The sequence below is a fragment of the Nonomuraea sp. NPDC049141 genome (assembly GCF_040648415.1).
Taxonomy (GTDB): domain Bacteria; phylum Actinomycetota; class Actinomycetes; order Streptosporangiales; family Streptosporangiaceae; genus Nonomuraea.
The window spans coordinates 76,985-190,618 of sequence record NZ_JBEZDR010000014.1 but is presented as its reverse complement, the minus strand read 5'-3'; the positions used below and the strand labels follow the sequence as shown (position 1 = coordinate 190,618).

At 69.7% G+C, this 113,634-nt stretch carries 104 protein-coding genes (1 of these 104 running past the window's edge); 59 read left to right on the top strand and 45 right to left on the bottom strand.

The window, feature by feature from the left end; genetic code table 11:
- On the bottom strand, positions 1-176 hold the 5' portion of the coding sequence (locus tag AB0B91_RS37695) for an aminotransferase class I/II-fold pyridoxal phosphate-dependent enzyme (protein WP_358330285.1). Its footprint begins 949 nt before the window's first position; 176 of the gene's 1,125 nt are visible here — the first part of the coding sequence; the start codon lies at positions 174-176; its stop codon lies off the left edge, out of view.
- Positions 176-1,159 carry a UDP-N-acetylglucosamine 4,6-dehydratase (inverting) gene (gene pseB / locus AB0B91_RS37690; protein WP_358330282.1) on the bottom strand — a complete coding sequence of 328 codons (984 nt, stop codon included), beginning with the start codon at positions 1,157-1,159 and terminating at the stop codon, positions 176-178. The genes AB0B91_RS37695 and pseB overlap by 1 nt, the downstream gene beginning before the upstream one ends.
- Positions 1,160-1,248: 89 nt before the next feature.
- Here pseB and AB0B91_RS37685 point away from each other — a divergent pair, with 89 nt between their 5' ends.
- Together AB0B91_RS37685 and AB0B91_RS37680 are read left to right on the top strand one after the other, a co-directional pair.
- On the top strand, positions 1,249-1,977 hold the full coding sequence (locus AB0B91_RS37685) for a glycosyltransferase family protein (RefSeq protein ID WP_358330279.1): 729 nt from the start codon (positions 1,249-1,251) through the stop codon (positions 1,975-1,977).
- Positions 1,974-3,098: a hypothetical protein gene (locus AB0B91_RS37680; RefSeq protein WP_358330276.1), complete on the top strand. Its 1,125-nt coding sequence runs from the start codon at positions 1,974-1,976 to the stop codon at positions 3,096-3,098. Before AB0B91_RS37685 ends, AB0B91_RS37680 begins: the two co-directional genes overlap by 4 nt.
- Positions 3,099-3,135: 37 nt before the next feature.
- On the opposite strand, the gene pseI is transcribed toward AB0B91_RS37680, so the two are convergent.
- Both pseI and AB0B91_RS37670 read right to left on the bottom strand, forming a co-directional pair.
- Positions 3,136-4,179 carry a pseudaminic acid synthase gene (gene pseI, locus AB0B91_RS37675; RefSeq protein WP_358330273.1) on the bottom strand — a complete coding sequence of 348 codons (1,044 nt, stop codon included), beginning with the start codon at positions 4,177-4,179 and terminating at the stop codon, positions 3,136-3,138.
- Positions 4,176-4,679 carry a GNAT family N-acetyltransferase gene (locus AB0B91_RS37670; RefSeq protein ID WP_358330270.1) on the bottom strand — a complete coding sequence of 168 codons (504 nt, stop codon included), beginning with the start codon at positions 4,677-4,679 and terminating at the stop codon, positions 4,176-4,178. The genes pseI and AB0B91_RS37670 overlap by 4 nt, the downstream gene beginning before the upstream one ends.
- A 155-nt stretch (positions 4,680-4,834) precedes the next feature.
- On the opposite strand from AB0B91_RS37670, the gene AB0B91_RS37665 reads away from it, so the two are divergent.
- Genes AB0B91_RS37665 through AB0B91_RS37655 form a run of 3 tightly spaced genes read left to right on the top strand, consistent with a single transcriptional unit; the run spans position 4,835 to position 8,242 of the window.
- Positions 4,835-6,274, top strand: coding sequence for a glycosyltransferase (locus AB0B91_RS37665; protein WP_358330267.1), 1,440 nt, complete (start codon positions 4,835-4,837; stop codon positions 6,272-6,274).
- Positions 6,275-6,323: 49 nt separating this feature from the next.
- Entirely contained in the window at positions 6,324-7,175 is an 852-nt protein-coding gene (locus tag AB0B91_RS37660; protein ID WP_358330264.1) for a CDP-alcohol phosphatidyltransferase family protein, read from the top strand.
- A gap of 17 nt (positions 7,176-7,192) precedes the next feature.
- Positions 7,193-8,242 carry a sulfotransferase gene (locus AB0B91_RS37655; protein ID WP_358330262.1) on the top strand — a complete coding sequence of 350 codons (1,050 nt, stop codon included), beginning with the start codon at positions 7,193-7,195 and terminating at the stop codon, positions 8,240-8,242.
- Positions 8,243-8,246: 4 nt separating this feature from the next.
- On the opposite strand, the gene AB0B91_RS37650 is transcribed toward AB0B91_RS37655, so the two are convergent.
- The 8 genes from AB0B91_RS37650 to AB0B91_RS37615 all read right to left on the bottom strand — a co-directional run bounded on the left by AB0B91_RS37650 (position 8,247) and on the right by AB0B91_RS37615 (position 18,370).
- On the bottom strand, positions 8,247-9,311 hold the full coding sequence (locus AB0B91_RS37650) for a glycosyltransferase (RefSeq protein ID WP_358330260.1): 1,065 nt from the start codon (positions 9,309-9,311) through the stop codon (positions 8,247-8,249).
- Complete coding sequence (locus tag AB0B91_RS37645; RefSeq protein WP_358330258.1) at positions 9,308-11,941, bottom strand: CDP-glycerol glycerophosphotransferase family protein; 2,634 nt, start codon at positions 11,939-11,941, stop codon at positions 9,308-9,310. Before AB0B91_RS37645 ends, AB0B91_RS37650 begins: the two co-directional genes overlap by 4 nt.
- 85 nt (positions 11,942-12,026) lie before the next feature.
- Complete coding sequence (locus tag AB0B91_RS37640) at positions 12,027-12,722, bottom strand: SRPBCC family protein (protein WP_358330255.1); 696 nt, start codon at positions 12,720-12,722, stop codon at positions 12,027-12,029.
- Between the two features lie 91 nt (positions 12,723-12,813).
- Positions 12,814-13,668, bottom strand: coding sequence for a xanthine dehydrogenase family protein subunit M (locus AB0B91_RS37635; RefSeq protein WP_358330653.1), 855 nt, complete (start codon positions 13,666-13,668; stop codon positions 12,814-12,816).
- On the bottom strand, positions 13,665-15,980 hold the full coding sequence (locus tag AB0B91_RS37630) for a xanthine dehydrogenase family protein molybdopterin-binding subunit (protein ID WP_358330252.1): 2,316 nt from the start codon (positions 15,978-15,980) through the stop codon (positions 13,665-13,667). Before AB0B91_RS37630 ends, AB0B91_RS37635 begins: the two co-directional genes overlap by 4 nt.
- The gene (locus tag AB0B91_RS37625) at positions 15,977-16,459 is read right to left on the bottom strand and encodes a (2Fe-2S)-binding protein (RefSeq protein WP_358330250.1); all 483 of its coding nucleotides are present in this window, start codon (positions 16,457-16,459) and stop codon (positions 15,977-15,979) included. The genes AB0B91_RS37630 and AB0B91_RS37625 overlap by 4 nt, the downstream gene beginning before the upstream one ends.
- A 71-nt stretch (positions 16,460-16,530) precedes the next feature.
- Entirely contained in the window at positions 16,531-16,734 is a 204-nt protein-coding gene (locus tag AB0B91_RS37620) for a hypothetical protein (RefSeq protein WP_358330247.1), read from the bottom strand.
- A complete protein-coding gene (locus AB0B91_RS37615) occupies positions 16,724-18,370 on the bottom strand; it encodes a PspC domain-containing protein (RefSeq protein WP_358330244.1) in 1,647 nt (548 codons plus the stop codon). The genes AB0B91_RS37620 and AB0B91_RS37615 overlap by 11 nt, the downstream gene beginning before the upstream one ends.
- A gap of 113 nt (positions 18,371-18,483) precedes the next feature.
- On the opposite strand from AB0B91_RS37615, the gene AB0B91_RS37610 reads away from it, so the two are divergent.
- The 6 genes from AB0B91_RS37610 (at position 18,484) to AB0B91_RS37585 (ending at position 23,835) form a co-directional block, all read left to right on the top strand.
- Positions 18,484-19,695, top strand: coding sequence for a PspC domain-containing protein (locus AB0B91_RS37610; RefSeq protein WP_358330241.1), 1,212 nt, complete (start codon positions 18,484-18,486; stop codon positions 19,693-19,695).
- The gene (locus AB0B91_RS37605; protein WP_358330238.1) at positions 19,692-20,324 is read left to right on the top strand and encodes a response regulator transcription factor; all 633 of its coding nucleotides are present in this window, start codon (positions 19,692-19,694) and stop codon (positions 20,322-20,324) included. The genes AB0B91_RS37610 and AB0B91_RS37605 overlap by 4 nt, the downstream gene beginning before the upstream one ends.
- Positions 20,325-20,460: 136 nt before the next feature.
- A complete protein-coding gene (locus tag AB0B91_RS37600; protein WP_358330235.1) occupies positions 20,461-21,861 on the top strand; it encodes a glutamate--cysteine ligase in 1,401 nt (466 codons plus the stop codon).
- A 17-nt stretch (positions 21,862-21,878) separates the two neighbouring features.
- Positions 21,879-22,502, top strand: coding sequence for a neutral zinc metallopeptidase (locus AB0B91_RS37595; RefSeq protein ID WP_358330232.1), 624 nt, complete (start codon positions 21,879-21,881; stop codon positions 22,500-22,502).
- Between the two features lie 79 nt (positions 22,503-22,581).
- Positions 22,582-22,839: a WhiB family transcriptional regulator gene (locus tag AB0B91_RS37590; RefSeq protein WP_358038811.1), complete on the top strand. Its 258-nt coding sequence runs from the start codon at positions 22,582-22,584 to the stop codon at positions 22,837-22,839.
- Positions 22,840-23,139: 300 nt separating this feature from the next.
- On the top strand, positions 23,140-23,835 hold the full coding sequence (locus tag AB0B91_RS37585; protein WP_358330229.1) for a CPBP family intramembrane glutamic endopeptidase: 696 nt from the start codon (positions 23,140-23,142) through the stop codon (positions 23,833-23,835).
- Between the two features lie 357 nt (positions 23,836-24,192).
- On the opposite strand, the gene AB0B91_RS37580 is transcribed toward AB0B91_RS37585, so the two are convergent.
- A complete protein-coding gene (locus tag AB0B91_RS37580; RefSeq protein ID WP_358330226.1) occupies positions 24,193-24,912 on the bottom strand; it encodes a PIG-L deacetylase family protein in 720 nt (239 codons plus the stop codon).
- A gap of 178 nt (positions 24,913-25,090) precedes the next feature.
- Between AB0B91_RS37580 and pcrA the strand changes: the two genes are divergently transcribed.
- Entirely contained in the window at positions 25,091-27,310 is a 2,220-nt protein-coding gene (gene pcrA, locus AB0B91_RS37575) for a DNA helicase PcrA (RefSeq protein WP_358330650.1), read from the top strand.
- On the opposite strand, the gene AB0B91_RS37570 is transcribed toward pcrA, so the two are convergent.
- Both AB0B91_RS37570 and AB0B91_RS37565 read right to left on the bottom strand, forming a co-directional pair.
- Positions 27,307-28,155, bottom strand: coding sequence for a L,D-transpeptidase (locus AB0B91_RS37570; RefSeq protein WP_358330224.1), 849 nt, complete (start codon positions 28,153-28,155; stop codon positions 27,307-27,309). The two genes, pcrA and AB0B91_RS37570, sit on opposite strands and share 4 nt — an antisense overlap.
- 297 nt (positions 28,156-28,452) lie before the next feature.
- Complete coding sequence (locus AB0B91_RS37565; RefSeq protein ID WP_358330221.1) at positions 28,453-29,214, bottom strand: hypothetical protein; 762 nt, start codon at positions 29,212-29,214, stop codon at positions 28,453-28,455.
- Positions 29,215-29,361: 147 nt separating this feature from the next.
- Here AB0B91_RS37565 and galE (AB0B91_RS37560) point away from each other — a divergent pair, with 147 nt between their 5' ends.
- From galE (AB0B91_RS37560) to AB0B91_RS37545, 4 genes are all read left to right on the top strand, one after another.
- Positions 29,362-30,348: a UDP-glucose 4-epimerase GalE gene (gene galE / locus AB0B91_RS37560; protein WP_358330218.1), complete on the top strand. Its 987-nt coding sequence runs from the start codon at positions 29,362-29,364 to the stop codon at positions 30,346-30,348.
- A gap of 67 nt (positions 30,349-30,415) precedes the next feature.
- The gene (locus AB0B91_RS37555) at positions 30,416-30,856 is read left to right on the top strand and encodes a MarR family transcriptional regulator (protein ID WP_358330216.1); all 441 of its coding nucleotides are present in this window, start codon (positions 30,416-30,418) and stop codon (positions 30,854-30,856) included.
- A complete protein-coding gene (locus tag AB0B91_RS37550) occupies positions 30,843-31,115 on the top strand; it encodes a zinc ribbon domain-containing protein (RefSeq protein ID WP_358330213.1) in 273 nt (90 codons plus the stop codon). The genes AB0B91_RS37555 and AB0B91_RS37550 overlap by 14 nt, the downstream gene beginning before the upstream one ends.
- Positions 31,112-31,474, top strand: coding sequence for a VOC family protein (locus AB0B91_RS37545; RefSeq protein ID WP_358330210.1), 363 nt, complete (start codon positions 31,112-31,114; stop codon positions 31,472-31,474). Before AB0B91_RS37550 ends, AB0B91_RS37545 begins: the two co-directional genes overlap by 4 nt.
- A 15-nt stretch (positions 31,475-31,489) precedes the next feature.
- On the opposite strand, the gene AB0B91_RS37540 is transcribed toward AB0B91_RS37545, so the two are convergent.
- Together AB0B91_RS37540 and AB0B91_RS37535 are read right to left on the bottom strand one after the other, a co-directional pair.
- Positions 31,490-32,371, bottom strand: a complete 882-nt coding sequence (locus AB0B91_RS37540; protein WP_358330207.1) for a hypothetical protein — start codon at positions 32,369-32,371, stop codon at positions 31,490-31,492.
- A gap of 157 nt (positions 32,372-32,528) precedes the next feature.
- Complete coding sequence (locus AB0B91_RS37535; protein WP_358330204.1) at positions 32,529-33,431, bottom strand: hypothetical protein; 903 nt, start codon at positions 33,429-33,431, stop codon at positions 32,529-32,531.
- A 221-nt stretch (positions 33,432-33,652) separates the two neighbouring features.
- On the opposite strand from AB0B91_RS37535, the gene sucC reads away from it, so the two are divergent.
- The 3 genes from sucC (at position 33,653) to AB0B91_RS37520 (ending at position 37,624) form a co-directional block, all read left to right on the top strand.
- Positions 33,653-34,834 (top strand): ADP-forming succinate--CoA ligase subunit beta, encoded by a 1,182-nt coding sequence (gene sucC, locus AB0B91_RS37530; RefSeq protein WP_358330201.1) that lies wholly within the window; start codon positions 33,653-33,655, stop codon positions 34,832-34,834.
- Positions 34,835-34,837: 3 nt separating this feature from the next.
- The gene (sucD, locus tag AB0B91_RS37525; RefSeq protein ID WP_214633327.1) at positions 34,838-35,713 is read left to right on the top strand and encodes a succinate--CoA ligase subunit alpha; all 876 of its coding nucleotides are present in this window, start codon (positions 34,838-34,840) and stop codon (positions 35,711-35,713) included.
- 306 nt (positions 35,714-36,019) lie between these two features.
- The gene (locus AB0B91_RS37520) at positions 36,020-37,624 is read left to right on the top strand and encodes a DUF6350 family protein (protein ID WP_358330198.1); all 1,605 of its coding nucleotides are present in this window, start codon (positions 36,020-36,022) and stop codon (positions 37,622-37,624) included.
- On the opposite strand, the gene AB0B91_RS37515 is transcribed toward AB0B91_RS37520, so the two are convergent.
- Complete coding sequence (locus AB0B91_RS37515) at positions 37,621-38,040, bottom strand: hypothetical protein (protein WP_358330195.1); 420 nt, start codon at positions 38,038-38,040, stop codon at positions 37,621-37,623. The genes AB0B91_RS37520 and AB0B91_RS37515 overlap by 4 nt on opposite strands.
- Positions 38,041-38,113: 73 nt before the next feature.
- On the opposite strand from AB0B91_RS37515, the gene purN reads away from it, so the two are divergent.
- The 3 genes from purN (at position 38,114) to AB0B91_RS37500 (ending at position 40,590) form a co-directional block, all read left to right on the top strand.
- Positions 38,114-38,743 carry a phosphoribosylglycinamide formyltransferase gene (gene purN / locus AB0B91_RS37510; RefSeq protein ID WP_358330192.1) on the top strand — a complete coding sequence of 210 codons (630 nt, stop codon included), beginning with the start codon at positions 38,114-38,116 and terminating at the stop codon, positions 38,741-38,743.
- Positions 38,740-40,281 carry a bifunctional phosphoribosylaminoimidazolecarboxamide formyltransferase/IMP cyclohydrolase gene (gene purH / locus AB0B91_RS37505; RefSeq protein ID WP_358330189.1) on the top strand — a complete coding sequence of 514 codons (1,542 nt, stop codon included), beginning with the start codon at positions 38,740-38,742 and terminating at the stop codon, positions 40,279-40,281. The genes purN and purH overlap by 4 nt, the downstream gene beginning before the upstream one ends.
- 126 nt (positions 40,282-40,407) lie before the next feature.
- Positions 40,408-40,590 carry a hypothetical protein gene (locus AB0B91_RS37500; protein WP_358330186.1) on the top strand — a complete coding sequence of 61 codons (183 nt, stop codon included), beginning with the start codon at positions 40,408-40,410 and terminating at the stop codon, positions 40,588-40,590.
- A 20-nt stretch (positions 40,591-40,610) separates the two neighbouring features.
- Here the strand turns inward: AB0B91_RS37500 and AB0B91_RS37495 are convergent, their stop codons facing one another.
- From AB0B91_RS37495 to AB0B91_RS37485, 3 genes are read right to left on the bottom strand one after another with little or no spacing between them, the layout of a single operon-like run.
- Positions 40,611-41,600: an ROK family protein gene (locus tag AB0B91_RS37495; RefSeq protein ID WP_358330183.1), complete on the bottom strand. Its 990-nt coding sequence runs from the start codon at positions 41,598-41,600 to the stop codon at positions 40,611-40,613.
- Positions 41,600-42,601: a hypothetical protein gene (locus AB0B91_RS37490; protein WP_358330180.1), complete on the bottom strand. Its 1,002-nt coding sequence runs from the start codon at positions 42,599-42,601 to the stop codon at positions 41,600-41,602. The genes AB0B91_RS37495 and AB0B91_RS37490 overlap by 1 nt, the downstream gene beginning before the upstream one ends.
- Positions 42,598-46,875 carry a glycoside hydrolase family 38 C-terminal domain-containing protein gene (locus tag AB0B91_RS37485; RefSeq protein WP_358330177.1) on the bottom strand — a complete coding sequence of 1,426 codons (4,278 nt, stop codon included), beginning with the start codon at positions 46,873-46,875 and terminating at the stop codon, positions 42,598-42,600. Before AB0B91_RS37485 ends, AB0B91_RS37490 begins: the two co-directional genes overlap by 4 nt.
- 110 nt (positions 46,876-46,985) lie before the next feature.
- Between AB0B91_RS37485 and AB0B91_RS37480 the strand changes: the two genes are divergently transcribed.
- Positions 46,986-47,831, top strand: coding sequence for a bifunctional methylenetetrahydrofolate dehydrogenase/methenyltetrahydrofolate cyclohydrolase (locus AB0B91_RS37480; RefSeq protein WP_358330174.1), 846 nt, complete (start codon positions 46,986-46,988; stop codon positions 47,829-47,831).
- A 10-nt stretch (positions 47,832-47,841) separates the two neighbouring features.
- Here the strand turns inward: AB0B91_RS37480 and AB0B91_RS37475 are convergent, their stop codons facing one another.
- Genes AB0B91_RS37475 through AB0B91_RS37455 form a run of 5 tightly spaced genes read right to left on the bottom strand, consistent with a single transcriptional unit; the run spans position 47,842 to position 52,888 of the window.
- Complete coding sequence (locus AB0B91_RS37475; RefSeq protein WP_358330172.1) at positions 47,842-49,680, bottom strand: thiamine pyrophosphate-dependent enzyme; 1,839 nt, start codon at positions 49,678-49,680, stop codon at positions 47,842-47,844.
- Positions 49,677-50,447 (bottom strand): ABC transporter ATP-binding protein, encoded by a 771-nt coding sequence (locus AB0B91_RS37470; protein ID WP_358330169.1) that lies wholly within the window; start codon positions 50,445-50,447, stop codon positions 49,677-49,679. The genes AB0B91_RS37475 and AB0B91_RS37470 overlap by 4 nt, the downstream gene beginning before the upstream one ends.
- Positions 50,440-51,222: an ABC transporter permease gene (locus AB0B91_RS37465; protein ID WP_358330166.1), complete on the bottom strand. Its 783-nt coding sequence runs from the start codon at positions 51,220-51,222 to the stop codon at positions 50,440-50,442. Before AB0B91_RS37465 ends, AB0B91_RS37470 begins: the two co-directional genes overlap by 8 nt.
- Positions 51,186-51,953, bottom strand: a complete 768-nt coding sequence (locus AB0B91_RS37460; RefSeq protein WP_358330163.1) for an ABC transporter permease — start codon at positions 51,951-51,953, stop codon at positions 51,186-51,188. Before AB0B91_RS37460 ends, AB0B91_RS37465 begins: the two co-directional genes overlap by 37 nt.
- Positions 51,950-52,888, bottom strand: a complete 939-nt coding sequence (locus AB0B91_RS37455; protein WP_358330160.1) for an ABC transporter substrate-binding protein — start codon at positions 52,886-52,888, stop codon at positions 51,950-51,952. Before AB0B91_RS37455 ends, AB0B91_RS37460 begins: the two co-directional genes overlap by 4 nt.
- Before the next feature lie 98 nt (positions 52,889-52,986).
- On the opposite strand from AB0B91_RS37455, the gene AB0B91_RS37450 reads away from it, so the two are divergent.
- On the top strand, positions 52,987-53,760 hold the full coding sequence (locus tag AB0B91_RS37450) for an IclR family transcriptional regulator C-terminal domain-containing protein (RefSeq protein ID WP_358330157.1): 774 nt from the start codon (positions 52,987-52,989) through the stop codon (positions 53,758-53,760).
- On the opposite strand, the gene AB0B91_RS37445 is transcribed toward AB0B91_RS37450, so the two are convergent.
- On the bottom strand, positions 53,761-54,666 hold the full coding sequence (locus tag AB0B91_RS37445) for a MurR/RpiR family transcriptional regulator (protein WP_358330154.1): 906 nt from the start codon (positions 54,664-54,666) through the stop codon (positions 53,761-53,763). It abuts the gene before it with no gap.
- Positions 54,651-56,054 carry a glycoside hydrolase family 3 N-terminal domain-containing protein gene (locus AB0B91_RS37440; protein WP_358330151.1) on the bottom strand — a complete coding sequence of 468 codons (1,404 nt, stop codon included), beginning with the start codon at positions 56,052-56,054 and terminating at the stop codon, positions 54,651-54,653. The genes AB0B91_RS37445 and AB0B91_RS37440 overlap by 16 nt, the downstream gene beginning before the upstream one ends.
- 118 nt (positions 56,055-56,172) lie before the next feature.
- Here AB0B91_RS37440 and AB0B91_RS37435 point away from each other — a divergent pair, with 118 nt between their 5' ends.
- Both AB0B91_RS37435 and AB0B91_RS37430 read left to right on the top strand, forming a co-directional pair.
- Entirely contained in the window at positions 56,173-57,702 is a 1,530-nt protein-coding gene (locus AB0B91_RS37435; RefSeq protein WP_358330148.1) for a family 10 glycosylhydrolase, read from the top strand.
- A gap of 16 nt (positions 57,703-57,718) precedes the next feature.
- Complete coding sequence (locus AB0B91_RS37430; protein WP_358330145.1) at positions 57,719-58,819, top strand: anhydro-N-acetylmuramic acid kinase; 1,101 nt, start codon at positions 57,719-57,721, stop codon at positions 58,817-58,819.
- A 13-nt stretch (positions 58,820-58,832) separates the two neighbouring features.
- Here the strand turns inward: AB0B91_RS37430 and AB0B91_RS37425 are convergent, their stop codons facing one another.
- Positions 58,833-59,483 carry an FHA domain-containing protein gene (locus tag AB0B91_RS37425; RefSeq protein ID WP_358330142.1) on the bottom strand — a complete coding sequence of 217 codons (651 nt, stop codon included), beginning with the start codon at positions 59,481-59,483 and terminating at the stop codon, positions 58,833-58,835.
- Positions 59,484-59,664: 181 nt separating this feature from the next.
- Here AB0B91_RS37425 and AB0B91_RS37420 point away from each other — a divergent pair, with 181 nt between their 5' ends.
- The 6 genes from AB0B91_RS37420 to AB0B91_RS37395 all read left to right on the top strand — a co-directional run bounded on the left by AB0B91_RS37420 (position 59,665) and on the right by AB0B91_RS37395 (position 64,386).
- Entirely contained in the window at positions 59,665-60,786 is a 1,122-nt protein-coding gene (locus tag AB0B91_RS37420; protein WP_358330139.1) for a citrate/2-methylcitrate synthase, read from the top strand.
- Positions 60,783-61,073: a DUF3017 domain-containing protein gene (locus tag AB0B91_RS37415; RefSeq protein WP_358330136.1), complete on the top strand. Its 291-nt coding sequence runs from the start codon at positions 60,783-60,785 to the stop codon at positions 61,071-61,073. Before AB0B91_RS37420 ends, AB0B91_RS37415 begins: the two co-directional genes overlap by 4 nt.
- A gap of 53 nt (positions 61,074-61,126) precedes the next feature.
- The gene (locus AB0B91_RS37410) at positions 61,127-62,341 is read left to right on the top strand and encodes an NADP-dependent isocitrate dehydrogenase (protein ID WP_358330132.1); all 1,215 of its coding nucleotides are present in this window, start codon (positions 61,127-61,129) and stop codon (positions 62,339-62,341) included.
- Positions 62,342-62,542: 201 nt separating this feature from the next.
- The gene (locus tag AB0B91_RS37405) at positions 62,543-62,740 is read left to right on the top strand and encodes a hypothetical protein (protein WP_358330129.1); all 198 of its coding nucleotides are present in this window, start codon (positions 62,543-62,545) and stop codon (positions 62,738-62,740) included.
- Between the two features lie 9 nt (positions 62,741-62,749).
- On the top strand, positions 62,750-63,154 hold the full coding sequence (locus AB0B91_RS37400; RefSeq protein ID WP_358330126.1) for a type II toxin-antitoxin system VapC family toxin: 405 nt from the start codon (positions 62,750-62,752) through the stop codon (positions 63,152-63,154).
- A 194-nt stretch (positions 63,155-63,348) separates the two neighbouring features.
- Positions 63,349-64,386, top strand: a complete 1,038-nt coding sequence (locus tag AB0B91_RS37395; RefSeq protein ID WP_358330123.1) for a polysaccharide deacetylase family protein — start codon at positions 63,349-63,351, stop codon at positions 64,384-64,386.
- On the opposite strand, the gene AB0B91_RS37390 is transcribed toward AB0B91_RS37395, so the two are convergent.
- Entirely contained in the window at positions 64,361-65,497 is a 1,137-nt protein-coding gene (locus AB0B91_RS37390) for a saccharopine dehydrogenase NADP-binding domain-containing protein (protein WP_358330121.1), read from the bottom strand. The two genes, AB0B91_RS37395 and AB0B91_RS37390, sit on opposite strands and share 26 nt — an antisense overlap.
- A 202-nt stretch (positions 65,498-65,699) precedes the next feature.
- Here AB0B91_RS37390 and AB0B91_RS37385 point away from each other — a divergent pair, with 202 nt between their 5' ends.
- Both AB0B91_RS37385 and AB0B91_RS37380 read left to right on the top strand, forming a co-directional pair.
- A complete protein-coding gene (locus tag AB0B91_RS37385; protein ID WP_358330118.1) occupies positions 65,700-67,652 on the top strand; it encodes a serine/threonine-protein kinase in 1,953 nt (650 codons plus the stop codon).
- A gap of 54 nt (positions 67,653-67,706) precedes the next feature.
- On the top strand, positions 67,707-68,681 hold the full coding sequence (locus AB0B91_RS37380; RefSeq protein WP_358330115.1) for a malate dehydrogenase: 975 nt from the start codon (positions 67,707-67,709) through the stop codon (positions 68,679-68,681).
- Between the two features lie 272 nt (positions 68,682-68,953).
- On the opposite strand, the gene galE (AB0B91_RS37375) is transcribed toward AB0B91_RS37380, so the two are convergent.
- Positions 68,954-69,907: a UDP-glucose 4-epimerase GalE gene (gene galE / locus AB0B91_RS37375; RefSeq protein WP_358330113.1), complete on the bottom strand. Its 954-nt coding sequence runs from the start codon at positions 69,905-69,907 to the stop codon at positions 68,954-68,956.
- A gap of 86 nt (positions 69,908-69,993) precedes the next feature.
- On the opposite strand from galE (AB0B91_RS37375), the gene AB0B91_RS37370 reads away from it, so the two are divergent.
- From AB0B91_RS37370 to AB0B91_RS37360, 3 genes are all read left to right on the top strand, one after another.
- The gene (locus tag AB0B91_RS37370; protein ID WP_358330110.1) at positions 69,994-71,307 is read left to right on the top strand and encodes a hemolysin family protein; all 1,314 of its coding nucleotides are present in this window, start codon (positions 69,994-69,996) and stop codon (positions 71,305-71,307) included.
- A 14-nt stretch (positions 71,308-71,321) separates the two neighbouring features.
- Entirely contained in the window at positions 71,322-72,326 is a 1,005-nt protein-coding gene (trpS, locus tag AB0B91_RS37365) for a tryptophan--tRNA ligase (RefSeq protein ID WP_358330107.1), read from the top strand.
- A gap of 106 nt (positions 72,327-72,432) precedes the next feature.
- Positions 72,433-73,707: an ATP-binding protein gene (locus tag AB0B91_RS37360; RefSeq protein ID WP_358330104.1), complete on the top strand. Its 1,275-nt coding sequence runs from the start codon at positions 72,433-72,435 to the stop codon at positions 73,705-73,707.
- A gap of 99 nt (positions 73,708-73,806) precedes the next feature.
- Here AB0B91_RS37360 and AB0B91_RS37355 read toward each other — a convergent pair whose 3' ends face one another.
- Positions 73,807-74,313, bottom strand: a complete 507-nt coding sequence (locus AB0B91_RS37355) for a MarR family transcriptional regulator (RefSeq protein WP_358330101.1) — start codon at positions 74,311-74,313, stop codon at positions 73,807-73,809.
- Positions 74,314-74,373: 60 nt separating this feature from the next.
- On the opposite strand from AB0B91_RS37355, the gene AB0B91_RS37350 reads away from it, so the two are divergent.
- Both AB0B91_RS37350 and AB0B91_RS37345 read left to right on the top strand, forming a co-directional pair.
- Complete coding sequence (locus AB0B91_RS37350) at positions 74,374-75,654, top strand: amidohydrolase family protein (protein WP_358330098.1); 1,281 nt, start codon at positions 74,374-74,376, stop codon at positions 75,652-75,654.
- 107 nt (positions 75,655-75,761) lie between these two features.
- Positions 75,762-76,694 carry a YihY/virulence factor BrkB family protein gene (locus AB0B91_RS37345; protein ID WP_358330095.1) on the top strand — a complete coding sequence of 311 codons (933 nt, stop codon included), beginning with the start codon at positions 75,762-75,764 and terminating at the stop codon, positions 76,692-76,694.
- Here AB0B91_RS37345 and AB0B91_RS37340 read toward each other — a convergent pair.
- Positions 76,687-77,814 (bottom strand): D-alanyl-D-alanine carboxypeptidase, encoded by a 1,128-nt coding sequence (locus AB0B91_RS37340; protein ID WP_358330092.1) that lies wholly within the window; start codon positions 77,812-77,814, stop codon positions 76,687-76,689. The two genes, AB0B91_RS37345 and AB0B91_RS37340, sit on opposite strands and share 8 nt — an antisense overlap.
- Before the next feature lie 89 nt (positions 77,815-77,903).
- Here AB0B91_RS37340 and AB0B91_RS37335 point away from each other — a divergent pair, with 89 nt between their 5' ends.
- The gene (locus AB0B91_RS37335; protein WP_250904727.1) at positions 77,904-78,107 is read left to right on the top strand and encodes an SCO4848 family membrane protein; all 204 of its coding nucleotides are present in this window, start codon (positions 77,904-77,906) and stop codon (positions 78,105-78,107) included.
- Here the strand turns inward: AB0B91_RS37335 and AB0B91_RS37330 are convergent.
- On the bottom strand, positions 78,067-79,470 hold the full coding sequence (locus AB0B91_RS37330) for a peptide ligase PGM1-related protein (protein ID WP_358330089.1): 1,404 nt from the start codon (positions 79,468-79,470) through the stop codon (positions 78,067-78,069). The genes AB0B91_RS37335 and AB0B91_RS37330 overlap by 41 nt on opposite strands.
- Before the next feature lie 501 nt (positions 79,471-79,971).
- Here AB0B91_RS37330 and AB0B91_RS37325 point away from each other — a divergent pair.
- Positions 79,972-81,183, top strand: coding sequence for a M20 family metallopeptidase (locus AB0B91_RS37325; protein WP_214633381.1), 1,212 nt, complete (start codon positions 79,972-79,974; stop codon positions 81,181-81,183).
- Between the two features lie 126 nt (positions 81,184-81,309).
- On the opposite strand, the gene AB0B91_RS37320 is transcribed toward AB0B91_RS37325, so the two are convergent.
- A complete protein-coding gene (locus AB0B91_RS37320; RefSeq protein ID WP_358330086.1) occupies positions 81,310-83,154 on the bottom strand; it encodes a Xaa-Pro dipeptidyl-peptidase in 1,845 nt (614 codons plus the stop codon).
- 322 nt (positions 83,155-83,476) lie between these two features.
- Between AB0B91_RS37320 and AB0B91_RS37315 the strand changes: the two genes are divergently transcribed.
- The 6 genes from AB0B91_RS37315 to AB0B91_RS37290 all read left to right on the top strand — a co-directional run bounded on the left by AB0B91_RS37315 (position 83,477) and on the right by AB0B91_RS37290 (position 90,360).
- Positions 83,477-84,556, top strand: coding sequence for a BMP family ABC transporter substrate-binding protein (locus AB0B91_RS37315; protein ID WP_358330083.1), 1,080 nt, complete (start codon positions 83,477-83,479; stop codon positions 84,554-84,556).
- 105 nt (positions 84,557-84,661) lie between these two features.
- The gene (locus AB0B91_RS37310) at positions 84,662-86,269 is read left to right on the top strand and encodes an ABC transporter ATP-binding protein (RefSeq protein WP_358330081.1); all 1,608 of its coding nucleotides are present in this window, start codon (positions 84,662-84,664) and stop codon (positions 86,267-86,269) included.
- Entirely contained in the window at positions 86,269-87,408 is a 1,140-nt protein-coding gene (locus tag AB0B91_RS37305) for an ABC transporter permease (RefSeq protein ID WP_358330078.1), read from the top strand. The genes AB0B91_RS37310 and AB0B91_RS37305 overlap by 1 nt, the downstream gene beginning before the upstream one ends.
- Complete coding sequence (locus tag AB0B91_RS37300) at positions 87,405-88,694, top strand: ABC transporter permease (RefSeq protein WP_358330075.1); 1,290 nt, start codon at positions 87,405-87,407, stop codon at positions 88,692-88,694. Before AB0B91_RS37305 ends, AB0B91_RS37300 begins: the two co-directional genes overlap by 4 nt.
- Complete coding sequence (locus AB0B91_RS37295) at positions 88,691-89,086, top strand: cytidine deaminase (RefSeq protein ID WP_358330072.1); 396 nt, start codon at positions 88,691-88,693, stop codon at positions 89,084-89,086. Before AB0B91_RS37300 ends, AB0B91_RS37295 begins: the two co-directional genes overlap by 4 nt.
- Positions 89,086-90,360 carry a thymidine phosphorylase gene (locus tag AB0B91_RS37290; RefSeq protein WP_358330069.1) on the top strand — a complete coding sequence of 425 codons (1,275 nt, stop codon included), beginning with the start codon at positions 89,086-89,088 and terminating at the stop codon, positions 90,358-90,360. The genes AB0B91_RS37295 and AB0B91_RS37290 overlap by 1 nt, the downstream gene beginning before the upstream one ends.
- 52 nt (positions 90,361-90,412) lie before the next feature.
- On the opposite strand, the gene AB0B91_RS37285 is transcribed toward AB0B91_RS37290, so the two are convergent.
- Complete coding sequence (locus tag AB0B91_RS37285; RefSeq protein ID WP_358330066.1) at positions 90,413-90,799, bottom strand: MarR family transcriptional regulator; 387 nt, start codon at positions 90,797-90,799, stop codon at positions 90,413-90,415.
- A gap of 135 nt (positions 90,800-90,934) precedes the next feature.
- On the opposite strand from AB0B91_RS37285, the gene AB0B91_RS37280 reads away from it, so the two are divergent.
- From AB0B91_RS37280 to AB0B91_RS37270, 3 genes are all read left to right on the top strand, one after another.
- On the top strand, positions 90,935-92,293 hold the full coding sequence (locus AB0B91_RS37280) for an MFS transporter (RefSeq protein ID WP_358330064.1): 1,359 nt from the start codon (positions 90,935-90,937) through the stop codon (positions 92,291-92,293).
- A gap of 81 nt (positions 92,294-92,374) precedes the next feature.
- Positions 92,375-93,025: a hypothetical protein gene (locus AB0B91_RS37275; protein WP_358330061.1), complete on the top strand. Its 651-nt coding sequence runs from the start codon at positions 92,375-92,377 to the stop codon at positions 93,023-93,025.
- 4 nt (positions 93,026-93,029) lie between these two features.
- Positions 93,030-93,380: a cupin gene (locus tag AB0B91_RS37270; protein WP_358330058.1), complete on the top strand. Its 351-nt coding sequence runs from the start codon at positions 93,030-93,032 to the stop codon at positions 93,378-93,380.
- A 202-nt stretch (positions 93,381-93,582) separates the two neighbouring features.
- Here the strand turns inward: AB0B91_RS37270 and AB0B91_RS37265 are convergent, their stop codons facing one another.
- Positions 93,583-93,978, bottom strand: coding sequence for an NUDIX domain-containing protein (locus tag AB0B91_RS37265; RefSeq protein WP_358330056.1), 396 nt, complete (start codon positions 93,976-93,978; stop codon positions 93,583-93,585).
- Between the two features lie 64 nt (positions 93,979-94,042).
- Here AB0B91_RS37265 and AB0B91_RS37260 point away from each other — a divergent pair, with 64 nt between their 5' ends.
- The 4 genes from AB0B91_RS37260 (at position 94,043) to AB0B91_RS37245 (ending at position 97,143) form a co-directional block, all read left to right on the top strand.
- Positions 94,043-95,116 (top strand): adenosine deaminase, encoded by a 1,074-nt coding sequence (locus AB0B91_RS37260; RefSeq protein ID WP_358330053.1) that lies wholly within the window; start codon positions 94,043-94,045, stop codon positions 95,114-95,116.
- Positions 95,113-95,724, top strand: coding sequence for a PH domain-containing protein (locus AB0B91_RS37255; RefSeq protein WP_358330050.1), 612 nt, complete (start codon positions 95,113-95,115; stop codon positions 95,722-95,724). Before AB0B91_RS37260 ends, AB0B91_RS37255 begins: the two co-directional genes overlap by 4 nt.
- Before the next feature lie 61 nt (positions 95,725-95,785).
- Positions 95,786-96,604 carry a MerR family transcriptional regulator gene (locus AB0B91_RS37250; protein WP_358330047.1) on the top strand — a complete coding sequence of 273 codons (819 nt, stop codon included), beginning with the start codon at positions 95,786-95,788 and terminating at the stop codon, positions 96,602-96,604.
- 53 nt (positions 96,605-96,657) lie between these two features.
- Positions 96,658-97,143, top strand: a complete 486-nt coding sequence (locus tag AB0B91_RS37245) for a GyrI-like domain-containing protein (RefSeq protein WP_358330044.1) — start codon at positions 96,658-96,660, stop codon at positions 97,141-97,143.
- Between the two features lie 89 nt (positions 97,144-97,232).
- On the opposite strand, the gene AB0B91_RS37240 is transcribed toward AB0B91_RS37245, so the two are convergent.
- From AB0B91_RS37240 to AB0B91_RS37225, 4 genes are all read right to left on the bottom strand, one after another.
- Positions 97,233-98,867, bottom strand: a complete 1,635-nt coding sequence (locus AB0B91_RS37240; protein WP_358330041.1) for a phospho-sugar mutase — start codon at positions 98,865-98,867, stop codon at positions 97,233-97,235.
- 203 nt (positions 98,868-99,070) lie between these two features.
- Positions 99,071-99,874, bottom strand: a complete 804-nt coding sequence (locus tag AB0B91_RS37235) for a purine-nucleoside phosphorylase (protein ID WP_358330038.1) — start codon at positions 99,872-99,874, stop codon at positions 99,071-99,073.
- A 1-nt stretch (position 99,875) separates the two neighbouring features.
- Positions 99,876-101,180, bottom strand: a complete 1,305-nt coding sequence (locus tag AB0B91_RS37230) for a M20/M25/M40 family metallo-hydrolase (protein WP_358330035.1) — start codon at positions 101,178-101,180, stop codon at positions 99,876-99,878.
- Positions 101,177-102,157 (bottom strand): Lrp/AsnC family transcriptional regulator, encoded by a 981-nt coding sequence (locus tag AB0B91_RS37225; protein WP_358330033.1) that lies wholly within the window; start codon positions 102,155-102,157, stop codon positions 101,177-101,179. The genes AB0B91_RS37230 and AB0B91_RS37225 overlap by 4 nt, the downstream gene beginning before the upstream one ends.
- Before the next feature lie 110 nt (positions 102,158-102,267).
- Here AB0B91_RS37225 and AB0B91_RS37220 point away from each other — a divergent pair, with 110 nt between their 5' ends.
- Entirely contained in the window at positions 102,268-103,572 is a 1,305-nt protein-coding gene (locus AB0B91_RS37220; RefSeq protein ID WP_358330030.1) for an MFS transporter, read from the top strand.
- Here AB0B91_RS37220 and AB0B91_RS37215 read toward each other — a convergent pair.
- Positions 103,569-104,021, bottom strand: a complete 453-nt coding sequence (locus tag AB0B91_RS37215) for a gamma-glutamylcyclotransferase (RefSeq protein ID WP_219531270.1) — start codon at positions 104,019-104,021, stop codon at positions 103,569-103,571. The genes AB0B91_RS37220 and AB0B91_RS37215 overlap by 4 nt on opposite strands.
- 71 nt (positions 104,022-104,092) lie before the next feature.
- Between AB0B91_RS37215 and AB0B91_RS37210 the strand changes: the two genes are divergently transcribed.
- Entirely contained in the window at positions 104,093-105,487 is a 1,395-nt protein-coding gene (locus tag AB0B91_RS37210) for an NAD(P)H-quinone dehydrogenase (RefSeq protein ID WP_219531269.1), read from the top strand.
- Between the two features lie 64 nt (positions 105,488-105,551).
- Here AB0B91_RS37210 and AB0B91_RS37205 read toward each other — a convergent pair whose 3' ends face one another.
- The 3 genes from AB0B91_RS37205 to AB0B91_RS37195 all read right to left on the bottom strand — a co-directional run bounded on the left by AB0B91_RS37205 (position 105,552) and on the right by AB0B91_RS37195 (position 109,616).
- Positions 105,552-106,940, bottom strand: a complete 1,389-nt coding sequence (locus AB0B91_RS37205) for a hypothetical protein (protein WP_358330025.1) — start codon at positions 106,938-106,940, stop codon at positions 105,552-105,554.
- A 127-nt stretch (positions 106,941-107,067) separates the two neighbouring features.
- Positions 107,068-108,819 (bottom strand): biotin carboxylase N-terminal domain-containing protein, encoded by a 1,752-nt coding sequence (locus AB0B91_RS37200; protein ID WP_358330022.1) that lies wholly within the window; start codon positions 108,817-108,819, stop codon positions 107,068-107,070.
- 77 nt (positions 108,820-108,896) lie between these two features.
- A complete protein-coding gene (locus AB0B91_RS37195; RefSeq protein WP_358330020.1) occupies positions 108,897-109,616 on the bottom strand; it encodes an SDR family oxidoreductase in 720 nt (239 codons plus the stop codon).
- Between the two features lie 123 nt (positions 109,617-109,739).
- Here AB0B91_RS37195 and AB0B91_RS37190 point away from each other — a divergent pair, with 123 nt between their 5' ends.
- The 3 genes from AB0B91_RS37190 (at position 109,740) to AB0B91_RS37180 (ending at position 113,529) form a co-directional block, all read left to right on the top strand.
- Positions 109,740-110,012 (top strand): WXG100 family type VII secretion target, encoded by a 273-nt coding sequence (locus tag AB0B91_RS37190; RefSeq protein WP_219531266.1) that lies wholly within the window; start codon positions 109,740-109,742, stop codon positions 110,010-110,012.
- Positions 110,013-110,085: 73 nt separating this feature from the next.
- Positions 110,086-111,261 carry a S8 family serine peptidase gene (locus AB0B91_RS37185; protein WP_358330016.1) on the top strand — a complete coding sequence of 392 codons (1,176 nt, stop codon included), beginning with the start codon at positions 110,086-110,088 and terminating at the stop codon, positions 111,259-111,261.
- A 105-nt stretch (positions 111,262-111,366) separates the two neighbouring features.
- The gene (locus AB0B91_RS37180; RefSeq protein WP_358330013.1) at positions 111,367-113,529 is read left to right on the top strand and encodes a serine/threonine protein kinase; all 2,163 of its coding nucleotides are present in this window, start codon (positions 111,367-111,369) and stop codon (positions 113,527-113,529) included.
- Positions 113,530-113,634 lie beyond the last annotated feature (105 nt).

The following is a 113,634-nucleotide window of genomic DNA, read 5'->3' as shown; positions in this document are numbered from 1 at the left end:
TGCAGGGCCGCCGTGCCCGACGTGACCGCCAGGCACGGCACGCCGCCCGTCCAGCGGGCCAGCTCGGCCTCGAACGAGGCGACCGTGGGCCCGGTCGTCAGCCACTCGCCGCGCAGCACCTCGGTCACGGCCTCGACATCGGCGTCGGCGATCGACTGCCGTCCGTAGGGCAGCATCAGAGGCCGACCGCGGCCATGGCGCGCAGGTCGTCGACCGACAGCCAGCGGTCATTGGTGTCGGAGCGGTAGGCGAAGCCCTCCGGCAGCAGCTCGCCGCCCTGCGGGGGCACGTAGCCCCAGGTGGCGATCGTCGGTTGCACGACATAGCGGTCACTCAGCCGCAGTGTCCTGCGGCCGTCGTCGGGGCCGATCATCTCCTCGTGCAGCTTCTCGCCGGGCCGGACGCCGATCTCGTAGACCGGGCACTGCGGTGCCAGCGCCTGGGCCAGGTCGGGCAGGCGCATGCTGGGGATGCGCGGCACGTACAGCTCGCCGCCCTGCATCAGGTCGAAGGAGTCGACCACGAACCGGACGGCCTGGTCGAGCGTGATCCAGAACCGGGTCATCCGCTTGTCGGTGATCGGCACGCTGCCGCCCTCCTCGGCCAGCCGCAGGAAGAACGGCACCACCGAACCCCTGCTGCCCACCACGTTGCCGTAGCGCACCACGGCGAAGCGGGTCACGTGGCTGGCGGCGTAGTGGTTGGCCGAGACGAACAGCTTGTCGGCGACCAGCTTCGTCGCGCCGTACAGGTTGATCGGGCTGGACGCCTTGTCGGTGGAGAGCGCGACGACCTTGCGCACACCGCAGTCGATGGCGGCCTCCACCACGTTCTGGGAGCCGGAGACGTTGGTCACGACGTACTCGAACGGGTTGTACTCGGCCGTGTCGACCTGCTTCAGCGCCGCCGCGTGCACCACGTAGTCGATGCGGTGCATGGCCCTGGTCAGGCGGCCCCTGTCGCGCACGTCGCCGATGAACCAGCGCAGCCGCGGGTCGTCGTCGAACAGGTGACGCGCCTCGTACTGCTTGAGCTCGTCGCGCGAGAAGATCACCAGGCGGCGCACGTCGAGGTGGTCCAGCGCGTGACGGACGAAAGCCTTGCCGAAGGACCCCGTGCCTCCGGTGATCAGAATCGACGATCCACTGAGAATGCTCACGCGGCCCCCCGCCGTAGACATCCGAGCTGCCCGGTAGCATAGCGCGATCGTTAAATCACACACAGTCACATAGGGGAATGGGGCTTCGGTTGAGGATTGTCGGAATCATTCAGGCGCGCATGGGCTCGACCCGCCTGCCGGGCAAGGTCCTGCGCGAGCTCGGCGGCCGCTCCGTGCTGGGCTGGGTGGTCCGTGCGGTACGCGAGGCGGCCGCGATCGACGACCTGGTGGTGGCGACCACCACGGAGGCGGCCGACGACCTGGTGGTGGCGGAGTGCCGCAGGCTCGGCGTGTTCTGGCACCGGGGGCCGGTCGACGACGTGCTCACCCGGTTCACGCAGGTGCTGCGGGGACACCCGGGCGACGCCGTCATGCGGTTCACGGCGGACTGCCCGCTGCTCGATCCGGTGGTGATCCGCGAGGCCGCGCTGGTCTTCCGCGCGGTGCCCGGCCTCGACTATCTGAGCACGAGCCTGGCGCGCACGCTGCCGCGCGGGCTCGACGTGGAGATCGCGGGGCTGGCCGCGCTGAAACGGGCCGATCTGGAGGCCACCGCGCATCACCGTACGCACGTCACGTCCTACATCTACTCGCATCCGGGCGAGTCGCGGCTGCTCGGCCTCGCCTACACGCCGGCGGCGGCCGACCTGCGGGTCACGCTCGACACGGAGGACGACTGGCGGCTCATCTCGCGCGTCGTCGCGGAGCTGGGCGACGGGTGCGTGCCGGTCCGGTCGCTGGTCGGCTGGCTGCGGGACCGGCCCGAGGTGTGCGAGCTCAACGCGCACGTGGCACAGAAGGCGCTGCAGGAGGCGTGACGCACCGGGTGGGGTTCCGTTGCGACGCGGGCGTGGCGAGCGGGGTCGGTCATCTGATGCGCTGCGTGGCGCTGGCCGAGGAGCTGTGCGGGCGGGGGGCCGAGGTGCTGTTCCTGGGGGAGGTGGCGGGGTCCGAGTGGGCGGCGTCGCAGTTGCGGCAGCGCGGGTTCCCGCTCTGCGCCGCGCCTGCCGAGCCGGAGGCGCTGGTCGAGCTGGTGCGGGTGTTCGGGCTGGACGCGGTGGTGCTGGACTCGTACGTGCTGGCCGCCGGTACGGGGGCGGCGCTGCGGGCGGCGGGCACGGCCGTGCTGGCGATCATCGACGGCGACCCGCTGGGCCAGGATGCGGACCTCTACCTCGACCAGAACCTCGGCGCCGAGCTGCGCCCCTTCCAACCGCCCCGAGAGCGCGCGGCCGAGGGCGGTCCCCGGGGCGAAAGGCCCGCCGGGCCCTGGGCCGGGAGGCCCGCCGGGCCCTGGGGCGAAAGGCCCGCTGGGCCCTGGGGCGAGGGGCTCGCCGGTCACCGGGACGAGGGACCAGCCGGTCCTCGGGGCGCGCGGTTGGCTGGGGCGCGTTACGCGTTGCTGCGGGACAGCGTCCTGCTGATGCGAGGGACCGCCCGACGCCGCCCGGCCCGGTCGGAGGGGCCGCTGGTGCTCTGTTTCTTCGGCGGCACCGACAGCGCCGGTGTGGCGCCGGCCTGGGCCGGGGCGCTGTGTGCCACCGGGCTGCCGTTCCGGGCGACCGTGGTCAGCCCGGTGCCGTTCGAGGTGGACGGGCCCGTCACGGTCATCCCGCCGACGGACCGGCTGCCCGGCCTGATGGCCGAGGCCAACCTGGTGGTCACCGCAGCCGGCTCGACCGTCTGGGAGCTGCTCCACCTGGGTGTGCCGACCGCGCTGAGCTGGGTGGCCGACAACCAGCTGATCGGCTACGAGGCGCTGGTCGGCGGCGGCATCGCGGCGGGTCTGGGCCCCGCCCCGGACGCGGTGGCCGTCGGCGTCCTCGCCCGCCTGCTCGCCGACCCCGCGGCCCGCGACACGTACGGCAGGCGCGGCGCCAAGCTGATCGACGGCCGGGGCAGGGAGCGCGTCGCCGACGCGCTCCTCGCCCTCCTGTGAAGCCCTCCTGTGCAGCTCTCCTGTGAAAAGGCCGCCGTCAGACCAGGTCCCAGGTCAGTGGCGTGCCGACCGTGGCGTCTCTGGCGAAGCGGCGGCCCATCACCTGCGCCGCCGCCGCCGGAGGCAGCCCGCCGGCCGGCCGGATGGAGCGGACGTTCTGCTCCGTCACCGGCTCGCCCGCCCGCACATCCCGTACGACATACAGCGACCGCCGGAACCGCAGCCCCTCGCTCTCGGAGGCCCGCGGCCCGATGACCGCGCTGCCCAGCGACTGCCAGGCCCGCTCGCTCTCCACCACGAGCGCCGCGAGCTCGGTGGGCTCCAGCGAGAACGCCGAGTCGACACCCCCGTCGCCCCGGTCCACGGTGACGTGCTTCTCGATCAGGCACGCGCCGAGCGCGACCGCCGCCAGCGCGGCGCCGAGCCCGGGTGTGTGGTCGGAGATGCCGACGACCGCGCCGGTGAGCCCGGCGAGCAGCGGCAGCGAGCGCAGATTGCTCTCGCTGGGCGCGGCGGGGTAGGTCGCGGTGCAGGTCAGCACGGCGAGCTGGGCGCAGCCCGCGTCACGGGCGGCCGCCACGGCGGCGTGAATCTCGCCGATCGACGCCATGCCGGTGGACAGGATCAGTGGCTTCCCCGTGGCGGCGGCGAGCCTGATCAGGGGGAGGTCCACGATCTCCGAGGAGGCGATCTTGTAGGCCGGGGCGTCCAGGCTCTCCAGCAGCTCGACGGCCGTCGGGTCGAAGGGCGAGGAGAACGGGATGAGCCCCCGGCGGCGAGCCTTGGCGAAGATCGGCTCGTGCCACTCCCACGGCGTGTGGGCCCGCTCGTAGAGCTGGTAGAGGCGTTCGCCGCCCCACAGCTCGTGCTCGTCGGCCAGGCGGAAGGCGGGGCCGTCGGCGTCGACGGTGATCGTGTCGGGGCGGTAGGTCTGCAGCTTCAGCGCGTGGGCGCCGCTGTCGGCCACCGCGTCGACGATGGCGAGCGCCTGTTCGAGGCGGCCGTTGTGGTTGCCCGACATCTCGGCGATGACGAAGGGCGGCTGGTCCGCCCCGATCGCGCGCCCGGCGATGGAGATCATGCGCTGTCGTCCTTCCTGGTGAGTTCCACGGTGACCACGTCCCGGCGGACGCCGTCGATGTCGCGCTGGTGGACGGCGACCTCGGCGAAGCCGAAGCGCCGGTGCAGCCCCCTCGCCGCCTCGTTGCCGGCGAGCACCTCGCCGCGCAGCGTGGTCAGCCCCAGCGGGCCGAACGCGTGGTCGATGGCCGACCGCTCCAGCCCGATCCAGGCCGGCAGCAGCGCGCCCGACCGCTCCAGCCCCGCCAGATCGAGGTAGAAACCCCAGTCGCCGCTGCGTGAGACGGGGTCGAGGCCGGAGAACGTCACCACCCCCGCGGCGGTCCCGTCGTGCACGTAGATCAGCACACAGATGGCCGGGTCGTCCTTTACCGAGGCCCACCACCGGGCGTGCTCGTCCTCGGCGATGACGTGGGTGGTGAAGCTGGCCGCCCGCACCTTCGGGTGGTTGCGCCATCGGCGGATGGCGGGCAGCTCATGGTCGTGTACGGCTTTCAGCACGGCGTCTCCCTACTCAGCGCGCTCGACTGACTGCACAACGTAGCGGATCGGTCCGGCAAAGAGCTGATCAGGGGGCGGTAGCGAAGGTCCTGCCGCGGTGATGACCGAGGCATGCTGCCCTCGACCCCAACCCCGACCCAAGGGAGCTTCTTGGTATGACGCCCATGCTCAGCGTCGTCGTCCCGATCTACAACGTGGAGCCCTACCTCGCCGAATGCCTGGAGTCCCTGGCGGCGCAGACGCTGGAGGACATCGAGGTCATCCTGGTCGACGACGGCTCCGAGGACGGAAGCGTGCGGGTGGCGCGGGAGTTCGTGAAGCGCGATCCCCGCTTCGTCCTGTTCGACCAGCCGAACCAGGGCCCGGGTCCGGCGCGCAACGCGGGGATCCGCCGGGCCCGCGGCACCTATCTGGCCTTCGCCGACGGCGACGACGTCGTGCCGCCCACGGCGTACGAGCTGCTGGTCGCGTCGTTGCGGGAAAGCGGCTCGGACTTCGCGTGCGGCGGGGTGCTGCGCATGAAGGAGGGCGGGCTGACCGTGTCGACGCTGCACGAGAAGGTGTTCAGGCGGCACGCGCCGCGCACGCACATCCTGGACCGGCAGGTCCTGATCAGGGACCGCACGGTGTGGAACAAGGTCTACCGGAAGGACTTCTGGCACGAGCACGGGCTGGAGTTCCCGGCGGGGATCTATGAGGACGTGCCGCTCAGCATGCGGGCGCACGTGCTGGCGACCGGCGTCGATGTGCTGACCGACATCGTCTACCACTGGCGTCAGCGCGAGGAGGGGGAGAGCTCCATCACGCAGCGGCGGGCGGAGCTGTCGAACCTGGCCGAACGGCTGGCCGCCATCCGGGCGGTCCGGGCTTTCCTCACGGAGAAGGCGCCCCAGCTCATCGACGCCTTCGACGGCCTGGTGCTGGAGAAGGACCTCCTGTTCCTGTTCCAGGCCTTGGAGTACTGCGAGGACGACGAGATCGGGCCGCTGCTCGAACTCTCGGAGCAGTGGATGGCCGGGATGAGCCCCGTCGCGCTCGGCTCGGTGGCGTCGCTGCGCAGGCTCGAACTCCATCTGCTGAGCCGCGGCCTGGTCAAGGAGCTGCGGGAGGTGCGCGGATTCAGGCGCGACTCGGTCAACGGCACCCCGATCCTGCCGCGCGAGGTCGGCTGGTACGGCGACTACCCCTACTTCCGCGACCGGACCCTCAACATCCCCGACGCGGTCTTCGAGGCGAGCGAGGAGCTCAAGCTGGTGGCCATGGTCGACGCGTGCGACTGGGTGGAGGGCCGGTTCGAGGTGCGCGGCGAGGCTTACATCCACCGGGTGCCGCGGCAGCCGACCCGGGTCGACATGTGGCTGACCGACGGCGAGCGCCGCGTGATGCTGGACGTGGAGCGTACGGGCGAGCGGGGTGTCCAGGTGGCGATCGACCCGGCGCTGCTCGAAAAGGGCGGCCCGAGCTGGCGGCTGCATGCCCGGGTGGAATTGTGCGGCCTGGTGGTGAAGGGGTGCTTCCGCGAAGGGGAGGCGCAGAAGGTCTGGCGGCTGTCGGTGCCAGGATGGTCAAGAACCGGCATGGACATCACCCAGTAGTTCCAGAGAGTAATTGGAACACGACAGCGCGTCGCCATGCTTGGAAGCCATGAGGACCTATTCGCTCGATGACGTCTACTCGACACGCAAGCGGAGAGACTCCTGGTGGACCGTGTACTTCGTGGACCCGGTCGCCTGCCGGGCCGCTCTGCTGGTGGCCAACCGCACGCGGTTGACGCCCAACCAGCTCACGGTCCTGTCGCTGGTCCTCGGCATGGTGTCGGCCACATTTTTCGCGATGGACCGGCTGGCCGCGGGGGCGGCCATGTTCTACCTGAGCTTCATGGTGGACTGCCTGGACGGCAAGATCGCGCGGCTCAAGGGCTCGGGGACGCCCTTCGGTCTGTGGCTCGACTACCTGGGTGACCGGATCAGGGTGGTGTTCTGCGCCGCCGGGCTCGCCTACGGACAGTACGCGATCACCGGCGACGTCGGATACGTCGTCATGGGCGCGGCGGTGGCCGTGGTCGACCTGTTCAGGTACGTCAACGCGCCACAGATGAGGCGGGTCCGCGAGACCGTCCGGGCCGAGGCTGAAGCCGGGGCCGACGCGGAGACAGAGGCGGAGGCGGACGGCGCGGACCGGGCGGAGGACGACGAGGTCGAGGTGCGGATTCCGCGCCAGAGGCCGCCGCTCAGCCGCAGACGTCGTCTCGCCCGGCGGCTCAACAAGGCCATGGCCCGTCGCCGTATCCGTACTCACCTGATCAGCGGCATCGAGTTCCACGCCGCTGTGTTCGTGGTCGCGCCGCTCCTGGGCACCGTGGCGCTGATTCCGATCTCCGCGGTCGCCAGCGTCCTGCTGCTGGCCAACGAGGTCGTCCTCGTCCGCCGGATGTGGCTCTTCACACGCAAGCACCGCGTGCCCTCCAAGGGGAGCCGAGAGCACGTTCTCGTCTAAGTTTTCGGGGGTTTTTCATGTCTGACCGGCCCATCTTCGTTGTCGGGTGTCCGCGCTCCGGCACCACGATGCTGCAGCTCATGCTCCACTCGCACCCGCGGATCGCGGTGGCACCGGAGACCAGGTTCCTGGTGCCGGCCTACCATCGGCGCCGGACGTTCGGCGACCTGCGCGTGGAGGAGCGCCGCCGCGCGCTCGCGCAGTGGATCTCCAGCGACCGCAGCACCAAGTTCCACGAGCTCAAGCTCGCCAAGGACGACTACGTCCGGCAGGTCGTCGAGGGGCCCGGGTCGCTCGGCTCGGTGATCGGCACCACCTTCCGCATGTACGCCGACCGTTTCGACAAGCCCCGCTGGGGGGACAAGCGGCCGAGCTACGTCAAGCAGGTCGACATGCTGCTCAGGCTCTTCCCCGACGCCCAGTTCATCCACCTGATCAGGGACGGCCGCGACTGCGTCTCGTCGCTGAAGGAGATGCCCTGGTACAACCTGGACTCCTTCCACGCGGTCTCCACCTGGGCCGAGGCCATCGACGCGGGCAACAAGCTGAGGCGGACGATGCCCGAGGACTCCTACTACGAGCTGCGGTACGAGGACCTCACCGACGACCCGTCGACCGAGATGAAGAAGCTCTGCCACTTCCTCGACGAGGACTTCGACCCGATGATGGTCTCCCCGCGCGAGGCGGCCCAGGTGGCGGTCCCGCCGCACAAGGTCTGGCACCGCAACACGCACGGCGAGGTCACCCGCAGCAGGGTGGGCAGCTGGACCACCCGCCTGGACGGCTGGGAGATCGCGCTGTGCGAGCAGGTGCTCGGCGCCCGGCTCCAGGCCAACGGATACGAGCTGACCGGCGCGCCGGCGGCGGCCAAGGAGCACGTGCTGACCCTCCAGAAGACGATGCAGAAGCGCCGCGCCAGCCGGATGCGCAAGGCGATGCGCGACCGCATCAACCGGCTGCGCGAGCCGAGCCCGGTCGCCGCGCTGCTCACCTCGAAGCAGCAGGTGCTCGCCGGGGTGCCGCAGCCGCGCAACGAATCGCCCGAGCTGGCCCAGCGCGCGGGATAGACCCTCACCTGGCCAGGTGAGCGAACAGGGATTCCCAGCGGTCCAGGACGTGGTCGAGCCGGAAGGCGCCGGCCCGTGCCCGAGCGGCGGCGCCCAGGCGCCGCCGCTCCCGCACCGAGCCCATCAGCCGGGCCAGCTCCACGGCGAACGCGGCCACGTCCCCGGCCGGGACGAGCACCGGCCCGGCCGATCGCACCCCGCCCGACACGTCGAACGCCACCGCGGGCACCCCGTGCGCCGCCGACTCCAGCAGCACGACGGGCAGCCCCTCGTGCTCGCTGGTCATCCCCACGATCGCCGCCTTCAGGTACTCGCCCGGCATGTCGGCGGCGGGCACCCGGCCTCTGAACACCACCCGGTCCCCGACGCCCTCGCGGACGGCGTGCGCGCGCAGCCGCTCCAGCTCGGCGCCGTCGCCGATCAGGTGCAGCTCCCACGGCGGCTCCGGCGCGGCTCTGGCGAACGCGCTGATGAGCCGGTCGAACCGTTTGATCCCCTCCAGCCGCCCCACTCCCAGCACCCTGGGCGTGTCCAGCTCGGAGACCTCCAGCGGCCAGCGCGCCAGCGGGTTCGGCAGGGTCCAGGTGTTGGGCAGCAGCGCGTCCTCGGAGAAGCGCCAGGCGTCGTCCTCGCTGAGGAAGATCGCCTGGTCGAGCTTGGGGTAGTGCTGTCTGATCGAGCCGAGGTGCCAGCAGCCGCGGGCGTGCTCGTACGAGCCGTGGTACTGCCCGACCGGACGCAGCGAGCGGGGCAGCAGGGACGTCAGCCGGGTCACCACCCCCGGCGAGGTCAGCACCGCGAAACCGGTCCGCATCGGGCCGAGCAGGGCGGCCAGCCGTTCGTCGGCCCGCCGGCGGGCCCGCGGGCTCTGCGGTCCCACGGGCTCGGGGCTGATCACATGGTGCCGGTAGCGCGGCGCCTCGACGTAGCGGAACGGTGCCGCCGCCCGGTGCAGCCCGACCACGTGCACGTCGTAGCCGCGTCCGGCCAGCCCCTGCGCCAGCGTGTGCGTCACCTGCTGGATGCCGCCCAGCGTGTCGGCGTCCATGCACGCGAAGAGCACGGTCATGACGCCTCCCGGCGCTCGAAGAAGGCGTCCACGACGCGCGCGGCGGCGTCCCCCCGCTCGTCGGCGCACCACAACCGGTGGAAGGCCGCGTACCGCTCGGCATAGGCCGCGTGTACGGCCGGCAGCTCCCGCAACGCCGCCACCACCTCCTCGGTCGTCGTGACGCACGGCCCGGGGGCGATGGCGGGCAGGTCGTGGTAGACGCCCCGCTCGGTCAGCCGGTACTCGTCCCAGTCGTCGATCAGGAACACCATGGGCTTGCCGGTCAGCGCGTAGTCGCACATCACCGACGAGTAGTCCGTGAGCAGCGCGTCCGAGGCCAGGATCAGGTCGTTGATCTCCGGGTACGACCCGGCGGGCCGGACGAAGTGCCTGAGGTGCTGCGGGGTGCTGAAACGTTCCACCGGGTGCGTCCGCAGGATCAGCACCCACTCGCCGGACAGCTCCTCGGCCATCAGCTCCAGGTCCGCCCGCACCGACTGGCCGCTGTTCTTGGCCCGGTCGCGATAGGTGGGCGCGTACAGCAGGATCTTCGTGCCGGGCGGTATCTCCAGTCGCTCCATGACGTCGTGCCGGGTCTCCCGGCGCACCAGCGCGTCGCAGCGCGGCGTGCCGTACCTGAGGACCCAGCCCTGGTAGCCGTTGGACGGCAGGAAGATCCGCGAGAACTCGGCGCTCGGCGAGATGAGCGCGTCCCAGCGCGCGACGGCGGCGCGCCACTCGTCGCGTGGCCGGTCGAAGTCGGCCCGCAGGTCGGGCGCGTCGAAGCCGACCGACTTGATGCCCTGGCCATGCCAGGTCTGGAGATAGCGGGTTCCGGGTGGTTTCGGGTAGTTGAGCGGGAAGCCGTGGCTGTCGACCCAGATGCCCGCGCGGGCCAGCAGCCACACGTAGTGCCAGCCGCCGCGGCGGACGAGGCGGGCGTCGCCGGGGAAGTTCGCCCGGTCCCTGGCCACGGACCAGACGACGTCGATCGGCAGGTTGCGCCGCCGCAACTCCTCGTAGATGGCGCGCGGGCTGCCGGTGTAGCCCTTGCCCACGTCGGCCTCGAACAGGGCAAGATTGCGGCGCGGTGGGAGCAGGCGGATCACCGCCTTGTAGAAGCGCAGTTTCATCGCCGGCGTGCTGAGCCGCCTCATCAACCGGCGCTTGATCCGCTGGAGCGGCGAGGTGACCGATGGCGCGCGCACGCGCAGGTACGCGGCGTTGCCCTCGGCCGTGACCGTGCGCCCCCGCAGCGCGATCGGCTCCATGGTGGGCGGGGCCATCAGCCGGTCGGTCGTGGTGCGGCCGTCGGAGAGCCTGGTGAAGCCGATGCGTGGATCGCACGAGTCCGCGGGCGTGAAGGTGATCTTACTTACGTACCCGCCGTCACCGGACGGGACCGGCTTGATGGGGACGCGTTCGCCGCCGAGCTGGAGGAAGGCTGTCCATTCGCTGGGCAGCATCCCAAAAGGGTCGTAGGTATGCACGACCATCCGGATCCGCTCTCCGTCGGCGGCGATCTCGGTCACCTCGTGCCGCAGCCGGGCCGCGGTGTAGGGCAGCTCGGCCATCCGCAGCCTGGTGATGTCCATGCCGGGCGTGACCGTCGTGCCCCAGTACGTACGGCCCGCATGCCGTACCGCGACCCGCGGGGCGGCGCACGGGTACGACAGCGAACGGGCGGCCACCATCAGGTCGTCGACCCGGTCGTCGAGGATGAGCCGGCAGCAGACCCGGGCCATCGGCTCGATCCGCTCGAACGCCTCGGACGGCACCTCCTCCAGATACGGCCGGACGATCGAGGCGAACTCCTCGACCCACACCCGATCGCGCCTGGGCAGCGGGTTGAGGTACACCCGCAGGTCCTGCCTGAGGAAGCGGTCCTGCCGGGCGGGCACCAGGTCCCCGGCGTCGTGGGCCCGCAGCACGTCGTCGCTCAGCCGGGCCGCCGCCACGCGGTGCCGTACGTTGTCCAGCTCCTTGATGTTGAGCGAGATGGAGCTGTCGTCGGGCGCGCGGTGCCAGTGGTAGACCACCCAGGGCACGATCGCGAACCGGCGCGACACGGCGTACAGCCCGGCGGCGAAGACGTGGTCCTCGTAGTGGATGTCCTCCGGGAAGCGCAGCCCGTTCTCGCGCAGGAACCGCACGTTGTAGAGCTTGTTGGTGCTGAAGGAGTCGAGGAACAGCTCGGGCTCCTCGCGGATGCCCGCCACGACCCGCCGCTTGGCGAACAGCGACGGGTAGTAGGGCGCCAGCCGCCCGCTCCGCTCGTGCAGCCGCGAGATCTGCCCGGCCACGAAGTCGGCGCCGGTCCGCTCGATCTCGCCGAGCAGGCTCTTGCAGGCGTGCCTGGGCAGCTCGTCGTCGCTGTCGAGGAACATCACGTACGGCGCCGCCGCCGCGTCGAGGCCGTCGTTGCGCGGCGCGCCGCAGCCGCCGCTGTTGGTCTGCCTGCGCAGGTAGTGGACGCGTGGATCGGTCCGTGCGAGCTCGCCCGCAACCCGGGCCGTGTCGTCGTTGCTCGCGTCGTCGGCGATGATCACTTCGAGATCGCGCAACGACTGGCCGAGTACGGAGCGCACGGCCCTGGGAAGGCGGGCCGCGTCGTTGTAGGTGATGACGACAACGGTGCAGTCCGGCATGTCATCTCCCCCGAAATGAGACATCTGGGGAGCATCTTCCCTGGCTCTGAGTGAAGTGTCCGGACTTGATGGTGTTTTTGCTGAATCAGCGCATGAGGCGTCTGATCAACCAGCCGATGAGCAGCAGCGCCGCGAGCGCCCCGACGACGGGCGCGACCCGCTTCAGCAGCGGCGTCCCGGCGATCTCCAGCAGGTCGAGCGCCTCCTCGTCCGGCGTGAGCGACGTACGCAGCGTCCCGGCGGGCCGGACGTCCTCTTCAGGGCTCGGCACCGCGCTCAGCCGCGGCCCGTCCTCCTGGGGCTCCTCGGGTACGGCGGCCGCCTCGTGGGCGGGCTCGGCCAGCAGTTGCGCGAGGTTGGCCGCGAACCTGTCGATGAGCTTCGCGCCCACCTCGGCCATGACCCCGCGCCCGAACTGGGCGGGCCGGCCGGTCACGTTGAACGACGTCTCGACGGAGACCGTGGTGGACCCGTCGCCGGGCGTCAGCGTGGCCTTGACGGTCGCCGAGGCCGTGCCGGAGCCGCGGGCCTCCTTGCCCGACGCCTGGAGGGTAAGCGTGTGAGCGTCCTTGTCCACGTTCTCGAACCTGGCCGAGCCGCGGTAGGTCACGGTGATCGGACCGACCTTGACCTTCATCCGGCCGGTGAACTCGTCGCCCTCGAAGATGTCGAGCGAGGCACCCGGCAGGCAGGGGGCGACCCGTTCGACATCGAGCAGCACGGCCCACGCCTGCTCGACCGGCACCGGAACGCTGAACTCGTGCTCGAACCGCATCGCCATCGATCCGCTCCTCTCGTGTCGTTGCGCCCCGTCTGATTGCGACATTACGTCTGAGAGGGGGCACCCCGGAAGAGGTGCCCCCTCGAACCGGTCAGGGGGATCCGGCGGCGTTCAGAATCGCGCGATGGGTCAGCACCTTGGCCAGATGCCGCCGATAGTCGGGCTGGGCGTGCAGGTCGGAGGGCGGCGAGGTGCCGGCCGCAGCCTCCTCGCACGCCTGCCGTACCTGATCGCCCAGCGGCATCCCCCGCAGGGCGGTCTCGACCGCGTGGGCCCGCACGGGCGTCGGGCCCATGTTGGTCAGGCCGATCCTCGCCTCCTCGATCACTCCGTTGGAACGCTTGACCGCCGCGGCCACCCCGACGATGGCCCACGACTGCGCGGTCCGGTGGAACTTCTCGTAGTGATAGCCCCAGCCCGCGCCGAGCTTCGGGATCCGCACCCCGACCAGGATCTCTCCCGGCCGCAGCGCCGACTCCAGGTAGTCGACGAAGAACTCGGCGGCGGGTATCTCCCGCTCGCCCTCGGGCGAGCTGGTCACGAAGACGCCCTCCAGCGCCAGGACCACCGCGGGCAGGTCGCCCGCCGGGTCGCAGTGCGCCAGCGAGCCGCCGAACGTGCCGCGATGCCGCACCGCAGGATCGGCGACCTTCGTGGTGGCCAGCGCCACGAGCGGGCAGTCGGCGTTGACCACGCCGGAGCGCATCACCTCGTCGTGCGTGGCCATCGCGCCGATGAAGACGTGGTCGCCACGGTCGTGCACGCCCGTCAGCTCGGGCAGGCGGCCCACGTCGACCAGCTTCGACGGGTAGGCCAGCCGGAGCCGGAGCAGCGGGAGGAGCGACTGCCCACCGGCGAGGACCTTGGCGTCCTCGTCGGCGGCGAGCTCCTGGACGGCCTCGCCGAGCGAGCCGGCGCGGACGTAGTCGAACTGGGCCGGGATCATCGCAGCGCCCTCCAGATCCGCTCGGGTGTACATGGCATCTGGATGTCGTGCACGCCGCGCGGGCGCAGCGCGTCGACGATGGCGTTGACGACGGCCGGGGTCGAGGCGATCGTGCCCGCCTCGCCGACGCCCTTGGCGCCCAGCGGATTGCTGGTGGCCGGGGTCTCGGTCCTGTCGGTGACGAAGTCCGGCAGGTCCATCGCCGTCGGCAGCAGATAGTCGGCCATCGTGGTGGTGAGCAGGTTGCCCTCCGCGTCGTAGACGGCCTCCTCGTACAGCGCCTGCGCGATGCCCTGCGCGATGCCGCCGTGGATCTGGCCCTCGACGATCAGCGGGTTGACCACCTTGCCCACGTCGTCGACCGCCACGTACGAGCGGATCTTCGCCATGCCGGTCTCGGTGTCCACCTCCACCGCGCACAGGTGGGTGCCGTGCGGGAAGGAGTAGTTCTCCGGGTCGAAGGTGGCGTCGGAGTCGAGCCGCGCCTCGACGCCCTCGGGCAGGTCGTGCGCGGTGAACGCGGCGTAGGCCAGCTCCTGGATGGTCTTCTGGGAGTCGGTGCCCTTCACCTTGAACACGCCCTCGGCGAACTCCAGGTCCTCGGGCGAGCATTCGAGCATGTGCGAGGCGAGCTTCCTGGCCTTGTCCCTGACCTTGTCGCACGCCTTGAGCACGGCGATGCCGCCGACGGTCAGCGAACGCGAGCCGTAGGTGTCCATGCCCTTGTGCGAGATCGCCGTGTCGCCGTGAAGCACCGTGATGTCCTCGAACGGCACGCCGAGCGCGTCGGAGGTGATCTGGCTCCACGCCGTCACGTGTCCCTGGCCGTGCGGGGAACTGCCGGTGATGACCTCGACCTTGCCGGTCGGCAGCATGCGCACCGAGCCGTGCTCCCAGCCGCCCGCGCCGTAGTTGGCCGCGCCGAGCATCCTGGACGGGGCCAGCCCGCACATCTCGGTGAACGTGCTGACACCGATCCCGAGCTGGACCGGGTCGCCCCGGTCACGCCGGTCGGCCTGTTCGGCGCGCAGCTTGTCGTAGCCGAACAGCGCCATCGCCTTGTCCGTCGCCGCCTCGTAGTTGCCCGAGTCGTAGGTCAGCCCGGAGATGGTGGTGAACGGGAACTCCTCGTGCTTGATCCAGTTGCGCCGCCGCACCTCCAGCGGGTCCAGGCGCAGCTCGGCGGCCAGCTCGTCCATCATCCGCTCGATGCCGTACGTCGCCTCGGGGCGGCCCGCGCCGCGGTAGGCGTCGGTCGGCATCTTCGTGGTGAAGACACCCGTGCAGCCGAACTCGTAGGCGTCCATCTTGTAGATGGCGTTGAACATCGACGCGCCGAGCAGCGGCACGCCGGGCGTGACCAGCATCAGGTAGGCGCCCATGTCGGCCAGCAGCTCCACCTGGAGCCCGCGGATCCGCCCGTCGGCCTCGGCCGCCAGCCTGAGGTGCTGGATCTGGTCGCGGCCGTGGTGCACGGTCAGGTTGCCCTCGGAGCGGGACTCCGTCCACTTGACCGGCTTGCCCAGCCGCTTGGTGAGCAGCAGGCACAGCACCTCTTCGGCGGTGACCTGCAGCTTGGAGCCGAACCCGCCGCCGACGTCGGGCGCGATCACCCGGATCTTGTGCTCGGGGATGCCGGTCACCACGGCGAGCATGACGCGCAGGACGTGCGGGATCTGCGTGGCCGACCAGAGCGTGAAGGAGTCGCCGTCGGTGGTCGCGAGCACCGCCCGCGGCTCCATCGCGCTCGGGATCAACCGCTGCTGGATGTAGGTCCGGTCGATGACCACCGGCGCGTCCCTGAAGGCCGCCTCGACGTCACCCGAGGTGATCTTCACGGTGAACGCCTGGTTTCCCGCCTCGTGCACCTTGGGGCTGTCCGGGGCGAGCGCCTCGTTCATGTCGAGTACGGCCGGCAGCGGCTCGTAGTCGACCTCGATCGCCTCCAGCGCGTCCGCGGCCAGGTAGCGGTCGGTGGCGACCACGCAGGCGACGGCCTCGCCCACGTAACGCACCTCCGACACGGCCATCGGCGGGTGATCGGGGATCACGATGTCCTCGCTCACCGGCCAGGCGCACGGCAGACTGCCCTGTTCGGCGGCGAAGTCCTGGCCACTGAACGCCGCCACGACACCCGGCAGGTCGCGCGCCGCCGAGACGTCGACGCCGATGATCCGCGCGTGCGCCATCGGGCTGCGCAGGAACGTGACGTACAGCATCCCCGGCTGCCGCAGGTTGTCGGTCCACTGGGTGCGCCCGGTCAGGAGCCGCGCGTCCTCCTTGCGCTTCCTCGCCTTGCCGACCTCGGTCATGGCGTCTTCACCGCCTGGCCCATCTCCTGCGCGCCCCGCCGCACCGCGCGGACGATGTTGCAGTAGCCGGTGCACCGGCAGAGGTTGCCTTCCAGGCCCTCTCTGATGGCGTCCTCCGACGGGTCCGGATTCTCCCTGAGCAGGTCGATCGCGGCCATGACCATGCCGGGTGTGCAGTAGCCGCACTGCAGGGCGTGTTCCTCGTGGAAGGCCTGCTGCATCGGGTGCATCGACCCGTTGGCGCCCAGGCCCTCGATGGTGACGATGTCGCAGTCGTCAGCCTGTACGGCGAGCACCGAGCAGCTCTTGACGCTCTTGCCGTCGAGCATCACGGTGCAGGCGCCGCAGTTGCTGGTGTCGCACCCGATCGGGGTGCCGGTCTTGCCCAGGCGTTCTCGTAGCAGATGGACGAGAAGGAGCCGCGGCTCGACTTCCTCCTCGTACTTGACTCCGTCGACAGTGACGGCGATCCGAGGCATACGTCCTCCCTGAGGCGCGCGGGAAACGCGGACACAGCCCAACGTACGCTCGTGTTTTTCCCGGTCAAGGGTTACTTGCCGCGGATCACCCGCGCGATGACCGCCACGAGCCCCGCGAAGCCCAGTCCCACGATCACGAGAGACACCAGGACCAGGGGATCCGTGATCGCCCGGGTCAGGAGCAGGATGCCGAGCACCACGAAGAGCGTGCCGCTCAGCAGCGCCATCCAGTCGGTCCTGTGCACCCTGCGCGGCTTGTCGACCTCACGCTGCACGCCGCACCTCCATGTCGCCGATGCCGCCCCTCAGGTTCAGCACGATGGTCGAGACGGCGCCCTTCGGGCGCGTGTCGGGCTCCAGCACCTTGTCGAACTTGACGTCGACGCCGCCTCTGAGCGACTGGTCCACCTTGATGTCGCCGACCTTGTTGGTGGCGTGCACCTCGACCCTGGCGGTCGGCGGCACGATCACCGTCAGCTCGCCGATCGAGACCTTGGCGTTGAACGTCAGGCTGGTGCCCGGAGTGAGCTTGAGCTCAGACAGATCGAGCCGGCCGTCCCCGACACCCACGTCGTAGACCTTGCTCGCCTCCGCCACGGTGGTCGGCCGCCAGACGAAGTCGCCGACGTTCCGCGGCAGGTCTCCGACCATCAGGCCGAGGCCGATCAGCAGCGCGACCATGGTGCCGATCGCGACCAGGCCGGCGCCGCGGCCCCACCAGGCCGCGATGAGCAGCCCGGCGCCGATGGTGACGAGTACGGCGCCGCCGACCAGGGTGGGACTGACCCCCGCGGCGGACCTGGTTTGGACCGCCACGACGATCCCTCCAATGATGATGGCCAGCAACATGGTGATGGCGCCGATGAACGATCTGGGCCGCTTCTGGCGGGGCGGGGGCGGGGGCGCCAGCCGGCCGTACAGGGCGGGGTCGTACGGTGAGTAGCCGCCGGACCGCCTGCGCGGGTCGAGCGGCTGGTAGGGGCCCCTCGGCGCGAACGGCTCGCCGTAGGTGACGGCGGTCCTCGGGTCGGTACGGTAACGCGGCGCGGCGGGCGGCGTCGTCTCGCCGACGGACGTCTGGAACGACGCCCTGGACGGCTCGTGAGGCGCCTCCTGGGACGGCTCGTGACGGCGCACCTCGGACGGCTCCTGACGCGCCTGCTGAGAAGGTTCCCGAGACGGCTCCTGGTGCGGCTTCTCATACGGCTCAGCCCGGGCGGCGGCCGGCTCGTCGAGCGGTGCTTCGGCGGCGACGGGGTTGACGCGCGTCGGGGCGGTCGGTGGCACGGGGGCGGTCGGCGGCTCGGGGGCGGGGGGCGGCACGGTCTCCGTCACCGGCTCGCGTGCGTACGAGGCCGCCGGGCGGGGCCGGGGATAGCCCGCTGGGGGAGCGGTGGGGCTCGGGATGGGCGAGTGGGAGAAGTCGTACAGGAACGGGTCGGGCTCGCCCTGCGGGGGGCGGTGGTTGAGCCGCTCGGGCATCGACCGGACCAGGCCGAGCAGGTCCACGCCGCTGGTGTGCGCCGCGAGCAGCCCGATGGCCAGCATCATGCCGACCACCAGCGTGCCGGTGCCGAGCCAGACCGACGCCAGGTTGATGCCGAGCCCGGCCGCGAGCACCGCCGCGAGCAGCGCCATCACGGTGTCGGCGGCGAAGTCGCGCCGGGTCCACTGCTCGATGTAACCGGGCCGCCCGTTCGGCTCCTTCATCAGCAGGAACGCCGCGATGTACAGGAACAGCCCCACCCCGGAGCCGAACAGCAGCACCGCGAACCCCGCGCGGAACACCACCGGGTCGATCCCGGTGTGCCGACCGAGCCCGGCGCAGACTCCCATGAGGAAGCGCCCCTCGCTGCTGCGTCGCAGCGCGCTGGGCGGAGCGGCCGGTCTCTTCGGCGGTGCTTCTGTCATGTCACTATCGTGGCCCCACCCGGCGGCGATCTGCATCCGGGAGACCCCTGACCCGACCCGGGGGTTGTTCCCTGATGTCCCCAACGCACGCGACATGTGACGATGGCGATGTTATGGCTGACCAGAAGACTCTTGCCGAACCCGGTGGCGAAGCGCCGTACCGCCGGATGATGCGCCCCATGGAGGGCCGGCTGCTCGGCGGCGTCGCACAAGGGCTCGCGGCTCAGCTGAAGCTTGATCCGGTAGTGATCAGGTTGATGTTCGTGCTGCTCAGCGTGGTTGACGGAGTCGGCGTGGTGGCCTACGCGGTGCTCTGGATGATCACGCCCCGCAAGCCGTACGAGGGGCAGCAGTCGCCACAGCGCGACTGGAGCCAGCTCGCGGCGTTCAGCGCGATCGGTGTTGCGCTGTTCGCCGCGAGCTGGCTGACCGGTGCCTCCAAGGGGGGCATCGGCATGTTGCCGTTCGCTGTGGGCGGCATCGGCGCGATCATCCTGTGGCAGCAGGCCGATCCCGAACGCCGCCGGAACTGGGTGAGCGGGGCGACCAAGAGCATCAGGAAGAACCGGGTGCGCACGCTGCTCGGCATCGTGCTCGTCGTCATCGGCGCGGCGGGCTTCCTGGCCGCCCAGGGAGAGCTGTCCAAGGCCAGGCCCGGCCTGATGTTCACCATCGTGGTGGTCGGCGGGCTGGCGGTGATCGCCGCGCCCTGGCTCGCGGGGCTGTGGAAGGAACTGCAGCTGGAGCGGCGCGAACGCATCAGGTCGGAGGAGCGGGCCGAGGTCGCGGCCATGGTGCACGACTCGGTTCTGCACACGCTCACGCTGATCCAGCGCGTCGCGCACGACCCGTTCGAGGTCACCAGGCTGGCCCGCGCGCAGGAGCGCGACCTGCGCAACTGGCTCTACCAGCCCGCCCAGGACGCCGACGCGACGCTGGCCGCGGCCGTACGGAGGATCGCCGCGGAAGAGGAGGACGCGCACGGCGTGCCGATCGAGGTGGTCTGCGTGGGCGACATCGACCTCGACTCGGCCGGCAAGCTCGCCGCCATGCTGAAGGCGTCGAGGCAGTCGATGGTCAACGCCGCCAAGTACTCTGGAAGTCCTTCTATTGCCGTCTATGCAGAGGTAGAGGGCGAAGAAGTCACGATTTTCGTGAGAGATCGTGGCAAGGGATTCGACCTCGACGCGGTGCCTCTCGACAGAATGGGGATCAGGGAGTCCATCATCGGGAGAATGGAACGTCACGGCGGTGCCGCCAGACTGCGCACCACGCCCGGTGAGGGGACAGAAGTGATGTTGACGATGAAGGTGGAGAAGCAATGACCAGGGTGCTGATCGTCGACGATCACCGGCTGTTCCGTTCCGGTGTACGGGCCGAGCTGGGCGACTCCATCCAGGTCGTCGGCGAGGCCGAGGACGTCGAGACGGCGGTCAAGGCGATCGCCGAGCTCACCCCTGACGTGGTCCTGCTCGACGTGCACATGCCCGGCGGCGGCGGGCAGGAGGTGCTGCGCAGGGTGCTCGGCGCCGGTTCGCAGGTACGTTTCCTGGCGCTGTCGGTGTCCGACGCGGCCGAGGACGTGATCGGCGTCATCCGCGGCGGCGCCCGCGGCTACGTCACCAAGAACATCAGTGGCAACGAGCTGACCGACGCCATCCGCCGGGTGGCCGACGGCGACGCGGTCTTCTCGCCGCGGCTGGCCGGGTTCGTGCTCGACGCGTTCGCCTCGTCGGAGGCGCCGTCCATCGATCCCGAGCTCGACTCGCTGACGCAGCGCGAGCGCGAGGTGCTCCGGCTGATCGCCCGTGGCTACGCCTACAAGGAGATCGCCAAGGAGCTGTTCATCTCGGTCAAGACGGTCGAGACGCACGTGTCGTCGGTGCTGCGCAAGCTCCAGCTGTCCAACCGGCACGAGCTGTCCCGCTGGGCCACCGCCAGGCGGCTCGTCTAACGGCTTTGCCCGTTTCTGGCATGTAAAGGCCGGGGTGCTGGCTTAGTTGGCTCTGGCATGCGACATTTCCAGAATGGGCAGGGATGTGCCGGTAGTCGTATTCAGCCGAGACGATCGACGGAAATATCGGGAAAAGGTGCGGCGATGCCTTGATGTCTTCGCCCAGATGCTCCGCGAGGCCCGCTTCGAGGCCGACCGGCCCCTCGCCGGGCTGGAGATCGAGCTCAACATCGTGGACGCGGCGGGCGAGGCAGCCATGTGCAACGCCGCGGTGCTCGCCGCGATCGAGCAGCCCGACTGGGCCACCGAGCTGGGCCAGTTCAACATCGAGATCAACATCGATCCCCAGGAACTGGGCGGCGACGGGCCACTCAGACTGGAGAACGACATCAGGGCCCGGCTCAACCACGCCGAGGAGCGCGCCCAGACCGAGAGCGGCCACCTGGTCCTGATCGGCATCCTGCCCACGCTGCGCGAGCAGGAGATCCACGAGGGCACGCTGTCGGCCAACCCGCGCTACCGGCTGCTCAACGAGCAGATCTTCGCCGCGCGCGGTGAGGACCTGCACCTGTCGATCGAGGGCGTGGAACGCCTCGACACCCACGCCGACAGCATCACCCCCGAGGCCGCGTGCACCAGCGTCCAGCTCCACCTGCAGGTCAGCCCGGAGCAGTTCGCCGCGCACTGGAACGCCGCCCAGGCCATCGCCGGGGCACAGGTGGCCGTCGCCGCGAACTCGCCGTACCTGTTCGGCAAGGAGCTGCACCGCGAGACCAGGATCACGCTGTTCGAGCAGGCCACGGACACCCGTCCCGCCGAGCTGAAGGCGCAGGGCGTACGGCCGCGCGTCTGGTTCGGCGAGCGGTGGATCACCAGCGTGTTCGACCTGTTCGAGGAGAACGTCCAGTACTACCCGGCGCTGCTGCCGCTCTGCGAGGAGGAGGACCCGCGGGCCGAGCTGGAACAGGGCCGCATCCCGCAACTGCACGAGCTGACCCTGCACAACGGCACGGTCTACCGGTGGAACCGGCCGGTGTACGCGGTGGCCGGCGGCGCCCCGCACCTGCGCATAGAGAACCGGGTGCTGCCCGCCGGGCCGTCCGTGGTCGACATCACGGCCAACGCCGCCTTCTACTACGGGCTGATGGCCGTACTCCCGCATGCCGAACGGCCGATCTGGAGCCAGATGTCGTTCGCCGCCGCCGAGGACAACCTGAACAGCGCGGCCAGGCACGGCCTCGACGCGCGCCTCTACTGGCCGGGCCTGGGCGAGGTGTCCGCCGGGGAGCTGATCCTGCGCCGCCTGCTCCCGATGGCCCACGAGGGGCTCAGCAAGTGGGGCGTGGACCGGCCGGTGGCCGACCGGCTGCTCGGGGTCATCGAGGGCCGGTGCCTGTCCGGACGTACCGGTTCGACCTGGCAGGTGGAACGCGTACGGGCGCACGGCGGCGACCGGCACGAGGCGCTGCGGGCGATGACCCTTGAGTACATAGAGCGCATGCATGGCAACGAACCGGTGCACACTTGGGACCTGTGATGCCTGTGCGAGGATCCTTGGCCGTTGTCCTGGTGCTCCTGCTGGCCGCGTGCGGGCTGTCCCGGCCGGCTTCCCTGGACGCTTCGGGGGCCGACACGTTCGAGGGTGACGTACGGACGGCGCGGGAGCTGACGGAGGCGTTCTGGAAGCAGCAGTTCAGCACCCTCGGCCGGACTTACCGCCCTATTGCCGATTTTGTCCCCTATTCCGGGACGTCCGGACCGAGCTGCGGCGGCGAGCCCGCCGTACCGAACAACGCCTTCTACTGCCCTGCCGGCCATTTCATCGCCTATGACCAGGACTGGATGGAATCGCTCTGGACCGATATGGGGGACGGCTCGGTCTACCTGATCATTCCCCATGAGTTCGGGCATTCGGTGCAGGCGCAGCTGCGGGCCGGCTTCGAGCTGAACATACAGGCGGAGCTGCAGGCCGACTGCTACGCGGGCGGCACGCTCGCCTCGCTGGTCAACGCGGGCGCGCTGCGGGTGGAACCGGGGGACGAGGACGAACTGTTCCGCAACCTGGAGGCGGCCGGCGACCCCACGGACGACTGGCTCAACCCCAGCGCCCACGGCACGGCCGAACAACGCCAGCAGTCCTTCGCCAACGGCGTCCAAGGCGGCGTGGCCGCCTGCTGAGAGCTGCGGCTGGGGATGTACTCGCGTGTCAACCCAAAGGATGATGCGGCCGATCATGACGTCGGCATACCGTTGCCCCATGCCATTGGGAGAGATCGGCTGGCTGCGCGGGGGCGCCTGCAGATCCAGCGATCCTGAGCTGTTCTTCCCGCTCGCGCCCTCCGCCACACAGGAGGCGCGAGCCAAAGCGATCTGCGCCACGTGCCAGGTCCTGACCGACTGCCGCTCCTACGCGCTGAGCGCGGGGGAGGCGGACGGCATCTGGGGCGGCCTGACCCCGGAGGAACGCCGCCGCTCCCGCTTCCCCTCAGGGTGGCGCAGCCCAGCCGCCACATAGCCGCGAACAGCGTGAGCCACGACCTGGCCCGCGTAGACGGGGCACGCCCTGATCGTGTCGGCTCGGATGGCGTGGGCTCGGATCCGTGTGGGCTCGGATCCGTGTGGGCTCGGATCCGTGTGGGCCCGGACCCTGTCGGTCCGGATGCGTCGGTCTGGACGTCACGGTCCGATCATGACGTTTGTCGATCCGATCGCAATGGTCTTGACTCCGATGGGCCCGAACCACGACATCCCTGCGCCTGTGCCCACGTCTGTGCTCGTGCCCAGCCCAAGCCCACGGGCGGCGTAGCCTGCAGGGGTGCTACTTCGCTCGATCGCCGTCCTGGCCGTGGCCAACGTCCTGAACAACCGGGTGGCGCCCCGGCTCGCGCCCCTGACCTCCGCCGCCGCGACCGCCGCCCTGGTGGCCATGGCGCGGCGGTCCGGGGTGTCGTGGCAGGAGCTCGGGTTCGAACACGGGCGAAGGGGCGCGGCGATCGGCGGCGCCCTGGCGGCGGGTGTCGCCGCCGTCTACACGGCCGGTGTCGCGATGCCGCGCACCCGCCCGCTGTTCCAGGACGACCGAGCCCTGTCGCTGTCGCGCGCACGCGTCCTGGAGGAGGCGCTGGTCCAGGTGCCCCTGGGCACGGTCCTCCTGGAGGAGGTGGGCTTCCGCGGCGTCCTGCACGGCACACTCCGCCGCACCCACGGAACCGTCATGGCAACGGCGGTGTCGTCGGCCCTGTTCGGGCTGTGGCACATCCTCCCGGCAATCGACATGGCCCGCGCCAACCCGGCGCTCGGCGCCCTGACGGCCGGCGAGACACCGGGCCGCCTGGACACGGCACGGGTGGTGGCGGGCAGCGTCATGTCGACGGCCGCAGCAGGCGTCTTCTTCTGCGAACTACGCCGCCGAGGCGGACTGACAGCCCCAACCATGCTGCACCTGGCAACCAACTCCCTCGGCTACCTCTTCGCCCGAATAGCCGGAAAACAGCCTTCACCCAGCAAATGAGATCGCCCGCCGCAAGAACGCCCCAGGACATCAGCTCCCGCCCTCCGCAACGACCACCCCGATTCCCCGCCCAGCCCAGCCCTCAGAGAGCCTTAGGACGCTGCAGAGCGACCTGACGCGACGGTCCAGGGGCAACCCCGGCACCCACTCCGACAGCCCACTTCCCTCGGGACGCCCCAGCGCGGCGGCTCAGACCGCCGGCCCACCTGCTTGGACGCCCCGCCCGCCTGGGTGGCCCGTCCGCGAGAATCGCCCGCCCGCCTGGACGACCCGCTCGTCAGGGCGACCTGCCCGTCAGGGCGGTCCGGTCGGCTGGCCCCGCAAGGTGGTCCTCGCGGGACGGCCCAGAGGGGGTGGTCAGGCCGTGGTTACGGTTTGGAAGGCCTCCGCGTAGTGGCCTTCGCCGAAGCCGGCCTGTTCGGCCCATGCGGCGAAGCGGCTCTTGACGAAGTCGGCGAAGCCCTCCACGTGGGCCACCTGGCTGACGTGCGACTGCAAGGCCGCCAGCTTGCGGTCGATGGACTCCGTGATGTCCACCCAGTGGTTGGGTGTGGAGCCGCCGTTGAGCCAGACCTCACGGACCGTCCAGGCCTCCAGGCCTTCTTCCTTGAGCAGCTCGGGGAAGGCGTACGGGTTGCGGGCGTCGGGGTAGACGGCGTCGAGCGTGGAGCCGCCGACCGCGCGGTGGTCGGGGTGACTGGGGGCGATGAACTGGTAGTTGCGCTCGGGGTGGTGGGTGATCACCAGGTCGGGGCGTACCTGGCGGATGACCCTGGCGATGTCCTTGCGCAGTGCCAGCGACGGCACCACGGTGCCGTCCGCGTGGCCGAGGAAGCGGACGTCCGTGACGCCCACCGCCTTGGCGGCCGCCGTCTGTTCGGTCCTGCGTAGTTCGGCCATGCCGGTGTTGTCGAGCGTACGTTCGTTGCCGCCCGCGTCGCCGTCCGTGACCAGCAGATAGGTGACCTCGACACCCCGATCGACGAAGAGTGCCACCGTTCCCGCGGCGCCGAAGTCGGCGTCGTCGGGGTGTGCGGTCACGACAAGTACCCGGTTGATCTCGTTGTCGGCGAGCATCTTCTCCCTTTCGGATTGTCCATTGACGACAACCAGCAGCTCGTAGCAGGCATTCCGGACGCCGGTCGATGGGGTCGCAGTTCCCCGCGAGGTGGGGATTCCAGGCGTCGGGGCGCCGATTGTCGGTGGAGAGTCTTAACCTAGGTGCGTGCCGACCCAAGTCTCTGTTGACCACCCCTTGCTCGATGGCCTCAACCCGCAGCAGCGGGAGGCCGTGATCCATCACGGCGGTCCGCTGCTGATCGTGGCGGGGGCGGGTTCAGGAAAGACGCGGGTGCTCACCCATCGCATCGCCTACCTGCTCGCCGAGCGTGAGGTGCATCCGGGCGAGATCCTGGCGATCACCTTCACCAACAAGGCCGCGCGCGAGATGAAGGAGCGCATCGACCGGCTCGTCGGGCCCAGGTCCAAGGCGATGTGGGTGATGACGTTCCACAGCGCCTGCATGCGCATCCTGCGCCGCGAGGCCAAGCGGCTCGGGTTCCCCTCCAGCTTCTCCATCTACGACCAGGCCGACTCGCAGCGGCTGATGGCGATGGTGTGCAGGGAGATGGACCTCGATCCGAAGCGCTACCCGCCGCGGTCGTTCTCCGCCCAGGTGAGCAACTTCAAGAACGAGCTGGTCGACTACGAGACCGCGCTCGACAAGGCGGGCTCCCACCTGGAGAAGGTGCTCGCGGAGGCCTACAAGAGCTACCAGCGCAAGCTCACCGAGGCCGGCGCGATGGACTTCGACGACATCATCATGAACACGGTGACGCTGTTCCAGCTCTTCCCCGACGTCGCCGAGCACTACCGGATGCGGTTCAGGCACGTGCTCGTCGACGAATACCAGGACACCAACCACGCCCAATACATCCTGATCAGGGAGCTGGTGGGCCGCCCCGACCTGCGCACGACCGACGGCGAGCTGGTCCGTTCGGGCGCCGACCAGTCGGAGCTGTGCGTGGTCGGCGACGCCGACCAGTCGATCTACGCCTTCCGCGGCGCGACGATCCGCAACATCCTGGAGTTCGAGCGCGACTACCCCGACGCGCGCACGATCCTGCTGGAACAGAACTACCGCTCCACCCAGAACATCCTGGCCGCCGCCAACGCCGTCATCTCCCGCAACGAGTCGCGCAAGCCGAAGAACCTCTGGTCCGACCAGGGCGACGGTCCCAAGATCGTCGGCTATGTGGCCGACAACGAGCATGACGAGGCCATGTTCGTGGCCCAGGAGGTCGATCGGCTCAGCGACGAGGAGGGCGTCAAGGCCGGCGACGTCGCCGTTTTCTACCGCACCAACGCGGCCTCCCGGGTGTTCGAGGAGATCTTCATCCGCACCGGCCTGCCGTACAAGGTGGTCGGGGGCGTGCGCTTCTACGAGCGCAAGGAGGTCAAGGACCTGCTGGCCTACCTGCGCGTGCTGGCCAACCCCGCCGACGTGGTGTCGATGCGCCGCATCCTCAACGTGCCCAAGCGCGGCATCGGCGACCGGGCCGAGGCGATGCTCGAGGCGCTCTCGTCGCGCGAGCGCATCTCCTTCTGGGACGCGCTGCGCAGGGCCGACGAGGCGTACGGCATGGCGACCCGGTCGCTCAACGCGGTGCGCGAGTTCGTCGCGATGATCGAGGAGCTGATCGGCAAGGCCGAGGGCGTGCCGCCGTCGGCGCTCGCCGAGGAGGTCCTGGTCGCCACCGGCTACCGCGCCGAGCTGGAGGCTTCGGAGGATCCGCAGGACGAGTCCCGGCTGGAAAACCTCAACGAGCTCATCTCGGTGGCCTCGGAGTTCGAGGAGGCCAATCCCGAGGGCACGCTGGTGGAGTTCCTGGAGCAGGTGTCCCTGGTGGCCGACGCCGACCAGATCCCCGAAGCCGACGGCGGGCAGGGCGTGGTCACGCTGATGACCCTGCACACCGCCAAGGGGCTGGAGTTCCCGGTCGTCTTCCTGACGGCGATGGAAGACGGCGTCTTCCCGCACGTCCGCTCGCTGGGTGAGCCGAAGGAGTTGGAGGAGGAGCGCCGGCTGGCCTACGTCGGCATCACCAGGGCCCAGAAGCGCCTCTACATCACCCGGGCCGCGGTACGCAGTTCGTGGGGTTCACCGTCGTTCAACCCGGCCTCGCGGTTCGTCAGCGAGGTGCCGGTGCAGCTGCTCGACTGGCGCACGCCGCCGGAGAAGTCGGCGTGGAGCGCGGCGACCCGGCGCGAGCCCGCCCAGACGGCGGCGCCGAAGAAGGGCGCCCGCGTGGTGCCCACGCTGGCGCCGGGAGACCGGGTCACGCACGACGCGTTCGGGCTGGGCACCGTCGTCGCGGTGGACGGGGTGGCGGAGAAGACCAAGGTCAAGATCGACTTCGGGAGCGGAGGCGAGAAGACGCTGCTCCTCGCCTACGCTCCGCTGGAGAAGCTCTAGCTCTTGGCGACGGTGCCCTTGGTGAGGGCGCTGCCCTTCTTCCACTCGGTCCAGTTGAGCTGCCAGTAGCTCCAGCCGTTGCGCCAGTCGAGCTTGCGCTTGGTGCCGGTGATCTTGACAACGTCACCGCGCTGGGCGATGCCGTAGAACCACTTGGCGCCGGCCGGAGTGGCGCGGACGCAGCCGTGGCTCTGGTTGGAACGGCCCAGATACTGGTAGTAGCCCGCGCTCTGGTGCACGTACTCGCCGCTGTCGGAAATGCGCACCGCCCACGGGATCTCCTCCTTGTAGTAGCGAGGGTCCTTGGGGTCGGTGACGCCCATCCATGCCGAGGTCATGGTCTCCAGCGGCTTCTTGTTCATCGTGAGATGGGTGCCGCTGGTGGTCAGATAGACGTCCACGCCGTTCTTGGGCATGCCGCCGCGGCCCGCGCTGATCGGGATCGACTTGACCAGCTTGCCGTCGCGCCTGACCTTCATCACATGGCTACGGGTGTTGACCACCGAGATGTTGGAGTAGCCGACGGCGAAGCGGCGGCTGACGTCCTTGGCGGCCTCGTTGCCGGGAATCTGGCTCAGCCGGGCGTTGAGCTGAACCTTCTGGTGCGGGCGCCAGTACGTCTTGGTCCGGTAGACGACCTTGCGGTCGGTCACCCAGCGCCAGGCGCCGTCGACCGGCCGGTCCGCCTGCACCTGCAGTACGGTCTCGGCCGCCGCCCGGTCGGTCACCTCGCGGTCGAACGTCACGATGATGGGGAAACCGACACCGACCTTCTCCTTGGCTTCACCTTCGGGGGTGATGTCGGCGATCTCCAACTTGGCCTTCTTCGCCGCGATCTTCTGCACCGGGCTCCTCGGTACAGCCTGCTTCGGTACAGCCTGCTTCGGTGCGGCCGCACCGGCTGCGTGCACAGGGGTCGCGGCGGCCTGAGCCACCGGGGCAGGTGTTCCTTCCGTGGTACAGGCCGCCACTGTGGTGATCAGGGCGACCAGAGCCAGCATCCGGGGGAGGGGATTCAAGGGTTACTCCAGGACTATGTGCTACTCATGAGGCGTCTCATAAGTGAGACAACCAAAACCCGCCGTACGTGGACGCTTGGCTGTAACGATCACATAACACCTCCTGACGTGCGGGTTTACGGCTCAGTCCTTGAGCTCGGTGGTGACCTGGTTCGCGGGCGGGGACTTGATCGAGACCTTGGTGCCCCAGCCGGTGTAGCGGGTGTCGGTCGTGACCGCCTTCCCCTCCCACCAGGAGACGTCCAGGAAGTCCGTGGCCTGCCACGTGGTGGTCAACCGGCTCGGGAGCCCCTTGCCGTCGACCTTGAGGGTGTACGTGACGGTGGCCTCGGTGTCGCTCCGCATCGGGATCGAGCCGTTGAACCAGGGGGAGATCTTGAAGAGCTGACTGAAGGTGATCTGGCCGCGGTAGGTGGACCCGCTGAGCTTGCCGTTCTTCACCAGGGCCGCGAGCGTCGCCGGCTCGGCCGGGTTCACCACCTGGCCGAACCAGCTGCTCATGGCGGTGTTCATCCTGCTGGACGTCTTGAACCAGGTCTTGCCCTTCGGCATGTCCTCGCTCAGGACGCCGCCGCTCGCCCAGGCGACGTCACCGATCGCGATCGTCCGCTCGGGCGTGGTGTTGTGCCCGTCGTACAGCGGGCTGGAGAACTTGCCGGTGATGTCCCAGCCGGTGAGCCCCTTCTTGCCGAACCGGAGCTTGCCGGTCCGCACGACCAGCGGATCCTTGTTGATGCTGCCGACGAACGCGCTGGTGTCCGTGAAACGGACCCCATGGCCGGCCACGAGCTGGGCTTTCAACGCCGCGACGGGGTTCTTGGCCGCCGCCTGGGCGGGGGCGGATGAGATGAGCATGGCGACGGCGGCCGTAAGTGTGGTGATCATGATTTTCATGAGGCGCCATCCTGCCGACAAATGATCACGGTTGCACCTCATTACTTGTCCGAGAAAGCGGCACTCGTCCGGCCGGACACCGGCGCCGGACTTCGCGGTTGACGGTGGGCTTAGTGGGAGACCCAATAGGGTGCCGGGATGCGGGTACTGATTTCAGGTGGGGCGGGGTTCATCGGGAGCACGGTCGCGTCGGCGTGCCTGGACGCGGGGATCACGCCGGTGATTCTCGACAACCTGGTCACGGGGCGGCGGGAGTTCGCCGAGGGCCGGACTTTCTACGAGGGTGATATCGCCGACGGGGCACTGGTCGACAAGATATTCGCCGAGCAGCCCGGCATCGAGGCGGTCGTTCATTGCGCGGCGCTGATCGTGGTGCCGGATTCGGTGGCCGATCCGGTCGGCTACTACCGGGCGAATGTCACCAAGAGCCTGGAGTTCGTCGATCACCTGCTGCGCAACGGGTGCCGGCGGATGATTTTCAGCTCGTCGGCGTCGATTTACCGGACCGGGGACGATCATACGGTCGACGAGGGGTCGGCCCTCGACCCGCAGAGTCCGTACGCGCGGACCAAGGCGGTGTGCGAGGCGATGTTCGCCGATATCGCGGCGACGCGGCCGATCAGAGTGCTCTCCCTGCGTTACTTCAATCCGATCGGGGCGGATCCGGCGATGCGCACCGGGCTGCAGTTGCGGCGGCCCAGCCATGCGCTGGGCAAGATGATCGGCGCGCACGAGGAAGGCGTGCCGTTCGAGATCACCGGCACCGACTACTCGACGCGGGACGGGTCCGGGATCCGCGACTACGTGCACGTCTGGGATCTGGCGGCGGCGCATGTGGCCGCTCTGCAGCGGTTCGACGCGCTGTCCGACGCGGAAGCGGTCATCAACCTGGGCACCGGGTCGGGGACGACCGTCCGGGAGCTGGTCGACGCGTTCAACCGGGTGGTGGCGCGGCCGGTCGAGGTGGTGGAGACCGAGCGGCGGCCCGGCGACGTGGCGGGCGCCTACACGCGGAGCGATCGCGCGGACCGGCTGCTGGGGTGGCGGCCGCGTTACTCGATCGAGGACGGGATCAGGCACTCGCTCGAATGGGCCGCCCTACGGGACTCGCGCCTCGCCGAATGACCTCTGGACCAAGCGGTTCGTTCGGCGGTACGATTCGTACACGAACTGTTCGTATGCGAAAGGAACGATGGACGAGGCGGAGGCGGCACGTGAGGTCGCGCGGCTCTACCCGGCCGTCTACCGGCGGTTCAAGGCGTCCAAGCGGCCCGTCGCGGCCGGGCTGACCGCGCGGATGCATGCCGTGCTCGGTCATCTCATGAACGCCGGGCCGTTGACGCTCGGTGAGCTGGCCGAGCACCTGCACCTGTCCAAGGCGGCCACCACCGAGCTGGTCGACCGGGTCGAGGAGCGCGGGCTCGTGGCCAGGATCAGGGATGAGCGTGATCGGCGGCGGGTGTTCGTCTGGGTCACGGACGAGGGGCGGGCCGCTGCCGCCACGGCCTCGCCGCGCGTGCTGGCGGACGATCTGCTGGCGCGTGCCGTACGCGACATGACACCGGAGGAACGCGAGGGGCTCATCGCCGGGCTCCGCGCGCTGCTGAGGCAGGAGGGCCATGATGGCCGCTGACGAGAACACGAGCTGTGAGAGCTGCGGGATGCCGATGAACTCGGCCGAGGATCACGCGCCCGGACATCCGGAGAGCACGTGGTGCCGGTTGTGCAGCAAGCCCGACGGGGCGCTGCAGGACTTCGACGAGCGGTTCGAGCGCATGGTCCAGTGGCAGACGCAGCGCACCGGCCAGCCCAGGGCCGAGGCGGAGGAGGCCACCAGGGCCTATATGCGGACGATGCCCGCCTGGCAGGGGCACCCGAGGCTCGTTCCGTGAACATCCTCGGTGTGGACAACATCCTGGTCGGCGTGGGCGACCTGGCGCGGGCCAAGGAGTTCTACGGCGGCGTGCTGGGGCTGCGGGAGAAGTTCTCGACGGAGGAGCTGGCGCTGTTCGCCATCGGTTCCGAGACCCCCGGGCTGCTCGTACGGGTGCGGGAGGGGCGGCCGGGCTCGATGCGGGTGTGGCTTGAGGTGCCCGACGCCCGCGCGGTGGCGAAGGAGGTCGGCGGGGAGGCGTTCGAGGTGTTCACCGGGTGGACGGTCGAGGTCGCCGACCCGTGGGGGAACGTCATCGGGCTGACCGACTACACCAAACGACCAAGCCTCTCCCGCCTGACGACGGGAGAGGCTTGAGGCCTGGATACTCGGTTATTTCACGATCCGGCTGAACGGGATGTCCAGCGAGGGAATCGTCTCATCCTCCGTGCCGGACTTGGGCGTGTCCGTCACCTGGTCGGCCGGCGGCGCCGTGATCTTCGCCGCGATGCCCCAGCCGCTGTAAAGGGTCTCGATGCTGAGGCCCTCCTTCTTGCTCGCGCCCGGGGACAGCGCGGTCAGCGGGAACGTCGTGACCAGCCGGGAAGGCAGGCCCTTGGCGTCGACGGTGAGCTTCCAGGAGATGGCGACCTTCGCGCTCTTGCTGCTGGGCGTGCCGAGCAGCAGGTTGCCGCGGAAGGACGGGGAGACCCTGCGCAGGTCGCCCACGGTGATCTTGCCCGTGTAGCCGCCGTTGGCCGCCTTGGCGCCCTTGAACAGGGTCTTGAGCGTGGCCGCCTCAGTGAGGTTGAGCGGCTGGCCGTAGATCCCGGTCATGCCGGTGAACGGCGTGTTCGGCGCCTTGAGCCAGGTCTTGTCCTCGGGCAGCACTTCGCCCCAGAGGCCGCCGGACAGGTACGACGTCTTGCCGATCGTGATCGTCCGCTCTGGCGAGGACAGGGCCTTGTAGAGCTTGGCGTCGTCCTCATCGGTGGGTTCCGGTGCCAGCGCCTTGATGTTGAACTTGCCGGTGATGTCCGACGCGGCGAGGCCCGTGTTGCTGAACTGGTAGGTCCCCGACCGGCGGGTGATGATGAAGCGCCTGTTGCCCGCGATGGCGGTGGAGCGCTCGGTGAACTTCACACCCTTACCGGCGACGAACTGCTTCTTCACCGCGGCGACCGGGTCCTTAGCGGCCGGTGCCGCCTGTGCCGGTCCGGCCGTGATGAGCGTGGCGGCTGACGCTAAAGCCAGCCCCGCGATGATGCGCTTCATATCAATGCCCTCGTCTCTGATTTACGGAAGCGGGAGGATCTTGCCAAACAAAGATCACAACGATATCTCAGACGATTGTCTGCAGAGGGGAAAATATGTGGATTTTTCGTGCAGAAGGGCCCGGACGCGGTCCGGGCCCTTCTGTGGAAATCTCTGACTATTCGGTGTTGCCCTCGTCATCGGGCGGAACGCTGACGTAGTTCCGGTCGATGGCGGCCGGCGGTTCTGGAGCCTTCTTCATCAGCTCCTTGAAGTCCACGACCTGGTCGGCGGGCGGCGCGGTCACGTTCACCGCGGTGCCCCACTCGGTGTATCGGCTTTCGGTCGAGGCACTGAGGGTGACCTTCTTGGTGACCTTCATGGACCACGAGATGGCCAGTCGCTTGACCAGTTTCTGCGCGTCGAGTGTGAGCCGCCAGGAGATGACGGTTTTAGCCGGCTTACCCGTCGGCTTCGTGGCGATCTGCTCGCGGAACGTAGGCGACAGCTTGTACAGCTCGGCAAAAGTGACCGAACCGCGATACTGGGCGCCGCTCACCGTCTTGGTCTTCGACAGGAGGTATTTGAGCGTCGCCGGTTCGAAGACGTTGATGAGCTGGTCGCCGTAAGCGGCTGAGGACGGGCTGCCGTTCATGCCGATCCAGGTCTTGTTCTCCGGCAGGAGCGTGCTGTAAAGACCGCCGTTGACGTACACGTGCTTGCCGGCGCTGACCAGATAGATCCGCTCGGTGAGCAGGTCGACGGAGTCGGAGATGGAGGCGTCCTTCGCGGCCATCTTCTCCAGTCGCGCCCGCTCCTTCTGGGTGAGGATTGGAGTACGGGTGTTCTCGGCGCCCGCGATGCCCTTGGCGTCGAAGCCGATCACGCCTTGTCTGTCGGCTCGGGTGTAGGACTCACGGCCGACCGTGATACTGGTGTGCTCGGTGAGCTTGACTCCCTGCCCCGCGACGAACTGCTTCTTCAGCGCCGCCACCGGGTCCGCCGGTTTGGCCTGCGCGAACGCGGGGCCGGCCACGGCCAGCGCGGAAACTGCCACCGCGCCGGCGATCCATCGCCTCATAGATGTGGGTGCCCTTCTTCAGATGTCCCGAAATATCGTGCTGAAGTGAGATCACTGTCACATAACGGGATAACCGAGACCCGATGACCTGGTCAGGTCAAGCTTGGGGCTAGGCTTCACTGGCGGAAACGCCCGGCACGCACGCACGGGGTGGCCCGGGCCGTCGAACATTCAGTCGGACAAGCGTCGAACATCAGTCGGATAAGCAAGGACGGACCCTCGTGGACCTGTTCGAACATCAGGCGAAGGAGCTCTTCGCTGACTACGGCATTCCGGTGCCACGCGGCATCGTCGCCCACACCGTGGAGGAGGTGCGGGCGGCGGCGGAGCAGCTGACCGGCCGCGTCGTCGTCAAGGCCCAGGTGAAGACCGGTGGTCGTGGCAAGGCGGGTGGCGTGAAGGTGGCCGATGACGCCGCCGACGCCGTTGAGAAGGCCAATGCCATTCTGGGCATGGACATCAAGGGCCACACGGTCCACAAGGTGCTCGTGGAGGAGGCCAGCGCGATCGCGGAGGAGTACTACTTCTCCTTCCTGCTCGACCGCGCGAACCGTACATTCCTCGCGATCTGCTCCGCCGCCGGCGGCATGGACATCGAAGAGGTCGCGCACTCCGCGCCCGAAAAGGTGGCCAAGGTGCCGGTCTCCGCGCTGGACGGCATCGACCGCGCCAAGGCGCGTGAGATCGCGCTCGCGGGCGGGCTGCCCGAGGTGGCGCTCGACGGCGCCGCCGAGCTCATCGAGAAGCTCTGGTGCGCCTTCGTCGACGAGGACGCCACGCTGGTCGAGGTCAACCCGATGATCCTGTCGGCGGACGGCCAGGTGAAGGCGCTCGACGGCAAGGTCACGCTCGACGACAACGCCGTCTTCCGCCAGCCGGAGCACGAGGCGTACGCCGACAAGGCCGCCGAGGACCCCCTTGAGGCCAAGGCCAAGGAGAAGGACCTCAACTACGTCAAGCTCGACGGCGACGTGGGCATCATCGGCAACGGCGCGGGCCTGGTCATGTCGACGCTCGACGTGGTCGCCTACGCCGGCGAGGGGCTCCCCGGCAAGCCGTCGCCCGCCAACTTCCTCGACATCGGCGGCGGCGCCTCGGCCGAGGTCATGGCCGCGGGCCTGGAGATCATCCTCTCCGACCCGAGCGTGAAGTCGATCTTCGTGAACGTCTTCGGCGGCATCACCTCCTGCGACGCGGTGGCCAACGGCATCATCTCGGCCTTCAAGCTGCTGGAGAGCCGTGGCGAAGCGGTGACCCACCCGCTGGTGGTCCGGCTTGACGGCAACAACGCCCTACTCGGGCGGCAGATCCTGGCCGACGCCGCACTCCCGCGGGTCGAGCTGGTCGACACGATGGACGACGCGGCCAAGCGGGTCGCCGAGCTCGCTGCGGTAGGTGCGTAACTCATGGCTATCTGGCTGACCGAGAACAGCAAGATCATCGTTCAGGGCATGACCGGCGGTGAGGGCACCAAGCACACCCGCCGCATGCTGGCCTCCGGCGCCCGCGTGGTCGGTGGCGTCAACGCCCGCAAGGCGGGCACGACGCACGAGGGCCTGCCGGTGTTCGGCACGGTGAAGGAGGCCATGGAGCAGACGGGCGCCGACGTGTCGGTCGCCTTCGTGCCCCCGGCCTTCACCAAGGACGCCGTCAAGGAGGCCATCGACGCGGAGATCCCGCTCTGCGTGGTGATCACCGAGGGCGTGCCGGTCCACGACTCGACCGAGTTCTGGGCGTACGCGATCGCCAAGGGCAACAAGACCCGCATCATCGGCCCGAACTGCCCCGGCATCGCCTCGCCAGGCGCCTCCAACGCCGGCATCATCCCCGCCGACATCACCACGGCCGGCCGCATCGGCCTGGTGTCCAAGTCGGGCACGCTGACGTACCAGCTCATGTACGAGCTGCGCGACTTCGGCTTCTCGACCGCGGTGGGCATCGGCGGTGACCCGGTCATCGGCACCACGCACATCGACGCGCTCCAGGCCTTCCAGGAGGACCCGGGCACCGACGCGATCGTGATGATCGGTGAGATCGGCGGCGACGCCGAGGAGCGGGCCGCCGCCTACATCGAGCAGCACGTGACCAAGCCGGTGGTGGCTTACGTCGCGGGCTTCACCGCCCCGGAGGGCAAGACGATGGGCCACGCCGGTGCCATCGTCTCGGGCTCCGCCGGCACCGCTCAGGCGAAGAAGGAGGCCCTCGAAAAGGTGGGCGTCCGCGTCGGCAAGACCCCGTCCGAGACCGCGCGCCTCATGCGCGAGATCATGCAGTCGCGCTGACTTCCCGGCTTCAGCATCATCGCCCCGCCCGTTCGTGGCGGGGCGTTTTGCTGCCCGCACCCGCCTGATCCGCGCCCGTCTGATCCGCGTCACGGCCGGCGAATGACCACGCGGGTGGTCTCACCGTCTCGTAGCGGTGCCCGGCCCCGCATCACCGGAGGAGCGTATCCCTGGACGGAGCCCGGCCATGGTCGGCGGGTGGGGCCTGCCGTGCCTGCCGTAAAAAAGCAAAACCCCCGAATTGGGAGAGGGCGCGCGGCGCGTCAACCAAGCGCGGGTTGGGAAACCTTGAGAAAATAACTACTTGTGACGGCGCTCCTCGAATCGGTCCTTGGCCGGCTGCCCGGTGTCTCGAGTGATGACGACGAGACGCGCCGGCCGCTGCCCGTGTCCGGGATGCTCGCCGCCGCCATCACGCTCGGCGTCGGCCTGGCCGTCCTCACCACGCTGACCCTGGTCGGCTGGATCGCCGCGCCGCGCGGCGCGCTGGGCGCGGGGCTGCCGGGAGTGTTCCGTACGGCGGCGCAGGTCTGGCTGGCCGCGCACCACGCCGGGTTCGCGATCCCCGGCGGCAAGGTGGGGCTGCTGCCGCTCGGCCTGACGATCTTGCCCGCCGTGCTGCTCTACCGCGCCGGGCGATGGATGGCCCGCGACGCCGACCTGCGGCTGCGCCTGCCCGCGCGGCTGCCCAAGAACAGCCCGCGCGAGCAGGCCAACGCGCGCCGCCGGGCCCAGCTCGTGCTGGTCGCCCAGGCCGGAGTCTCGCTGGCCGCCCCCTATGCCCTGCTGGCCGGGCTCATCGCGCTCGTCGCCCGCAACGAGATCACGCAGCCGTTCATCGGCGAGGCGCTGATCAGCCACTTCGCGCTGGCGTTCCTGGCCGGGGCGCTGGCCACCGCGCGGACGATCGGCCCGTGGCGGGCGATGCTGCGCCTGCTGCCCGAGCGGGTGCGCGCGCTGACCGTCGGCACGGCCGTCGCCATCACGGTGCTGCTCGTCGCCGGGCTCGCCCTCGTGCTGCTGGCCCTGATCATGAACTTCGGCCAGGTGCGCGAGCTGACGAACGTGCTCTCGCCCGGCTTCGTGGGCGGCCTGCTGCTCCTGCTGGTCCAGGCCCTCTACCTGCTCAACACCGTCATCTGGGCCGCCTCCTACATCGCCGGGCCCGGGTTCGCCGTCGGTGCCGGCACCCTGGTCGCGCCCACGGGCGTGCAGCTGGGCACGGTGCCGAGCCTGCCGCTGCTGGGCGCGCTGCCCGAGAGCGGTCCCGTGCCGGGCTGGACGATGGCGGTGATCGCGCTGCCGTTCGCCGCCGGGACCGTGGCGGGCATCGTGGTGGCCCGGATGGCGCCGTCGCCGTCGTACGAGGCCGCGCCGTTGTGGGGGTTCTTCACCGGGATCACCACCGGGCTGGTCGCCGCGCTGCTCGCCGCCCTGTCCGGCGGCCCCATCGGCGGCGGGCGGCTGGCCACGGTCGGACCGTCGCCCTGGGAGGTGGCGCTGTCGGTGGGCCTGGAGGTGGGCGTCGCCGCCGGCATCTCCGCGGGGGTGGCCAACCTGCTGCTGCTGAACCGGAAGGCCCGTGCCCCGCTCGACAAGGCCGCCGTTCCGGTACGGAAGGCGGGCGCCGCGATCGCCAGGGCGGCGAGCAAGGTCGGCCTGGCCGAGGCCGACGCCCGGCCGCTGCCCGGTCACTGGATGGACGCCACCGAGGCCGACACCCAGGCCATCCCGGTCATCCGCGACGACTGGCAGGACGAGCACGCCTCGGCCGCGGCGGAGACGCTGGCCCAGGCCCTGCCCACGCTGACCGATCGGGATCGCCCACCGCGTAAGGACATCATCGACGAGTCCGACGACCGGGGCGGCCACGTCATCTACGTCGACCCGTACGCCTGGGACCGCGACTAGGGCTGCACCGCACCCAGGAGTTCGAGCACGTCGGGCGGGAGCTTCTTCTGGGCCGCGTCCCTGAACTGGGTGAAGCACTCGCCCTGCGACGAGACGGTGCCCGCGCCCTTCATGCACTCCTGGTAGGCGGAGTATTCGTCCATCAGGTAGAGCTGCATCCCTGTGGCCATGGCCGACAGCGCGAGCGCGATCGAGGAGACGACGATGCCGCCCACGGCCATGCCCAGTGGCTTTTCCGCGCTCTTCAGCTGCGGGAGCGCGCGAATGCCCGCCATCAGCGCGAACACTGCCATGACCAGCCCCGCCAGCGGCAGCATGAACGTCATGGCCAGCGCTGCGATGGCCAACCAGATCGCGCGGCGGCCCGCGGAATCCGCGGGCTGCTGACCCGCCGGTGCCTGCACCGGTGTCGACACCTGACCTCCTCTGCGTCGCCGGACGAAGAGCGGATACGCTTGCAGCCCCACCCTGTTTCTCATTGGAGTGCGTGTGTCAAAGGCTGGGCGGCTCGTCGTCCTCGTCTCCGGCTCTGGAACAAACCTACAGGCCCTGCTGGACGCTTCCGCCGACCCGGCTTACGGCGCCCGCGTGGTGGCCGTCGGCGCGGACAGGGACGACATCGAGGGATTGGCCAGGGCGTCGCGGGCTGACGTTCCTACTTTCGTCGAAAAGCTGGGTGATTACGAGAAGCGTACGGAATGGGATGTGGCGATCGCGGGCCGCATCGCCTCGTACGAGCCCGATCTGGTGGTGTCCGCGGGCTTCATGAAGATACTCGGCGCCCCGACGCTCGACGCGTTCCCGCTGCTCAACACCCATCCCGCGCTGCTGCCCGCGTTCCCGGGCGCGCACGGGGTGCGCGACGCGCTCGCCTACGGCGTCAAGGTGACGGGCTGCACGGTCATGCTGGCCGACTCCGGCGTCGACAGCGGGCCGATCGTCGCCCAGGAGGCCGTGGCCGTGCTGCCGGGTGACGACGAGGCGGTTCTGCACGAGCGCATCAAGACCGTCGAGCGCCGCCTGCTCGTCGAGATCGTCGGCCGGATGGTCCGCGAGGGCTGGACGGTCAGCGGACGGACCGTCCGCATCGGTAACCAACCAGAAGGGGAATCGAAGTGACTCGCATCGCCATCCGGCGCGCGCTGATCGCGGTGTACGACAAATCCGGGCTGGAGGAGCTGGCCAGGGCTCTCGACGGCGCGGGGGTGGAGATCGTGTCAACGGGCGGCACCGCCGCCGCCATCGCGTCCTACGGCATCCCCGTCACCAAGGTCGAGCAGTTGACCGGCTTCCCCGAGTGCCTCGACGGCCGGGTCAAGACGCTGCATCCGCGCGTGCACGCCGGGCTGCTGGCCGACCTGACCAAGCCCCACCACGTGGCCCAGCTCGACGAGCTGGAGATCGACCCGTTCCAGCTGGTGGTGGTCAACCTCTACCCGTTCGAGCAGACGGTGGCCTCCGGCGCGTCCGACGAGGAGTGCGTCGAGCAGATCGACATCGGCGGGCCCGCGATGATCCGCGGCGCCGCCAAGAACCACAGCACCTGCGCCGTCGTGGTCGACCCGCGTTTCTACGGTGACGTGCTGGGCGCGCTCGCCGAAGGCGGCTTCACGCTGACCGAACGGAAGCGGCTGGCGGGCATCGCCTACGCCCAGACGGCCTCCTACGACGTGGCCGTGGCGTCCTGGTTCGCCAACGCCTACCGGGTCGACGACGACTGGCCCTCGTTCATGGGCGTCACCTGGAAGCGCAAGTCCACCCTGCGCTACGGGGAGAACCCGCACCAGTCCGCCGCCCTCTACAGCGGCGGCCTCGACGGCCTGGCCAACGCCGAGCAGGTGCACGGCAAGGAGATGTCGTACAACAACTACCTCGACGCCGACGCCGCCTGGCGGGCGGCCTGGGACTTCGCCGCCCCCTGCGTGGCGATCATCAAGCACCAGAACCCGTGCGGCATCGCCGTCGGTTCCGACGTCGCCGACGCGCACCGCAAGGCGCACGCGTGTGACCCGGTCTCGGCGTACGGGGGCGTCATCGCGGTCAACGGGGCCGTCACGGCCGAGCTGGCCGGGCAGATCGCCGAGGTGTTCACCGAGGTCGTCGTCGCGCCGTCGTACGATCCCGAGGCGCTGGCCGTGCTGACGCAGAAGAAGAACGTCCGCCTGCTGATCTGCCCCTCAGGCCCGGCCAACGTCGCCGAGTTCCGCCGGATCGACGGCGGGCTGCTCGTCCAGCAGACCGACCGGGTCAACGCGCCCGGTGACGCGCCGGAGAGCTGGCAGCTCAAGGCGGGCGAGCCGGTCTCGGACGCGATGCTGGCCGACCTGGCGTTCGCGTGGCGGGCCAGCCGCTCGGTCAAGTCCAACGCCATCCTGCTGGCGTCCGGCGGGGCGACCGTCGGCGTCGGCATGGGGCAGGTCAACCGGGTCGACTCGTGCCGGCTGGCGGTGGCCCGCGCCGGTGAGCGGGCCGCGGGGTCGGTGGCGGCGTCGGACGCCTTCTTCCCGTTCCCCGACGGGCTGGAGGTGCTGATCGAGGCGGGCGTCAAGGCCGTTGTGGAGCCCGGCGGGTCCGTACGCGACCAGCTCGTCATCGAGGCGGCGGAGGAGGCGGGCGTGGCGCTCTATTTCACCGGGACACGCCACTTCTTCCACTGATATCGGCTGATTCATCTGATTCGGCAAAGGTAAAAGGGCGGCACAAGGCCGCCCTTTTGCGCACAAGCATAGGTAATGTCCGGTTACGCTGTGGGCCTTGCCGGTCTTTCCACGGGAGTTTCCCTTATGGCGCTGCTCGACTCAGCTCTGTATGCCTTCGTGACCGTGAACGGGTTCGCCACCAGCCCGGTCGTGCTGGTCGTGCTCGCCTTCATCGGTGCCTACCTCGGCAGCCGCGTCGTGGAGGTCATCCCGTTCACCCGTCGCATCATCGAGCGCCGCGAGGCGCAGGCGGCCGAGCGCGAGTAGCCCACTCGGCCGTCCGCACCTCAGACGACTGAACGGGAATGGTCCCAGGCCAGCTTGGCGGCTCCGGCGAGTGCGGCTCGTACGCCCAAGGTGGTCGGCTCCACCTCCACCGCCCTGACGAACGCCAGCCCGGCCACGTCGTCCAGCGCCCGCGCCAGCGGGTCGAACAGCACCGGCCCCGCCGCTGAGACACCGCCGCCGATGACCACCTTGGTGAGTTCGACCGCGGCCGCGGTGGAGGCGATCATGCCGGCGAGCGCCCTGGCACCCCGTTCGAACGCCGCCACTGCCACGGGATCCCCGGCCGCCGCGTCCCGCGCCAGCGTCCGCGCGTCAGCCGCCGTGTCCGGCGCCAGTGCCCGGGCGTCGGCCGTACCGTCTCGCGTATCAGTCGTACCGTCCCGTGCATTGGCTGGACCATGCGCGCCTGGGGTCCAGCCGTTGGCCAGGGCCCAGCGCGCCAGGTTCGGGCCGCTGGAGTAGCGCTCGACGCAGCCGCGCCCGCCGCACTCGCAGCGTTCGCCGTACGGGTCGATGGACATGTGACCGACATGTCCAGCATTTCCGTTGGGGCCGAGCAGCGGGACGCCGTCGATCACCAGCCCGCCGCCGATCCCGGTGGACACCACGATCCCGAGCAGCGCCGAACTCCCGCGCCCCGCGCCCAGCCAGTGCTCTCCCAGCGCCATGCACTGCGCGTCACCCGCCAGCATGGTCGGCAGCCCGGTCAGCTTGCGGACCTCGTCACGCAGCGGGAAGCCGCGCCAACTGGGCATGTTCACCGGGCTGACGGTCCCGGCGGCCAGGTCCAGCGGCCCGGCGCACCCGATCCCGACCGCCTCCGGCGCGGGCCCGCCCCCGGTCACCTCCTCGACCAGGGCCGCCAGAGCGACCATGACCTCCGCCCGCGGCGTGGGCCGGGTGGCGGAACGCAGCATGGAACCAGCCTCGTCCACCAGCGCGGCGGCGAGCTTGGTTCCCCCGATATCAATGGCAAGTACGAAAGTCATCAGTGTTTGTGGTGGTTGTCGGGCTGGCGGGGATCGCCAGGGTGTTCCAGTCCGGGCACGAGTTCGACCTTGGCGGCCCGCAGCTCGTCGAGCCACCGCGCGAACATCCGGCGCCGCGCGGCATCTCTCCGCGAGACCGTACCGGGGTTCGAGGGAGAGCCGGTCGGCGGGGTGGGTTCCGGGCGGGCCACCGCGACGTGCCAGCCCAGGGCGTCTTCGACCGGGCCCACGAGCATCCCGCACGGTCGGCGCGAGATGGCGTCCGCGATCGCCACGGGCAGGGAGCCCAGTGCCACCGCGCCCAGCGGTTCCAGGTCGTCGGCCGTGGCGGCGGCCGCGTCGGCATGGTCGGCGAACACCCGATGGCGTACGTCATGCCGCGCCACACCCTGCGCGGGCACCGGCGACCGCCACTCCGGAGGCACCTCGACCGTGGCCGTCACATGCTCGAACAGCGCGCGTACCCACGGGCTGCCGTTGTAGGCGGCGGCATTGATCGACCCCAGCTCCACGGCGGCCAGCGGGTCGAGCGGCCCAGTCTCCACGGGGGTCAGCCCCCGGGCGGCGGCCTCGTCCTCGCAGAGCGCCTCGGTGAGGATCACCTGCGTCAGCCACCTGGCGAGCTGCCGGTCCTCGGAAGTCCCAGGGACAGGCAGTGCCGCGTTGAGCGGGCCGTCGCGCAGCTCGCGTACTCGCCGTTCCAGCGGCTCGCGGGAGATCGGCCGGCCGCCCACCCAGCCGATCACCGCTCCGACACCGGGCGCGGTAGCTGCCCCGGTCGCGGCGGGCCGTTCCCGCACCGGCCCGGCCGGCGGATCACCGTGCCGGTGTCCGCCCACGCTGGGCGACCCATCACGGTCATGGTGGTGTCCCGCCAGCGGTGCGTGGCCGTCATGGTGTTCCGCCGGCGGCGTGTGGCCGTCGTGGTGGTGTCCGGCCGGGCTGGGCACCGCGTGGCCGTCGTGCCGGTGTCCGAACGGGTCGGTGAGCGTGTGGTTCATCGGGAGACCTCCAGGCGGACGGTGGGTGCGTACTGGCAGCGGCCGAACCACATGACCTTGGCCAGAGCCCAGGAGTGTCCGGCCGCCATGTCGTACGGCACCTCCACGGGGAACGACACGTCGACCGTCTCGCCCGGTGCCACGGTGAAGCCTTGGATGACCGTGGGCAGCAGCTCCCACGAGCCCCACGGCGCCGCGAGCTGGGACTCGCCGTGGATCTCGTCCGAGGTGGTGTTCGCCAGCCGTACCACGAGGGACGTGCGGTCGCCCGGGTGGAGGGAGAGCGAGTCCGTGAGGGTGGTGACGGAGAGGCCGGTCGGACGGCCCTCGGTGGCCTGGGTGCCCTGGAACGCGTCGCTCATCTTCGGGACGGCGCCCTCGACGGGCAGTTCGGGCACCTCGCCCAGCGCGACGGTGGCCACGTCCTCCACCAGTTGATCGCCCACCTTGGTCCGGGCCGCGACGAAGTACAGGCCCTGGCCGGGGGCGGGTGTGACGGTGACGGGGAAGCGGAGGTGGCCGCCGGGTTCGAGGCGGAAGGCGCGCTGGGCGGGTGTGGCGCTCCAGCCGTCTGGGACGCGGAGGTCCACCACGCCCTCGTGCGGCGCGTCGACGAGGTGGGACGACACCACGACCTCCACCTCGACCGCCCCCTGCGCCGCCGCGATGAGACCGGGCGTGACGGCGATCGACACCGGGAGGTAGCTGAGAGGCGCGGGTCCCTTGTTGTGCAGCCAGTAGCGGCTGTAGACGGGCTGGGCCTGTTCGGCCGTGGCGCCCAGTTCGGGCTGGGCCTGTTCGGCGATGGTGCTCAGCTCGTGTTGGGCCTGCCCGGCAGTGGCGTCCAGGTCGGAGCGGTTGGGCCGTGGCGGGGTGGGGGCGAGATAGGTGGCGACCTCGGCCCCGGCCAGGTCGAGCGCGGTCACCGGATCACCGGGCCGTTCCAGCAGGTCGGCGTGGACGAGGCCGTCGAGGTCCAGCACCGGCGACTCGATCGTGGCCCGCGAGCCGAGCCCGGTCGACTCCACAAGCCGGATCGTGACACCACCAACGCCGCCACTAACGCCGCCAGCCCCGCCGTCGCCATCAGCCGTACCATCGGGGCCAACCTCAGCAGCGCCGGCCCCGCCACTGACGGACAGGCCGTGGGCGTGTGGGTTGCCGGTGGCCTTGAGGGTGCCGAGCAGGACGTCCCGGGCGGGCTCCACCCGCAGGAGGGAGTGGACCTGGGGCAACACGCCGTCAGCAGCAGGCGAGACCTCCCGAGCCAGCAGCGGCGTGATGAACTCCTGCCCCGCCGCCGGAAGCCGCAACGCCCGCCAGTCCCCGTCCCCGCCGGCCAGCGCGTACGAGAACTCATGCGTCCAGTGCTGCACCTGGAACCCGGCGCCATCAGGCCCGGTACGCCGAGGCGGATCCAACCAGACCCCCGACGGCCACCCGGTACACGACCGCATGAGCGACAGATGCAACGCCCCCGACGAATCCACCGCGAACCCCGGCAACCCATACGTGAGCAGCGCGACCGTCCGAGACTCCAGCACCTCCCCGCCGACCGGGCACACGGCGGAGATCATGGCATCCGCCAGATCCTCCACCAACTCCTCTACCGGCCCCGCGACGATGAGCGCGGGCAGCGCGCGCACGTCACGCAGGTCGGCGCTCGGCTGCCACACCTCGGCCAGCGGCCGCTCCGCCGGCACCCACACCAGCGGCGCCCCCGACTTGAGCGCGTCGAGGAAGGCCGGGTCGCTGCGGGACAGGAGTTCGGCGGCCAGCGGGTTCACGTCCGGGCCGCCCAGGATGATCCGGAAGTCCGGCAGGTTCGAGTCGACGTCCAGCCAGCCGTACCGGGATCCGGAGGCGGACGAGGTCGTGGCGGTCACGCCCGCGCGGGCCAGCGCCACCACCAGCGAACGGGCCCCGGGCGCGTCCTCCAGAGCGGGCACCACCACCTCGGCGACCCCCAGCGCCCGCGCGCCCGCCTCGCCCAGGTCCACCCTGGCTGTGGCGGACAGCCCGAACCAGGTGTTGGCCGGGTTGTCCAGCGTCCACGGGTGCTCGGCGACGTCGACGTCCGGCTGCGCGAACCCGCGCCCCACCACGGCGCCCGCCACATCGGAGACCGGCAGCGCGCCCGCCACCCGCGCGGGGAAGCGGACCCGCAGCAGCCGGTCGGCGCCGGTGTAGTCGAGCACGCGGGTGGTGAACTCGACCCGGTCCGAACCCGTCCACAGCGTGATGATCTGCTCGTAGGAGACCTCGCCCACCTGGCCGGTGATGGTCAGGCGCTCTCCGAGGGGACTCCGCACGGCCTGTACGGCCAGCGCGGCGGCCTCGCCGGAGCCGGTGGCGTGCCCGTTCGGCAGCAGATGCCACGGCCCCTCACCCATGTCAGGGTGGGTCGGATATTCGTCATACAGCCGCAGCTCGTTCCCGAGCCCCGACAGCAGCTCGCGGCCCGCCGCGCGGTCGAACACCGACTCCAGGCCGCCGCCCCGCGCCGGATCGGCGACGACGCGCCACCGCTCGTTCGAGATCGAGGTGGCCTCGGGCAGCGGCTGCCAGGTGTCGGGCGTCCCCTCGACGATCCGGTACGTACGCCAGCCCATCGAGGGCACGTCCTCGGCCAGGAAGACCAGCGTGCCGTCCTCGTCGATGGCCGGGACCGAGTCGACCCGCTCGCCCGGCGCGAGCCGTACCCGCACCAGGCCGTCACGCGCGAACGGCAGCGTGTTGGTCACCACGACGCTGCGGCCGTCGAGCGAGATCTGGCCGACCAGCGCGTCCAGCGCGCGGTCGCGGGCGTCGGCGGCCAGGTCGTGCGCCTCGCGCCAGCCCGTCAGCAGGTCGATGTAGACCTGGTCGGACTCGGAGCCGGTGATCCCGTCGTGGTGCGCGCCGTACGCGAGCTGCCGCCACACCTTGTCCAGCGCGGTGTGCGGGTAGCCGCCCAGCCCCAGCAGCGACGCGAACGCCGACAGCCGCTCGGCGTCGAGCGCCGCCACCTCGGCCGCGCGCTGGGCCTGCTTGGTGTCGATGTACGAGACGTCCTTGCCGGTGTAGATGGGGTTCATGTCCCGGGTCTGCGGGCTGAACGCTGGTATTTCCCCGCGCACCGCGTCGAGGAAGTCCCGTGGGGTGCCGCAGACGAACCGGGGCCAGACGTACCGGGTCGCCCAGGTTCGGTGGATGTCGGTCACCCACTTGTTCGGCGGGGTGTAGTCGGTGCCGACGGGCAGCAGGATGTTCCTGGTCGCGGCCACCGGCTTCAGCGACCGGTAGAGCTCGTACGTCGCCCGCGTCGCCTCCTCCAGCGACGGCGAGGAGTCCATCCACCAGCCCGCCGAGTAGTGGGCGGGCATGTAGTGCGTCAGCACGCCCCGCCCCGACGGCGAGATCCACTCGAACTCGCTCGGGAACTGCATCAGGGAGGCGTCGTTCTTGGCCTCCTTGAAGTTCTTGCTGATCGGTCCCCACTGGTGGAACGGCCCCCGGGCCCACGCGCTGCCGGTCAGCCCGGCCGCCGCCAGGTAGCCGGGGAACTGCGGGTCGTGCCCGAACACGTCGAGCTGCCAGGCGGTACGCGGATCGCCGCCGAGAATGTCGCGCTGGTAGCCGATGCCGTAGACGATGTTGCGGATCGTGCTCTCGGCACCGGTCAGGTTCGTGTTCGGCTCGTTGTACGTTCCGCCGAGGAGCTCCACCCGGCCCTCGGCGAGCAGCGCGCGCAGGTCGGCGCGGCGCTCGGGGTGGGTGTCGAAGAACGGCTTGAGATAGTCGACCTCGGCCAGCACGAACCGGTAGTCGGGATCACGCAGCGCCAGCTCGATATGCGCCTCGACCAGCGCGAACGCGTTGTGCTCCCACAGCGGCCTGGTCGTCGCGTCGACCGAGAGCAGCTCCCAGGGGCTGGTGTAGGCGGCCTGCGTGTTCCACCAGACCGGGTCGTAGTGGAAGTGCGACACCATGTACATCGTCCAGCCCGGCTCTTCGGCCGTGACCTCCACGTCGAGCGACGCGTCGCCGAGCGTGACAGTGCAGGGCACCACGGTCCCGTGCGGCACGGTGACGTCCAGCGGCACCTCGACGGTGACTTGGCCCACTCCCGACGGCACGCTCACCGGCGCCGCGCAGGACACCCCGGGTCCGCGGACGTCGAGCGGCGTCTCCTGCCCGCTCAGCTCCAGCGTGACCTTGAGCACCTGGTACGGCCGCTCCACCGAGCCGACGAACAGGTCAGTCGACTCCGCTGACAGCAAGTGAGCAGGCAAGACGACTCCTTAAAGGACATATAGGCGGCGACGTCACCATATGCTGTTCCAAGATCCATGACAACGATGTCATCGCTGCCTCCTGCGAACTCGTGGAAGGATTGCGAGACATGAGCGCAGTGAAACTCGACGGCAAGGCGACCGCAGCCAGGATCAAGGCCGACCTCACGACGCGGGTGGCCGCGCTCAGGGAGCGTGGCATCACCCCCGGTCTCGGCACCGTGCTGGTCGGCGACGACCCCGGCAGCCAGATCTACGTGGCGGGCAAGCACCGCGACTGCGCCGAGGTCGGCATCTCCTCCATCCGCGTGGACCTCCCCGAGGACGCGACCCAGGCCGAGGTCGAGGCGGCCATCGACGAGCTCAACGCCTCGCCGGAGTGCACCGGCTACATCGTCCAGCTCCCGCTGCCCCGCCACCTCGACACGATGGCGCTGCTGGAGCGCATGGACCCGGCCAAGGACGCCGACGGCCTCCACCCGGTCAACCTGGGCCGCCTGGTTCACATGGTCGACGCGCCGCTGCCGTGCACGCCGCACGGCATCGTGCTGCTCCTCCAGGAGTACGGCGTGCCGATCAAGGGCGCCGAGGTGGCCGTGGTCGGCCGCGGCATCACGGTGGGCCGCTCACTCGGCCTGCTGCTGACCCGGCGCAGCGAGAACGCCACGGTGACCCTCTGCCACACCGGCACCCGCGACCTGGCCGCGCACGTCCGCCACGCCGACATCGTGGTGGCCGCCGCCGGAGTGCCTGGCCTCATCACCCCCGCCATGGTCAAGCCGGGCGCGGCCGTGCTCGACGTGGGCGTCTCACGGGTGGACGGCAAGATCGCCGGTGACGTGGCCGCCGAGGTGGCGGAGGTGGCGGGCTTCCTGACCCCCAACCCCGGCGGCGTCGGCCCGATGACCCGTGCCCTCCTGCTCTCGAACGTGGTCGAAGCCGCCGAACGCGCCTGACCCACATGCGTTACGGCTGGAAGTCCGCGTCCACGCCGACGGTCACATCGAGCAGCAGGGGCTCCTCGCGGGCCGCGAGCGTGGGCACCACCTCGTCGAGCACTGCCGCGAGCTCCTCCGCCGTGTCCACCCGCCTGGCCTCGCAGCCCAGCGACCGGGCCATCCCACCCATGCTGACCTCGGTGAACGCGGGCCACGGCGCCTTGCCGCCCGCCTTGTCGGCCAGCCGGTCCATGACCGCGTACCGGCCGTTGGCGAGCACCACGAACAGCGCGCCCACCCGGTAGTGCGCCGCGCTCCACAGCGCCTGCACGCCGTACAGCGCCGAGCCGTCGCCCACCACCGCGACCACCGGCCGGTCGGGCAGCGACATCCGCAGGCCGACCGCCGCCGGCAGGCCGAACCCCAGCCCGCCCATGGCCGCCGACACGAAGCCGAGCGGGTTGCGGGCCGGGACCAGCCGGTGCAGGTCAGGGCGCGACGACGGGGTCTCCTCGACGAGCACCGCATCGGCCGGGAGCCGCCTGGCGAGCTCTTGCAGCACGTATGCGGCGCGCAAGCTGTCCCCTGCCAGGGGCAGCACGTGCGTGGCTTGCGACTCGTTGCCTGTCAGGGGCGGCGCGTGCGCGGCGGGCGTGGGCCGTACCGGGGCCGGTCGGGCGGGGACGAGTACGGCCAGGCGCTCGCAGACGGTGGACGGGGCGGCGAGGTAGGCCAGGTCGGCGGGGCTGCGGTGCGCCTCGGCCGGGTCGTCGGTGACCAGCGCGACCGTGGTGCCGGGCTCGACCAGCGGCCCGGTGTCGAACGGGTACTGGCGGAAGACCGGGGCGCCCACGGCGAGCACCACGTCGTGCCCGGCCAGCGCCGCGCGCAGCCGGGTGCGATCGGCGGGCAGCACCCCGGCGTACTGCGGATGGTCCTGCGGGAACCCTGCCATCGCCCCGAACGACTCCTGCCAGACCGGACACCCCAGCCGCTCGGCGAGCGCCACCACCGCCGCCCAGCCGACGTCCCGACCACCTGAGTCCGCGAAGGGAGCTCTCCCACCGGACGCGCCTGTAGGGCTCGCGCCCAAAGTGCCCGCACCTGAGAGGCCCGCACCTGAGAGGCCCGCGCCTGACGGGCCCGCGCCCGTGGGACCCGCGCCCGTGGGACCCGCGCCTGTGGGACCCGCGCCCAAAGTGCCCGCGCCCGAGAGGCCCGCACCTGACGGGCCCGCGTCAGCGGTGCCCGCGCCCGCGACGATCGCCGGCGAGCGGGCCCCGGACAGCAGTTCGACCAGGGGTTCGAGTGACTCGTCCGGTACGGCGGCAGGCCGCAGCAGGCGTGCCGGCGCCGCGATCGTCTCGGCCTCGAACGGCGCCGCCCAGTCGTCCATCGGCACCACCACCAGCGCGGGCCCCCGGAAGGTGATCGCCTCGTGGTAGGCCCGCGCCACGGCCCCCGGCACGTCCTGGGGCCGCGCCGGTTCGTCGACCCGCACCGGATAGTCCCCGGCCAGCCCGGCCAGCCGCCCGGTCAGGAACGGTTCCAGCGCCAGATGGCGGCGGTCCTGCTGCCCGACCAGGATCACCAGCGGCACCCGGTTGGCCCGCGCGGTGGCGATCGCGCCGACCGCGTTGCCCAGACCCGCCGCGGTGTGCAGGACGGCCAGCGCCGGAGCCCGGTGCCCGATCGCCCACCCGGTGGCCATGCCGACCACCGACCCTTCGTGCAGGGCGAGCACGAACCGCAGGTCATCGGGCAGCCCGGTCAGCAGCGCGACCTCGGTCGAGCCCGGGTTGCAGAAGATCGTGGTCAGCCCGAAACGCCTGAGCACGTCGAACGTGGCGTCCCGAACCGTGCTCATCGGGCCTCCCTGGCGCGCTGGATCCGCTCGTAGATGTGCCCGCGCAGTTCGCCGAAGCGCGGCAGCGACCGCGTGGTGAGCTGGTCGCGCTGGGCGGGCAGGTCGATCTTCAGATCTTCCATGATCACTGTCGGTGACGACGATAACACGATCACGCGTTGTCCCAGGTAGACGGCCTCGTCGATGTCATGCGTGACGAACAGTATGGTCACCCCGAGGTCCCGCCAGAGCGCCAGGATCAGGTCCTCCAGATCGGCCCTGGTCTGCGCGTCCACGGCGGCGAACGGCTCGTCCATCAGCAGCACCTGCGGCTCGTACGCCACCGCCCTGGCGATCGCGACCCGCTGCTGCATGCCGCCGGACAGCTGCCACGGGTGCGCGTCCGCGGCGTCCGTGAGGCCCACCGCCTCCAGAGATCCCTGGACCAGCTCCAGGCGGCGCGGTGTGGGTATCCGTTTCTCCTTCAGCGGCAGCTCGACGTTCTGGCGCACGGTCATCCAGGGGAACAGGCTCCGGGCGTACTCCTGGAAGACCACGGCCATGCGCGGCGGCGGCCCGGTGACCGGCACCCCGGCCACCCGCACCTGGCCGCCGGTGACCGGCAGCAGCCCGGCGACGGACCGTAGCAGCGTGGTCTTGCCGCAGCCGGAGGGCCCGACCACGCACACCAGCTGGCCCGCGCCGACGCTGAAGGTCAGCGAGCGGATCGCCTCGACGCTGCGGTTCGGGCTCTCGTAGACCTTGCGCAGCTCCGCAATCTCAAGCACGGGCGGCTCCAGCGCCGTAGTACCAGGAAAGGACCCGCCGCTCCACGAAGCGGAAGAGCAGCGACAGCGTCAGCCCGATCAGCCCGAGCAGCAGGATGCCGCTCCACATCTCGGCGATCTGGAACTGCCGCTGGAACAGCACGATCGTGAACCCGAGCCCGCTGGAGCTGGCGAACATCTCGCTGATGACCATGAGGATGATCCCGATGGACAGCGCCTGCCGCAGCCCGGCCATGATCTGCGGGCTGGCCCCGCGCAGCACGAAGCGGCGCAGCCGGGTGGCGCCGTGCACGCCGTACATCCGGCAGGTGTCGGCGAGCACCTCGTCCAGCGCCCGTACGCCTTCCACGGTGTTGAGCAGGATCGGCCAGACGCAGCCCGAGACGATGACCAGCACCTTCATCGGCGTGTCGATCCCGGCCAGCAGCATGAGCAGCGGCACGAGCACGGGCGGCGGGATCGCCCGGAAGAACTCCAGCACCGGCTCCAGCGTCGCGCGCAGCCGCGGCGACAGCCCGATCGGCACCCCGAGCCCCACACCCAGCACGGTCGCGAGCGCGTACCCGGCGAGCAACCGCCCGATGCTGGGCAGCACGTCGTCGAACACCCGCGCCGAGAACCAGGTCTGCCCGAACGCCCGCGCCACCCGTAGGGGATCCGGCAGGTAGAACGACCCCCCGCTGACCAGCCACCAGCCCAGCACCAGCAACACGGGCAACCCGAACAACCTGGCCACCTTCACGGGCCGGCCTCCGATCGCACGGCGGGATGCCACGACAGCACCCGGCGCTCCAGGAGCCGCACCGCGGCGTTGACCCCGATCCCGACGAGCCCGGCGAGCACGATGAGCGCGTACACCGTGGGCACGGCCCCGCTGTTCTGCGCGACCTGGATCTCCGCCCCGAGCCCCGGACTGCCGATCACCAGCTCCGCCGTGACCGCCAGGATGAACGCCACCGCCGCCGCCAGCCGCAACCCGGTCATGACGTACGGCAGCGCGGTCGGCCAGACCAGATGCCGGACCCGCGACCAGGACGACAGCCCGTAGGACCGGGCGGTGTCGTCGGCGACCGAGTCGACCGCCGCCACGCCGTACAGGACCTGGATGAGCACCTGCCAGAACGAGGCGTAGACCACCAGCAGCAGCGTCGAGCCGAGCGAGGGACCATAGAGCAGCGTGGCCAGCGGGACCAGCGCCACCGAGGGGATCGGCCGCAGGAACTCGACCGTGGAGCGGGTCGCGGCCCGCAGCCCGGGGACGATCCCGATGACCACCCCGGCCACCACCGCCAGGCAGAACGCGATCGTGAGGCCGAGCGCCCAGCCGAGCACGGTCTCGCCCAGCGCGAACCACAGCTCGGCCGTGACCAGCTGGCCGCCCAGCGTGCCGAGGATGCGCGAGGCGGGCGGCAAGAACCGCTCGTCCACCAGCCCGAGCCGGGGCACCGCCTCAAGCAGCACCAGCAGGCCGCCAAGCCCCGCGAGCCCGTACAGAAGCCGCCTCACCGCACCAGCGCCGAGACGTCGACCTTGTCCTTGAGGATGCCGTCGGCCAGCGCGAGGTCGGCGATGGTCTGCACGGACGCCTTGTTCACCTCGGCGGGCCACTTGGGCAGGTAGATCTTCGCGATCACCTCAGGGGAGATCTTGGTGTAGGTCTTGAGCACGTCCCTGACCTCGTCGGGGTGGCTGTCGGCGTACTCCAGCGACTTGCGGATGGCCGCGGTGAACCGCTTGGTCAGGTCCGCGTCGGTCTTGCCGGTGGTGAAGTACATCGCCACGGTCAGGTCGGGGGCGGCGTCGGCGAAGTTCCAGGCCACGGCGCGGGCGCCCTGGCTCAGCGCCTGGCTGACGAAGGGCTCGACCACCCAGATGGCGTCCACACGGCCGGCCTGCAGCGCGGCGGGCGCGTCGGGGAAGGCCAGCTCGACGAACTGGATGCCCGACGGGTCGCCACCGGCCTTGCGTACTGAGGCCCGTACGGTCGTGTCGCCGATGTTCTTGAGCTGGTTGACCGAGATCTTCTTGCCCGCCAGCTCCTTGGCCGACCTGATCGGGCTGTCGTTCTTCACCAGCACCGCGCTGAAGTCCTTGCCCTGCTGACCGGTCGAGGAGACGCCGTTGGCGATCACCCGCACGTCGAGCCCCTGCTGCTTGGCGGTCAGCAGCGAGGTGGTGTTGGCGAAGGCGAACTGGAACTGCCCGCTGACCGCGCCGGAGATCGCGGCGGCGCCGCCCTGGACGGGAGTGATCGTCAGGTCGATGTTCTGCTCGTCGAAGAAGCCCTTGGCCTTGCCCAGGTGGATGGGCGCGGTGTCGACGATCGCGATCACGCCGGCGGTGACCTTCGTCTTGCCCTGGTTCGTCGTCGCCGGCTGAGAGGAGCCGCCGCACGCGGCTGTGAGGAGGAGGACGGCTAAGGCCACGAGAGTGCGAGACACGTTGTCTCCAGTTGTTCGCTATGCGCACAGATATTCTCTGAACGAACACCCCGTATCGTGGAAGCTACGCCTTTGATGACCTATGTTCAAGGATCGTCATGGTTGATCACGTACAGTCGCTGGCCCGCGGTCTCGCGGTGATCCGCGCGTTCAGCGCCACGGCGCCCGAGCTGACGCTGAGCGAGGTCGCCCGCGCGACGGACCTCAGCAGGGCCGCGGCCAGGCGGTTCCTGCTCACGCTCGCCGACCTCGGGTACGTGCGCTCGGACGGGCGGCTGTTCTCGCTCACGCCCAGGGTCCTGGAGCTCGGCTACGCCTACCTGTCCAGCCTCTCGCTGCCCGAGGTGGCCGATCCGCACCTCGAACGGCTGGCCGCCGAGGTGCACGAGTCGGCCTCGGTCGCCGTGCTCGACGGCGCGGACGTCGTGTACGTGGCGCGGGTGGCCACCGCGAGGATCATGCGAGTCACGATCAACATCGGCACCCGGTTCCCCGCGTACTGCACGTCCATGGGCCGGGTGCTGCTGGCGGCGCTCTCTCCGGAGCGGCTCGACGCCTACCTCGGCTCGGCCGAGCTGCGCGGGCTCACCGCGCGGACGATCACCCAGCCGGCGGCGCTGCGGGCGGAGCTCGACCGGGTGCGCGCGCGGGGGTGGGCGATGGTCGACCAGGAGCTGGAGGAGGGGCTGCGGTCCATCGCCGTGCCGATCCGCGACCGTTCCGGGCGGGCGGTAGCGGCGGTGAACGTCTCGACCCACGCGAGCCGTACGACGTCGCAGCAGGTCAGGCGGGACCTGCTGCCGCCGCTGCTGGCGACGGCCGCCCGGATCGAAGCGGACCTGGCGGGCGTAGCGCGGAGCACCGTGGACTGATCAGCGGCGACGGTAGCGGTCCGTGGCCTCCTTCGTGGCGCGGATCGCGGCGTCGGCCGTGTCGTACGTGCGCTGGGCCAGCCCGACGAAGATGCAGTCGACGATCAGGAGCTGGCTGATCCGGCTGGCCAGCGCCCCCGGCCGGAAGGCGGTCTCCCGCCCCGCCGACACCAGCGTGTAGTCGGCCAGCCCGGCCAGCGACGACCGCGGATTGTTGGTGATCGCGACCAGCAGCGCCCCCGCCTCCGCGGCCGTGCGGGCCGGGTCCAGCACGTCCGGCGTCTCGCCGCTGCAACTGATCGCCACCACCACGTCGCCGTCCCGGAGCAGGGCCGCGCTGGTCAGCGCCATGTGGGCGTCGCTGAACGGATGGCTGGACAGCCCGATCCGCAGCAGCTTCTGCGACATGTCGGTCGCCACCAGCCCGGACGCCGCCACGCCGTACACGTCCACCCGCCGGGCCGCGGCGATGGCCGTGACGATCTCCCCGAGCGGTTCGGGGTCGAGCTGCGCCGCCGTGTCGGCCAGCGCCTCGGACTCGGCCCGCGCCACCTTGGCGATGACGTCGGTGAGCGGGTCGTCGGGGCCGAGGTCGCCGGGCACCAACCGTTCGGGCTGCTTGGCCACGGCGGCGGCCAGGGCGAAGCGCATTTGCGAGTAACCGGTGAAGCCGAGCGCCCTGGCGGTGCGTACGATCGTCGCCTCGCTCGTCCCGGACACCGCGCTGAACTCGGTGATCGTGCTCCGGACCACCACGCCGGGGTCGGCGAGGATGATGCGCGCGATCGCCTGCGCGGCCGGGGTCAGCGACGGGAACACCGCACGGACGGCGGAGACCGGGTTCGACGGCTCGTTCATGCGCCCGTCCGTCCCATCGAGCGGCGCCCCGGTCACCGGGTCAGCCATTCGGCGGCCGCCTGTGCCGAGACGCGGGAGATACCGTGCGTGACCAGGTGCGCGGCTCCGGCGGGCGCCGCGGGGATGCCGGTGTCCACGACGATCACCTCGGGCCGCACCTGTACGGCCCGCGCCACCGTCTCCCGCACCCAGGAATGCCGGGCGGCGTCGTGCACCACGAGGACGACCGGCCGATCGTCGAACGGCGGCAGCTCGCCCTCGGGTTCCATCTGGACCCGCTCGGTGCCCGGCAGCAGCGCGCCGAGAGCCGCCGTGATGCCGGTCGGCGTCGAGGGGTCCACGGCCTTGTTGAGGCGCGTGTTGACCTCCACGACCAGCGGCGCCCGGGTCAGCGAGGCCGTTCCCGTGGTGGTCAGCGCGGCTCTGGCGGCGTCCAGGCCGACGCCCCTGTCGACGTCGGCGCGGGCCTTCTCGCGCAGGGCCGACTGCCGGTCGTACCAGCCGGACAGGGCGAGCACCCGGGCGGCGGCCTCGGCCAGGCGCTCCTCGGAGAGCACACCCGCCCGGACGGCGGCCACGATGGCGTCGCGGATCTCGTACAGGCTCCGCTCGGTCGACAGGCCCACGCAGATGGCGTCGACGCCCGCGCCGAGCGCGCGGACCGCGATCTCGCCGGGGGTGAACATCGCGGCCACCGCCCGCATCTCGATCGCGTCGGTGACCAGCATCCCGTCGAAACCGAGCTCGCCCCTGAGGAGCTCGGTCATGACGGTACGGCTGAGCGTCGCGGGCATCGACGGATCGAGGGCGGGGACGAGCAGGTGGCCCGACATGATCGAGCGCACCCCGGCCCCGATCGCGGCCCTGAACGGCGGCAGGTCGCGCTCGGCCAGCAGCTCACGCGAGGCGTGCACGGTCGGCAGCGCCAGGTGCGAGTCCGTTACCGTGTCACCGTGACCGGGGAAGTGCTTGGCGCAGGCGGCGACCCCGGCTCCCTGCACTCCGTTGACGTAGGCCACGGTGTGGCGGGAGACCAGGCCGGCGGTCGGGCCGAACGAGCGGACGCCGATCACCGGGTTGGCCGGGTTGGCGTTGACGTCGGCCGAAGGCGCGTAGTTGAGCGTGATGTCGGCTTCGGCGAGCATCCGGCCGATCTGGCGGCCCACCCGCTCGGTCAGGGCCACGTCGTCCACCACGCCGAGCGCCCGGTTGCCCGGGAAGGAACTGCCGGAGGTGACCTCCAGGCGGGTGACCGCCCCGCCTTCCTCGTCGATCGCCACGACGGCGCCCGGGTTCTCGGCGCGAAAGCGCTGGACGAGCTGCTCCCCGGGCTCGTTGCGGGCGAACAGCACCAGGCCGCCGAGTCCTTCGCCGAGCGCCCTGAGCAACCAGTCGGGCGCGGACGCGCCTTCGTAGCCTGGCTGGAGCACTGTCATCGCTAGTCGGTACAGGTCAGGGGACATGTCGGCATTTTCCTTCACGATTATTGAATTGAAGGTAATTTTCTGTCATCGTCGCCCTCGACACAACCACTTCCGAGAGGCCATCCCCCACATGCCCAGCAGAAGGACGTTACTGAAGGGCCTCGCCCTCGCCGCTGCCGCCTCTGTCGTACCGCTCCCCGCCTTCGCCGCCGACTATGTGCCGCCGTTGCGCCAGATGCGCGGCATGTGGATCGCCTCCGTGGTCAACATCAACTGGCCCTCCAAGACCGGGCTGACCGTCGAGCAGCAGAAGGCCGAATACCTCGCCTGGCTGGACCTGGCGGTGCAGCGGAAGCTGAACTCCGTCTTCGTGCAGATCAGGCCGACCGCCGACGCGTTCTGGCCGTCGCCGTTCGAACCGTGGTCGCAGTGGCTGACCGGCACCCAGGGGCAGGACCCCGGCTACGACCCGCTGGGCTTCATCGTCGAGGAGACGCACAAGCGCGGGCTGGCCTTCCACGCCTGGTTCAACCCGTACCGGGTCTCGATGCAGGCCGACCCGGCCAAGCTGCACCCCGACCACCCGGGCCGCAAGCACCCCGACTGGATCCTGCCGTTCGGCGGCAAGCTCTACTACAACCCCGGCATGCCCGAGGTCCGTAAGTTCTGCCAGGACGCGATCATGGACGCGGTCACCCGGTACGACATCGACGGCCTGCACTTCGACGACTATTTCTACCCGACGAACACCACCGCCTTCGACGACAGCGCCACGTTCGCCCAGTACGGCGCGGGCTTCCCCGACCTGGCCACCTGGCGGCGCAACAACGTCGACCTCATGGTCTCGGAGATGCAGCAGCGGGTGCGCCAGGCCAAGCCGGACATCGCGTGGGGCATCAGCCCGTCGGGCATCTGGCGCAACAAGGCCAGCGACCCGCTCGGCTCCGACACCGCCGGCGGCCAGTCCTACGACAGCCTGCACGCCGACACCAGGGGCTGGGTGAAGAAGGGCTGGCTCGACTACATCGCGCCCCAGCTCTACTGGTACATCGGGCAGCCGCCGGCCGACTACGCCAAGCTCGTCCCGTGGTGGTCCGACGTGGCGAACGGCACCGGCACGCTGCTCTGGATCGGCCAGGCGGCCTACAAGGCGGGCGACCCCGCCCAGACCGTGCCCCAGTGGCAGGACCCGGCCGAGCTGTCCAAGCACCTCACCCTCAACCGGGACAATCCACCGGTCAGCGGCGACATCTGGTACAACGCCAACGACCTGCGGGCCGACCGGATCGGCTCGATCAGCACGGCCGTGGCCGACCACTACACCCGGCCCGCGCTGGCCCCGGTGCTGACCAGGCTGGCGGGCGGCGAGGCGCCGCACCGGCCGGTGCTGGCGTACGCGCTGCGCAAGCATGATGGGGTGGAGGTACGCGCGGTCGCGACGGATCGGCACGAGCCCTTCCAGTTCGCCATCTTCCGGTTCCCCGGCAAGGCCGGGGCCGGTGCGTTCGCCGACGCCCGCAACCTGGTCGCGGTGGTTCCGGGTGACCGGCAGGTGCGCTGGGTGGACCCGGAGGGCAAGCGCGGGGATCACTACTACGTGGTCGCCGTCGACCGGGCCAACCGGACCAGCAAGCCGAGCAACGGCTTCCGCGTCCTTTAAGTTCACAAGGAGCACGATGCGGGTTCTCGGCCTCATCTCAGGCACGTCCCACGACGGGATAGACAGCGCGGTCGTGGACTGGTCGCTGGACGGCGGCGTGCTGACCGGCACGCTCGTCCACACCGGCGAGCGGCCGTACGAGCCTGGCCTGAGAGCCCGCATCGTGGCCGCGCTGCCGCCCAGCCGGATCGACCTGGGCGAGGTCTGCGCCCTGGACACGCTCATCGGCCAGGCGTTCGCCGAAGCGGCGGCGCAGGGGCCGCCGGCCGACCTGATCTGCTCCCACGGGCAGACGCTCTTCCACTGGGTGGCGGGGGGCCGGGTGCTCGGCACCCTGCAACTGGGCCAGCCCGCCTGGATCGCCGAGCGCACCGGGCTGCCCGTGGTGTCGGACGTGCGGGCGCGCGACGTGGCCGCCGGTGGGCAGGGGGCGCCACTCGTCTCCTACCTCGACCTGCTGCTCATGGCCGGGCTACCGGGGCGTACCGGGGCGCTGAACCTGGGCGGGATCGCCAACCTGACCGTGCGGGAGCCGGCCATCGCCTACGACACCGGGCCCGCGTGCGCGCTCATCGACGCCGCCGCCCCGCCGTACGACGAGGACGGGGCGCTCGGCGCGGCCGGGAAGGTCGACGCGGCGCTGCTGGCGGAGCTGCTCGCCGAGCCGTACTACGCGAAGGAGCCGCCGAAGTCCACGGGCAAGGAGCTCTTCACTCCTGGGTACGTCAAAGCGGACCTGCCGCAGGCCGACCTCGTCGCCACACTAACCGCGCTCACCGCGGAGACCGTGGCGGCCGAGATCCGCGGGCACGGACTCGACACCGTGATCGTCTCCGGCGGCGGTGTGCGCAATCCCACTCTCATGGGCATGCTGCGCGCGCGGGTGCCGCGGACGCGGCTCGTGACCAGCGACGAACTCGGTGTGCCCGCCGACGCGAAGGAGGCGATCGCCTTCTCACTGTTCGGCTGGCTCACCGCGCACGGCCTGCCATCGACCGTGCCCAGTTGCACGGGCGCCACGGGGGCGCGCGTCCTGGGCACGGTGACGCCGGGCTCCGGTCCACTCGCACTGCCGGAGCCCCTCGCCGTGGCACCGGTCGCGATCCGTTTCCGCTGAAGTCCGCCGCAGTCTATGAGGCCCTGCGTCCGGCGGCCGTCGGCTGTTGCTGCTCGGCCGACGTCCCCGACCGCTGTGGTGGCACCACGGGGGTCGGGCGCACCAAGCCCAGCGCGACGACCTCGTTGGCCAGCCGTGTGCGCCGGTTGGTGCCCTCAGGAATGCGGAACTTCTGGTACAGCCGCAGCAGGTGTTGCTTGACCGCGGCTTCGGTCACGACCAGGTCGTCGGCGATCTCGCGTGCGGTCGCCGGGGCGACGAACGCCTCATCCGAGAGCGCCGGTCTGCAGAGCGAGGTCAGCACATCGACCTCGCGCCTCGTCAGCTCCGGCGCAGCGGCCCTGCGCAGTTCGACCTCGGGGGCGAAGTCCTCTCGGGGGACTCCGCCGATGCGACCGCGCGCCGCTCCGAAGGAGACGACGTCGCCGTCGTCAAGCACCCTCCGGGCGATCGGCCTGCCGTTCACCCGCGTGCCGTTGCGGGACAGGCCCAGATCAACGACGTACAGGTAGGGTCCTCGCCTGACGAACTCGGCATGGAGTCGAGACACACTCGGGTCGGTCAGCCGGATGTCTGCGCCCCGGCCCCTCCCTACCGTTGTGATCTCGGGGCGCAACGGGACCACCTCGCCGGTGTCCTCGATGCGTATGAACGGCCCCTCCACGGCAGTTCCTCCCCAGGTAGCCCGCCGTAACTATTACTACAGCTCCGGCTTACCCAAACGAGGGGATGCGGAATCGCCTTTGCCATAAGGAGAATCCAGCATGAAATTGGTCTGGACCTTCGCGGCCGGTTTTGCCTGCTCACAGGTAGACTTCGGGCGGAGATATGCGGAGGAAACACTCATGGCGGACAAGCCCACGAAAGGCCTGGCCGATGTCGTAGCCGCGTCCACAGCGCTCAGCGACATTGACGGGAAGGCCGGTCGCCTGTTCTATCGCGGATACGACATCCACGATCTGGCCGGCCGCGCGACGTTCGAAGAGACGGCCCACCTGCTGCAGTGCGGCAAGCTCCCCAACCGGGAGGAGCTGGAGAGGTACGGCCAGGAGCTGGTCCGGGGACGCGAGCTCGGCGCGCTGGTCTCCGCGAACATCCCGGAGATCGCCGAGAAACAGAAACCGATGGAGGCCCTGCGTAGCCTGGTCTCACTCTCCGGTGCGGACGACCCGGACAAGGACTCCATCGCTCCCGACGCGAATCACCGCAAGGCCGCCCGCCTGACCGCGCAGCAGCCCCTGCTGGTCGCCCGCTACCACGCCGCCCGCAACGGCGCCGAGGTCCCGGAGCCCGACCCGGCGCTGAGCATCGCGGCGAACTTCCTGCTGCAGGTCACCGGGCGCACCCCCGCGCAGCGTGAGGTCGAGATCTTCGACACCTGCCTGGTGCTGCACGCCGACCACACCATGAACGCCTCGACGTTCGCCGCCCGCGTCTGCGCCGCGACTCTGTCGGACATGCACTCGGCCATCGTCGCCGCCATCGGCACGCTCAAGGGCCCTCTGCACGGCGGCGCGAACGAGCAGGTCATGAAGACCCTCGAATCGATCTCGCCCACCGGGGTGGCGCAGGCCGTCCGCGAGAAGCTGGCCGCCGGCGAGAAGATCATGGGCTTCGGCCACCGCGTCTACAAGACCGAGGACCCGCGGGCCACGCATCTGCGCAGGATGTCGCAGGAACTCGCCGAATCATCCGGCGACGACACCTATTATCGGATGTCCAAGGAGATGGAGGAGGTCGTCTTCGAGATGAAGGGCCTCTATCCCAATGTCGACTTCTACGCGGCATCGGTCTATCACTATCTCGGCATTCCGACAGACCTATTCACACCGGTCTTCTCGATCAGCCGCATGTCCGGCTGGACCGCGCACGTCATCGAGCAGCACGCCGACAACCGACTGATCCGCCCCGACAGTGAGTACATCGGTGAGCGTGATCAGAAGTGGAAGCCGATCGAGGAGCGTTGACGATTTCCAGGGAGAGTTGGGGGCCGTACCCGCTGATTCTGGCGGGTGCGGTCGTCGGCGTTGTCCTGATCTTCCTCGTGGACCCGCGGTGGGGCGGGTTCGCGCTGGGCGCCGCCATCATGGTGGCCGCCGCGCTCCGTTTCGCCGGGTACGGCGGGCTCGCCGTACGCAGCAAGAGGACCGACGTCATCACGCTTGGGGCGTTCGGATTCGTGCTCGTCCTTACCTCGCTGATCTTGGCGAACGACGAGCTCAAGGGGATCATCATGTCCCTTTTGGCCCGGTGACCGGGCAGTCCGATAGCCTCAATGTATCGATTCATTGAAGGGGAACCATTCGCATGCCCAAGATCAAGGTGGAGGGTCCGGTCGTCGAGCTTGACGGCGACGAGATGACCCGGATCATCTGGCAGTTCATCAAGGACCAGTTGATCCTTCCCTACCTCGACGTCGACCTGAAGTACTACGACCTCGGCGTCGAGCACCGCGACGCCACGGACGACCAGGTCACGATCGACGCCGCCAACGCCATCAAGAAGTACGGCGTGGGCGTCAAATGCGCCACCATCACCCCGGACGAGGCGCGTGTCGAGGAGTTCGGCCTGAAGAAGATGTGGCGGTCTCCCAACGGGACCATCCGCAACATCCTCGGCGGCGTCATCTTCCGCGAGCCCATCATCATGTCGAACGTGCCGCGGCTCGTCCCGGGCTGGACCAAGCCGATCGTCGTCGGCCGTCACGCCTTCGGCGACCAGTACCGGGCCACCGACCTGAAGATCCCCGGCGAGGGCAAGCTGACCCTCACCTTCACCCCGAAGGACGGCTCCGAGCCGGTCGAGCTCGAGGTCTACGACTTCCCGAGCAGCGGTGTCGCCCTGGCGATGTACAACCTGGACGACTCGATCCGCGACTTCGCCCGCGCCTCGATGCGTTACGGCCTCGCCCGTAACTACCCGGTCTACCTCTCGACCAAGAACACGATCCTCAAGGCGTACGACGGCCGCTTCAAGGACATCTTCGCCGAGGTCTTCGAGACCGAGTTCAAGGCCGACTTCGACAAGGCCGGCCTCACCTACGAGCACCGCCTGATCGACGACATGGTCGCCGCGGCGATGAAGTGGGAGGGCGGTTACGTCTGGGCCGCCAAGAACTACGACGGCGACGTCCAGTCCGACACCGTCGCGCAGGGCTTCGGCTCGCTCGGCCTGATGACCTCGGTCCTGATGACCCCCGACGGCCAGACCGTCGAGGCCGAGGCCGCTCACGGCACGGTGACGCGTCACTACCGCGAGCACCAGAAGGGCAACCCCACCTCCACCAACCCGATCGCCTCGATCTTCGCGTGGACCCGTGGCCTCGCCCACCGCGGCAAGCTGGACAACACCCCGGCCGTGACCGCGTTCGCGGACACGCTGGAGCAGGTCTGCATCGAGACCGTCGAGAGCGGCCTGATGACCAAGGACCTGGCGCTGCTGGTCGGCGGCGACGCCAAGTGGCTCACCACCCAGGACTTCCTGGCGGCACTGGACGAGAACCTCAAGAAGAAGATGGCCTGATTGTCGAACACGGCCTCTACCTGTGGCTACGCTGCCAGGTAGAGGCCGTTTCCGTGTCCTGGGCCGTCAAGCCTGTGGACCGGATGCGAACACGGCGGATGGTTGCCGCGTCGCCTCCAGGAGAGTGAAAGCCGGTGTCCACGAGGGCCGGGCACCGTATGCTGAGATCTACCAGCCTGCAGCGCCCCGGAGGAGGTCCTCATGAGCACACCCGACGCGGACCACCCCGCCTACACGCCGATCAGGCCTCGCTTGTCGGTCGAGGAACTGCTCGCGGCCAAGAACACCCAGCCGATCCGCTCCGTGGATGACCTCGCCGCCGACACTTTCGAGTCGGACGAGGAACTGGAAGAGTTCCTGGCCTTCACCTACGCCGAGCGCCATCGAGACGTAGCCTGAACCGACGCCGTGCAACCCGTCATCTTCGACACCGACGTCGCCTCGCTGATCCACAAGCGCAAACTCGCCGGCCCGCTGGCGACCCGCCTGATCGGCCGCAAGCCGCTGATCACTTTTGTGACCTTCAGCGAGCTGACCAAGTGGGCTGAAATCCGCCGCTGGGGCACCCGCAGCCGCCAGGAGCTGGCCGACTGGCTCTCCGGCATTCCGGTCCTGCCCGGTGACGAGCCGGTGGCGGCGATGTGGGGCCGACTGTCGGCCGCCGGCATCCAGCGTGGACGCCCCCGCCCGATCAACGACATGTGGATCGCCGCCTGCTGCCTCACCTACGACCTGCCGCTGGCCACGCTGAACCTCAAGGACTACGAGGACTTCAAGACCCACCACGGTCTGCGCATCCTCGGCACCGACTAGCCCCGCGAGCGCGAGGCCTGGTCTACGTCGTGCTGGATCCCGACGTCATGTGAAGCATTCTCGTCGAAGGCGCCGCCCTCGGTCAGCCCTTTCCGTGTTCTCCAGAACATCTCTTGGTCGTTACAGAACGTGGTCGAGACGATTCAATGGGTAAGAGTCCCTGGTAACAGTCACAGGCGTCCCAGGGAGTTCGGATGCGATTGCGTCTTTTGAGTGGGGTGGGGCTGATCGCGGTCACGGCGGTCGTGTGCGGCTGCGGTTCGGAGCCGGCCAAGAAGCCAGTGACCACCAAGGCCGACATGGCGGCGAAGCTGCAGCAGGTCAAGGCGGCCAAGATGGCGGCCGCCGCCAAGGTGAAGGCCAACGAGCTGGGACAGATTCCGGTGCTGATGTTCCACCGGGTGATCAAGAACCCCGGGACCACCGACGACCGGACTCCCGAGCAGTTCAGGGGCGATCTTGAGCGGCTGGTCAAGGACGGGTACGTACCGATCACCGCCGCCGAGTTCGTCACCGGGAAGATCGACATCCCGGCGGGCAAGCACGCCGTCGTGCTGACCTTCGACGACTCCTCGCCGTCGCAGCTCACGCTGGACGAGATGGGCAACCTGGCGCCGGACACCGCCATCGGCATCCTGCGTGACGTGGCGGCGAAGAATCCCGGTTTCCGGCCGGTGGCCACGATGTACGTCACCCGCGACATGTTCGGCAAGACCGAGCACGACGAGCAGGCGCAGATGCTGCTGTGGCTCAAGGACAACGGGTTCGACATCGGCAACCACACGCGCGACCACATCAACCTGCACTCCCGGTCGGAGAAGGAGGTCGAGGAGCAGATCGCCACCATCCAGACGATGATCACCTCCTTGGGCGCCGCCAAGCCGGTGACCCTGGCCCTGCCGTACGGGAACCAGCCGCACAACAAGAAGTGGGCCATGCACGGCAAGCTCGGCGATGTGGCCTACGATCACAGCGGCGTCTTCCTGGCCGGTTACACGCCCGCGCCCGCGCCGTTCAGCAAGTCCTTCGACCCGCTGGGCATCCCACGCATCAGGGCCATGGACAAGAAGGGCGACTGCACGCAGTTCTGCTCCGTGGCCTGGCTCGACTGGCTGAAGAGCAACCCGGACATGCGCTACACCTCGGACGGCGACCCGGCGACCGTGGCCTTCCCCAAGTTCAAGACGCCGTTCCTGCGGTCGTCCTTCAAGACGTGGGCTCTCGCGTACTGAACGTGATGCCTGCCCGGCGCAGGCGGTCGATCAGCGGGCGGCCCATCGCGGACGCGGTGGTGACCTGGCCCGCGATCTCCGGCACGTCGTCGAAGGCCAGGCAGAGCGCCGACTCGCCGAGCATCTTTGCCGTCTCGTCGTAGCCGGGGTCGCCGCCCGCGACCTCGGTGACGACCCGCCGGCCGCCGCCCTCGCCGAGGAAGGTGATCTTGAACCAGTTGCGGGCCCGCTGCTCGGGGGTGGGCCCGTCGCCCGGCTTGACGCGGCTCGCCATCCAGTCGCGTACCGGGGGGATCTGTGCGAGAGCGGCCATGGTCCCCGCTCCCGCCGCCACCGCGAGAGCGGTGGGCAGGCCCTTGACGGCGTAGTACTGGCGGTAGGTGAAGTCGGGCCCATAGCGGTCAAGGAGGCGGGCCGAGCGGCCGACGATCTGCGGGTCCAGGCTCGGCATCGGCAGGGCCCAGCCGCCGACGTAACGCAGCCCGCCGGGCAGGGAGCTGACCCGGCGGCCAGGTGGTGGCGGCTCGGCCGCGCGCCGCCGCGCCGCCGCGTCGAGGAGCTGCAGGGGGCGCGAGATGATCGTCATCGCGGAGGCCCGCGTGCCTCCGGACGCCCGCATCTCACTCCTGAGGAACCCGCTGACCTTGAGCGGCACGTGCTCCGGCAACTGGCCGACCGTGAACAGCACGCCCAGGTCGTAGGGGATCGAGTCGAAGCCGCACGCGTGCACGAGCTTGGCGCCCGTCGTGGAGGCCCGCCGGTGGTGGCGGACGTACATCCGGTCCACGAACTCGGCCTCGCCCGTCAGGTCCAGATAGTGCGTGCCGGCCTCGGCGCAGGCGGCCACGAGCGGCTCTCCGTAACGGAGGTAGGGGCCGACGGTCGTGACGACGACGCGCGCCTCGCGGGCGATCGCGGCCAGTGAGGCGGGGTCGGTGGCGTCGGCGACCAGGATCGGAGCGTCGATGCCGAGCCGCTCCAGCTTGGCCCGGTCCCGCCCGGCCAGCGCCCAGCGGACCTCGGGTCCGGCCGTTCTGGCGAGGTAGGACGCGGTGAGCGCCCCGGTGAATCCGCTCGCGCCGAACAGCACGATGTCGTACGAACGGGACATATTCCCGAGCCTCCCGGTGTTTCACATCACTTTGCCCGATACTGTGCTTATTCGGCGTTTCTCCCAACGATGGTGATGCCGGGTGGCCATACTGCTCCTGGCGACAAACCGTGACGTCACGAACGGTTAACGGTTCCCTGAGAGCTTACTGAGCGTCGTAAAGTTTGCGTCGTTAGGCTTTGTTTGAACGTGGGGAAGATGAATGCCGCAGATCTCGCCGCTGGTCGCCGGCGACCCCGGCCAGCTGGGGTCGTTCCGGCTGGTCGGCCGGGTTGGGGAGGGCGGCCAGGGCATCGTCTACCTGGGCGTCACCGATGAGGGTGAGCAGGCTGCGATCAAGCTGCTGCATGTCAAGTTCAGCGGGGACACGATCGCCAGGTCGCGGTTCGCCAGGGAGCTGAAGGCGGCGCAGCGGGTGGCGTCCTTCTGCACGGCCCGGGTGATCGAGGCCGACCTCGACGGCGACACGCCGTACATCGCCAGCGAGTACATCGACGGGCGCGCGCTCAGGGACATCGTCGACGACGACGGCCCGCTGCGGGGGACGGCGCTCGACCGGCTGGCGATCGGGACGGCGACCGCGCTGACCGCGATCCACCACGCCTCGATCGTGCACCGCGACTTCAAGCCCGACAACGTGCTGATCGCCGCCGACGGGCCGCGTGTGGTGGACTTCGGCATCGCCAGGATCATCGATTCCAGCGGCACCATCACCAGCCGGGCCATCGGGACGCCCGCCTACATGGCGCCCGAGCAGATCGCCGGCGACGATGTCGGGCCTTATACCGACGTGTTCGCCTGGGGGGCGGTGATCGCGTTCGCGGCCACCGGGGAGACCGTGTTCGAGGGCAACTCGATCGCGGTGGTGCTCAACCGGATCCTGAACCACGAGGTCGATGTCTCCATGCTGCCCGAGCCGCTGCGCGGAGTGGTGCGGTCGGCCCTGTCCAAGTCACCCGACGACCGGCCCTCGGCCGACCAGATCCTGCTGCGGCTGCTCGGCCAGCCCGAGACCGTCGGGGCCTCCACGGCCCTGCTGACCCGGGGTGTGCAGGTGGCCAGCGACGACACCACCCCGTTCATCAGGGTGCCGACGGGCAGCATAGGCACGGGCTCGCTGGCGAAAGCGCAGCTCATGCATCCGCCGGAGCAGTCTTCGGTGACCGGTGGCGAGCCGATCCCGTGGGCGACCGGCTCCACGCCGCCGCCCCGCGTTCAGGACACGGATCTGCCCATGCCCGCCCGGGACACCGGCCTGCCCGCGCCCGCCCAGGACACAGGGCCGCGCCGCCGCCGCGCCTGGTGGTTCGCGCTGGTCGCGGCGGTCCTGCTGATCGGCGCGACGGCGGTCGTGGCGGTGCGGAACGACTGGGCGCAGCTCATGTTCGGCAAGGGCACCTCGCCCGCCCCCGTCCCGCCCAACTCCTTCACCTCGGTGGTCGACAAGGTGGCGCAGACCAAGAAGATCGTGATCGGTGTGAAGGGCGATCTCCCCGGCGTCTCCCTGGAACGCGACGGGGACTTCGAGGGCTTCGACATCGAGCTGGCCAAGCGCATCGCGCAGGAGCTCGGCGCCAAGCAGACCAAGTTCGTCAGGATCCCCAGGGCGGAGAGGGAGAAGGCGCTGGCCGACGGCACCGTGGACCTCGTGATCGCCACCTACTCCATCGACAAGAGCGACGTCGAGTTCGCCGGCCCGTACTACGTGGCCCACCACGATCTCCTGGTCAGCGACGGCGACGCGATCGACTCGATCGACGACCTCCAGGGCAAGAAGATCTGCGCTCCCGACAGCCCGTCCGTCGGGAGTGTCCAGGCCAAGGTGAAGGTCCAGCTCGTCCCGGCGACCAACTACGCGCAGTGCATGGACAAGCTCAGGAGCGGCGAGGTCGACGCGGTGCCGGGCGAGGACCTCATCCTGGCCGGGTTCGCCAGCCGCGAGAACCAGCGCTTCAAGATCCTCGGCGCCAAGCTCAACGACGAGCGCTATGCCATCGGCATCAAGACCGGAGACACGAGGACCTGCAAGGCGGCCGAAGGCGTCATCACCGCCCTCTACAAGGGTGGCGTCGTCAAGAGCCTGCTGACCCAGTATTTCCGCAACGTGGACTTCACTCCCGAGCAGGACACGCCCTCGATGAACTCCTGCGGATGACGAACGGGTAGCATCCGAAAGTCAATGATTCATCCTCCGAGTTAGGGGAAGGCCATGGCCACGCCCGTCAAGGTGACCGTCACCGGAGCCGCCGGTCAGATCGGCTACGCACTGTTGTTCCGCATCGCGTCGGGGCAACTGCTTGGCTCGAACGTCCCGGTCAAGCTCAGTCTGCTGGAGATCCCGCAGGCGGTGAAGGCAGCCGAGGGCACCGCCATGGAGCTCGACGACTGCGCGTTCCCGCTGCTGTCCGGCATCGAGATCACCGACGACCCGAACATCGCGTTCGCGGGCGCCAACGTCGCACTGCTCGTCGGCGCCATGCCGCGTAAGGCCGGGATGGAGCGTGGCGACCTGCTCGGCGCCAACGGCGGCATCTTCGGCCCGCAGGGCAAGGCGATCAACGAGCACGCCGCCGACGACATCAAGGTCCTGGTCGTGGGCAACCCGGCCAACACCAACGCGCTCATCGCCCAGCAGAACGCGCCGGACGTCCCGGCCGACCGCTTCACCGCGATGACCCGCCTCGACCACAACCGCGCGCTGTCCCAGCTCGCCGCCAAGCTCCAGGTCCCGGTCACCGAGATCAAGAACATGACCATCTGGGGCAACCACTCCGCCACTCAATACCCGGACCTCTACCACGCCGAGGTCGGCGGCAAGATCGCGGCCGAGCAGGTGGAGTCCGAATGGCTGCGCGACACGTTCATCCCGACGGTGGCCAAGCGCGGCGCCGCCATCATCGAGGCCCGCGGCGCCTCGTCCGCCGCCTCCGCGGCCAACGCCGCGATCGACCACGTCTATGACTGGGTCAACGGCACCGAGTGGACCTCGGCCGCCGTCGTGTCGGACGGCTCCTATGGCGTGCCCGAGGGGCTCATCTCGTCGTTCCCGGTGCGGGCGGCCGGGGGCCGGTTCGAGATCATCCAGGGCCTGGAGATCGACGCGTTCTCCCGCGACCGCATCGACGCCAGCGTGCGCGAACTCACCGAGGAGCGCGACGCGGTGGCGTCGCTCGGCCTGATCTGATCTGTCCTGGTCTGTCCTGACAAGGCGCGCGTCCGTTTCCGGGCGCGCGTCTTTTGTCTGGGCGGCTTATGTACTATTTGCGGCTTATTTCCCTTTTGTGCGCCTAAGGGCACAGGGTGATACCCGTGGCCGGAGCCGGCGGCGAGGTGGCGAATAACACCCCTGCCGCCGCGGTGAGGCTGCCCAGTAGAACGAGGACGCCGAAGACTACCTTCGTGACCCTTGGTGAAAAGCTCCTCACATTTCGATATCACAGCACATATCTGGACTTCCTATACCGATTTCCCGGAAAGCGCCCCCCAAGCGTCAGAGACGATGTCCCGCAGGGAGGCGCGCTCGGCCTTCCAGCCCAGCTCGCGCCGGATCTTCTCGGACGACGCGACGAGCACGGCCGGATCGCCCGCCCGGCGTGGCCCGAGGACGGCGGGGATGTCGTGCCCGGTGACCTCGCGGCAGACCGAGATCACCTCCTGGACGGAGAAGCCGGCACCGCTGCCCAGGTTGTAGATCTTGTGCTCTCCCTGGGAGAGCGCCTCCAGCGCCAGCAGGTGGGCGACCGCCAGGTCGGCCACATGGACGTAGTCGCGCACGCAGGTGCCGTCGTCCGTCGGGTAGTCGGTGCCGAACACGCTGACCGACTCACGCTCGCCGGTGGCCACCTTGAGCACGTTCGGGATGAGGTGGGTCTCGATGGCGTGCCGCTCGCGATAGCGGCCGTACGCGCCGGCCACGTTGAAATACCGCAGGCTCACCGCTCCGAGGCCGTACAGGCCCGCGTAGGCGGTCAGGGCGGTGTCCACGGCCAGCTTCGAGGCGCCGTACGGGTTGGTGGGCCGCGTCGGGTCGGTCTCCAGGATGGGGGAGCGCTCGGGCTCTCCGTACGTGGCCGCGGTCGAGGAGAACACGATCCCGCGCACGCCCTGCTCGCGCATCGCGTCGAGCAGCGCCAGCGTGCCGCCGAGGTTGTGCGACCAGTAAAGGCCGGGCTTCTCCACCGACTCGCCGACCAGCGACTTGGCCGCGAAGTGCAGCACCGCCTCGACGCCCGCCAGCGCCTCGTGGGCCTCGGTGATGGAGCCGCGGACGAACCGCGCCCCCTCCGGCACCGCGTCCTCGTGGCCGGTCGACAGGTCGTCGAGCACGGTCACCTCGTGGCCCGACTCGACGAGCTGCGCCGCCACGACACTGCCCACGTATCCGGCGCCTCCGGTGACCAGCAACCTCATGTTTACTCCTGTGGCTATATGTTTGATTTTGTCGGGCTCGGGCTTCAGCATACGCGGGAAATCCGCCGAGTACGCTGCCAACCACCATGTTTGACACCCTCGCGGCCAATATCGCGCTGGTCCTGCTGTTCATCCTCGGCGGCGGCTTCTTCGCCGCCGCCGAGATGGCGATGGTCTCCCTGCGGGAGAGCCAGGTGCGCAAGCTCGCTCAGAGAGGTCGCCGCGGCGAGCGGGTGGCCAAGCTCGCCCGCGACCCCAACCGCTTCCTGTCGGCGGTGCAGATCGGGGTGACCGTCGCCACCATGCTGTCGGCCGCGTTCGGCGCCGACCGGCTCGGTATGCAGTTCGTGCCCGTGCTCGAACGGTGGAACGTGCCCCACGCCGTCGCACCCGTACTCGCGCTGGTGCTGGTGACGCTCGCCATCTCCTACGTCTCTCTCGTGCTCGGTGAGCTGGCGCCCAAACGCCTGGCCCTGCAGCGGGCCGAGGGGCTCTCGCTGGTCGTGGCGCCCTTCCTCGACCGCCTGGCCGCGCTGTCGCGCCCGATCATCTGGGCGCTGTCGAAGTCGACCGACGGCGTGGTCAAGCTGCTCGGCGGCAACCCGCAGGCCGACCGGGAGGAGGTCACCACCGAGGAACTCCGCGACATGGTCGTCGGGCACACCGACCTGACCGCCGACGAGCGCAAGCTGATCGCCGAGGTGTTCGCCGCGGGCAAGCGCCAGCTCCGCGAGGTCATGCTGCCCCGCACCGAGGTGGAGTTCATGGAGGCCGACACCACGCTGGCGGAGGCGGCGGTGCTGGCCTCGGGGCTGCCGCATTCGCGCTTTCCCGTCTATCGCGAGTCGTACGACGAGGTCATCGGGTTCGTGCACGTCAGGGACCTGCTCGACCCGGTGCTCACCGGGCGGATCGAGCCGATCAGCGAGCTGGTGCCGATCCGGCCGGTCAAGTTCGTACCGGCTTCCAAGCGCCTGCTCACCACCCTCTCGGAGATGCGCGACGAGGGCCACCACCTGGCCATCGTCGTCGACGAGTACGGCGGGACGGCCGGCATCGTCACGCTGGAGGATCTGGTCGAAGAACTCATCGGCGACATCAGGGACGAGTACGACGTCGAGGGCGACACCGTGGTCCTCCCGGCGGGCGAGATGGAGATCGACGGCCTGACGAACCTCAACGACTTCTACGCCCAGACCGGCATCCGGCTGGCCGACGGCCCGTACGAGACGCTGGGCGGGTTCGTGATGTCCGTGCTCGGCCACGTGGCCGCCTGTGGGGAGGTGGTGGAGGTGCCCGGATTCGAGCTGACCGTCACCGAACTCGACGGCCGCCGTATCGCCAGAGTGAGAGTGAAACGGCGTCCAGCCGTCGAGTCGCCGCCCGACCTGGATTCCTGACACAATTGGCTGCTATGGCCAGACCTCGTGTCCTCTCCGGCATCCAGCCCACCGCAGACTCCTTCCACCTGGGCAACTATCTGGGTGCGGTCCGCCAATGGGTGACGCTGCAGGAGACTCATGACGCCTTCTACTGCGTCGTCGACCTCCACGCGATCACCGTGCCGACGGAGCCGGCCGCGCTGCGCCGCCGCACCCGCGTGGCCGCCGCCCAGCTGTTCGCCGCCGGGCTCGACCCGGAGCGCTCGACGGTGTTCGTGCAGTCGCACGTTCGGGAGCACACCGAGCTCGCCTGGATCCTCATCTGCCTGACGGGCATGGGCGAGGCGGCCAGGATGACGCAGTTCAAGGACAAGTCCGCCAAGTTCGGGGAGAACGCGGCCAGCGTCGGGCTCTTCACCTATCCGGTGCTTCAAGCGGCCGACATCCTGCTTTATCAGGCCAACAGTGTGCCGGTCGGCGCCGACCAGAAGCAGCACCTGGAGCTCACCCGCGACCTCGCCGGGCGGTTCAACCACCGCTTCGGCGACACGTTCACCATCCCCGAGCCGTACATCCTCAAGGAGGTCGAGAAGATCACCGACCTCCAGGACCCGACGGCCAAGATGTCCAAGTCGTCCTCCAGCCCTGCGGGCATCCTCGACGTCCTGGAGCAGCCGGGCCCGCTGCGCAAGAAGGTCATGCGCGCGGTCACGGACACCGGGTCCGAGGTCCTGTTCGACGAGGACGGCAAGCCCGGCATCTCCAACCTGCTCCGCATCCTGTCCGCCCTCACGGCCACGCCGATCCCCGACCTGGTCGCGCGCTACGCCGGGCAGGGATACGGGACCTTCAAGAAGGACGTGGCGGAGGCCGTGGTGGAGGCGTTCACGCCCATCCGCGAGCGCACGGAGAAGCTCCTGGCCGACGAGGCCGAGCTGGACCGCCTGCTGGCCATCGGCGCCGAGCGCGCCGGCGCCGTGGCCCGCCAGACCATGGCCGAGGTACGCGACCGGGTCGGCTTCCTGCCCAGCCTCTGACCTGTCTGGCGCCAGAGGTGTGATCTTCGGCAGATCTAAAGGCTGATCTTCGGCAGATCTAAAGGAAGAGGTTCGGCAGATCTAAAGGCTGGGCTACAGTGCACGCATGAGGGAAGCGGTCGACTACCTGCCTCGGCGTGCGGCTTCTCTGGTGTATGACGCACTTGAGGACACCCGTGTCGTCGTCGTCAACGGTGCTCGCCAGGTCGGTAAGAGCACCCTTGCCGAGCGGGTGCTGCGCCATGTCCCCGGCAGCGTGGCCCGCTTCCTGGATGATCCAGTCACCCGCCTGGCGGCGCATGAAGATCCGGTCCGTTTCGTGAGTCATGACGGGCTGATGCTCATCGATGAGGTGCAGCGGGTGCCTGATCTTTGGCTCGCCATCAAGCATGTGGTGGATCGTGACCCGCGCCCTGGACGATTCCTGCTCACCGGATCCGCTCGTCTTCTCGCGCTACGCAGCCTCCCTGACTCGCTGCCCGGCAGGTCGGAGACCATCGAGCTCTGGCCGCTCTCGCAGGGGGAGATCGACGGCCATGAGGACGGCTTCATCGACGCGGCATTCGCGATGGGGGAGGATCTGCGCGCCGAATCGATCGGTCTACGCCGAAAGGACTATCTCGCTCTGGCCGCTCGCGGCGGATACCCAGAGGCGGTCAAGCGGACAACTCCTCGGCGTCGTGAACGGTTTTTCGACGGCTATCTGGCAGATCTGATCGCCCGGGATGTGAAACAGGTCGCCGAGATCGAGCGCGCGTCCGACATGCGGCGGTTGGTCGCCTTGCTGGCGGCTCAGACCGGAGGGCTGCTCAATATGAGCCGACTCGCGAGCGAGCTGGGTCTGTCGAGCCCGACCGTTCGCAGCTATGTGGAGATTCTGGAGACCATCTTCGTGGTCCGCCTCGTGCCAGGCTGGTCGTCGAACGCGACCACGAGAGCCGTTGCCACGCCCAAGGTGATCTTCGTCGACCCAGGCATGGCCGGATACCTCACCAGCGGAAGCGTCGCAGACGCCACCCATGGCGGGCTCCTCGAGAACTTCGTGCTCAGTGAGATGACCAAGCAGCTGACCTGGGCTGACACATCGGCTCGCCTCTATCACTATCGAGACCGAGACCAGTACGAGGTGGACGGGGTCCTCGAGAACAACGCGGGCGAGATCGTCGCCATCGAGGTCAAGGCGGCGGAGACCATTCGCGCCGATGACTTTCGCGGACTGCGGCTCCTCAAGCGTCGCTTGGGCGATCGCATGCTGGCGGGGTTCGTTCTGTACTGCGGGCCTCAGTCGTTGAGTTTCGGCGACGGGCTCTCCTGCCTCCCGGTCTCCGCTCTTTGGACGACGCGTTCTCCAGCGCAGGCGCCGCTTTCCGGCGATCAGTAGCCAAGACAGGGATCACCAGGCGACGACGCCGCCATCCTCGCTGAGTAAGACGCCGGTCGTGGGCATAGGACGTGCCCGCTCCCACGCTGGAGCAGGTCACTAGCGGAAGCGGCGGCGGCCCACGGCCAGGAGCACCTCCCGGAGGGCGTCCGCCGCCTGTCGTACCGCTTCCTCCGGGACGCCCGCCATCACCTCCTCGTGGGCCTTTCCCGAGGCCTCCAGGGCGGTGTTGGCCAGGCGCAGGCCCTCGGGGGTGAGCTGGACCCACCTGCTGCGCGCGTCGCCGGTGTTGGCCGCCCGCTCCACGTACCCGGACGAGGTCAGGCGCTGCAGGACGTTGCTGGTGCCGCCCGAGGTGAGATAGAGGCTCTTCGACAGCTCGCTGGGCTTGAGCCGGTGCGGGGGGCCGGTGCGGGTCAGGGCGGCGAGGACGTCGAACTCGGCGTAGGTCAGGTCCAGGTCCGCCAGCTCGGCCTTGATCGCAGTCTCGAAGAGCATGTTGAGGCGGGACATGCGCTTGCTCAGTTCGAGGCCGGCGACGAGCGACGATGACAGGCCCGAGTCCTGCCAGCGGGGGACCATCGCGTCGACCTCATCGTGCTTCATGGATCGAGGATACTTGGCGGTATATTGCTTTCTGAAAAGCTTCTTACTAAGCTTTTCGGTATGACAACTTTGATCAGGAACGGAATCGTCGTCGACACGGAGCCGGAGCCGGTCGTGCTCGGGCAGGTGGACGTACGGGTCGAGGACGGCCTCATCGCCGAGGTGGGGCCGGATCTGCCCGAGATGCCGGGGGCGGAGGTCATCGACGCGACCGGGATGATCGTGCTGCCGGGATTCGTCGACAGCCACCGGCACACCTGGCAGGCCGGCATCAGGGCGATCGCGCCCGACATCACCTTCGGCGGATATCTGCAGCGCATCCTGGGCGAGCTGGCCCCCGGCTACCGGCCCGAGGACGTCTACGCGGGGAACCTGGCCGGAGCGCTGGAATGCCTGGACGCCGGGATCACCACGCTGCTCGACTGGTCGCACGTGCAGTTCACGCCCGAGCACACCGACTCCGCCGTGCGGGCGCTGCGCGAGTCCGGCATCAGGGCGATCTTCGGGTACTGCCACGGCGGCCCGCGCGAGAACCTGCTGAAAGAGGGTCACCGGGTCCATGACGAGCACTTCGGGACGGCCGGCCTCGTCAGCATGGCGATCGCCGCCCTCGGGCCGGAGATCGTCAGCGAGGAGGACGCGCTGGAGGAGTGGCGGCTGGCCCGCGAGCTCGACCTGCCCGTGACCGCGCACCTCGGCGGCCACAACAGGGAGAGCGCCACCAAGGGGCTGGCGTTCCTTTCGGCCAACGGGCTGCTGGCGCCGCGTACGACGTACGTGCACGCCAACCACTACAGCGACGACCAGCTCAAGCTCATCGCCGACAGCGGTGGCGGCGTGTCCGTGTCGCCGATCGACGAGATGGCCCTGGGCATCGGCTACCCGATCAGCGGGCGGGCGCGGGCCGCCGGGATACCCACCTCGTTCAGCATCGACACCGTGACGTGCGCGCCCGGTGACATGTTCAGTCTGATGCGGGCCGCGTTCGCGCTGGAGCGGGGTCGTCCCGATGGGCAGGGGCTGGGGTTCCGCGCCGGTGACGCGCTGCGGATGGCCACCATCGAAGGCGCCGAGGTGGTGGGGCTCGGTGACACCGTCGGCTCGCTGCGCGCCGGGAAGCAGGCCGACCTGGTGCTGCTGCGTACCGGCACGCTGGGCATGGCGGCCGCGCACGATCCGATCGGCGCGGTGGTGCTGAACGCCGACACCAGCGCCGTCGACACAGTCCTGGTCGCCGGGCAGGTGGTCAAGCGGGACGGGCGGCTGCTGCGCCACGACGTCACGGAGGTGCTCGCCCGGCTCGCGGAATCAGCCCGCGCAGTGACCGCCCCGCGCTCCTGAACGAGCCTCGCGGTTCACGAGCCCGCGGTTCGCGCGTCTCCGTGGTACAAGAGCGGTAGCCAGGGCAGGTGCCCGGTGACGGCGGGGCACCTCGGAAGGCGGCGCGCGTGTTGGCGAAGGTGATGGCGCGCGTCGAGTCGGCCAAGGCGCGGGGCGGCCGCATCGTCGAGTCCTGGCGGATCCGCCGCCCCTGGCTCGACCATCTGATGAGGACCGTGCAGCGCTACCAGCTGCGATTCGGCGACCGGCTGGCCGGCGCGGTGACCTACTTCGCGTTCCTGTCGTTCTTCCCGCTGATCGCGCTCGCCTACGCGCTGTTCGGGTACGTCCTGTCGAACGACACCAACGCGATCAGGGCGCTGGAAAGGGCGATCAAGGAGCAGTTGCCCGGACTCGCCGACCAGATCAACCTTCAGGCCATCGCCGAGGCCAGGGCGACCGCCGGGATCATCGGCCTGGCCGGTCTCCTCTACGCGGGCCTGGGCGCGGTGGACGCGCTGCGCGGGGCGCTGGCGGAGATCTCGATGACCACGGCCCCGCCGCTGAACTTCTTCGTCGGCAAACTGCGCGACCTGATCTCCCTGCTCATGCTCGGGTTCACCATGGTCGTGTCGGTGCTGATCGGCGGAGCCGCCACGCAGGCGACGACCAACGTCGCGACGACCCTCGGACTGGGCAGCGCGCCGGTGACGACCGGCACGCTCTGGCTGGTGGGACTGGTGGCCAGCGTGGCCGCCGACTGGCTGCTGTTCCTGATCGTGCTGGGCTGGGTGGGCCGGACCACCCAGCCCTTCCAGGTGCTGGCCAGGGGCGCGCTGCTCGGCGCCGTAGGGTTCGGGCTGCTCAAGCAGGTCGCGTCGCTGCTGCTGGCGCAGACGCTGTCCAACCCGGTCTATGGCGCGTTCGCCGTCATGGTGGGGCTGCTGGTGTGGATCAACCTGTCCGCCAGGTTCGTCCTGTACGTCGCGGCCTGGACCGCCACGGCCGGACTCAACCCGCCGCCGTCACCCTCACCCATACCCTCGAACGGGTTCACCTGAGCTCGAAGTTCTCCGGGCCTCGGGACTTCAGAGCCAGGCGTCGCCTGCGGCGGATGCCGTACCCCAGCCAGATCAGGCCGAACAGCAGCCCGCCACCGATCACGATCGAGCCGACCGTGCGGCTGGTGTCCGTCTGCTTCGACGCGGCCCGGTCGAGCAGCGGCGCCGGGACCGGCGACGCGGTGATGACCGGCGCGGTCGCCTGCTGCACGGGCAGCACGGCCGGCAGCGGATCGACGAGCCGGCCGACCGGCGTGATCTTGCCCCGGGCGGCGAAGCCCCAGTCGAGCAGGTCCGCGACCTCGTCCCAGAAGTACCCGTCATGCCGCATGATGGTCACGATGATCGTGTGGCCGCCACGCGTCGCGGCGCCGACGAAGCTGCCCAGGGCCTTGGACGTCCAGCCGTTCTTGACGCCGATCATGCCCTTGTAGCGCCACAGCAGTTTGTTGTGGTTGCTGATCTCGTAGTAGTGCTTGGGCGCCGGAAACTTTGCCGTCTTTGTGCTGATATATCGCCGAAAATCGGGGTTCGCCAGACCGGCCCGCGCGATGAGCGCCAGGTCATACGCCGAACTGCTCTGCCCTGGCTTGTCCAGCCCGCTGGGCGTCTTGGCCACCGTGTCGTTCGCCTGCAGGCGCTTGGCCTCGGCGTTCATGTCGCTCATGGTCTTGGCCAGGCTGCCGTTCGCCTCGGCCAGGGCCATCGCCGCGTCGTTGCCCGACGACATCATCAGCGCCCTGAACAGGTCGTCGACCTTGTAGAGCGGCTTGGTCGTCAGACCGACGGCGGTGCCCTCCTGGTTGACCGCGTTCCTGCTCGGCTTGACCGTGAGGTTCTTGTCCAGCTTGGGGATGAGCGTGAGCGCGGTGAGCGTCTTGAGCGTGCTGGCCGGCAGGTAGCGCCCATGCGGGTTCTTGGCCGCGAGCACCTCGCCGGTCTCCAGGTCGGCGATCACGTACGACGTGGCCTTGGATTTCGGCGGTGCCTTGATGCCGTCGGGCTTCACCAGACCGCGGCTGCCCAGCAGATCCCCGCCGACGGGAGCCGTCGACCCGGAATGGGCCGGTCCCGTGAGCGCGACCGCCGCGAGGAGTGCCGTGACAGGCACCAGTTTCATCAGCATGGCGGTCTCAGCGTAGCTTCGTGTCATTGCACATGTGCCGACACATCCCCCGATGCTCGGCGCCTGATACTAGAGAAGTGGTCATGTCGCGAAAGATCGCCGGATTCCTCATCTTGCTCGGCGTGTTCATGGTCTTCGAGTGGGTCAACCTCGGGTTTAACCTGCAAGACGGCCATCCCACGAGCTTCTACGTGGTGCACGGCATCCTGATCGGAGTGAACCTCATACTCGCGATCGTGCTGGGCGTCATCGGCTGGAAGGGACTCCGCAGAGCGCGCGACAGGTGAGCCGGTGCAACTCGTCGGCCTCCTCGCGGGAGTCGCCGATCGTGGTGAAGCCGAGCTTGCCGTGCTCGGGGATCGCCCCGAGCAGATGGAAGACGTTTCCGGTACGACGGGCGTGATCGAAGCCGAGACCGAGCTGCTCGGCCATCCGGACGACCTGGCCGGGGGACCGCCCGCGGAGGGAGCCGGCCGCGCAGTTGTCGGTCGCGGTGTAGTACTTGGGCTGGTCGCCGGCCATGAGCAGGCCGGTGGCCGGGTCATAGGAGGCGCCGGTGGTCAGCACCGTGGCGCCGAAGGGATGCGTGGTGCCGCCGATCCGCAGGTTGACCTCGCACAGCAGCGCCGCGTAGCCGGCGTCGGTCTCCAGCGCGAAGAAGTCCATGCCGAACAACCCCACCACGCCACGTTCCGCCATGATGCGGGCGATCCGCTCGGCCGACGCGCCCACCTCGTCGCGGTACTCCGGCGCCGCCGGGAACGTGCAGCCCTGGTAGACGTCGTTGTTGGCGCCGCCGAGCACCTGGTCGTGGGTGGCGATGACGTGGTGCCGGCCGTCGGGCGTGATGCGGGCCAGCGCGCTGGGGTGGTGGAGCGGGCGCTGCTCGATGTACTCCTCGACCACCGCGCCGCGTTCGCGGATCTTCGTGGTGAAGCTCTTCCAGGTCTCGCCGTACGCGGAGAATCTCGTCCGAGATGGGTCGCCCTTGGTCACGATGGCGTTGCCGAGCCCTGAGTAGCCGTCGTTCAGCTTGACCATCACCCGCTCGCCCGGCAGCGACTCGATGGCGTCCTCGATCTCGGCCAGGGCGTGCAGGTCGCCGAAGCCGCGGGCCATCGGTACGCCGGCCTCCTGGCCGACCTCGCGGGAGCCGCTCTTGGAGCCGTAATAGGCGAGCGAGGTGGCCGGGCCGTAGATGGGAATGTTCAGGAACGAGGCCAGTTCCTCCTCCAGCTCGCTCAGCACGAACGGCACCATCCACGCGTCACCGTCGATCGCCTCGCGTACCTGTTCGAGGACCTCGGGCCGCGAGAGCAGGGTTCTGGTCAGCGGCTGCGAGTGCGGGTCGTCGAGGCTGATCAGGCGCAGCCGCTTGGCGGCGTCATCCGGATCGGGCAGGAAGCCGAAGTAGTAGGCGATGATGTCCGGATCGATGGGCGCGGAGGAGAGGTAGACCACCTTGACGCCGGGTTCGCGGAGCGTGAGCAGGAGGAAGAGCAGCCGCTCCTCATAGCACCTCGCCCCGGTGATGCGGCGGAGCTCATCCTGCGGGAGGGAGAGCGAGGGCACGACCACCAGGGTCCCCTCGCCCGGCTCGAAGATGCTCAACCCGGCATACTTCTCCCCGAACGGGATTTTAGTGATCATATTGCGAGTGAAACACGCAGTCTATACGAAAGCATCCATCGTCGGAGTGTCATGACCATGACGGGAGGTGACAGGATTCGAAATCCTTGACCACGTTTGGAAGTGGCGTCCGCGGGTCACCAACTAATGATCCCTTGTGACTATTTTTCGGGTCAGCCGAGCCCTCACGCACGGTGACGACCTGCGGTTACGGGCATGCAGTCGGCTGACTTTCGGGGTATCTGTCGGCGCGAGACCGCGCCTAAGAGATAAAGTTGGTGCATCGCCTTCGGGTTCATGGCCGACCGCCGTGTTTCCGTAGTGGGTTGTCCTCAGGAGGGGATCACAACCCCCGTGCCGACGATCTCTGGCACCGAAACCTGTGGGTGCGGCATTTTCGCCGGACGGCTGCTCTGACCGGACAGCTGGCCTCAGCGATGCCAAAGGACGATTTACGGCGCTATAAGCCGTGCGACTTCGGGCAGTCGACGATCGCGTGGCAATTGGACGGGACGGTGACTCATGCGGGGACGTGAGCTTCGGGGGGAACTCGACGCGTTCCTGACGGAGACCGATCAGGAGTTGGTGGCATTCCGCCGCGACTTGCACATGCATCCTGAGCTGGCCTTCGCCGAATATCGCACGACGCAGCGCATCGCCGAGCGGCTCACCGCCGCCGGTCTGATGCCGTCGGTGCTGCCACGCGGCACCGGCCTGATCTGCGACGTGGGCAGTGGAGACGGTCCGACGGTCGCGCTGCGCGCGGACATCGACGCGCTGCCGCTGCACGACGAGAAGGACGTGCCCTACCGCTCGACCGTTCCCGGCGCCTGCCACGCGTGCGGCCACGACGTGCACACCGCGATCCTGCTCGGCACCTCGATCTTCCTCGCCCAGCAGGCCGCCGCCGGCCTGCTGCCCGGCCGGGTCCGCCTGATCTTCCAGCCCGCCGAGGAGTTGCCCGGCGGCGCGCTGGAGGTCATGGCGCACGGTGGCATCAGCGGCGTGGAGCGCATCTTCGGCCTCCACTGCGACCCGCGCGTCGACCTCGGGCAGGTCGGGCTCAAGCCCGGCCCGATCACCTCCGCCTGCGACAAGCTGGTCATCAGGGTGTCGGGTCCCGGCGGCCACACGGCCCGGCCGCACCTCACCGCCGACCTGGTCTTCGCTCTCGCCAAGGTGCTCACCGAGCTGCCCGCCGCGCTCTCGCGCCGGGTGGACCCGCGTTCCTCGCTCAGCCTGGTCTGGGGCAAGGTGGAGGCCGGCACCGCGGCCAACGCCATTCCCGACGAGGGCGTGGCCGAGGGCACTGTGCGCTGCCTCGACGAGAACGCCTGGCACGCCGCGCCCGACCTGATCAAGTCGCTGCTGGAGTCGGTCGCCAGCGCGTACGGGATCGAGGCGACGATGGAATACACCCGTGGCGTGCCGCCGGTCGTCAACGACGAGATGAGCGTCGACATGCTGGCCGAGGCGGTGGAGCGGGCGCTGGGGCCGGGCGCGGTGGTGCCCACGCAGCAGTCGCTCGGCGGCGAGGACTTCGCCTGGTACCTGGAGTCGATCCCGGGGGCGCTGGCCCGCCTGGGCACGCGCTCGCCCGGCGGCGTCACGTACGACATCCACCAGGGGACCTTCGACGTCGACGAGGCCGCCATCTCGATGGGCGTCCGCTTGATGTCCGCCACCGCCCTGACCGCGCTGTGGGAACCGGTCGTGGACTCGATCCTCGCCTGATTTTCTGTTACGGCCAGCATGGGCCAGCCCCACCCTTCTGGGCGGGGCTGGCCTCTTTCCAGGGGCACGCTCCTGAGGTTTACGGGGCTGGGCGCCGTGACGTGCGCGTTCTTGACCCCGGCCGCCCTAGGGCTTGGTCACCGGCAGGATCAGTGATGAGTGGGCCGGGTCGATCGTGAATTTGCTGCCTTCTGGGTAGCGCAGGGTGTAGTCGTGGTCGGTTGAGGTGATGATCAAGCCGATCTTGTGGCCCTGTTTGAAGCGGTAGTCCTTGGGCTGGAAGTCCCAGGTGAAGGTGTAGTCCTTTGATGGACTGATGGTTTCTGTTCGCGCTGGGTCGTGGCGGTTTCTGATGTCCAGCCAGCCTCTTGAGACGATCTTGTAGGGGGTTGTCGCGGTGCCCAGCCTGCGCAGTGCCGTGCAGCCCGTGTCGCCCGGGACGCCTTGGCCGTAGCAGAGGGTTTCGCCGGTCGCGACCAGGGTTCCGTCCGCTCTTGTGTCCGTGCCGTAGTCGACCAGCAGGGCCGTGAGATAGGGGGAGGGGCCGGCGTCGCGGGCGGCGCGGAGTGAGATCTCCGGGGTGCCGGAGATCCGGACGTCCGCCGGCAGCTCCGGAGTCAGGTAGGCCAGGCGGTTGGGGTCCGGGGCGGGGGCCGTTTCCACGAGTTGTTCGGCGGTGCGGGTCTTCTGGTCGACGAAGGATTCGCGGGTCGAGCGCTGCGGCAGGAGGCTCAGCTTGGCGCCGGAGCCGAGATGGAGGGCTACGGGCTTGGTGGCCGGAAGTGGCCACGATCTGTGAGTGCCCCACTCGCCGGGGGCGATTTCGACGTCCGCCTGGGGCTCCCGCATGATGCCGCTGTCGATCCCGTACAGCCAGTAGTCGAACCAGCCGTGCAGTTGCCGGAGCCATTCGACGGTGCGCAGGTTGAAGGGGTTCATGTGGGTGCCCTGGTGCAGCCAGATCTTGCGGGGCACGTGGCGCTTCGACAGGGCGTACCACCATTGGGCGAACTGCTTGGTCTTGACGTTCCAGTCGTTGAGGCCGTGCACGAGGAAGACGCTGGCTTTGACCTTGTTCACGTCGTTGAGGTAGTTGCGGGCGTTCCAGAAGCGGCTGTAGTCGCCGCTGATCCGGTCCTGGGTCGCCGTCAGGTAGTCCATGACGGGTCCGCAGACCTGCTGGCCGGCGCCGCGGGTGAGCACGTACTTGGCCAGCACGTCCGCGTCCTCGCCCTGGAAGCCGCCCGCCGCCACCACGCCGCCGTTCGCCCGGTAGTAGTCGTACCAGGAGGAGATCGCGGCGATCGGCACGATCGTCTTCAGTCCCTCGACGCCCGTCGAGGCGACCGCGTTGGGCAGCGTGCCGTTGTAGGAGACGCCGATCATGCCCACGTTCCCGGTCGACCAGGTGGCCGAGACGGGCTCGCCCGTCGGGGTGAACCCCTTCGCGCGGCCGTTCAGCCAGTCGATCGCGGCCTTCGGGCCGGCCGTCTCGTTGCGGTCGCCGGTGGTGGGGCAGCCGGTGGCGCGGCCGCTGCCCAGGTTCTCGACCAGCGCGATCGCGTAGCCGCGGGGCAGGAAGTAGTTGTCGTAGTAGCCGTCGAACGGCTCGGTCGCCAGCTTGTTGGCGTACGCGCGCAGGGTCGGCAGCGGGTTGCCGTTCTCGTCCACGTCCACGACGTGGTTCGGCACGTCGTTGCCGCCCGCGTAGTAGGGACTGGCCTCCATGATGACCGGGACCTTCAGGCCCTCGTCGGTCTCCTTCGGGCGCAGGATGTCCACGGCGACGCGGTCGGGCAGGCCGTCGCTGTCGCTGTCGGTCCCCGCGACCTCGACGTACACCGTCTGCTTGACGGCGTCGGCGCGGGAGAAGACGGGCTGGGTGGCGTTGTTCTCGATCGTGATGGTGGGGGTGCCCGCCTCCGCTGTGGCGGGCGATGTGCCCATGGCCGCGAGAAGGACCGCGGCCATGGGCACGATCATGGCCTTCCAAGGATGCATGTAGGGCTCCAGGATGAGATAACCACCGTTGATCAGTGAATCTCTGCCATGATCGGCTGGACGGCAAGGGCCCCCCTGCGTTCAAGGTTGGGTAAAGCTTCGGGTGCCGGTCCCCGTCTCGCATCCGCAGATTCAGGTCACGGACGCGACTGATGTCGATAACGGAGCGGTTGCGACCCTGTGTGCCGGTTTTGTCCGCCCTGGTCAACCAACTATCTTCCGTGCAGGGTTGCCGTACATTTCTTCGCGCCCGCGATGAAGTTTGACGGCGGGGAAATGGAAGGGAGTCGCCTTGCTCAGCAAGCGATTCGGCAGGATGGCGGCCGGCTCGGTAGCCGGTGCCATGCTCATGGCGGCCGCGGCCTGTGGCGGCAGCGGCGGTACCGGAGGGGATGCCACGTCCAGCGCGGCACCCAGCTCCGCGGCCAGCAGTGAGGCGCCGAAGTCCGGCGCGCTCAAGGTGGGTCTCGCTTTCGACGTCGGCGGCCGTGGCGACAAGTCCTTCAACGACGCCGCCTACGCGGGCCTGGAGAAGGCCAAGACCGAGCTCAGCGCCGACATCAAGGAGCTGAGCCCCGCGGCCGACGGCTCCAACCGCGGTGAGCTGCTCCGCCAGCTGGCCGACGCGGGCTACAACCCGATCATCGGTGTCGGCTTCGCCTACGGCGACGACATCAAGAAGACGGCCGAGGAATACCCGGAGATCCAGTTCGCGGTCGTCGACTCCGCCTCGAACGCGGCCAACGTCACCGGCCTGCTGTTCGCCGAGGAGCAGGGCTCCTACCTGGCGGGCGTCGCCGCGGCGCTCAAGGCCAAGAGCGGCCACGTCGGCTTCGTCGGCGGTGTCGAGAACGACCTGATCAAGAAGTTCCAGGCGGGCTTCGACGCCGGTGTGAAGTCGGTCAAGAAGGACGCCAAGATCGACGTCAAGTACCTGACCCCCGACGGTGACTTCAGCGGCTTCAAGGCCCCCGACAAGGGCAAGGTCGCGGCCGAGAAGATGTTCCAGGACGGCGCGGAGATCGTCTACCACGCCGCCGGCGACTCGGGTCTGGGCGTGTTCCAGGCGGCGGCCGCGGCCAAGAAGAAGGCCATCGGCGTCGACTCCGACCAGCGCCTGACGGTCAAGGAGACCGACCTGCAGTCGGTCATCATGACCTCGATGCTCAAGCGCGTGGACGTGGGCGTGTTCGAGTTCATCAAGGCGTTCCAGGGTGGCGCCAAGGGTGGCAGCAACACCATCTACGACCTCAAGGTCGACGGCGTGGGCCTGGCCACCACCGGTGGCGAGATCGACGACATCAAGGACAAGCTGGACGCCGCGAAGCAGGACATCATCGACGGCAAAATCACGGTTCCGTCCAAGCCGTAATTGAGATAGGAACGTTGATCGAGGGCCCGGAGTCCAACCCGACCCCGGGCCTTCGGCCTATCCCTCACACAATGAGCGGAGCGATTGAGGAGCGGTGAGCGACCAGTGAACGCCGACACCGTCGCCGCGGTGCAACCCGCCGTCGAGCTGGAAGGCATCACCAAACGCTTCCCCGGCGTCGTCGCCAACCACGACATCCGCATCACCGTCGAACCCGGCACGGTGCACGCGATCGTCGGGGAGAACGGCGCGGGCAAGTCCACCCTGATGAAGATCCTCTACGGCATGCAGAAGCCGGACGAGGGCACCATCAAGGTGAATGGTGCGGAAGTAGCCTTCCGGACACCGAGCGACGCCATCGCCTCGGGCATCGGCATGGTGCACCAGCACTTCATGCTGGCCGACAACTTCACCGTGCTGGAGAACATCGTCCTCGGCGCCGAGCCGAAGAGGGCCGGCATGCTCGACGCCGCCGGCGCCCGCGCGCGCATCACCGAGCTGGCCGCCCGCCATGGCCTGCGCGTGGATCCCGACCGGGTCGTGGAGGACCTCGGTGTCGGCGACCGGCAGCGGGTGGAGATCCTCAAGGTCCTCTATCGCGGCGCGCGCATCCTGATCCTCGACGAGCCGACCGCGGTGCTCGTACCCCAGGAGGTCGACGAGCTCTTCGACAACCTGCGCGAGCTCAAGGCCGAGGGGCTGACGGTCATCTTCATCTCGCACAAGCTCGACGAGGTGCTCAGCATCGCCGACGCGATCACCGTGATCCGGCGCGGCACCACGGTCGCCAGCGTCGACCCCGGCCAGGTCACCGCGCGGCAGTTGGCCGAGCTCATGGTCGGCAGCGAGCTGCCCACGCCGGAGACGCGCGAGTCCACGGTGACCGAGGACGTGGCGCTGACGGTGTCGGGCCTGACCATGGAGGCCGACGGCTTCCGCCCGGTGCCCAAGGGCACGTCGGTCGCCCTGTATGTCGAGAAACTGCGTGAGGAGGGCCGGCGGCTGCTCCTCGACGACGTGTCGTTCGAGATCCGCAAGGGTGAGATCCTCGGCATCGCCGGGGTCGAGGGCAACGGCCAGTCCGAGCTGATCGAGGCCATCATGGGCATGTTGCCCGTGCACGGCGACATCACGCTCGACGGCGCCGACATCAGCACCTGGTCCACCCTCAAACGCCGCGAGTCGGGCATCGGCTACATCCCCGAGGACCGTCACCGCCAGGGTCTGCTGCTGGAGGCGTCACTCTGGGAGAACCGGGTGCTCGGCCACCAGACCAGGCCGCCCGCGCGCTCGGGCATCTGGATCAACCGGCGGGCGTCCAGGGCCGACACCGAACGCATCGTCAAGGACTACGACGTCCGTACACCGGGCGTCGACACGCTGGCGCTGGCCCTGTCGGGCGGCAACCAGCAGAAGCTGATCGTCGGGCGGGAGATGAGCGGCGAGCCCAAGTTCCTCATCGCCGCCCACCCCACCCGTGGTGTCGACGTGGGCGCGCAGGCGGCGATCTGGGACCACCTGCGTCACGCCAGGGCCGCGGGCTTGGCCGTACTCCTGATCTCGGCCGACCTCGACGAGCTCATCGGGCTGTCCGACACGCTGCAGGTGATCTACCGCGGCCGGCTCGTCGCCCGTCTCGACCCGTCCGACGTCACGCCCGAACGGCTGGGCGGCTACATGACCGGCGCCATCACCAGTACTGAGGAGACGTGATGCCCGCCGGGCTCTACCGGGCGCTGCTGACGATCGCCGGCGCCATCGCGGCCATCATCCTGGCGATCGTGATCTCCAGCGTGGCGATCATCGCGGCGGGGGCCAGCCCCGAGGCCGCGTTCGCCGCCTTCTTCGACTTCGGCGAGACCGAGCGGGCGGTGGTCAACGGCATCGTGACCATGCTCAACCGGGCCGTGCCGCTGTACATCGCGGGCCTGGCGGTGGCCGTCGGCTTCCGGATGAACCTCTTCAACATCGGTGTGGAGGGCCAGTACCGGATCGCGGCCGTCTGCGCCGCGTACGTCGGCTCGACGTTCGCGGCGCCCGCCTGGATCCAGATCCCCGTGATCATCGTGGTGGCGATGGCCGTGGGCGGCTTCTACGCGCTGATCCCCGCCGTGATGAAGGTGACCCGGGGGGTGAACGAGGTCATCGCCACGATCATGCTGAACTACATCGCGATCAACCTGGCCGCCTTCCTCGTCCGCGGCCCCTTCACCGGGGAGCGGGCCAAGGGCGTGCTGACCACCACGACGCCCACGCTGCCCCAGTCGGCCTGGTTCCCCAACCTCAACGTCGTGTTCGAGATGTTCGGGCTGCCGGCGCCTCGCGGCGGCGGGCTCTGGGGCTTCCTGCTGGTGGCCATCGTGGTGGGCATCGTGCTCTGGGTGGTGTTGGAGCGGACCCGGTTCGGCTTCGACGTCAAGGCCAGCGGCCTCAACGCCTCGGCCGCGCTGGCCTCGGGCGTCGACCCGAAGAAGATGGTCATCTCCGCGATGGTGCTCTCCGGCGCGATCGCCGGGCTGATCGGCCTGCCGGAGATCCTCGGGGACAAGCACTCCTTCGGCTCCAACTTCACCCCCGGTCTGGGCTTCCTGGGCATCGCCGTGGCGCTGCTCGGCCGGAACAAACCCGGTGGCATCGCGGTCGCGGCGCTGCTGTTCGGCTTCCTGGACCGGGCGCAGGGCCCCCTGCAGTTCGCCAACGTGCCGCCCTCGGTCATCATGATCATGCAGGGCACGATCGTGCTGCTCGTGGTCATCGCCAACGAGATCACCAGCAGGATCGCGCTGCGGCGCGAGGAACGGCGGGCCGCTCAGCAGCTCGGCAGGAACACTCCCGTTGAGGTGGCAGCATGACCAAGCTCAGCCGTTACCACCTGGCGCTCATCGGCGTGGCCGTGCTCATCCTGCTGATGTCGGTGGTCCGCGTCGTGTCCGGGCAGGACGACATCACCTCGTCCGGCACGTTCAACGCGGCGCTGCTGCTGTCGGTGCCGATCGGCCTGGCCGGGCTCGGCGGCCTCTGGGCCGAGCGGGCCGGCGTGGTCAACATCGGCCTCGAAGGCATGATGGTGCTGGGCACCTGGTTCGCCGGCTGGGCCGGATACCAGTGGGGCTTCATGGCCGCGCTGGTCGCCGGGCTGCTCGCGGGCGCGCTCGGCGGCCTCATCCACGCGGTCGCGACCGTGACGTTCGGCGTCGACCACATCATCAGCGGCGTGGCCATCAACCTGCTCGGCCCCGGCATCACCCGCTTCCTGTCGGAGGTCTTCTACAAGGAGGGCACCGCCGCGGCCGCGGCGGGCGCGGGCATCACCACCTCGCCTGCCATGTCTTCGGAGGCGCCCCAGCCCAGCCTGCCGCTGTTCTCGTCGGGTCCCGACTGGCTCGGCAGCCTGGAGCGCACCCACTGGTTCCTGGTCTCCGACCTCGCGGGCATCCTGCGCGGGCTCACGCACGAGGTGAACGTGCTGGTGATCCTGGCCGTGCTGCTGTTCCCGCTGACGTTCTTCGTGCTCTGGCACACGGCCTTCGGCCTGCGGCTGCGCTCGGCGGGCGAGAACCCGTGGGCGGCCGAGTCGCTGGGCGTGAACGTCTACCTGATCAAGTACGTGGCCGTCGTCATCTCCGGCGCGTTCGCCGGGCTCGGCGGCGTGTTCCTGGTCTTCGTCACCACCAAGTACGTCGAGGGCCAGACCGCGGGTCGCGGGTTCATCGGCCTGGCCGCCATGATCTTCGGCAACTGGCGGCCCGGCGGGCTGGCCGCGGGCGCCGCGCTGTTCGGGTACGCCGACGGTCTGCAACTGCGCAGCTCCGGGGCCCAATCGCCCGTCACGGCGTTCTTCCTGTTCGGCGCCATACTGCTGCTCATCTACATCGCCGCCAAGGTGCGCGCGCTGCTGTCGTCCGGCCAGCCCGCGGAGATGGTGGCCAGGGGCGCCAGGGAGTACAACCTGATCGCGGCGGCCGCCGGGGGCATGATCGTGCTGATCTGGCTGTGGCTGACCGTCGACCAGCTGCCGAACGAGTTCGTCTTCATCACACCACACGTGCTCACGCTGCTCGTGCTCCTCGTGGCTTCGCAGCGACTGCGGATGCCCAAGGCCGACGGCGTGCGCTATCGCCGGGGGGAACAGCATTGAACATCGACTGGGACGGCCTGCGCACGGAGGCCATCGAGGCCATGCACAACGCGTACGCGCCCTACTCCAAGTTCCCCGTCGGCGCGGCGGCGGTCGTGGACGACGGCCGGGTCATCACCGGCTGCAACGTCGAGAACGCCTCCTACGGCCTGGGCCTGTGCGCCGAGTGCGGGCTGGTCTCGGCGCTGCACTCGTCGGGCGGCGGTCGGCTGGTGGCCTTCACCTGCGTGGACGGCCACGGTGAGCTGCTGATGCCGTGCGGGCGGTGCCGGCAGTTGCTGTTCGAGTTCGGCGGCGAGGAACTGCTGGTCGAGACCGTGGACGGGCCGAAGCGGATGGCCGAGATCCTGCCCTACGCGTTCGGCCCCGACGACCTGTCCAGGTCCGCCTGATGGACGCCATCGAGGTCATCGTCGCCAAGCGCGACGGTGGCGAGCTGACGGCCGCCCAGATCGACTGGGTGATCGACGCCTACACCCGCGGCGAGGTCGCCGACGAGCAGATGTCCGCGCTGGCCATGGCGATCCTGTTGAACGGCATGAACCGGCGCGAGATCGCCGGCTGGACGCAGGCGATGATCCGCTCGGGCGAGCGGATGGACTGGTCCGCGCTCGACCGGCCCACCGCCGACAAGCACTCCACCGGCGGCGTCGGCGACAAGATCACGCTGCCGCTGGCCCCGCTGGTGGCCGCGTGCGGCGCCTACGTCCCGCAGTTGTCCGGCCGCGGCCTCGGCCACACCGGCGGCACGCTCGACAAGCTGGAGTCGATTCCCGGCTGGCGGGCCTCGCTGTCCAACGACGAGATGCTCTCGGTGCTGCGGTCGGCGGGCGCGGTCGTCTGCGCCGCCGGCTCTGGCCTGGCTCCGGCCGACAAGAAGCTGTACGCGCTGCGCGACGTCACGGGCACGGTCGAGTCGATCCCGCTCATCGCCTCGTCGATCATGTCCAAGAAGATCGCGGAGGGCACCGGGTCGCTGGTGCTCGACGTCAAGGTGGGCTCCGGGGCGTTCATGAAGACGCCCGAGCGGGCTCGCGAGCTGGCCGAGACCATGGTCGCGCTGGGCACCGACGCGGGCGTGCGCACGGTCGCCCTGCTCACCGCGATGGACCGCCCGCTGGGCCGCGCCGTGGGCAACGCCCTGGAGGTCCAGGAGTCGGTCGAGGTCCTCGCGGGCGGCGGGCCGCCGGACGTCGTGGAGCTCACCGTACGGCTGGCGCAGGAGATGCTGGAGGCGGCCGGGATCTCCGGCCCGGACCCGGAGCGGGCGCTGGCGGACGGCTCGGCCATGGACGCCTGGCGCCGGATGATCACCGCCCAGGGCGGCGACCCGGACGCGGTGCTGCCCAAGGCGGCGGAGACCATGGTGGTCGAGGCGCCTTCCTCGGGTGTTCTGTCGCGCCTGGACGCCTATGCCGTCGGTCTGGCGGCCTGGCGGTTGGGGGCGGGCCGGGCTCGTAAGGAGGATCCGGTGTCGTTCGGCGCGGGCATCATGGTGCATGCCAAGCCGGGGGACCTCGTTCGGGCGGGACAGCCCTTGATGACCCTGCACGCGGACGAGACGGCTCGCTTCGAACGGGCCTTGGAGGCGTTGCGGGGTGGCTACGAGGTCGGGGCGGCGAGCACCGAGGTGCTGCCCCTGGTGATGGACCGGATCACGGCCTAGCCGGCCGTACTGCTGTTCGGCGTCTGTGCCCTCGTACGGGCGCCGTTCGACGTCAGCGGGCGAGGGCGGGCGCGTCGGCGAACACGTCGGCGAGCACGGCGCGCTGCGTCGGGAGGGCCGCTCGGTGGCGCTCTCTGCCCGCGTCGGTGATGCAGACGAAGACGCCGCGGCGGTCCTGGGCGCACACGCCGCGCGAGACCAGCTGAGACTTCTCCAGCCGCGCCACGACCCTGGACAGCGCGCTCTGGCTCAGATGGACCTCGTCGCAGAGCTCCTGGATCCGGAGCTCCCTGTCGTGATGGACGATGCGGTCCAGCACCTCGAACTCGCTCGGCCCCAGGCCGTGCTTGTCACCCAGCTCGCGTTCCAGCGAGCACATCGCCTTGGCGTGCTTGGCCAGGACGTAGTGCCAGGTCCCGACCACGAACTCCTCGTCCATGACGCGGAGGTTACCACCTCGCTAAATCTTATGCAACGGAATTAAATGCGTTTGCATTAGATGCGGATGCATGTAGTGTACTGACCCATGTCCTCTTCTTCATCCCGTTGGGGCGCGCTTGTCGTGCTCTGTGCAGTGATCTTCCTTGATGCCCTCGATGTGTCGATGGTCGGCGTGGCGCTGCCCGCGATCCAGCACGATCTGGGCCTTTCTACCTCTTCTCTGCAGTGGGTTGTCAGCGGCTACGTGCTCGGTTATGGCGGTCTTCTGTTGCTGGGCGGCAGGACCGCCGACTTGCTCGGGCGACGCAGGGTGTTCCTGGTCGCGCTGGGCGTCTTCGCCATCGCGTCGTTGCTCGGTGGGCTGGTGGACGACGGCACCCTGCTGATCGTGGCCAGGTTCGTGAAGGGGGTGGGCGCCGCCTTCACCGCGCCGGCCGCGCTTTCCATCATCACGACCACCTTTCCCGAGGGCCCTGAGCGCAACAAGGCGCTCAGCATCTTCACCGCGTGTGGAGCCAGTGGCTACTCGCTCGGGTTGGTGCTGTCCGGCCTCCTGACCGAGATCGGCTGGCGGTGGACGCTGCTGATGCCGGTACCGGTCGCGATCATCGCGCTGGTCGCCGCGCTCAAGGTGCTGCCGCGTAGCACGGAGGAGCGGGCCGAAGGCGGCCACGATCTGATCGGCGCCGTGCTGATCACCGCCTCGATGCTGCTGCTCGTCTTCACCGTCGTCCAGGCTCCCGAGGCCGGCTGGACCTCGCCGCGGACGATCGGCTCGCTGGTCGCCGTCGCCGCGCTGCTCGGCCTGTTCGTCTTCGCCGAACTCCGGATGAAGCACCCGCTGGTCCGGCTCGGCATCCTGCGCTCCGGCTCGCTCGTCCGGGCGAACCTGGGGCTGCTCATCCTGATGGGCTCCTACGTGGCCTTCCAGTTCGTGGCCATGCAGTACTTCCAGAACCTGCTCGGCTGGTCGGCACTGGGCACCGCGCTGGCGTTCCTGCCCGCCGGACTGCTCGTCGCGATCTCCTCGACCAAGATGGGCGACTTCGCCGACCGGTTCGGCACCACCAAGCTGGCCACCATCGGCGCGGCCGCGCTGGCCGGTGGCTACGCGATGTTCCTGGGCATCGACGAGCGGCCCAGCCTGGGCGGTCTGGTCATTCCCGGCATGCTGCTGCTGGGGATCGCGTTCGCGCTGTCGTTCGCGCCGCTGAACATCCAGGCCACGAACGGCGTGAACGACGACGAGCAGGGGCTGGCCTCCGGCCTGCTCAACACCTCCGGGCAGGTGGGCGGCGCGATCGTGCTCGCCGCGGTCTCGGCGGTGCTCTCCTCGGGTGGTACCACCCTGTCGATCGACACGCTGCGGTCGGCGATCGTGGTGTCGCTGGTGCTGGCGCTGGTGGGGGTGGCGATCTCGGCCACCGGGCTGCGGGCTCGTAAGCCGGCGGTGGCCGAGCAGGAGGACGCGAAGGTCTTGGAGACGGTCTGACCGATTCGTTGTTCGGCCCCGCGCGGTGGTCTGCCGCGCGGGGCCTGCTTGTGGCCCCCTGTACTGGGGAATCACTCTGGTATGCGCCCGTCATCCGCGCCCGGGCATTCGTCGGGGCTCCGACCTGCCCACGCCGCCGCTCTCGTCGCTGCCGCTTGTCTCGCCGTACTGACCGCATGCGGTACGACCCCATCAGGCGGCACGGCAGGCGGCGCCACCACGAGCGCGGCACCCCAGGCCGCCAGTCCGTCGACGACGCCCAGCGACACGCCCACGCCGAGCTACGCCAAGCAGCAGTCGTCATCGACGAGCAAGGTCGAGGTGGACGTAGACCACGGTGGCGGCGACCCCGCGATCGTGCTGGGCGTCCGATACGCCGCCCACGACACCTACGACCGCGTGGTGATCGACCTCAAGGGCGCCATGCCCGGCTACAACGCCCAATGGGTGGAGAAGCTGCTCCAGGACGGCTCGGGCAAGAACTTCCACGTCCCCGGCGGCGCGTACCTCCAGATCCTGCTCAACCCCGCCGAGGCCCACGACGCCAAGGGCGCGCCCACCTGGAAAGGCGGCCCGATCTTTCCGGCCGACCTCGGCAACATCACGCATGTGATCAAGACCGGCGACTTCGAGGGCTACGTCGGCGTCGGCCTCGTGCTCGACCACCGGGCGGCGTTCGACCTGAAAGAGCAGACCGGCCCTGACCGGCTCGTCATAGACGTGGGACACTGACCCGGTGGTGAGAAAGATCGAGGCGGCGACCCGCATCCCAGTGCCCGGCGGCAAGCTCATCGACGAGCACGTGGGCCGCGTCAACAGTGGCGACGAGGCGATCTCCATCGCCCACATGGTCGCCCCGCCCGGCTGGGACGAGCCCGCCCAAACGCCCTCGTTCACGGAGTACACCGTCGTGCTGCGCGGCACGCTCCTGGTCGAACACGCGAACGGCACCACCGAGGTGACCGCCGGGCAGTCCGTGGTCACGGACCCGGGCGAGAAGATCCGCTACAGCACGGGTCCGGACGGCGCCGAGTACATCGCCGTCTGCCTCCCCGCCTTCTCTCCGGACGCGGCCAACCGGGCCTGACAAACCAACCTATTTTTTCTTTTTACGGCACTGCCGCCCCACCCCCAAACGCCGTACGTGGCGGGGGCCTCCAGGGAGACGGCCTCTGACCCGCACGGGGCCGGGCGCCGTTACGGCGTGTTCTTGGCCGGTTTCCTGGGACGTCAGCCGGGCGTTTCATGCATCGTGTCTCGCCGCCCCCGCGACGGTGCCGGGCAGCCTGTCAGGTGAGCCGGCCCGTCTGGTGCAGGTGGTCGAAGATGAGCTGGTCGACGGGGGATACGCGGTCGCGGTCGGCGTAGGTCAGCCAGGTGACTTCTTCGATTTCGCTGCTCGGGGTGGGTGTTCCTCGGTAGTCGGCGGTGTAGCAGGTCATCTGGACGGTGACCCCGTTGGCGTGGCCGTGCGCCTGGGCCTGGAAGGTGCCGAAGTGTGTGGCGCTGGCCGGGATGATGGCGACGGCCAGTTCCTCGTCGATCTCTCGGATGAGGGTGTCGAGGTCGGTTTCGCCGGGCTCGCGTTTGCCTCCGGGGATGTAGTAGACGTCCTTGCCGCGCGAGCGGGTGCTGAGGATCTTGCCGTTTTCCAGGTGGACCCAGGCGATCTTGTCGATGGTCATTCGATGAGTATGCCGCCGTGGCGGAGCGAAAGGTTCGTGGGCCGAAGGCGCATATCATGGGCGGATGAGGCCCACGCTTGACGAGATCCGACGGGCGCCCAAGGTGCTGCTGCATGACCATCTTGACGGCGGCCTGCGGGCCGAGAGCATCGTCGAGCTGGCTCGCGACTGCGGCTATGGCGAGTTGCCCACCACCGACTCCGACAACCTCCGGGAGTGGTTCGAGGCGGCGGCCGACTCTGGCTCACTCGAACGCTACCTGGAGACGTTCCAGCACACCGTCGGTGTCATGCAGACGCGCGAGGCGCTGGCCCGCGTCGCCGCCGAGTGCGCCGAGGATCTCGCCGATGACGGGGTCGTCTACGCCGAGGTGCGGTTCGCGCCCGAGCAGCACACCACTACGGGGCTCAGCCTCGATCAGGTGGTCGAGGCGGTGCTGGAGGGGTTCAGGCAGGGGTCCGCTGGGCGCGAGATCAAGGTCGGCACGCTGCTGACCGCGATGCGGCACCAGGCGCGGTCGATGGAGATCGCCGAGCTGGCCGTGCGTTATCGGGATGTCGGCGTGGTGGGGTTCGACATCGCCGGCGCCGAGGCGGGCTACCCGCCCACCAGGCACCTCGACGCGTTCGAATACCTGCAGCGGGAGAACGCGCACTTCACGATCCACGCCGGCGAGGCGTTCGGGCTGCCGTCCATCTGGCAGGCCATCCAGTGGTGCGGCGCCGACCGGCTCGGGCACGGGGTGCGCATCATCGACGACATCTCGGTGTCCGGCGACGGCTCGGCCAAGCTGGGCCGCCTGGCCGCGTACGTCCGTGACAAGCGCATCCCCCTGGAGATGTGTCCCACCTCCAACCTGCAGACCGGGGCCGCCGACTCCATCGCCGAGCACCCGATCGGGCTCCTGCGCCGCCTGCACTTCAGGGTGACGGTCAACACCGACAACCGGCTGATGAGCCGCACCAGCCTGTCGCAGGAGTTCGACAAGCTGGTGGAGGCGTTCGGCTATGGCTGGGATGACCTGCAGTGGTTCACGGTCAACGCGATGAAGTCGGGGTTCATCCCGTTCGACGAACGGCTGGCGCTGATCAACGGTGTGATCAAGCCCGGGTTCGCGCGGATGAAATGGCAGCCGTGAAACAGATCTATCGCTCCAAGACCGCCTTCGTGCTCGGGTGGGTGTGGCTGGCGTTCGTCGCCTTCAACATCTGGGATCTGACCGCCCGCTACAACGGCAAGCCCTCGCTGGTGGCGGGTGCCGTGCTGGGCGCGCTGACCGCAGTGGTCTACCTGGTCGCGCTCCGGCCCGCGACCGTGGTGACCGAGGAGGGACTGGAGGGGCGCAACCCGCTCCGCTCGACGTTCGTGCCGTGGGCGTCGGTCAACGACGTGGTCGTGGGCCACACCATCAACGTCAGCTACGGCGCCGAGCAGATGCTGCGGCTGTGGACGCCGATGAGCACGGCTCGCGAGCGGGCCAGGGCGCAGCGCCGGGCCGCGCCCAAGCCGCAGCGCGGCCGGTTCAAGACCGAGCCCACGCTGAGCAAGGCGGAGCAGGCCGCGGCGGAGGCGTTCGCCGGGAAGACGCACGCCGACTGGGTGGGGGAGCAGATCACCGAGCGGGCCGAGTCGGCCCGGCGCCGCGACGTGGAAGCCCCGCCCGCCCGCGCCAGCTGGGCGATCGACTCGTTCGCGGTGCTCGCCGCGGCGATCGCGCTCGTGGTGATGGCGGTCGTGATCGGCTAGCGCCGGCCAGAGGTGCGGCGTTGACTCTCACACCGTGTCAGGCCCTACACCTGGAGGAGTCATGTTCAGTATCGGAGACTTCGCCAGGCTAGGGCTCGTGTCCGTGCGTATGTTGCGGCACTACGACGCGATCGGGCTGTTGCGGCCCGCGCACGTGGACCCGGCCACCGGCTACCGCTCATACCAGGCGGCGCAGCTGTCCAGGCTCAACCGCATCGTCGCGATCAAGGACCTCGGCTTCACGCTGGAGCAGGTCAGGGCGATCCTCGACGACAAGGTGAGCACGGAGGAGCTGCACGGCATGGTCCGGCTGCGCCGCGCGCAGCTGGAGGCGCGGATCAGCGCCGACCTGGCCAGGCTGCGCGGTGTCGAGGCGAGGCTCCGGACCATCGAGACGGAGGGGCGCATGAAGACGGACGAGGTCGTGCTCAAGCAGGTCGCCGCGATCAGGGTCGCCGAGCTCAGCGCGAAGGCCGCCAGCTACGAGGCTGAGGACATCGGTCCGGTCATCCAGCCGCTGTACCGCGAGCTGTGCGCGCGGCTGGAGGCGGCACAGGTGACCACGCCGGGTCCCGGCATCGCGTACTACATCCCCGAGGACGACGGCGCGGTCATCGTGCACGCCGCGTTCCCCGTGACGGTGGGACCAGAGGACCGCCACGACTTCCAGATCGTCGCCCTGCCGGGCATCGAGACGGTGGCGACGATCATTCACCACGGCTCGATGGAGGAGGTCGGCTCGACGTTCCAGGCGCTGGCGCACTGGATCGAGGAGAACGGCTACCGGGCCAGCGGCCTGGCCAGAGAGGTCTACCTGCACTGCCCGGACGACCTGGCCGAATGGGTGACGGAGCTCCAGATCGAGGTGGCACCGGTCTAGCCGATGAGTTTCGGGGGCCCGCCTTGTCTAGGTATGTGAAGGAGGACAGAACAGTGCCGCACATCATTGACCATCCCGATCGCCCCTACGTGGGGATCCGCAGGACCATCAGCATGACCACCTTCGGCCTGGTGGCCGACCGCATCGGCGAGCTGATCGGCTGGCTGGCCGAGCGGGGCGTGGCACCCGCCGGGGCGCCGTTCCTCAGGTACCTCGCCATCGACATGCCGGCCGACCGGCTGGAGGTCGAGGCGGGCGTGCCGGTCGCGGCCCCGGTGGCGGGCGAGAACGACATCTTCGCCGCTCACCTGCCGGCCGGCCGCTACGCGACGGTACGCCACCACGGCCACCCCGACCAGCTCATCGGCGTCATCGAGAACCTCCTGGCCTGGGCGGACGAGCAGGGTCTGAAGTGGGACATGACGCGCGACGGCGACACCGAGCACTGGGGCTGCCGCCTGGAGATGTACCAGACGGACCCGCGGGTCGAGCCCGACCCCAGCAACTGGGACATCGACCTGGAGTTCCGCCTGGCCTGACGACGCCGGATAGTGCCTGGAGGCCGGATGTTGACGACGCCGGATGGTGCCTAGAGGCCGGGTGCGGCGCCGACGTCGGCTCGTGGTGTCTAGAGGCCGAGTGCGGCGCTGACATCGGCTTTCAGGGCGTCGAGCTCGCGTACGGCCAGCGCCCGGGCATCACCCACCGGCCCGGTCACCGGGATGACCACCTCCAGGTAGCACTTGAGTTTGGGCTCGGTCCCCGAAGGCCGGACCACCACCCGGGCGTCGCCGGACAGCGTGTAGCGCAGCCCGTCGGTGGGCGGCAGCCCGCCGTCACCCAGGCGCAGATCGTCGGCCCGCTCGACCGCGCGCCCACCGAGCGCGGCCGGGGGGTCGGCGCGCAGCCGGGCCATGGCGCCGGCGATGAGCGACAGGTCGTCGACCCGGACGGACAGCTGCGCGGTGGCGTGCAGCCCGTAACGCCTGGCCTGGTCGTCGAGCAGGTCGAGCAGGGTCCGCCCGGCACGCTTGGCCGCCGCGGCGATGCCGGCCACGGTCAGGGCGGCGCCGATGCCGTCCTTGTCGTGGACCGGCAGCCCGGCGTCGGAGCCGACGCTGTAGCCGATCGCCTCCTCGTACCCGAAGACCAGCCCGGGGCCCGCTTTGATGATCCACTTGAAACCGGTCAGCGTCTCGCCGTAGCGGACGCCGTGGGCGGCGGCGATCTTGCTGAGCAGTGTGGAGGAGACGATCGTGGTGGCCACCAGGCGATCGCCGGACGTGTGCGTGATCACGTGCTCGGCCAGCAGGCCGCCCACCTCGTCGCCGGTCAGCATGCGCCAGGAGCCGTCGCCCAGCGGCACGGCCACGGCGCAGCGGTCGGCGTCGGGGTCGTTGGCCAGCACGACATCGGCGTTGATCTTGACGGCCAGCGCCACGGCCAGGTCGATCGCGCCCGGCTCCTCCGGGTTGGGGAAGGCCACCGTCGGGAACTCGGGGTCGGGGTTGCGCTGCTCCTCCACGGCCATCGGGCTCTCGAACCCGGCGGCCAGGAACGCGCCGGTCAGCGTGGCCGATCCGACACCGTGCAGCGGCGTGTAGGCGACCCGCAGCGCGCGCGCGTCGCCGAGCGGCAGCGCGGTCACCGCGTCGATGTAGTCGTCGATGATGCTCTCGCCCAACTCGGTGAGCGTGCCGGGGCCGTCGAGCGGCAACTGGTCGACGCGGCCCACCGCCTCGATGGCGGCGGAGATCTCGGCGTCGATCGGCGGCACGATCTGGGAGCCGTCGCCCCAGTAGACCTTGTAGCCGTTGTCGCGCGGCGGGTTGTGGCTGGCGGTGACCGTCACCCCGGCGTCGGCGCCGAGGTGACGGACGGCGAAGGCCAGCACGGGGGTCGGCAGCGGGCAGGGGAGCAGCGAGGCGTGCAGCCCGGCACCGGTCAGCACGGCCGCGGTGTCGCGGGCGAACATGTCGGACTTGTGGCGGGCGTCGTAGCCGATGACGACGTGCCTGCCGGGGCCGAGCACCTTGGCCAGACCTGCCGCGGCCCGCATGACGGTCACCCGGTTCATCCGGTTGGGGCCCGCGCCCAGCTCACCGCGCAGACCGGCCGTACCGAACTCGAGCCGGGCGCCGAAGCGGTCACGCAGCGCCTCGTCGTCGCCGGATTCGAGCAGGGCCGACAGCTCGGCCCTGGTCTCGGGATCGGGATCCTGAGCCAGCCACAGACGGGCCTCACGGGCCAGGTCGGCGCTCACCGCCGGCCTCGCAGGTCGGGTCGGTCAGGGGAGGTCCGGTCGGGCTGGTCAGAGGAGGCCCAGCCGGGCCGGTCAAGGGAGGCGCCGGGGGCCAAGTCGGGGGTCGGGTCGGGGGTCGGGTCGAGGGTCGGGGCGGTGGTCACTGTCGGGCCTCACGAGTCAGGTCGGCGAGATCACGCGGGACGGGGGAGCCTGGTCGCCGGTCAGAGCCGGTCCACGATCTTGGACAGCAGCGTGCCCATCCGGGCCGCCGTCTCGCGGCCGACCTGCAGGACCTCCTCGTGGTTGAGCGGCTCGTCCGCCAGCCCCGCCCCCGGGTTGGTGACCAGGGAGACGCCCAGCACGTCGAGACCGGCCTCACGGGCCGCGATCGCCTCCAGGACCGTGGACATGCCGATCAGGTCGCCGCCCAGCGTGCGCAGCATGCGGATCTCGGCGGGCGTCTCGTAGGTCGGGCCGCGGAAGGCCACGTAGACGCCCTCGGCGATGGTCGGGTCGACCTCGTGGACGAGCGCCCGCAGTCGCCGCGAGTAGACCTCGGTGAGGTCGATGAACGTGGTGCCGGTGATCGGGTTGGCGCCGGTCATGTTGATGTGGTCGCTGATCAGCACCGGGTCGCCGACCTGCTGCGTCTCGGGGCGCAGGCCGCCCGCCGCGTTGGTCAGCACGATCGTGCCGACGCCCGCGGCGGCCGCGGTGCGTACGCCGTGGACGACGGAGTCGACGCCCCGGCCCTCGTAGAGATGGCTGCGGCCGAGGAAGACGAGCGCGTGCCGTCCGCTGGGAGTGCGGAGGACGCGGATCTTGCCGCCGTGCCCGGCCACGGCCGGAGCTGAGAAGCCGGGCAGGTCGGTGAAGGGGATCTCCGTGACCGTCTCGCCGATCGCGTCGGCGGCCGGCACCCAGCCGGACCCCATGACGAGGGCCACGTCGAAGGTGTCGAGGCCGGACGCGCTCTTCAGCGCGTCGGCGGCCGCTCCGGCCAGGGTGTACGGGTCGTTGCTCACGTCAATAGTTTAGGAGGAGCCTGTCGAGCACCCGTACCCCGAACTGAAGGGCGTCCACCGGCACCCGCTCGTCCACGCCGTGGAACATCGACGCGAAGTCCATGTCCCCGGGCAGCCGCAGCGGCACGAACCCGAACCCGCGCACGCCCAGATCGGCGAAGAACGTCTTGTTGTCGGTGCCGCCGGACATGCAGTACGGCACGGCCCGCGCGGCCGGGTCCTCGGCCTTCAGCGCCGCGATCATCGACTCGACCAGGGCGCCGTCGAACGTGGTCTCCAGCGCGATGTCGTGGTGCACGAACTCGCGGCGTACGCCCGGCCCGATCAGCGAGTCGATCGTCTTGAAGAACTCGTCCTCGTGGCCGGGCAGGAAGCGGCCGTCGATCACGGCGGTGGCCTGGCCGGGGATGACGTTGGACTTGTAGCCGGCGTTGAGCTGGGTCGGGTTGGCGGTGTGGTTCAGGGTGGCGCCGACGAAGCGGACGAGCGGTCCGAGCTTGTCCAGGAGGGGCGCCGGGTCGTCCTCGTCGAAGGGCAGCCCGAACGCGTCCGCGACCTCGGTGAGGAACTGGCGGACCGTCGGGGTGAGGGTGATCGGCCACTCGTGGGCGCCGACCCTGGCGACGGCCTTGGCCACCTCGGTGACCGCGTTGTCGGGGTTGAGCATCGAGCCGTGCCCGGCGGTGCCGTCGGCGATGAGTTTCATCCAGCCGAGGCCCTTCTGCGCGGTCTCGATCAGGTAGAGCCGCAGCGACGGGTCGACCTCCAGGGAGTAGCCGCCCACCTCGCTGATCGCCTCGGTGACGCCCTCGAACAGCTCGGGGTGGTGCTTGGTGAGGTGCTTAGCGCCGTACGTGCCGCCCGCCTCCTCGTCGGCCAGCCAGGCGAAGACCAGGTCGCGGCGCGGCTTGCGCCCCTCGCGGGTGAGCTGCCGGAGTACGGCCAGCATCATCGCGTCCATGTCCTTCATGTCCACCGCGCCCCGGCCCCAGATGTAGCCGTCACGCACCTCGCCGGCGAACGGGTCGACGGACCAGTCGGCCGCGTTGGCGGGCACCACGTCCAGGTGGCCGTGGACCAGGAGCGCGGGCAGCGACGGGTCGGAGCCCTCGACGCGGGTGATGACGTTGCCCCGGCCCGGCTCGCTCTCGATGTAGGTGGCCTCGATGCCGACCTCGTCCAGCCTGGCCATGACGGCCTCGGCGGCGGCCCGCTCGCCGGGGCCGGTACCGTCCCCGTAGTTGCTGCTGTCGACGCGGATCAGTTCGGCGCAGAGGTCGGCGACTTCGTTCTCGGCGGGCGTCATGGGGTCCTCTCCAGGGTGAGCAGGCCGGATTTGTGGAGGTGACCGCGCTTGTAGGCGCGGGTGATGAGGGTGACGTCCATGTCGGTGACCTCGTCGAGGGGGCCGACGACACCCGTCAGGAAACGGTAGAGGTCTGCCTCATGGGCCACCGCGACCTGGACGATCAGAGAATGCGTGCCCGATGTCGCCGCGCAGTAACGCACGCTGGGGTGCGCCGCGAGCGTCTGGCCGACCCGGTCGAGGCCGTACGGGCGGACCTTGAGCCAGAGCTTGCCCTCCACCTCCAGACCGAGCAGCGCGGGCTCGACCTCGGCCCGCAGCAGCAGCACTCGCCGTTCGAGCAGCGAGGACACCCGCCGGCGCGCGGTGGGTACGGAGATGTCGAGCTGCTCGGCGATCGCGGTGAAGGCGATCCTGCCGTCACCGGCCAGCAGCTCGGCGATGTCCTGTTCCAGAGGCGACAGACCGTCCTGATCCGGAAGGGGATCATGGAGCATGGCCGGGCGGAGCTGAGCCGCCTCCTGCTCGCTGAGGTAGGGCGCGTGCCATTCGGCCACGGTCCTGAACGTGTGGAGCACGACCTGCGTCTGCGTCTGCAGCACCCCGTCGATCTCGCTGATCTCCGCGGTGAGGATGTCGTGCAACTCCTCGCGCGTACGGGCGACCAGCTCGCAGGCGAGGTCGGCGGCCCCGGTCAGCGAGTAGACCGAGCGCGTGTCGGGCCGGTCGGCCAGCGCCTTGGCGACCTGCGCCGCCGCACCGGGACGGACCTGGACGTGCAGGTGCACGGGTCGCCCGTGGCCCGAACGCAGGTCGTCATAGATCGCGGTGACGCGCACCATGCCGTCGGCGATCAGCCGCTGCAGCCGGCGCGCGACCGTGCGCTCGTGCTCATCGACGGCCCTGCCGATCTCGCCCCACGACGCGCGGGGGCTGATCTGGAGGGCGGCGACCAGGCGCCGGTCGAGAACATCCACAGGGAGCCGTTTCTATGTCGGGTTTGTAAATATGTGGCGAGGCATTTGACTGTTTCGGTCGCCCGAATGCACAGTAAGCCATCATCGCAGTTGTCAGCAAAGGAGCCCCCGTGGCGACCTCCCCCGTGGCACCATCGCCAGTCGGCATTCCCAAAAGCCGTGTCCGCCAGCTCATGGCGGCCAGCATCGGCAACGTCGTCGAGTGGTTCGACTGGTACACATACAGCTTCCTGACCGTCTACTTCGCCGAGCAGATCTTCCCCAAGTCCGGCACGAACAGTCTGGTCCCGGTGCTGAGCGCCTTCGCGGTGTTCGCGGTCGGTTTCTTCATGCGCCCCCTGGGTGGCCTGCTGGTGGGCGCGTTCGCCGACCGGTACGGACGCAAGGCTGCGATGACCTTCACGATCATCCTGATGGGCGGCGGCTCGCTGCTGCTGGCGGTCACGCCGACCTATGCGACGGCGGGCGTGCTCGCGCCGATCATCCTGACGCTGGCGCGGCTGATCCAGGGACTCTCGGTCGGCGGCGAGTTCGCCGCGGCCACCACGTTCCTGGTCGAGTCGGCGCCTCCCGGGCGTCGCGGACTGTTCTCGAGCTTCCAGTACGTCAGCACCACCATCGGCCAGCTCTTCGCCTCCGGCCTGGCCGCGCTGCTGGCCGCCAACCTGGCAGAAGCCGACATGAACTCCTACGGCTGGCGCATCCCGTTCGTCGTGGGCGCGGTCATCAGCCTCGTGGGCCTGTGGATCCGCAAGGGCGCCGAGGAGACCAGCGCGGTGGTCAGCGAGATCCAGGAGGGCAAGGCGGAGCGTCCTGGCCTGTTCGAGTTCCTGGTCCGTTACCCGACCAAGGCCGCGATGATCGTCGGCATCACCGTGGCGGGCACGGTCGCCTACTACACCTGGACGACCTTCCTGCCGACCTACGCCCAGCAGAACGTGAGCTTCGACAAGGGCGAGTCGCTCACGGTCAGCACGATCTCGCTGGTCTTCTTCATGATCCTGCAGCCGCTGCTCGGCATGCTCTCGGACCGGGTCGGGCGCCGGCCCATGCTGATCACCTTCGGCCTGGCGTTCACGATCCTGCCGGTGCCGCTGCTCGGCATGCTGACGAACTCGTTCTCCAGCCTGCTGTTCATCCAGTGCCTTGGCATGATCTTCCTGGGCTGCTTCACCTCGGTCTCGGCCGCGGTCAACTCCGAGTTGTTCCCGACCCGGGTGCGGGCGGCGGGGGCGGGCTTCCCGTACTCGCTGACCGTCGCGATCTTCGGTGGCACCGCGCCGCTCATCGGCACGGCGCTGAAGGACGCGGGCAACTCGGGACTCTTCCCGTGGTACATGTCGGCGCTCGCCCTGGTCTCCACGCTGGTCTACGTCTTCGCGCTGAAGGAGACCAAGGACCAGCCGCTGAGCTAGTCGCCGATCGATCTGCAGGGGCGTCCCCGCAGCTCCTTGACGTAGTCGTCGGGGGCGCCCGCCCGCTCGGCGGCGTCCGCCAGGATGCCCAGGTAGCGGGCGGAGGGCAGGCCGCCCTCGTAGCCGTCGAGCACGTAGAACCAGGCCACCTGCTCGCCGTCGAGGGTCTGCACCCGCAGCCGCACCTTGTGGTAGAGGCCGCGGACGGCGCCCTCCCACTGGTCGAGCGAGTTGGCGTCCGACTCGGGCACGTCGTAGAGGACGACGAAGACGTGCTCGTCGGGGTCTTCGACGATGGTGGAGAGCGAGCCCTCCCAGCCGATGTCGTCGCCGCCGAACGTCAGGCGCCAACCCTGCAGCCAGCCCACACCCCGGATCGGGGAATGAGGGGCGCGCATGGCCATCTGCTCGGGGTCCATGTTGCTGCCGTAGGCCGCGTATACAGGCACAGCTGATAAGAGTAGCGGGCGAGAGGCCGCCCCGTTCGTCGTCAGCGCGCGCCATGCGGGAGAATGGGCACGTGACGAGGATCGTGATCATCGGTGGCGGACCAGGCGGCTACGAGGCGGCCCTGGTGGCAGCGCAGCTAGGCGCGCAGGTCACCATGGTCGAACAGGACGGACCGGGCGGCGCGTGCGTGCTGACCGACTGCGTGCCGTCCAAGACCCTCATCGCCACCTCCGTACGTAAACAGGCCCTGCTCGACGCGCCCTCTCTGGGCGTCGGTTTCACCGGCGGGCTCGACGGCGACGTCGGCGTGGCGAGCGTCGACCTGCCACTGGTCAACAAGCGGGTCAAGGAGCTGGCACAGGCCCAGTCGGCCGACATCGAGACCCGGGTGGCCGCCGAGGGCGTCGAGATCATCAAGGCGCGCGGGCGGCTGGCCGACCCGCAGTTGGTCAAGGCGGGCGACCGCGCGATCAAGGCCGACGTGGTCATCGTGGCGACCGGTGCGACGCCGCGCATCCTGCCGGGGGCCGAGCCCGACGGCGAGCGCGTGCTCACCTGGCGCCAGCTTTATGACCTCGACGCGCTGCCCGAGCATCTGATCGTGGTCGGCTCCGGGGTGACGGGCGCCGAGTTCGCCGGCGCCTACCGTTCGCTGGGCGCCGAGGTCACGCTGGTCTCCAGCCGTGACCGGATGATGCCCAACGAGGACGCCGACGGCGCCGAGGTGCTCGAAGAGGTCTACCGGCGCCGCGGCATGAACGTCATGGGCCGCTCGCGCGCCGCCTCCGTCAAGCGGACCGCCGACGGCGTCGTGGTCACACTCGAAGACGGCCGTACGGCCGAGGGCTCCCACGCGCTGATGACGGTCGGCATGGTGCCCAACACGGGCGGCATCGGCCTGGAGGAGGCCGGGGTCCAGCTCGACAGGAACGGCTTCATCAAGGTCGACAAGGTCTCGCGCACCTCCGCGCCGGGCGTCTACGCGGCGGGCGACTGCACCGGCGTGCTCATGCTCGCCTCGGTCGCCGCCATGCAGGGCCGCATCGGGGTCTGGCACGCGCTGGGTGAGGCCGTGCAGCCGTTGCGCCTGGCCACGGTGGCCTCCAACATCTTCACCGACCCGGAGATCGCCGCGGTCGGCGTCGCGCAGCGCTCGATCGAGGCCGGCGAGATCGAGGCCAACGTCGTCAAGCTGCCGCTGGCCACCAATGCCCGCGCGAAGATGCAGGGGTTCAACGACGGCTTCGTCAAGCTGTTCTGCCGTCCGCACACCGGGATCGTGCTGGGCGGCGTGGTGGTGGCGCCGAGGGCGTCCGAGCTGATCCTGGCGCTCTCCGTGGCGGTGCAGCAGCGGCTCACGGTGGACCAACTGGCCCACACTTTCGCGGTCTATCCGTCTTTGTCGGGATCCATCACCGAGGCGGCCCGCCGCTTGATGCAGCCCGAGGCGCAGATCGGGATCTGACCCGGCTCAAACGGAAACGGGCGCGTCCCCCGAAGGGAACGCGCCCGATCATCCGTTGAACGGGTTACCAGTCGCCGCCGCCGAAGTCGCCACCACCGAAGTCGCCGCCGCCGCCGAAGTCACCCCAGCCGCCGCCGCCGTCTCCGCCACCGAAGTCGCCGCCGCCGCCACTGATGTCGCCCCCGCCGCCGTCACCGTAGCCGCCGTAGCCGAAGCCGCCGTAACCGAAGCCGCCGCTGAGCATGCTGCCCATCAGGGTGCCGACGAACATGCCGGTCATGACATCGCCGAAGCCGCCGTAGTAGCCGTAGGCGTAAGGCTGGTAGGCCGGTCCCGCGTCGTAGTAGGGACGCCGCTGGCCGTCGACCATGACCTCCCGCATCTGCGGGTCGAAGCCGCGCTCCACGGCCTCCGCGTCGGCCGCGCAGGCGGGCACGTCGCGCACCGCGCCACCGGGCGGCGCCCAGCGCACGTCACGCACCGACGGGCCGTGCTGCGGGTTGAAGAAGCAGGGCGCCCGCCGCTCGGGGGTCGGCTGGTTGTTGACCTTGGCCTTCACCACGGCCAGCCAGTAGCGGCCGTCCTCCAGCGTCTGGGTCACCTCGCGGACCTGGTCGGCCCGCTGAATGGCCGCGAGCTGCGTCTTGGCCTTCTCGTAGGAGTCGAGTGCCTGCTGCCACTCGGTGATGTGCTGGCCGCTCTGGCCGGAGAGCGCGACGTCGGCGTCGAGCGTGGTGATCTCCTCGCCGAGCTTCGTGACGTCCTCCTCCACGGTCTGCTTGACCGCGGCCAGGTCCTTGGCGTCCTGGATGGCCTGCTTCTTCTTCTTGTTCTTCGAGTAGACGAAGTAGCCGCCGCCGCCGACCACGACGAGCGCGCCCAGGGCGATCAGCGCGCCGCTGCCGCCGCCGCTGCCGCCCACAGGGCCGGAGTTGAGCGCGGACTTCTTGTTCTCGGAGGCGAGGTTGACCCGCTCCACGAAGTCATTCATGCCGGACACGACGTCGTCGTTGTTGCGCACCGCCAGCTTGGCCAGCTGGTCAGTGAGTCCGGGCTTGCCGAAATTGGACTCCGCGAACAGGGAGTTGCCGTCGAGGACGGCCACGGTGACCCGGCCCCCACCCTTGGCGGCCGCGGTGGCCGTGCCCAGGGAGCTGAGGTACTGCTTGGCGTCCGACGACGAGGTCAATGTGCCGTCGGGCAGCGCCGCGACGTAGACGTCACTCTTGGAATCCTTCAACGTGTCGCGGATATCGGACTGCTGGTCCGAGGTCAGCGACGAGCCCGACTGCACGAAGAGCGGATCCTTCTTGTCCTTCCAATAGGACACAACGCTCGATGCGTCAGGGGGTGCGGCCGCCGCGTTGGCGGCAGGGGACAGCGCAAGTACGACGAAAAGACCGGCGATCAGAGCCGCGATCGCGGCCCCTGCTCGGCGCAGCGAATGGGTCATTGGCAGCAAGCCTCCTTCGCTCAGGATGACGAACGGGCGCTCAACAAAGTTCCTTTGCATATGCACGTTACCCGTATGAAGCCGTCCGAGCGCGGGGCGTGGTCAAGGTTCCTGGAGCCTCCGGCGGTCAAGCGTCCTTGATCTCGCAGATCGTGGCCCCTGACGTGACGGTCTGCCCGACCGCGGCGGTCAGGCCGGTGACGGTGCCCGCCTTGTGCGCGGTCAGCGGCTGCTCCATCTTCATGGCCTCGAGCACCACGATCGCGTCGCCCTCGGCCACCGTGTCGCCGTCGGTCACCACGACCTTGACGATCGTGCCCTGCATGGGGCTGACCAGCGTGTCGCCGCCCGCCGCGGGCTTCTTCGCGCCGCCGCGCTTGGGCTTCCTGCCCGCGGGCTGCGCGCCGCCCCTGGAGGCGCCGGTCGTACCGAGGCCGGAGGGCAGGACCACTTCGAGGCGCTTGCCGCCGACCTCGACCGTCACCGACTCGCGCGCCGCGGGCTCGTCGGCGGAGCCGTCCCCCGCGTAGGGCGCGATCGTGTTGTCGAACTCGGTCTCGATCCACCGGGTGTGGACGGCGAACGGCTCGGCGGTGAAGGCCGGGTCCGACACGACCGCGCGGTGGAAGGGGAGCACGGTCGGCATGCCGTCGATCTCGAACTCGGCCAGCGCCCGGCGTGAGCGCTCCAGCGCCTCCGTACGCGTGCGACCGGTCACGATCAGCTTGGCCACCAGCGAGTCGAACGTCTGGGGCACGGTCATCCCGGCCTCGAACCCCGAGTCGAGCCGCACGCCGGGACCCGACGGCGGGCGCATGACGGTGAGCGTGCCCGGCGCGGGCAGGAAGTTGCGGCCGGCGTCCTCGGCGTTGATACGGAACTCGATCGAGTGACCGCGCGGCGCCGGGTCGCCGAAGCCCAGCGACTCGCCGTCGGCGATGCGGAACATCTCGCGCACCAGGTCGAAGCCCGACACCTCCTCGGTGACGGGGTGCTCGACCTGCAGCCGGGTGTTGACCTCCAGGAAGGAGATCGTGCCGTCCTGGCCGACGAGGAACTCGCAGGTGCCCGCGCCGACGTAACCGGCCTCGCGGAGTATCGCCTTGGAGCTGGTGTAGAGGGTCTCGACCTGCGATTCGGACAGGAACGGCGCGGGCGCCTCCTCCACCAGCTTCTGGTGGCGGCGCTGGAGCGAGCAGTCGCGGGTGCCGACCACGACCACATTGCCGTCGCGGTCGGCCAGGCACTGGGTCTCGACATGCCGCGGGCGGTCGAGGTAGCGCTCCACGAAGCACTCGCCGCGGCCGAACGAGGCGATCGCCTCGCGCACGGCCGACTCGTAGAGCTCGGCGACCTCTTCCAGCCGCCGGGCGACCTTGATGCCCCGGCCGCCACCGCCGTACGCGGCCTTGATCGCGATGGGCAGCCCGTGCTCCTCGGCGAAGGCGACCACTTCCTCGGCCCCCGAGACCGGGTCCTTGGTGCCCGCGACGAGCGGCGCGCCGACCTTCTGCGCGATGTGCCTGGCCTGGACCTTGTCGCCGAGCGCGGCGATGGCGGCCGGCGGCGGGCCGATCCAGATCAGGCCCGCGTCGATGACGGCCTGGGCGAAGTCGGCGTTTTCGGCCAGGAACCCGTAACCGGGATGCACCGCGTCGGCGCCCGAGCGCCGGGCGATCTCCAGCAGCTTGCCGATGTCGAGGTAGGTCTCCGCGGGGGACTGGCCGCCCAGCGCGTACGCCTCGTCGGCGATCTTGGCGTGCAGGGAGTCGAGGTCTTGGTCGGCGTAAACGGCCACGCTGCCGATCCCGGCGTCCTTGCACGCCCGTGCGACCCGGACGGCGATTTCCCCCCGGTTGGCGATCAGAACCTTCTGCACCGACCTACGTCCTTTCCTAGGCATCCTTCCGCGCCGGGCACTGAGACGGAGTGTAAGTGTTCGCTGTCGGCCGCCGGTCAGCGACCCAGATAAGCGCCGCCGTTCACGTGGATCACCTGCCCCGTCAGATGCCGTGCGCCCGGAGAGGCGAGGAAGACAACGCTGTCCGCGACGTCGGACGGGGTGCCGGGGCGGCCGTTGCGGGTGTTGTCGACGCGGGCCCTGATGCCCTCCTCGGTCAGGCGCCCGCGGAAGAACTCGGTGTCGAGCACCAGGCCGGGGGAGACGACGTTGGCGGTGATGCCCCGCGGGCCGAGCTGGGCGGCCAGGTCGGCGGTCCACGCCTCGACGGCCGCCTTGGCCGCGCCGTACGAGCCGGAGCCCGTGCCGCGGGCGGCGATCGAGCCGATCGTGATGATCCGCCCGCCCTTGGCGAAGCGCGGTAGCAGCGCGGTCGTGACGAGCACGGCGGACAGCAGGTTGGCGTTGAGGTTGGCCAGCCAGCCCTCGGCCACGTCCAGCAGGTCGTCGGACTGCCGCCGGTCCAGGTTGGTGTTGCCGCCCGCGTTGTTGACCAGGACGTCGACCCGCTCGGGCAGGCGGCCCGCCGCGTCCTTCACGGCGGCGGGGCTTGCGGCGTCGAACGGCAGGTAGGCGGCGCCGAGCCGGGCCGCGGCCTCCTTCAGCACCTGCTCGCGCCGGCCGGTGATCGTGACCCGGTCACCCGCGGAGGCGAACGCCGCGGCGATCGCGTAGCCGATCCCGGTGCCACCGCCGGTGACCACAACCTCGCGCATGGCCGGATGCTCCTTAGAATCCGAATATTCCTCTGGAAGACCATAGCCGCTCGGCATAACAGGAGCGAGGCGTGAGTGACGCGCTTATGTTGAGGGCGCTTTCAGTCGATCCAGGAGGTATGCATGAGCCAGAGCCTGCTCGGTGGCGACCCCGCGGAAATGCAGCAGATGGCCACCCAGTTCAACCAGCAGTCCGAGGCGGTGCGCACCACGATGACCGCGCTGGACCGCGAGGCCGCCAAGGTCGGCACCGCTTGGACGGGCCCGGGAGCCGAGCGCTTCCAAGGGGCCTGGCAGAACTACCGGACGGCCTTCCAGCGCATGACGGAAGAGCTCCAGGAGGCCTCCCGGGTGATCAACACCTACCGGGGCAACATCGAGTCCGCGACCCGCTGAGCCTCGCGGAGAGGCCCCGGTCTGACCACCGGGGCTTCTTTTCGTTCAGGTGGGCAGGCTACGCTCTTCCGCCATGATCGGACGGACTCTCGCGGCGGGCGTGCTCGCCCTGCAGCTCACCTCGGCCCCCGCGCTCGCCGCGGAACAGGTGCAGGCCGAGAGAAGCGCGCCCGTGGAGTGCAAACCACGCAAGGGGACGACGCAGTTGCCCGGCACCGAGCCGTGGGCGCAGAAAAGGCTCGACATCAAGAACGTGTGGCGCATCACCCGGGGCGCGGGCGTGAAGGTCGCCGTGGTCGACAGCGGCGTCGACTACCAGCACCCGCAGATCCAGATCTCCAAGTTCATCGACATCACCCACACCGGCTACCGCGACTGCGTGGGGCACGGCACCGCCGTCGCGGGCATCATCGCCGGCCGCTATCTCGCCGGGGTCCCCTTCCACGGCGTCGCCCCCGAGGTCCAGCTCATCTCGGTGAAGCAGAGCAACAGCGAGGAGGGCGAGGTCGCCGACCTGGTCAAGGGGATCAAGGAGGCCGTGGACCGCAAGGCGGACGTGATCAACGTCTCGGTGCGGGCCGCCGACCATCCCGACCTGAAGGCGGTCATCCAGTACGCGCTGTCCAGGGACATCGTGGTCGTGGCCGCCGCCGGCAACATCACCAAGGAGGACGGGCCACCCGAGCCCGCCTACCCCGCGGCCTATGACGGCGTGCTCGCCGTGGGCTCCGCCAACAGCGACGGCCGCCGCGCCGACTCCTCCAACACGGCCACGCCGGTCGGCGTGCTCGGGCCGGGCGTGGACATCACCGCCCCGTGGACGGGCAAGAGCTACATGCGCGGCCTGGAGGGCACCAGCTTCGCCGCCCCGTACGTGGCGGGGGTCGCCGCGCTCGTCCGCGCCCGCTTCCCCAAGCTCGACCAGCAGCAGGTACGTCAGCGCATCACCGCCACGGCCGACGGCTCGGTGGGCACCGGCACCGGAGCCGGGATGGTCAACCCGCTGATGGCCGTCACCGCGTCGCTGTCCTTCGACCCGGCGGGCGCCCCCGTGGTCGCCCCGCCGCCGCCCTCGCCGTTGCCCGCCAACGCGGTGGCCAAGGCGCCGCAGCCCGACGAGCACGCGACGAACGTCGCCCTCTTGGTGACGGTCGGCGCGCTGGGGATCGCCGCCGCCGCGGCGGCCGCGGCATCGCTCATTCCGCTGGGCCGCCGCCGGGGCTGGCGTCCCGGCCGTCCGGCCGCTTGATGTCTTTACGGTTAAATGTCAGGTTGCGTCCGAAACCACTGATACAGATGTGACAGATTTGGTTGAATGTACGGGCGTAACGAGTTTTGACTTGAAGGGAAAGAGATGCACCCTCTGCGGCCGGGTGATCCTGAGCGTTTAGGAGCTCACACCCTTTTCGGACGGCTGGACGAGGGGCCGCGAGGAGTCGCGTACCTCGGCAAGGAGTCCGAGGACGGACCCACCCGAGTGATCAAGCTGCTCCCGGCCGTTCCCGGCGCGGGGCCGCACGACGCTGAGCGGTACAAGGGCGTCCAGCGTATTTCGAGCGTGTACGTCGCCAGGACGCTGGACGCCGGAATGCACGACGAGCAGCCGTACATCGTGCGCGAGCACATCGAGGGCCGCAGCCTGGCAGAGACGGTGGCGGCCGACGGGCCGCTCGACGGCGACACCCTGGAGCGGGTGGCCGTCGGCGTGCTGACCGCACTGACCGCCGTGCACCTCGCCGGCGTCACGCACCGTGGGCTCACTCCGCACAACGTGCTCCTCGCCGCTGACGGCCCCCGTGTGACCGACATCGACCTCGGCGAGGCCGCCGGCGAGCTCGGTTACCGCTCGCCCGAGCAGCTCAGCGGGCTGGGGTACGGCCCTTACGCCGACGTGTTCGCCTGGGCCGCCACGATCGTCTTCGCCGCGACCGGGCAGCCCCCCTTCGGGCACGACGCCCAGGCGGTGCTCAACGGGGAGCCCGAGGTCGGCGCGCTGGCCGAGCCGCTGCGCCGGGTGGTGCTCTCCGCGCTGTCCAAGGACGTCACGCAGCGGCCGACCACCTACACGGCGCTGCTGCAACTGCTCGGCGACAAGAGCGGCGCCGCAGCGCCGCGGGTGGGCGTCGTCGCCACTGTGCCACCGCCCCCGCAGGCGCCGGAGGGCGAGCTCTTCCCGCCGCAGACCATCCAGCTCCCGCCGTTGGAGGCGCCGGCCGAGCACCAGGAGCTGGCTGAGCACCAGGCGCCGCTCGAAGGGGTGCCGGTCCCGCAGCAGACGTGGGGCCCGCCGCCCGTGCCGCAGCAGGGACCGTGGGAAGGGGCGCCTGGCGGGCAGCCGCCGTCCCAGGTATGGCAGGCGCCGCCGCAGCACGGCGGTGCCGCCCCCCGGCGCAAGTCGTTCCCCATCGGGCTCGCCGCGGCCGTCACGGCGGTCGCGCTGCTGTCCGGCGTGGGGCTGTGGGGCGCGGGCCACTACGCCAAGCTGGAGACGGTGTCCAACTCCTCGGCCGAGGCCAAGAAGGGCGGCACGCTGGCGATCGGCGGGGGCGGGGGTGACTCGTCCGCGCAGCCACAGCAGCAGCTGCCCGGCCAGCCCAATCCTCAGCAGTCGCAGCCCGACGTGACGGTGCCCTGGGCCTCCGCGAGCCCCGACCCGACCGACGTGGTCCCGCTGGTGCTGCCGACCGACTATCCCTCGTCGGCGCCCACCGCTCCGGAGTTCAGCACGGTCCCGACGCCGCAGCCGATCCTCACGCAGCCGGTGACCCAGCCGACGGTGACGCAGCCCGCCGCCCAGCCGACGGCGACGCAGCCCACCGCGAGCGCCACGGCGAGCGAGCGCAAGACCAGGAAGCGCCAGGCGAGCCAGACCCCGACTCCCACCGAGTCGAAGGAGCCGACGCCGACGCCGGAGCCGACGAAGTCCAAGGACCCGGACCCCACGCCGACGCCGGAGCCGACGAAGACCAAGGAGCCGGAGCCCACGCCGACGAAGACCACCGAGGAGCCCAAGCCGACGCCGACGAAGACGACCCAGTCGCCCAAGCCGACGCCGACCAAGACCACCGCCAAGCCGACGCCCACGCCGACCAAGACCACCGCCAAGCCGACGCCCACGCCGACCAAGACCACCGCCAAGCCGACGCCCACGCCGACGAAGACCACGGCCAAGCCGACGCCGACGCCGCCCAAGACGAACCCCTACACGCCGGCGCAGGTCTGCGGAGGCGGATTCAGCGTGCAGCGCAGCGGAGCGTTCTCGGGCGGGGTGACATACCAGCTCTACAACAGCGGTACCGGTGAGAACTGCGTGGTCACCATGAAGACCGCGAACGTGGGTCAGAAGACCCCGGTCAGCGCGACGCTCGACGTGCAGGGCGGGGGGAGCAGGACCGACTCCGGCAGCTACGAGTACTACGCCGGCCCGGTCAAGCTGCCCGCCAAGGGCAAGTGCGTGAAGTACTCGGGCAGCGCCGGTTCCGGCAGCACCAGCGCCCCATACGGCAACTGCGGCTGAGCAGGCCGGTACGCGAACGGCGGGGCCGGTGAGGATCGATCCTCACCGGCCCCCCCGGCGGTGGGGCGCAGGAGTCCCCGGCGCGCGGGGGGGGGCGCCCCCCCT

Excerpts from the sequence above, each read along its gene's own strand:
- AB0B91_RS37450 (WP_358330157.1), top strand. The coding sequence starts at position 52,987 with ATGGTTGATCACGTACAGTCGCTGGCCCGCGGTCTCGCGGTGATCCGC.
- AB0B91_RS37635 (WP_358330653.1), bottom strand. The coding sequence starts at position 13,668 with ATGATCCCGGCCCAGTTCGACTACGTCCGCGCCGGCTCGCTCGGCGAG.
- AB0B91_RS37480 (WP_358330174.1), top strand. The coding sequence starts at position 46,986 with ATGAGCGCAGTGAAACTCGACGGCAAGGCGACCGCAGCCAGGATCAAG.
- trpS (WP_358330107.1), top strand. The coding sequence starts at position 71,322 with ATGGCCAGACCTCGTGTCCTCTCCGGCATCCAGCCCACCGCAGACTCC.
- AB0B91_RS37605 (WP_358330238.1), top strand. The coding sequence starts at position 19,692 with ATGACCAGGGTGCTGATCGTCGACGATCACCGGCTGTTCCGTTCCGGT.
- AB0B91_RS37180 (WP_358330013.1), top strand. The coding sequence starts at position 111,367 with ATGCACCCTCTGCGGCCGGGTGATCCTGAGCGTTTAGGAGCTCACACC.
- AB0B91_RS37445 (WP_358330154.1), bottom strand. The coding sequence starts at position 54,666 with ATGGCTGACCCGGTGACCGGGGCGCCGCTCGATGGGACGGACGGGCGC.
- AB0B91_RS37475 (WP_358330172.1), bottom strand. The coding sequence starts at position 49,680 with ATGAGCACGGTTCGGGACGCCACGTTCGACGTGCTCAGGCGTTTCGGG.
- AB0B91_RS37650 (WP_358330260.1), bottom strand. The coding sequence starts at position 9,311 with ATGACCGTGCTCTTCGCGTGCATGGACGCCGACACGCTGGGCGGCATC.
- AB0B91_RS37185 (WP_358330016.1), top strand. The coding sequence starts at position 110,086 with ATGATCGGACGGACTCTCGCGGCGGGCGTGCTCGCCCTGCAGCTCACC.
- AB0B91_RS37550 (WP_358330213.1), top strand. The coding sequence starts at position 30,843 with ATGATGGCCGCTGACGAGAACACGAGCTGTGAGAGCTGCGGGATGCCG.
- AB0B91_RS37230 (WP_358330035.1), bottom strand. The coding sequence starts at position 101,180 with ATGACGCCCGCCGAGAACGAAGTCGCCGACCTCTGCGCCGAACTGATC.
- AB0B91_RS37535 (WP_358330204.1), bottom strand. The coding sequence starts at position 33,431 with ATGAGGCGATGGATCGCCGGCGCGGTGGCAGTTTCCGCGCTGGCCGTG.
- AB0B91_RS37380 (WP_358330115.1), top strand. The coding sequence starts at position 67,707 with ATGGCCACGCCCGTCAAGGTGACCGTCACCGGAGCCGCCGGTCAGATC.
- AB0B91_RS37630 (WP_358330252.1), bottom strand. The coding sequence starts at position 15,980 with ATGACCGAGGTCGGCAAGGCGAGGAAGCGCAAGGAGGACGCGCGGCTC.
- AB0B91_RS37610 (WP_358330241.1), top strand. The coding sequence starts at position 18,484 with ATGGCTGACCAGAAGACTCTTGCCGAACCCGGTGGCGAAGCGCCGTAC.
- AB0B91_RS37440 (WP_358330151.1), bottom strand. The coding sequence starts at position 56,054 with ATGACAGTGCTCCAGCCAGGCTACGAAGGCGCGTCCGCGCCCGACTGG.
- AB0B91_RS37430 (WP_358330145.1), top strand. The coding sequence starts at position 57,719 with ATGCGGGTTCTCGGCCTCATCTCAGGCACGTCCCACGACGGGATAGAC.
- galE (WP_358330113.1), bottom strand. The coding sequence starts at position 69,907 with ATGAGGTTGCTGGTCACCGGAGGCGCCGGATACGTGGGCAGTGTCGTG.
- galE (WP_358330218.1), top strand. The coding sequence starts at position 29,362 with ATGCGGGTACTGATTTCAGGTGGGGCGGGGTTCATCGGGAGCACGGTC.
- AB0B91_RS37405 (WP_358330129.1), top strand. The coding sequence starts at position 62,543 with ATGAGCACACCCGACGCGGACCACCCCGCCTACACGCCGATCAGGCCT.
- AB0B91_RS37410 (WP_358330132.1), top strand. The coding sequence starts at position 61,127 with ATGCCCAAGATCAAGGTGGAGGGTCCGGTCGTCGAGCTTGACGGCGAC.
- AB0B91_RS37285 (WP_358330066.1), bottom strand. The coding sequence starts at position 90,799 with ATGGACGAGGAGTTCGTGGTCGGGACCTGGCACTACGTCCTGGCCAAG.
- AB0B91_RS37590 (WP_358038811.1), top strand. The coding sequence starts at position 22,582 with ATGCCATTGGGAGAGATCGGCTGGCTGCGCGGGGGCGCCTGCAGATCC.
- AB0B91_RS37305 (WP_358330078.1), top strand. The coding sequence starts at position 86,269 with ATGCCCGCCGGGCTCTACCGGGCGCTGCTGACGATCGCCGGCGCCATC.
- sucD (WP_214633327.1), top strand. The coding sequence starts at position 34,838 with ATGGCTATCTGGCTGACCGAGAACAGCAAGATCATCGTTCAGGGCATG.
- AB0B91_RS37625 (WP_358330250.1), bottom strand. The coding sequence starts at position 16,459 with ATGCCTCGGATCGCCGTCACTGTCGACGGAGTCAAGTACGAGGAGGAA.
- AB0B91_RS37580 (WP_358330226.1), bottom strand. The coding sequence starts at position 24,912 with ATGCTCGCCGACAACGAGATCAACCGGGTACTTGTCGTGACCGCACAC.
- AB0B91_RS37495 (WP_358330183.1), bottom strand. The coding sequence starts at position 41,600 with ATGACTTTCGTACTTGCCATTGATATCGGGGGAACCAAGCTCGCCGCC.
- AB0B91_RS37350 (WP_358330098.1), top strand. The coding sequence starts at position 74,374 with ATGACAACTTTGATCAGGAACGGAATCGTCGTCGACACGGAGCCGGAG.
- AB0B91_RS37325 (WP_214633381.1), top strand. The coding sequence starts at position 79,972 with ATGCGGGGACGTGAGCTTCGGGGGGAACTCGACGCGTTCCTGACGGAG.
- AB0B91_RS37300 (WP_358330075.1), top strand. The coding sequence starts at position 87,405 with ATGACCAAGCTCAGCCGTTACCACCTGGCGCTCATCGGCGTGGCCGTG.
- AB0B91_RS37490 (WP_358330180.1), bottom strand. The coding sequence starts at position 42,601 with ATGAACCACACGCTCACCGACCCGTTCGGACACCGGCACGACGGCCAC.
- AB0B91_RS37340 (WP_358330092.1), bottom strand. The coding sequence starts at position 77,814 with ATGAAACTGGTGCCTGTCACGGCACTCCTCGCGGCGGTCGCGCTCACG.
- AB0B91_RS37205 (WP_358330025.1), bottom strand. The coding sequence starts at position 106,940 with ATGACCCATTCGCTGCGCCGAGCAGGGGCCGCGATCGCGGCTCTGATC.
- AB0B91_RS37655 (WP_358330262.1), top strand. The coding sequence starts at position 7,193 with ATGTCTGACCGGCCCATCTTCGTTGTCGGGTGTCCGCGCTCCGGCACC.
- AB0B91_RS37420 (WP_358330139.1), top strand. The coding sequence starts at position 59,665 with ATGGCGGACAAGCCCACGAAAGGCCTGGCCGATGTCGTAGCCGCGTCC.
- AB0B91_RS37395 (WP_358330123.1), top strand. The coding sequence starts at position 63,349 with ATGCGATTGCGTCTTTTGAGTGGGGTGGGGCTGATCGCGGTCACGGCG.
- AB0B91_RS37665 (WP_358330267.1), top strand. The coding sequence starts at position 4,835 with ATGACGCCCATGCTCAGCGTCGTCGTCCCGATCTACAACGTGGAGCCC.
- AB0B91_RS37640 (WP_358330255.1), bottom strand. The coding sequence starts at position 12,722 with ATGGCGATGCGGTTCGAGCACGAGTTCAGCGTTCCGGTGCCGGTCGAG.
- AB0B91_RS37290 (WP_358330069.1), top strand. The coding sequence starts at position 89,086 with ATGGACGCCATCGAGGTCATCGTCGCCAAGCGCGACGGTGGCGAGCTG.
- AB0B91_RS37435 (WP_358330148.1), top strand. The coding sequence starts at position 56,173 with ATGCCCAGCAGAAGGACGTTACTGAAGGGCCTCGCCCTCGCCGCTGCC.
- AB0B91_RS37565 (WP_358330221.1), bottom strand. The coding sequence starts at position 29,214 with ATGATCACCACACTTACGGCCGCCGTCGCCATGCTCATCTCATCCGCC.
- AB0B91_RS37320 (WP_358330086.1), bottom strand. The coding sequence starts at position 83,154 with ATGGCCGCGGTCCTTCTCGCGGCCATGGGCACATCGCCCGCCACAGCG.
- AB0B91_RS37195 (WP_358330020.1), bottom strand. The coding sequence starts at position 109,616 with ATGCGCGAGGTTGTGGTCACCGGCGGTGGCACCGGGATCGGCTACGCG.
- AB0B91_RS37360 (WP_358330104.1), top strand. The coding sequence starts at position 72,433 with ATGAGGGAAGCGGTCGACTACCTGCCTCGGCGTGCGGCTTCTCTGGTG.
- pseI (WP_358330273.1), bottom strand. The coding sequence starts at position 4,179 with ATGATCTCCATCGCCGGGCGCGCGATCGGGGCGGACCAGCCGCCCTTC.
- AB0B91_RS37555 (WP_358330216.1), top strand. The coding sequence starts at position 30,416 with ATGGACGAGGCGGAGGCGGCACGTGAGGTCGCGCGGCTCTACCCGGCC.
- AB0B91_RS37250 (WP_358330047.1), top strand. The coding sequence starts at position 95,786 with ATGTTCAGTATCGGAGACTTCGCCAGGCTAGGGCTCGTGTCCGTGCGT.
- AB0B91_RS37260 (WP_358330053.1), top strand. The coding sequence starts at position 94,043 with ATGAGGCCCACGCTTGACGAGATCCGACGGGCGCCCAAGGTGCTGCTG.
- AB0B91_RS37190 (WP_219531266.1), top strand. The coding sequence starts at position 109,740 with ATGAGCCAGAGCCTGCTCGGTGGCGACCCCGCGGAAATGCAGCAGATG.
- AB0B91_RS37540 (WP_358330207.1), bottom strand. The coding sequence starts at position 32,371 with ATGAAGCGCATCATCGCGGGGCTGGCTTTAGCGTCAGCCGCCACGCTC.
- AB0B91_RS37615 (WP_358330244.1), bottom strand. The coding sequence starts at position 18,370 with ATGACAGAAGCACCGCCGAAGAGACCGGCCGCTCCGCCCAGCGCGCTG.
- AB0B91_RS37645 (WP_358330258.1), bottom strand. The coding sequence starts at position 11,941 with ATGCCGGACTGCACCGTTGTCGTCATCACCTACAACGACGCGGCCCGC.
- AB0B91_RS37335 (WP_250904727.1), top strand. The coding sequence starts at position 77,904 with ATGTCGCGAAAGATCGCCGGATTCCTCATCTTGCTCGGCGTGTTCATG.
- AB0B91_RS37500 (WP_358330186.1), top strand. The coding sequence starts at position 40,408 with ATGGCGCTGCTCGACTCAGCTCTGTATGCCTTCGTGACCGTGAACGGG.
- AB0B91_RS37660 (WP_358330264.1), top strand. The coding sequence starts at position 6,324 with ATGAGGACCTATTCGCTCGATGACGTCTACTCGACACGCAAGCGGAGA.
- AB0B91_RS37385 (WP_358330118.1), top strand. The coding sequence starts at position 65,700 with ATGCCGCAGATCTCGCCGCTGGTCGCCGGCGACCCCGGCCAGCTGGGG.
- AB0B91_RS37265 (WP_358330056.1), bottom strand. The coding sequence starts at position 93,978 with ATGACCATCGACAAGATCGCCTGGGTCCACCTGGAAAACGGCAAGATC.
- AB0B91_RS37330 (WP_358330089.1), bottom strand. The coding sequence starts at position 79,470 with ATGATCACTAAAATCCCGTTCGGGGAGAAGTATGCCGGGTTGAGCATC.
- AB0B91_RS37275 (WP_358330061.1), top strand. The coding sequence starts at position 92,375 with ATGCGCCCGTCATCCGCGCCCGGGCATTCGTCGGGGCTCCGACCTGCC.
- AB0B91_RS37390 (WP_358330121.1), bottom strand. The coding sequence starts at position 65,497 with ATGTCCCGTTCGTACGACATCGTGCTGTTCGGCGCGAGCGGATTCACC.
- AB0B91_RS37355 (WP_358330101.1), bottom strand. The coding sequence starts at position 74,313 with ATGAAGCACGATGAGGTCGACGCGATGGTCCCCCGCTGGCAGGACTCG.
- AB0B91_RS37370 (WP_358330110.1), top strand. The coding sequence starts at position 69,994 with ATGTTTGACACCCTCGCGGCCAATATCGCGCTGGTCCTGCTGTTCATC.